This is a genomic window from Microbacterium invictum (genome assembly GCF_034421375.1).
Classification (GTDB): Bacteria; Actinomycetota; Actinomycetes; order Actinomycetales; family Microbacteriaceae; genus Microbacterium; species Microbacterium invictum_A.
In genome coordinates, this window is the sequence record NZ_CP139779.1 from 2,267,206 (window position 1) to 2,379,594 (window position 112,389).

Below are 112,389 nucleotides of genomic sequence, written 5' to 3' on the forward strand. Positions count from 1 at the left end.
CGGTCACAGTCACGAGCCGCTCGACGACCCGTCCGTCTGGGCGGTCACCTGCTTCGCGATCCGCCGCGAGCATCGCGGCGAGGGCTTGATGCGCGAACTCCTCGACGCCGCCGTGGCGCACGCCCGGGCACACGGCGCCCGTGTCATCGAGGGGTACCCCCTCGACCCCTCGGTGAAGAAGCGCACAGCGAACGACCTCTACCACGGCACCGTCTCGGTCTTTGAGAGCGCCGGCTTCGAGGTCGTCGCTCGCCCGAAACCCGGCAGCGCGATCGTCGCGCTGCCGGCGGGCGGCGCGGCAGACTGACGCTCGCCCCCGACCGAGGCCTCGATACCGGGCGGGATCCCCTGAGGACTACGGCGCGGTGTAATCCGGCAGCAGATCGAGCAGCCACCGGGCCCCGTGTGTCGTCGCCCCGGCCGCGCTCACCCGCGCCGCCAGCTCGCGATCGCTCGTGACCACCGTGACGGCTTCACCGCGGGCCGCGGCCGCCCCGGCCGCCGCGACGATCTCGTCGTCGCCCGAATGAGAGGCCGCGACGACCTCGAGCCCCTCCGCCTGCGGTACCTCTGCGCGCCGGGATTCGCCCTCGACCACGGCGATCATGCGCGCAAACCAGGTGTCACCCTGCAGCCCGAGAGCCCGAGCGTCGACGCCGGCGTCCGCGAGCCCTCCGACGCGGTGAAGAAGGCGGCTCGCCGCGCCCGCGCGATCGCGCCACCACCCGTCGGGAACCGCGCCGACCACATTGGCCACATCGATGATCACCGTGGGGCGGATCCGCAGACTCTCGCGCAGCGATGGCCAGGCCGCCCCGAAACCGGGATGGAGCGGATACTCCTCGACCTCGTCGACGCCCACCCACCCGAGCTCCAGACTCTCGGGATCGGCGATCACCGGCTCGAAAGGCACCGTCACCTCGGCGGCGACGGTCGTGTAGGTCCAGACCCCCAGGTCGAGCACGCTGACGAACCGGGGACGCACCGACCCCGCGGGGACGCCTGCTTCCTCACGCGCCTCGCGCAGCGCGGCATCCGTCGCGCCCTCGCCCTGGTGGCGCGCACCACCGGGCAGCCCCCAGGTCCCGCCGAAGTGGCTCCACCCGACGCGGTGCTGCAGGAGCACGCCGCGCTCCGGATCGACGGCGAGAAGCCCGGCCGCCCCGAACCGTCCCCAGAACCGCTCCCCCGACGCCGTCTCGACCCAGGCGTCGCCGGGATCGCGCGGCCCGCTCGGACGACGCGGCCCATCGCGGCCGGAGGGTGGGATGGTCACCCCTTCAGCCTGTCACAGCACCGCGGGCCCAGGCCCCGGCACCGTCATCGGATGTCACCTGGCGGGGCCTTCCGACTCAGCGCTGACGACGCTCCCGCACCCGCATGTTCAGCACGATCGGCGTGCCCTCGAAGCCGTAGAGCTCCCGCAGGCGGCGCTGGATGAAGCGGCGATACCCGGGATCGAGGAATCCGGTGGTGAAGAGCACGAACGTCGGCGGACGCGTCGACGCCTGCGTTCCGAACAGGATGCGGGGCTGCTTGCCGCCGCGGAGCGGGTGCGGGTGCTCGGCGACCAGCTCGGAGAGGAAGGCGTTGAACTTGCCGGTGGAGATCCGCTGATCCCACGACGCCAGCGCCGTCTCCAGCGCCGGGACGAGCTTGTCGAGGTGCCGGCCGGTCCGGGCGGAGATGTTGACGCGCGGCGCCCAGGCTACGTGCGCGAGGTCCTGCTCGATCTCGCGCTCGAGGTAGCGACGACGGTCGGCGTTCTCGAGATCGGTGTCGTTCAGACGATCCCACTTGTTGAACGCCAGCACCAGCGCGCGTCCGGATTCGAGCACGAGGTCGATGATGCGGACGTCCTGCTCGCTGAGCGACTCCGAGACGTCGAGCACGACGACGGCGACCTCCGCCTTCTCCAGCGCGGCAGACGTGCGCAGCGACGCATAGAAGTCCGCGCCCTGCTGAAGGTGCACCCGGCGGCGGATGCCGGCCGTGTCGACGAACCGCCAGAGCTTCCCGCCGAGTTCGACGATCTCGTCGACCGGGTCACGGGTGGTGCCCGCGAGCTCGTTGACGACGACTCGCTCCTCACCGGCGGCCTTGTTCAGCAGCGACGACTTGCCGACGTTCGGTCGACCGAGGATCGCCACGCGACGCGGGCCGCCGATCTCCTGCTTGGCGACCGCCGAGACCTCCGGCAGCACCTTCATCAGCTCGTCGAGGAGGTCCGCCACGCCGCGCCCGTGGATGGCGGAGACGGGGTGGGGCTGGCCGAGGCCGAGGTTCCACAGCGCGGCGGCTTCGGGCTCCTGCCGGGCATCGTCGATCTTGTTCGCGACGAGGAAGACGGGCTTGCCGCTCTTGCGCAGCAGCTTCACGACATGCTCGTCGGTGGAGGTCGCACCGACCATGGCGTCGACGACGAACATCACGACGTCGCAGAGGTCGATGGCGATCTCGGCCTGCGCCGCGACCGAGGCGTCGATGCCGCGGGCGTCGGGCTCCCACCCTCCGGTGTCGACGAGGGTGTAGCGCCGGTCCATCCACTCGGCTTTGTAGGTCACCCGGTCGCGGGTCACCCCGGGGGTGTCTTCGACCACGGCCTCGCGGCGACCGAGGATGCGGTTCACGAGAGCGGACTTGCCGACGTTGGGACGCCCGACGATGGCGACGACCGGGAGCGCAGGGAGGAATTCGACCCCGTCGCCCTCGTCGACCAGACCGGCCAGGAGCGCAGAATCCTCTTCTTCGAGGTCGTAGTCCGACAGGCTCGCCCGGAGCGTCGCCGCGCGCTGCTCGGCGAGGTCGTCGTCGATGTCGGCGAGGGTCTCGGCAAGGCGGTCTTCTCCCCCGTCGTACTCGCCGTCGTCGGCGAGGGCGTCGGTGGGACGCGTGTCATCGGACATCGGGGACTCCCGTCTCCACGAGCGAGCGCACGACACCGAGGACGGCGTCGACGGTCTGAGCGAAATCGAGATCGGTCGAGTCGACCACCGTCACCCCGGGCGCGGCGGTGAGGAAGTCGACGACCGTGCTGTCGGACGAGTCGCGCCGCTCGAGGGCGGCCGCGACGGCGGCGGTGTCGTCGGTGTCGAGCTCGGCCGATCGCCGCGCCGCCCGCACACCCGGATCGGCCGTGAGGAGGATGCGGACGGGAGCGTCCGGCGCGACCACCGTGGTGATGTCGCGCCCTTCGACGACGACTCCCGGCCTGGTCGTCCCCACGATGAGCCGCCGGAACAGGGCGGTGATCGACCGCCGGACCGGCGCGACGCGGGCGACGCCGCTGACGGCGTCGGTGACACGCTGCTCGCGGATGGCGGCGGTGACGTCGACCAGTCCGACACGGACGCGGTAGTGCTCGGGGTCGAGCGAGATCTCGACGTCGAAGTCGCCGGCCAGCTCGAGAACCGCGGTGGCGTCGGAGGTGTCGGCACCGTGCTCGAGGGCGTGCCACGCGAGCGCGCGATAGGCGGCGCCGGTGTCGAGGTAGCCGAAGCCGAGCCGACGCGCCACCTCCTTCGACACGCTCGATTTCCCGCTTCCTGCGGGGCCGTCGATGGCGACGACGAGAGGATCAGTCATGGGTGGTGCTCGCAATCTTCCAGCCGCGGGACTCCAGCCCCGCGATCGCGGGGCGGACGGCGTAGGGGACGACACTGATCTCCGCGAGGCCGAACAGCGCTCCCGGCGAATGCTCCAGTCGCAGATCCTCGACGTTCACCTCGAGCTCGCCGAGATCGCCGAAGAGCCTGCCGAGCTGTCCGGGTCGGTCGTCGACCATGACGACGACGGTCTCGAAACGCCTGTTCTGCCCGTGCTTTCCGGGCAGGCGCTCGACGCCGTCGTTGCCGCGACGGATCGTATCGGCGAGCGAACGACGGGCACCGGGGGCTTCCGGGGCGCGGAGAGCGTCGGAGACGTCGGCCAGATCGGCCGCGACAGCGTCGAGGACGGATGCCACGGGTCCGGCGTTCGCCCCGAGGATCTGCACCCACAGCTCCGGGGCCGAGGCGGCGATGCGGGTCGTGTCACGGACTCCCTGACCCGCGAGGCGCAGGAAGCCGTCGGGGGCGTCGACGAAGCGCGCAGCGAGAAGACTCGCGACCAGCTGAGGAACGTGCGACATGAGCGCGACGGCGGCGTCGTGGTCCTCCGGGGTCATCTCCAGCGGTGTCGCACCGAGATCGAGCGCGAGGGCTTCGACGACGGCGAGGTCGCGTGCCGGAGTCTCTTCGTCGCGGCAGACCACCCACGGTCTTCCCATGAAGATGTCGGCACGGGCGGCGATCGCCCCGCCGCGCTCCCGTCCGGCCAGCGGGTGCGACCCGATGTAGTGGGTCAGATCGACCCCGCGTTCGCGGAGCGTGCGGAGCGGCTCGAGCTTGACGCTGGCGACATCCGTCACGACCGCTTCGGGGTGGCGACGCAGCTCCCGCTCGATGACGTCGGCAGTGACATCGGGCGGGACGGCGACGACGATGAGTGCCGGATCGTCGTCCTCGCGAGTCGCTCGACCCGCGCCGTAGTCGATCGCCAGCCGCAGCTGCGAGGGAGAGGTGTCGTCGAGGGCGACGTCGACGCCGAGGGCGCTCAGCGCATGACCGATGCTCGCCCCGAGCAGCCCCGAGCCGACGATGCGCACCGTCCCCTGAACCCGCGGCGCGAGCGGCGGGGCCGGGCGCGCGGCAGAGCTGTTCTCGAGGGTCACGGGTTCTCCTGGCGCGACAGGGTCAGAAGCGCGCCGCGTTCCACTGTAGTCAACTCCCGCGCCTGCCCCACGGCCAGGGTTCCCAGGTGCAGCGGTCCGAACTGCCGCCGCACCAGCTCGAGGACCGGATGCCCCACCTCGGCCATCATCCGGCGCACGATGCGGTTGCGCCCCGAATGGAGGGTGAGCTCGACGAGGGATTCGTCCTCCGTGGGAGAGGCCGACAGCAGCCGCGCCTTGTCCGCCGCGATGGGTCCGTCCTCCAGCTCGACGCCGCGGGTCAGGCGCGCGATGGTCTGCGCGGTGACGCGCCCCGCGACCTTGGCGACGTACACCTTCGTCACCCCGAACGAGGGGTGGGCGAGGACGTGCGCGAGGGCGCCGTCGTTGGTGAGCACCAGCAGGCCGCTGGTGTCGGCGTCCAGCCGGCCGACGTTGTACAGCCGTTCCGGCCACGGCGCCGTGAACGAGCGCAGGTCCGGCCTGCCGCGATCGTCCTTGAGGGAACTCACCACCCCGCGCGGCTTGTTGAGCATCACGTACCGCTTGGACTGGTCCAGCTGCACGGCGACGCCGTCGACGTCGATGAGATCGGTGTCGGGGTCGACCCGCGACCCGAGTTCGGTCACCGTCTGCCCGTTGACCCGCACCCGCCCGTCGACGATCATCTGCTCGGCGACGCGCCGTGACGCCACGCCGGCGCCCGCCAGCGCCTTCTGCAGACGCACGCCCTCGGATCCGCGGTCGGTGGTCTCGCTCATCGGATGTCCTCGAAACCGTCGGCGCCGTCATCCAAGAGGGGTGAGATCGGCGGCAGTTCGTCCAGGGAGTTGATCCCGAGGTTGATCAGCAGCGCGTCGGTCGTCTCGTAGTGGATCGCGCCCGTGTCGGGATCGGTGAACGCCTCGGTGATGAGACCGCGGGCGAGCAGGGTGCGCACCACCGAATCGACATTCACCGCTCGGATCGCTGCGACCTGGCCGCGGGTGACGGGCTGCTTGTACGCGATCACCGCCAGGGTCTCGAGCGCCGCCTGCGACAGCCGCGCCGGCGCCTGGCCGCCGACGAACTCGCTCACGAGGTCGTCGTATTCGGCGCGGACGTACAGGCGCCACCCCCCTCCCACCTCGCGCAGCTCGAACCCGCGGCGGGGGCCTCCGCTCTCGCCGTCGTAGTCGGCGACGAGCGCCTCGACGGCCTGACGGACGGCGGCGACAGGAGCCCCCACCGCGGTCGCGAGGCTCACCAGGCTCTGCGGCTCCTCCACCACCAGCAGGATTGCTTCGAGTCGCCGCGCCACGGACGTCGGCGTCAGCGCCGCGGGGACGGATTCGGTCACGGTCTGCTCATCGGTCATAGTCGGCTCCCAGGCTGGCGAGACTCTCATCGCTCCATCGGTCGGCGGTCCACCGCAGGGTCAGCTCGCCCAGCGGCTCCAGCTGCTCGAACGACAGCGCCGCATGGCGGAACAGCTCGAGCACGGAGAGGAATCGCGCGACGATCACCCCCTGCTGGTCCACGCCGGCGATCAGCTCGCGGAAGGAAAGCGATCCCGCGCCTCGCAGGAGCGCAACCACCACCGCGGCCTGCTCGCGGATGCTGACGAGCGGCGCATGCAGGTGATCGAGCCGGACCTGGGGGATCTCCTTCGGGGTGAGGGCGAGCAGGGCGAGGGCGGCGAAGTCGGCGGCACTGAGGGTCCACACGAGTTCCGGCGTCGACGAGCGGTAGCGCTCGTCCAATCGGACGGCGCGGGCGTGTCGGCGGTCCTCGGTCTGGAGTCGCTCGGCGAACCAGGCCGACACCTGCTTGAACGCGCGGTACTGCAGCAGCCGGGCGAAGAGAAGGTCGCGGGCCTCCAGGAGCGCGACCGACTCGGCGTCGACGAGCTCCCCCTGCGGAAGGAGCCCGGCGACCTTCATGTCCAGGAGGGTCGCGGCCACGACCAGGAACTCCGACGCCTCCTCGAGCTCTTCGGCGGGGTCGAGCCGACGGAGATAGGCGATGAACTCATCGGTGACCGCGCTGAGCGAGACCTCGGTGATGTCGAGCTCGCGCTGCGAGATCAGCGTCAGCAGGAGGTCGAACGGACCGTCGAAGACGCCGAGCGAGACGCGGAAGCCGTCGGCGCGATCCCCGGGCCCGTCCGCCGGCTCCGAGGGACCGTGGGGGGTCTCAGGCGACGGCGCCACGCGCGACCAGCTCCCGCGCGAGCCGCAGGTAAGCCTGTGCCGCGGCGTGCTCGGGCGCGAACTCGGTGATCGGCATGCCCGACACGGACGCGTCGGGAAACTTCACGGTGCGTCCGATGACCGTCTCCAGCACCTCGTCGCCGAAGGCGTCGACGACGCGCTCGAGCACCTCGCGGGAGTGGAGCGTGCGCGCGTCGTACATCGTGGCGAGCACGCCGTCCAGTGTGATCGTCGGATTGAGGCGATCGCGGACCTTGTCGATGGTCTCGATCAGAAGCGCGACGCCGCGGAGCGCGAAGAACTCGCACTCGAGAGGGATGAGCACACCGTGGCTCGCCGTGAGGGCATTGACGGTGAGGAGTCCGAGCGAGGGCTGGCAGTCCACGAGGATGACGTCGTAGTCGCCCGACACCTTGCGCAGCACACGCGCGAGGGTGGTCTCCCGGGCGACCTCGTTGACCAGGTGGACTTCGGCGGCCGACAGATCGATGTTGGCGGGGAGGACGTCGAGGTTCTCCACGCGCGTCGAGACGATGACCTCGGCCGGATCCCGCTTCGTGTCGAGCAGAAGGTCGTAGATCGTCGGGATCTCGTGGGTCTGAATGCCCAGTCCCGCCGACAGCGCCCCCTGCGGATCGAAATCGACGGCGAGGACGCGACGGCCGTAGCCGGCGAGGGCGGCGGCGAGATTGATGGTCGTCGTCGTCTTTCCCACTCCGCCCTTCTGGTTGCACAGCGAGATGATGCGCGCGGGGCCGTGGCCGTCCAGCTTCGGCGGCGTGGGAAAACCCCGATACGGGCGACCGGTGGGACCGATCGGGACGTCACTGACGGCGGCCTTCTTCGCGCTTCGCGTGCTACCGGCCACGACTCTCCTGACTTCCGACATGTCTGATCGATTGTACTGACGCGCGCCGCCGCCTCCGGGGAGGCTCACCCATCGCGGCTCAGCGGGCCCGAGGATGACTGGTCGCGTAGACGTCGCGCAGGGCCTCGACACTGACGTGCGTGTAGATCTGCGTCGTGGTGACCGAGGCATGCCCGAGGAGCTCCTGCACGACGCGTACGTCGGCTCCGCCCTGCAAGAGGTGAGTGGCGAAGGAGTGCCTCAGTGTGTGGGGTGACACGTGCGCGGTGAGTTTCGCGCGCTCCGCGGCCTGTTGGATCACCAGCCACGCGCTCTGCCGCGACAGCGGCGCACCGCGGGCGCCGAGGAAGAGCCGAGGGGTCGCCCGACCACGGCGCGACAGCTCGGGGCGGGCGCGGGTGAGGTAGGCACCGAGTGCGGCCTGGGCATACGACCCCACCGGCACGATCCGCTCCTTGGCGCCCTTTCCGCGCAGACGCAGGACGGCGGGGTGCGCCACGTCGTCCACATCGAGCTGCACGGCCTCGGACACGCGCGCACCCGTGGCGTAGAGCAGTTCGAGGAGCGCCCGATCCCGCAGACCCACCTCGTCGCCCGGTTGCGCGGCGCCGGGCGCCGGCCCCGCGGCATCCAGCAGCTGCTCCACCTGCGCGATGGTCAGCGCCTTCGGCAGCCGCCGGGGCGCCCGGGGAGGCTGCAGGGCTCGGGAGGGGTCGCCCTCCTGCAGGCCCTCCTGGACGAGGAACCGGTGGAGCCCGCGCACCGAGGACTGCAGACGCGCGAGGCTGGATGCCGCCGGGGCGGGCTGTTCGCGCGCACGCTCGGCCGCGAACTCCGCGATGAGCTCGACGGTGACGTCGGTGAGGTCGGTGACCCCACGCGCGCCGAGCCACTCCCTGTAGATCCCGAGATCCCTCCGGTAGGCAGCGACGGTGTGGTCGGAGAGCCCCCGCTCGATCGTGATGTGGCGGAGGTAGGCGTTCACCGCCCGGTCAGGCGTCACCGTGCCGGCCTGCGGGGGGGTGATCATCGCCGCGCTCAGTCCGCTGCGCGCTCGCGTCGCAGAACCTCCGCGGCGGCGAGCGCGCCGGTCGCGAGGATGCCGTTGCGGAACCGGCCCGCGATGACGGCGTCGACGACGTCGGACAGCGCCACCCACGCGACGCGGATGTCGGCCTCTTCTTCGCCGCGGGCGTGCACCTCGGGGGCGGCGGACAGCCCGCGGGCGAGGAACAGGTGCACCACCTCGTCGTTCCCGCCGGGAGTGGTGAAGATGCTCACGAGCGGATCCCATCGCTCGGCGACGAGATCGACCTCTTCGGCCAACTCCCGTTTCGCGGTCTCCAGCGGCGGCTCGCCCTCGACATCCAGCAGGCCCGCCGGGATCTCCCAGTCGCGATGACGGATGGGGTGGCGGTACTGCTGGATGACGACGATGCGATCCTGGGCATCGACGGCGACGACGGCAGCCGCTCCTGGGTGCGCGACGTTTTCGCGGATGAGCTCGTCGTCGCCGTATCGGACGACATCCCGCTGGACGTTCCACACCCGGCCGGTGTACACCCGCTCCGCAGCTGCGACGAGCGGGGTGACCGGTTCGTCCGCGAGCGGCACGGAGTCGACGTGGTCAGCCATTGTCGACGTCGAACAGCTCACTGGCGCGGTGGCGTTCCAGGGCGGCGCCGACGAGGCCGCGGAAGAGGGGATGCGGCTCGGTCGGCCGCGACCGCAGCTCGGGGTGGGCCTGCGTGGCGATGTAGTAAGGATGGACCTCGCGCGGCAGCTCGACGTACTCGACGAGGTTGCGGTCGGGTGAGAGACCGGAGAAGACAAGGCCCGCCTCGGCGAGCTGTGCCCGGTAGGCGTTGTTCACCTCATAGCGGTGGCGGTGCCGTTCGAGGACGCGATCGGACCCGTAGACCTCGGCGGCGACGGAACCCTCGGCGAGCTGCGCGGGGTAGAGACCCAGCCGCATGGTGCCGCCGAGATCACCGCGATCGAGGATGTCGACCTGCTCGGCCATCGTCGCGATCACCGGGAAGGGCGTCTCGGGGTCGAATTCGCTCGACGAGGCGTCCGCGAGCCCCGCCATGTTCCGCGCGAACTCGATGACCATGCACTGCAGGCCGAGGCACAATCCGAGCGTCGGAATGCCCTGCTCGCGGGCGAAGCGGAGGGCACCGAGCTTGCCCTCGATCCCTCGGATGCCGAACCCGCCCGGGACGATGATCCCGTCCAGGTCGCCGAGCGCTTTGGCCGCCCCCTCGGGCGTCCGGCAGTCGTCGGAGGGGATCCAGCGGATGGTCACGTGGGTCTCGTGCGCGAACCCGCCGGCCTTCAGCGCCTCGGTGACGCTCAGGTAGGCGTCGGGGAGGTCGATGTACTTGCCCACCAGGCCGATCGTCACCTCGTGCTTGGGATTGTGCACGGCCTGGAGAACCTTGTCCCACCGCGACCAGTCGACGTCGGCGGCGGTGTCGAGCCCGAGGGATCGCACGATGTAGGCGTCCAGTCCCTGCTCGTGGAGCATGGTGGGGATGTCGTAGATGCTCGGCACGTCGACCGCGTTGACCACGGCGTCCTCATCGACGTCGCACATCAGCGCGATCTTGCGCTTGTTGCTCTCGGTGACGGGGCGGTCGCTGCGCAGGACGAGGGCGTCGGGCTGGATGCCGATGGAGCGGAGGGCCGCCACGGAGTGCTGGGTGGGCTTGGTCTTCTGCTCCCCCGACGCGCCCATGAAGGGCACCAGCGACACGTGGACGAAGAAGACGTTCCCACGCCCCAGTTCGTGCCGGATCTGCCGGGCGGATTCGATGAACGGCTGCGACTCGATGTCGCCGACGGTTCCGCCGATCTCGGTGATGATGACGTCGGGCCGGGGCTGCTCGCTGGCCTGCAGGCGCATCCGTCGCTTGATCTCGTCGGTGATGTGCGGGATGACCTGGACGGTGTCGCCGAGGTACTCCCCGCGGCGCTCACGCGCGATGACCTGGGAGTAGATCTGTCCCGTGGTGACGTTGGCCGCCTGACTGAGATCGATGTCGAGGAACCGCTCGTAGTGCCCGATGTCCAAATCGGTCTCGGCGCCGTCATCCGTCACGAACACCTCGCCGTGCTGGAACGGGTTCATGGTGCCCGGATCGACGTTCAGGTAAGGATCCAGCTTCTGCATCACCACGCGCAGACCCCGAGCGGTGAGGAGATTGCCCAGACTCGCGGCGGTGAGCCCCTTGCCCAACGAAGAGACGACACCGCCCGTCACGAAGATGTGTCTGGTGGTGTCGTCGTTCGGTCCCGCCTCAGGAGTCTGCATCACGGGCTTCGATCCTATCAGCCGGGAGCGGCGACGCTGCGGTCGCAGCGCCGAGGTCGAGGAGTTCTCTGGCATGCGTGAGCGCCGCGTCGGAGTCGGGCATTCCCGACAGCAGGCGCGCCATCTCGGCCTCGCGGGCGGCACCGGTCAGCCGCCGGACGCTGGAGGCGGTGACCGAGCCGTCGCTGGCCTTCTCCACCGTGAGGTGGTTGCCCGCGAATGCCGCCACCTGAGCGAGATGGGTGACGGCGATCACCTGCGCCGACCGGGCGAGCACCGCCAGGCGACGACCGACCTCGATGGCGGCGGCACCGCCGATGCCGGCGTCGACCTCGTCGAAGACGAAGGTCGGTACGGGGTCGGTGCCGGCGATCACCACTTCGATCGCGAGCATCACCCGGCTGAGCTCGCCACCGGAGGCACCGCGCGCGACCGGTCGAGGTTCGGCGCCGGGATGGGCGGCCAGCAGGAAGGTCACCTCGTCGCGGCCGGACGCGGTGCCCGCGGTTTCGGTGACGTCGACCCGCACCAGCGCGTCCGGCATCGCCAGGGCCTGCACCTCAGCCGTCACCGCCTGTCCCAGCCGCTCCGCGGCATCCATGCGCGCGGCTGAGAGCGCTGCCGCGGCGGCATCCAGCTCGGCGGCCACCAGATCGCGTTCCTCCGACAGCCGCGCGACGCGCTCGCCGTCGTCATCGAGCTCCATCAGCCGCGCCGACCCCGACGCGAGGAACCCGATCGCCTCGTCGAGAGTGCCATGTCGACGCACGAGCGCGCCGAGCACGGCCCGGCGCTCCTCGACACGCTCGAGCTCGCGCGGACCGGATTCGTCGAGATCGGCGAGGTAGGCCGAAAGGCCCGTCGCCGCGTCGACGATGCGATAGCCGATGTCGGCCAGGTCTTCGGCGTGAGCGCGCAGCGCGGGGTCGTCCACCCGCTCCAGCGCCTGCCGCGCCTCGGCGACGAGTGTCGCGGCGTCCGGCACGTCGAGCTCGCTCGAGAGCGCATCGTGGGCAGCCGCGGCGGCCCGTCGCAGCTCCTCGGCGTTGGCCAGCCGCTCCGCCCGAGCGGCGAGTTCGGCGTCCTCCCCCGGCTGCGGATCAGCCTCCTCGACCTCGGCGACCGCGGCACGGAGGTCGTCCGCTTCCCGGGCGCGGGCCTCGCGCGCCTCGACGAGCCCCCGCAGTTCTTCGTCGAGCACCCGGTGGCGCTGGAAGGCGTCGCGGTAGGCGGCCAGGGTGGCGCGCACCTTCTCGCCGCCGAAGCGGTCGAGGGCGTCGCGCTGGGCGGAAGCGGACCTGAGGCGGAGCTGGTCCGACTGCCCGTGCACCACCACGAGGTGATCCGCGACATCGGCGAGAACGCTGGCGGGGGCCGAGCGGCCGCCTACGCTCGCGCGACTGCGCCCCTCGCTCGTGACGGTCCGGCCCAGGAACAGCTCGGCCAGGTCGTCGTCCAAGGGCTCGACCTCTCCGCCGGCCTCCTCGACGCGCGCCGCCACGGGCCCGCGGACGGGCACGGTCCAGACTCCGTCGACCGCGGCCTGACCGCTTCCCGCGCGGACCACGGACGAGTCGGCGCGCTGGCCCAGCAACAGCCCCAGCCCGGTCACGACCATCGTCTTGCCCGCGCCGGTTTCACCGGTGATGGCCGTGAACCCGGGGCCGAGCGGCAGCGTCGCCTCGGCGATGACTCCGAGACCGCGCAGGCGCATCTCCTCGATCATGTCGGCCGCTTGCGTCCGGACGCGGTCGTCGGACCGCGCCACCCCTCGACCGGCAGTCGGAATTTGCGCACGAGACGGTCGGTGAAGGCCGCCGGATGCAGGCGGGCGAGCCGGACCGGATGAGAAGCGCGCCGCACCACGACGCGGGCGCCCGGAGGGAGATCGTGGGAGCGGCGTCCGTCGCACCACAGGATGCCGGTGTCGTCGGTCCGATCGAGGACTTCGATGGCGACCGCGTGCTCGGGCCCGACCACGAGGGGCCGAGCGAACAGAGCGTGCGCCGAGAGAGGCACCACCGAGATCGCCTGCACGGTCGGCCAGATGATCGGGCCTCCCGCCGAGAAGTTGTACGCGGTGGAACCGGTCGGCGTCGAGACGACTACGCCGTCGCATCCGAAGCTCGACAGCGGGCGACCATCGACCTCGATGACGACCTCCAGCATCCGCTGGCGGCTGGCCTTCTCCACGGTCGCCTCGTTCAGCGCCCAGGTGTCGTAGACGACCGCGCCCGAAGCGTCCTTGACACGCACCGACAGCGTCAGCCTCTCCTCGACCTGGTAGTCGCGGGCGATCACCATGCGCACGGCATCGTCCATGTCATCCGGCTCGATCTCCGCCAGGAATCCGACGTGGCCCATGTTGATGCCGAGCACCGGCGCGCGCCCGTCGCGGACGAGCTCGGCGGCCCGGAGGATCGTGCCGTCGCCGCCCAGCACGATTGCGAGCTCGATGTCGTCGATCGCGACATCGTCGCCCAGGCGACCGATGCGCGTGCGCGCAGCGTCCGGCTCTCCTGCGCGGAAGAGCCGCTCGGTCAGCAGTCTCATCTCGGCCGTGTCGTCGGCGGGGAGGACGGGTCGTGCACCGGCGGAGTGGAGCGCCTCGATCACGCGGGTCGCCGCGTCGATCGTCGCCGGTCGGTGAGCGTGCGCGACGACCAGGATGTTGCGCTCCGCCTCGGTCATCGCTCCCCTGCCACGTCGTTCACGGTCCCGAGCCATTCTGTCGGGTTTTGTCCCTCCCCCGGTCGGAGGTGGATGAGGAACTCGCGATTGCCGCGCGCGCCGAGGAGAGGCGATGCGATCACCCCCGCCGTTCCGATACCGAGGTCCCACGCACTCCAGAGGACGCCCGCCACCGCATCGGCGCGGGCGGAGGGGTCGGTGACGAGTCCTTCCCTCACTCCGGTCCGCCCCACTTCGAACTGGGGCTTGACCAGCAGCACGACATCGGCCGCGGTGGGCGTGACCTGCGCGATCCCGGGAAGGATGAGGCGCAGCGAGATGAAGGACAGGTCGCCGACGACGATCTCCGGACCGCCGGGGCCCGCCCCCCACGCCCGCCAATCGTCGCGGGTCATATCGCGGGCGTTGAAGCCCTCCACGACCACCACGCCGGCATCGGCACGGATTCGGGGGTCGAGCTGGCCGTGCCCGACGTCGACCGCGACCACCGTGGCAGCGCCGCGCTCCCGAAGGACCTGGGTGAACCCGCCCGTCGATGCGCCGAGGTCGAGGGCGATCCGATCCCGGGGCTCGACGTCGAACGCGTCGAGCGCGGCTGCGAGCTTCACCGCCCCGCGGCTGACGTAATGGTCGGCCGCGACGACGTCGATCACGGCGTCGCCGTCCACGCGGTGCGAAGCTTTGAGGATCTCCACACCGTCGACGCGTACCGCGCCCGCTGCGATGAGCGAAGCGGCGTGGGTACGCGATCGCGCGAGTCCGCGGGCAGCCAGCGCCGCATCCAGGCGATCCGTCATCGCTGCGTCGGATCGCCGCCGAGGCTCTGATCCAGTCGCCGCGCGAGATCGTCGTGGATCGCGGCGAAGGCGTCGGCGCGCTCGGCCAGAGGCTGGGACTCGATGATCTCCAAGGCGGACAGCAGCTCTGACGGCGTCGCATCCACGTCATCATCCCCGCGCCCTGCCATCCTCACAGAATACTGTCAATCCGATCGAGGGACGGCTCCGAACAGATACCGTCATAGACCTCTGCACCCGATGACGTCGGCCTGAGAACGCGGGAGTGGGCACCCGTGTCGACGGTGTCGGGTTCGGAGCGATGGAAGGAAAAGAACCTTGACGGTCGTCAATCCGTCGTCGCACCAGCCCGAAGCGACACACCGAATCACGTTCACGCAGCAATCGTCTCCGGAGGACGAAGAGAGTGGATGGCTCGCCGCCTTCCGCCACGGAGATCACGCCCTCCGCGCCTGGGTCCTGTCCCACCCGCCCGAGGTGTGGTCGCGTGATCCGGGCCTCCTCCTGGCCATGGCCGCCACGTACCGATGGGAAGGTGAGGCAGGCACCTGGCGAGCCCTGCCCTACCTGGAGAAGGCCGAGGCTCTGATCGAGGAGAACCCGTCGACGCCTGCTCGGCTGAGGGCGACCGCTGCACTCCTGCGATCGATGAACGAACGCTCCCGAGGCGACCTCGACGCGGCGTTCGACTATGCCGAACGAACGCTCGGCATCCTGTCCTCGGCGCACAGCGAGGTCCGCGACCGCCTCGACCTGCGCTCGGCGGCCCTGCTCAAACGCGGGACGATCCGGATGCTGCGAGGCGAGTTCCACCAGGCCCGGCTTGACCTCGAGCAGGGTCTGCGAGACGCTGACTCCGACCTGACTCCGAGAAAGCGGGTAGAGGCTCTCGGGTTCCTCACGATGGTCGAGTTCTTCACCGGAAGCATTCCCGACGCCGTGCGCGTGCTCCGTGCGGCACGACCCATCGCCGACCGCATGCCCGGCGGCCTCTGGTCCGCCCCACTGGAGATCGCGGAACTGCTCATCGCCGCGGAACGTGGCGAGCTCGCACGACATGCTGCAACTCTTGATCGACTCGCGACAGACGTGGAAGGCTCCGAGTTCGAGTTCCTCGCGCAGCACCTGCGGATCCTGCTCGCCGAGGAGCTCGGCGATCTCGACGGTCGCTTCGATATTGTCCGCCGCATGCGCACACTCGAGCGTCAGGGCGCGGGTGCGGAATTGCTTCGCCTGCTGCGCACGGGCGATCGTGCCGCCGCACTGCTGGACTCGGGAGATCTCACTCGAGCCAACATCGTCTTGCGCGGCGACCACGATCCAGGTCACCTGATCTGCATGGCGGCGCTGCGTGCACGAGCCGCCCTCGCCATCGGGGATGCTCGCGGCGCGATCGTGGAAACCCGATCATGCGTACTCGATGAGGACCATCCCACCCGTTCGCTGCTCGCCTCAGCCGCCGTGGAGGCGGAGGCTCGGGTCGCGCTCGGCGATTTGGGCTCAGCGGACGCGACATTCCGACACCTGCTTCGTGAGTGCGCCACCGGCGGCACCTTCCGCGTGTTCCGCACCATCCCCGGGCGAGTACTCGCACGGCTGGTCGCTCGCGCCGACGGGCGAACCGACCTCACGACGGCGGAGCGAGCGGTGCTGGACGTGCTCGCGGCTTCGCTCGATGCGCCTGAGCCCGATCGGAGCGCCGCGGTGGCGCTCACGCCGCGTGAGCACGTCGTGCTGGCTCGGCTGGCGGCCGGAGAATCTCCCCGGGCGATCGCCCACGCTCTCCACGTGTCGCTCAATACGGTCAAGTCTCAGCTGCGCAGCGCCTACCGCAAGCTCGGAGCCACATCCAAGGCCGGAGCCGTCGAGCGGGCACAGAGCCTCGGATTACTGACCGCCTGACGAAGGATCACCGGAAGGGCCGGGAGGGAATTCTCCTCCCGGCCCTTCCGCTGTGCCCCCCTCCCGGGGGGGGGTCGCCCGCTTCACCCTTGCGCCACCCCAGCCACCTCCCCGGTCACCCACTTTCCCTCCGTGAAACGCTCCGGATCCCACACATTCCCTCCCCTCCTCATCCGACCGTTCGAGTTGGACTGATGGTCGCCGAAAGGAGACGCAATGCTGTTCGCAGTCATCCCCGCCCACAACGAGGAGGCAGGCATCGCCCATGCCGTCCTCGGGCTGCAGCAGCAAACTACTCCGCCGGACCACATCGTGGTCGTTCCCGACAACTGCACGGACTCCACCGCCGCCATCGCCGCGGAGCTGGGTGCGGATGTCTGGCCGACGACGGAGAACACCGCGAAGAAGGCCGGTGCCCTCAATCAGGTCCTGGCGGTGATGCTGGAGGAGTTGGAAGACCACGACCTGATCCTCGTTCAGGACGCCGACTCCGCTCTCGACGAGGCATTCATCGCCACGGCGCTGCGCGAGCTCGCCTCCCCCCGCATCGGCGCCGTCGGGGGCGTTTTCCGCGGTTCTGAGGGAGGCGGGTTCGTCGGGCACCTGCAGCGGAACGAGTACGCGCGGTACGGGCGTGATGTCCGCCGGCTAGAGGGCAAGTGCCTCGTGGTCACGGGAACAGCCGCCGTCATGCGCGTCGGGGTGCTTCGTCGGATCAGTCTGGCCCGTGCGAAGGGCCTGCTTCCCGCCGGTGACGGGCACGGCGGTGTCTACGACACGACGGTCCTCACCGAGGACAACGAACTGACCTTCGCCATCAAGCACCTCGGCTACGAAGTCTTGAGTCCTGCGGGATGCACGCTGACGACTGAGATCATGCCGACGTGGGGAGAGCTATGGCGCCAGCGTTTGCGGTGGAAGCGCGGTGCGGTGGAGAACTGCGTGCAGTACGGGCTGACGCGGGTGACGTGGCCGTACTGGGGGCGGCAGCTGCTGACAATGGCGGGATGCGTCGTGACCTACCTGTATCTGGCGACCATCGTCTTCGCCGTCGTGACGGGGCAGTTAGGCCTGCAGCCATTCTGGCTGTGCGTCACGGCGATCTTCGTGGTCGAGCGTGTCGTCACCGTACGGGACCGCGGCTGGCGCTACATGCTGCCCGCCGCACTGATGTACGAACTGCTGCTGGACGTCTTCCTGCAGCTGGTCCACACGAAGGCTTACCTCGACGCGCTGACCCGACGTCAACGCGCCTGGTAGGGGGAAAAGGAGACCCACATGTACAACGACGCCATCTCAGCGACGGGCGCGGGAGCGGGAGCGGGAGTGCTCGCCGCGACCGGGTTCGACTCGCTCTGGCTCGGCCTTGCCGCGTTCGCTCTGATCGCTGCGGGCACCGCGGTGATGCGCATCGTGCCGCGTCGGCGGCGCGCCCTCGCGCATACCTCGTCGGAGTGACGAGAAGGGGGATGCCGTGCATCCCCCTTCTCGTCACGGCCGATGGAACGGGTCGGCGTAGAGCCGCTCGGGCATACGGAATCCGAAAATCGCACGCCCGGTGTTCCAGATCGCCGTCGCACCGGCACGAAGCAGGTCGATCGGCCGGTCGCCGTCGCTGTCGATGAGCACGTCGCCGCCGTCGATCCGCACACGCGCACGGCCCACCGTGACGGTGTCGCCCGAGACCCGGGTGGCGGGGTAGGGCTCGTGCAGCTCGCGAAGATCGGCCAGCAGATAGGTGGGCCGGGAGCCGGGCGGAGCGGCCAGCACCTGCTTCGGCCGATCGATCCCGGTCAGCACCAGCGCTGAGTCGATGCCGGCACGCCCCGCGCCGAGAATGTCAGTGTCGAGCCGGTCACCGATGAACAAAGGGTGCCGCGCCCCGAATCGTGAGACGGCCTCCTCGAAGATCGGCGTCTCGGGCTTCCCCGCCACCGTCGCCAGACGGCCCACGGCGGTGTGCACGGCGGATACGAGCGTGCCGTTGCCCGGGGCGATGCCACGCGCCTGCGGGATGGTCCAGTCGGTGTTCGTGGCGATCCAGGGGATCCCGCCATCCCCCTCGGGCACCTTCAGCGCATAAGCCGCCTCGGCCAGATGCCGCCACCCCACGTCGGGAGCAAACCCCTGCACCACGGCTGCCGGTGAGTCCTCGGCGCTGCGCGTCACGACGAATCCGGCCTTCTCGACCTCCTGTGTGAGGCCCTCACCCCCCACGACGAGAATGGACGATCCCGCCGGGATTCGCGTCGCGAGCAACCTCATCGCCGCCTGCGGACTCGTCACGACCTCCTCGGCACTCGTCGGGAGACCGAGGGATGTCAGGTGCTCGGCCACCGCGGCGTCGGTCCGAGAGGCGTTGTTGGTGATGTAAGCGAGGCGGCGACCGTTTCTCGCATCAGTGAGGGCGTCCACCGCGTACGGCAGCGCGCCCGAACCCGCGTAGACCACGCCGTCGAGATCAGCCAGGACGACGTCCACGCCCTCCAGCGGTGTCGGGTCCGCACGCCTGCCGAACAGAGCCATCAGTCGCGCTCCCCCTCGCCGCCGCCCGCGTCGCTCGGTTCCTTCCCTGCATCGACATCGACCACCTCTTCGGCGACGTCGTCGATCTCGACGGTCTCCCACTGGTCGTCGCCGTTCGCGCCGGCGATGACGTCCTCGGCGACGATAGCCCGCGCGCGCCACGACACCGCCTCCTCGTCGCGCCCCAGCTCCTCCAGCACCGCCGCTCGCGCGGCGAACAGATCCGCACTCCACGGAAAGGCCCGGTCCGGGTCGAGTTCGGGGATGTCCAGCTCCTGCAGCGCACGCTCGGTCTCCCCGAGATCCAGCCGCGCACCCGACATGGCGATCGCCAGGTGCACGCGGACGTCGACCGGAAGCGTCATGCGATCCACAGCTCGGCCCACCTCGAGGGCACGATCGGGTCGGCCGACCCCGCGCTCGCTGTCGACCATCAACGCGATCTGATCATCACGTCCCGAGATCCTTCGGTAGGTGCGGAGTTCTCGAAGAGCCAAGGCGAAGTCACCGACCGCATACGCGGTGATCGCGGCCGTCTCGCGAACGACGGCGACGCGACCGGCACGGCGGGTCGCCGCCAGGGCGTGTTGGTGCGCACGTGCAGGATCATCGTCGATGATCGACGCAGCCATCGCGAGATGACGCGCGACGGCCTCGGCATTCTCCTTGCTCAGCGTCTTCAGCTGATTCCGGGCCGCCGGATCGAGCGAACGCGCGGTGATGTCCTCCGGCAACTCCGGCTCGGGGACGCGCTCCGACTGCGGAGGCCGCGACCGGCGCTCGTCCCCGGCGCCACGGTGATCGCCGCGACGGGGACCGGCCCCGCGGTCGCCCCCAGGACCACCGCTGCGCTCGCCCTCCCGACGGGGCGCGCTGCGTCGATCACCGGCGCGCGGGCGATCTCCCTCACGACGAGGCGCCGAACGACGATCGTCGTCTCGGCGCGGCGAGGTGCGGTCGGAATCGCCACGTTCAGGCCGGCCCCGTCCCGAGCCGGCGCGATCGGATGCCGATGGGCGATCCCCCGAAGGCCGCCGGGGACGGTCATGGCGGCCACCGTGGCCTGCAGCGTCCTTTCCGCGGCTATCGCGGGACGGACGGTCTCTGCGATCGTCCGATCCTCCGCGTCGATCCTCGGTCATGACGCTCTCCTCTCCGACCCGATGCGGGCCGTTAACGCGAAATGGCCACCCAGCACTGGGTGGCCATTTCTCGAAAGAAGTCCGGCGGTGTCCTACTCTCCCACAGGGTCGCCCCTGCAGTACCATCGGCGCTGAGAGGCTTAGCTTCCGGGTTCGGAATGGGACCGGGCGTTTCCCTCTCGCTATGGCCGCCGAAACACTATTGATGTTTCAGTCTGCACAACAAAAGTCATTGTCATGCGGTTCTCGACCGTACATCGAGAACCACTCAGTGGACGCGAACAACACAAACGAAGTGTTATCAAGTCATCGGCTTATTAGTACCAGTCAGCTGCATGCATTACTGCACTTCCACATCTGGCCTATCAACCCAGTAGTCTGGCTGGGAGCCTCTCGCCCGAAGGCATGGAAGTCTCATCTTGAGGCCGGCTTCCCGCTTAGATGCTTTCAGCGGTTATCCATCCCGAACGTAGCTAATCAGCGGTGCTCCTGGCGGAACAACTGACACACCAGAGGTTCGTCCAACCCGGTCCTCTCGTACTAGGGTCAGATCCTCTCAAACTTCCTACGCGCGCAGCGGATAGGGACCGAACTGTCTCACGACGTTCTAAACCCAGCTCGCGTACCGCTTTAATGGGCGAACAGCCCAACCCTTGGGACCTACTCCAGCCCCAGGATGCGACGAGCCGACATCGAGGTGCCAAACCATGCCGTCGATATGGACTCTTGGGCAAGATCAGCCTGTTATCCCCGAGGTACCTTTTATCCGTTGAGCGACAGCGCTTCCACAAGCCACTGCCGGATCACTAGTCCCGACTTTCGTCCCTGCTCGACCTGTCAGTCTCACAGTCAAGCTCCCTTGTGCACTTACACTCGCCACCTGATTGCCAACCAGGTTGAGGGAACCTTTGGGCGCCTCCGTTACTTTTTGGGAGGCAACCGCCCCAGTTAAACTACCCACCAGGCACTGTCCCTGAACCGGATTACGGTTCTAAGTTAGATATCCAGAGTGACCAGAGTGGTATTTCAACAATGACTCCACATGAACTGGCGTCCATGCTTCAAAGTCTCCCACCTATCCTACACAAGCCACACCGAACACCAATACCAAGCTGTAGTAAAGGTCACGGGGTCTTTCCGTCCTGCTGCGCGTAACGAGCATCTTTACTCGTAATGCAATTTCGCCGAGTTCGTGGTTGAGACAGTTGGGAAGTCGTTACGCCATTCGTGCAGGTCGGAACTTACCCGACAAGGAATTTCGCTACCTTAGGATGGTTATAGTTACCACCGCCGTTTACTGGGGCTTAAATTCTCAGCTTCGCCTTGCGGCTAACCGGTCCTCTTAACCTTCCAGCACCGGGCAGGCGTCAGTCCGTATACATCGTCTTGCGACTTGGCACGGACCTGTGTTTTTAGTAAACAGTCGCTACCCACTAGTCTCTGCGGCCCCCAAACGCTTTCGGAGCAAGTCCTAATACGTCGAAGGCCCCCCTTCTCCCGAAGTTACGGGGGTATTTTGCCGAGTTCCTTAACCACGATTCTCTCGATCCCCTTGGTATTCTCTACCTGACCACCTGAGTCGGTTTGGGGTACGGGCGGCTTGAACCTCGCGTCGATGCTTTTCTTGGCAGCATAGGATCACCCACTTTTTATCCGCATCGTGTCTCAGCCTGTATGAGTGACGGATTTGCCTATCACTCGGCCTACGCACTTGCACCAGGACAACCATCGCCTGGCTTGGGCTACCTTCCTGCGTCACACCTGTTAATACGCTAGCCGCACCAGCATGGGGTCGAGCGTTCACCAAGACGTCTTCACCCCGAAGGGATCCGTACATTCCTGGCTAGGACTCTTAGCACCACTGGATTGACTGGGGCGGTTCTTCGCCGGTACGGGAATATCAACCCGTTGTCCATCGACTACGCCTGTCGGCCTCGCCTTAGGTCCCGACTTACCCAGGGAAGATTAGCTTGACCCTGGAACCCTTGGTCATTCGGGGGACGTGTTTCTCACACGTCTTTCGCTACTCATGCCTGCATTCTCACTCGTGTAGCCTCCACGGCTGGTTCACACCGCCGCTTCGCTGGCCACACGACGCTCTCCTACCCATCAACACGGCTGGACCACGAAGGCCTACCAATAATGTCAATGCCACAACTTCGGTGGCGTGCTTGAGCCCCGTTACATTGTCGGCGCGGAATCACTTGACCAGTGAGCTATTACGCACTCTTTCAAGGGTGGCTGCTTCTAAGCCAACCTCCTGGTTGTCTGAGCAACTCCACATCCTTTCCCACTTAGCACGCGCTTAGGGACCTTAGTTGGTGGTCTGGGTTGTTTCCCTCTCGACTATGAAGCTTATCCCCCACAGTCTCACTGCTGCGCTCTCACTTACCGGCATTCGGAGTTTGGCTGACGTCAGTAACCTTGTAGGGCCCATCGGCCATCCAGTAGCTCTACCTCCGGCAAGAAACACGCAACGCTGCACCTAAATGCATTTCGGAGAGAACCAGCTATCACGAAGTTTGATTGGCCTTTCACCCCTATCCACAGCTCATCCCCTCAGTTTTCAACCTAAGTGGGTTCGGCCCTCCACGACGTCTTACCGTCGCTTCAGCCTGGCCATGGATAGATCACTTCGCTTCGGGTCTAGGACACGCGACTGAATCGCCCTATTCAGACTCGCTTTCGCTACGGCTACCCCACTCGGGTTAACCTCGCCACGTATCGCTAACTCGCAGGCTCATTCTTCAAAAGGCACGCTGTCACAGCTGCTAGGGCTGCTCCAACGGTTTGTAAGCAAACGGTTTCAGGTACTATTTCACTCCCCTCCCGGGGTACTTTTCACCTTTCCCTCACGGTACTTGTCCGCTATCGGTCATCTGGGAGTATTTAGGCTTATCAGGTGGTCCTGACAGATTCACACGGGATTTCTCGGGCCCCGTGCTACTTGGGATGCTTCTCGCGCCAAGGGAGGCATTTCGACTACGGGGTTGGCACCCTCTATGACCGGCCTTTCAATGCCGTTCGTCTATACCTTCTTGTAACGCTGACTGCTCGGCAGAACAGTCCGAAAAGTCCCACAACCCCGAATACGCAACTCCTGCCGGATATCACACGTACTCGGTTTAGCCTGTTCCGGTTTCGCTCGCCACTACTAACGGAATCGCGGTTGCTTTCTCTTCCTGTGGGTACTGAGATGTTTCACTTCCCCACGTTCCCTCTACCCGCCCTATATATTCAGGCGGGAGTCACTGGGTCGGCATGCCGCCCAGCGGGGTTTCCCCATTCGGAGATCCTCGGATCAAAGTGTGCTTATCCACTCCCCGAGGCTTATCGCAGATTGCTACGTCCTTCTTCGGCTCCAGATGCCAAGGCATCCACCGTTTGCTCTTAAAGACTTGAAATCACATGAGTTTGATCTATCGATCATTCGTTGTGAGGCGCGTCTTTCGACGCGTCTCTAAGATGCTCGCGTCCACTGTGTAGTTCTCAAAGTACGGGCGGTACCCTTCTCGCATGCCGCATTGCGGCACCGAAGAAGGGCCCTGAGGTTCAGAGTGGGCTGCCGAGCGCATCAGCGCCGACCTCCCGCATCCGGTCCCTCAGGACCCAACAGCGTGCATGTGCCCCTCGAGGCGTGCCATTCCGTTCCAGCTGCAAGCAGCGTACTGAGATCGACACGATCCGTGAGGCACCTCGTCAAATGTTCCACCCATGAGCTGACCCCTCCGAGACATTCGCTCGAAGCGGGCTCTGGGATGCCGAGGCATCCAGATGCTCCTTAGAAAGGAGGTGATCCAGCCGCACCTTCCGGTACGGCTACCTTGTTACGACTTAGTCCTAATTACCGATCCCACCTTCGACGGCTCCCTCCACAAGGGTTGGGCCACCGGCTTCAGGTGTTACCGACTTTCATGACTTGACGGGCGGTGTGTACAAGACCCGGGAACGTATTCACCGCAGCGTTGCTGATCTGCGATTACTAGCGACTCCGACTTCATGAGGTCGAGTTGCAGACCTCAATCCGAACTGGGACCGGCTTTTTGGGATTCGCTCCACCTTGCGGTATTGCAGCCCTTTGTACCGGCCATTGTAGCATGCGTGAAGCCCAAGACATAAGGGGCATGATGATTTGACGTCATCCCCACCTTCCTCCGAGTTGACCCCGGCAGTATCCCATGAGTTCCCACCATTACGTGCTGGCAACATAGAACGAGGGTTGCGCTCGTTGCGGGACTTAACCCAACATCTCACGACACGAGCTGACGACAACCATGCACCACCTGTTTACGAGTGTCCAAAGAGTTGACCATTTCTGGCCCGTTCTCGTATATGTCAAGCCTTGGTAAGGTTCTTCGCGTTGCATCGAATTAATCCGCATGCTCCGCCGCTTGTGCGGGTCCCCGTCAATTCCTTTGAGTTTTAGCCTTGCGGCCGTACTCCCCAGGCGGGGAACTTAATGCGTTAGCTGCGTCACGGAATCCGTGGAATGGACCCCACAACTAGTTCCCAACGTTTACGGGGTGGACTACCAGGGTATCTAAGCCTGTTTGCTCCCCACCCTTTCGCTCCTCAGCGTCAGTTACGGCCCAGAGATCTGCCTTCGCCATCGGTGTTCCTCCTGATATCTGCGCATTCCACCGCTACACCAGGAATTCCAATCTCCCCTACCGCACTCTAGTCTGCCCGTACCCACTGCAGGCCCGAGGTTGAGCCTCGGGTTTTCACAGCAGACGCGACAAACCGCCTACGAGCTCTTTACGCCCAATAATTCCGGATAACGCTTGCGCCCTACGTATTACCGCGGCTGCTGGCACGTAGTTAGCCGGCGCTTTTTCTGCAGGTACCGTCACTTTCGCTTCTTCCCTGCTAAAAGAGGTTTACAACCCGAAGGCCGTCATCCCTCACGCGGCGTTGCTGCATCAGGCTTTCGCCCATTGTGCAATATTCCCCACTGCTGCCTCCCGTAGGAGTCTGGGCCGTGTCTCAGTCCCAGTGTGGCCGGTCACCCTCTCAGGCCGGCTACCCGTCGACGCCTTGGTGAGCCATTACCTCACCAACTAGCTGATAGGCCGCGAGCCCATCCCGGACCGAAATTCTTTCCAGCTGCCGAAGATGCCTTCGCAGCTCGTATCCGGTATTAGCAGCTGTTTCCAGCTGTTATCCCAGAGTCCGGGGCAGGTTGCTCACGTGTTACTCACCCGTTCGCCACTGATCCAGAGAGCAAGCTCTCTTTCACCGTTCGACTTGCATGTGTTAAGCACGCCGCCAGCGTTCATCCTGAGCCAGGATCAAACTCTCCGTAAAGAAATGTTGCTGCGAGCCGGTCGGAATAGACCGACAGCAGCGAGTTTGATCTGACCAAAGGGATGTCATTGCTGACTATCCGTTGCCGACCCGAAGGTCGGTCTTTGATCCAAAGGAATCTCTATCCGGCTTACGCCGGAACGAGGTTATTTGGCATTTGACAAGTGCACGCTGTTGAGTTCTCAAGGATCGGATGCTCCTGCTTTCTGGCCTCTCGACCATCTCCGCAGGGCAACTTCTCTAGCTTAGCCCCCGTGTTCGACTCCGTCAAATCGTGTCGTCCTGACCCGAGAAGGATTCGGAAGACGCTCGATCAGGCCGATCGTCGGGGGGGCTCCCCATCGTAGACCTTCCGGCCGACGAGTCTCAAGTCCGAGCTGCTGCTCTCTTCGAGGGGGATGTTCTCCGCTTGAGGGGGGTGAGGCTCTCGGCCTCTCTCGCTTCCCTTTGGGGCGAACAAGTAATAATTTACGTGCGCCCTGCAGGACTGGCAAATCGCGCCCGCATCCCGGGCGTGTCGCGCCTGCGATCCGCGGAAACACGCGGGTGCACCCGACGCCGACCCGTCGGCACGGGCGTACGCGGGATCGATGATCTCAGGCGCAGCCGGGCTCGTCGTTCGACGGTGAGCGCATCGGCCCTGCATGGGCGTCGACATCCGGGGGCCTTCGGAAAGGCGCGACGGACGGACAAGGTCAGCGGACGAAGACGCCCGCGAGCGTCTTCTTTCCGCGACGGAGTACCGAGACTCCGCCCGGCAGCGATCCGGCGACCGTGGCCGCGTCGTCGCCGACGCGGACTCCGTCGAGCGAGACCCCGCCCTGCGTGATCGCCCGTCGCGCCTCGGAGAGGCTCGCGACCAGCCCGGTCTCCACGAGCGCCTGCACCACGGATGCACCGCGATCCATCTCGGCGTGGGGAAGCTCGCGAAGAGCGTGAGCGAGTGTGTCCGCATCCAGCGTGTGCAGGTCACCCTGCCCGAAGAGCGCTTCGGATGCGGCGATCACCGATGCGGTGGCATCCTCCCCGTGCACGATCGCGGTCACCTCTTCGGCGAGGCGCCTCTGCGCAGCACGGCGGAACGGCTCCGCCTCGACGAGCCGTTCGAACTGCTCGATCTCCGCACGCGAGAGGAACGTGAAGATCTTCAACCGCGAGATGACGTCGGCATCATCGGTGTTCAGCCAGAACTGATACATCCGGTAGGGACTGCACATCGCGGCATCGAGCCAGATGGCGTTCCCCTCGCTCTTGCCGAACTTCGTTCCGTCACTGTTGGTGATCAGCGGCGTGCCGATGGCGTGCACCGGTGTGTGCTCGACGTAGTGAATCAGGTCGACGCCACTGGTGAGATTGCCCCACTGATCCGACCCGCCGGTCTGCAGGACGCATCCGTAGGTGCGGTGCAGCTCAAGGTAATCCAAGCCCTGCAGGATCTGGTAGCTGAACTCGGTGTAGCTGATGCCCGCCTCGGAATTCAGTCGCGCACTGACGGCGTCCTTGCTGAGCATCTTGCCGACGCGGTAGTGCTTGCCGATTTCGCGGAGGAAGTCGATGGCCGACAGCGGTGCCGTCCAGTCGAGGTTGTTCACGATGCGTGCGGCGTTGTCGCCGTCGAAACTCAGGAATCGCTCGACCTGAGCGCGGAGGTATCCGACCCACTCCGCCACGGTCTCCTTGGTGTTCAAGGTCCGTTCGCTCGAGGGGCGCGGATCGCCGATCAGACCTGTCGACCCGCCCACCAGACCGAGCGGGCGATGACCGGCGAGCTGGAGCCGGCGCATGGTGAGCAGCTGCACGAGGTTGCCCAGGTGAAGGCTCGGCGCGGTGGGATCGAAACCGCAGTAGAAGGTGATCGGCTCGCCGCCGAGGAGCGCCCGCAACTCCCCCGCGTCGGTGGAGACCTGAACGAGCCCGCGCCACACGAGTTCGTCCCAGACGTTGTCGAAGGACGGATCGTTCGCGGGGGCGGTCGCGTTCACGACGACGGCGGATGACACGCCTGTCAGGCTATCAGCGTGCCCGACACGGGCCGCACGATCGTGTGGAACCACCCGCACACGCGGACTGGCTGACGGCTGCGTCCGACGTCCGTGGGACACTTTCGACATGCCGGATGCCGTCGACGCCACCGATCCCCTGGCCGTCGCGATCGTGGTGGTCTTCCTGTTCCTGTCGCTGTGCACCGCGCTCGTTCTGGTCATCGTCGCCGGCCGCCGTCCTCACGCCTCCCTGCTGTCCATCGCGGCGGGCCTCGTCCTGCTGGCGCTCCTCGTCGTCGCCGTCCTCCCGTACAACGTGCCCGTGCTCCTCGGTGCGATCCTCGCGCTGCTCGGCGTGACGTTGGCCGTGCTCGGCGGCAACCCGTTCACCCGCTGGGTCCTCATCGCCGCCGACGGGCGCACGACCGAGGGCCCACGGGGCGGCATCCTCGTCGAGCTGGCCGCCGAACACTCCGAGTCACGGCAGGAGGAGATCCTGCGGGGCGGCACGACGATCGGCTTTCTCGAGCGGGCGTCGGTGGCGTTGGGGATCGTCGCGGGGTTCCCGGCCGTCATCGCCGTGGTCGTCGCGCTGAAGGGTGTCGGTCGATTCTCGGAGTTGGCGACGCCCGCCGCTCGAGAGCGGTTCATCGTCGGCACCCTCGCCAGCCTCCTCTGGGCGTCCGCCGTCGCGGCGGCCGTATGGATGGCGATCTGGTGAAGGTCATCCCGGCGCGTCGGCGAGCGCCCGAAGCCCCTCGATGAGCGCGCCCGCCTCTGCCGCGGCCAACGCCTGCGACACGGCGGACTGCACGATCCCCTCCGCTGCGGCGAGATCGCTCTGGGTACGGCCGAGCCATCGCCCGTAGACGAGTCGCCGGGTGCGGGGACTGAGCTGAGCGATCGCGCGGTCTCGCGCAAGCAGTCCGCTGTTGGCCACCCGCACCAGCTCGACCGTCTCGGGCGTCGCCGTCTCCGATGTCGCCACCCATGTGCGCGCGGTCGGCGCGACGCGCCGGGCGAGCTGCTCGACCTTCTCGATCGCGCCGCGCGCCGCCCACCACGCCTCACCTTCGGACAGCGCCCCGCCGACCGAGGGGATCTCCTCGATATCGCCCAGACCGAGCCCGAATCTGAGCTCGACGCCCTCGGGGAGCGCGAGCTGCAGCAACACGGTGGCGGTCAGAGCCGACGAGAGCTCCCGGTACACACCCTGCATCTCGTCGCCGACCACGGGAACGAGCTCGCGCTCCGGGGTCGGCCCGTCCGCGGCAACCCGCGCCAGTGCGGCTTCGAGACCGCGTTGCGCCGTCCGCCGGTCCGGGAGTTCCCGCGACGAGACGATGTCAGCGATCACGGCGGCGGGCATGACATCAGCTTAGCGCTGATATGCGACGAGATATCGGCACAAGACTGATATTTTACGAGATATCAGTTAAAGGCTGATTTCCGAGGAACAGCTTCGCCGCCGATTGCGCCCGGGAGACGAGTTCCGCACGCTGCTCGTCGACGCGACCGCGCGCGGTGCCCCCGACGCCCGAGCGACTGGCGACGGACCCCTCGACAGTCAGCACCGAGCGGACCTCCGGACCGAGGTGCGGCGATACCGCTGTCAACAGTGCGTCATCGACATCCTCGAGACCGATCCCCCGCTCCTCGCACGCGCGAACGAGCGCACCCGAGATCTCGTGGGCGTCGCGGAAAGGGATGCCGCGCCTGACCAACCACTCGGCGACGTCCGTCGCCAACGAGAACCCGGCCGGAGCGAGCTCACGCATCCGTTCCGTGTCGAAGCGTAGGGTCGCGACCATCCCCGCGAAAGCGGGGAGGACCACTTCGAGCGTCTGCACGCTGTCGAAGATCGGCTCCTTGTCCTCCTGGAGATCGCGGTTGTACGCCAGCGGAAGGCCTTTCAACATCGTCAGCAGCCCGGTGAGATTGCCGATGAGCCGTCCCGTCTTGCCTCGGGCCAACTCCGCGATGTCGGGGTTCTTCTTCTGCGGCATGATGCTCGACCCCGTCGAGAATCCGTCGTCGAGGGTGACGTAGGAGAACTCGCGGGTGTTCCAGACGATGATGTCTTCGGCGAACCGACTGAGATCGACGCCGATCTGGGCCGCCACGTAGGCAAACTCCGCCACGACGTCGCGCGCGGCGGTCCCGTCGATGGAGTTCTCGGTCGGTCTCCCGAGGCCGACCTCCCGCGCCACCAGCGCGGGATCCAGTCCCAGAGTCGATCCAGCCAGCGCTCCCGACCCGTAGGGCGACGCGTCCGCCCGGGCACGCCAGTCGCGCAGGCGCTCGAGGTCGCGCACGAGCGGCCAGGCATGAGCCTGGAGGTGATGGGCGAGGAGGACGGGCTGCGCGTGCTGGAGGTGCGTGCGCCCCGGCATGATCGCGTCCGCGTGCGCCTCGGCCTGAGCGACGATCGCGTCGATGAGACGCAGCACATCGCGCGCGATCACCGCAGCGTGGTCGACGAGGTACATCCGCACCAGCGTCGCGATCTGGTCGTTGCGGCTCCGACCGGCGCGCAGCTTGCCGCCCAGCTCCGGCCCGACAGCCGCGATGAGGGCCGCCTCGAGTGCACCGTGGACGTCCTCGTCGTTCGGCCGGGGGCGAAGCGTGCCGTCGCGGACCGCCTCCCGCAGGCGGTCGAGCCCCGCACTCATCCGCTGTTCCTCGTCCGCGGTGAGATAGCCCGCCGCCGCCAGGGCCTTGGCGTGCGCGTGCGAACCGGCGATGTCGTAGGGCGCAAGAACCCAGTCGAAGTGCGTGGACACGCTGAGTGCGGCGAGCTCCGGGGAGGGGCCCGAGGCGAAACGCGCTCCCCACAGGGCGCCTTCGTTGGTCTGTTCGTTCTTGGTCACCCGTTGCTCCCTCTGGTCAGCGTGGTCGGCACGATCAGCTTCGACACCCGGTCGAAGGTCCACTCGAGCGGGCCTCGACCGATGACGAGTGCCCAGGCGGTGCACGCGACGACGATTCCGAGAGTCAAGGGCCAGAACGGCTCGAGCTCTCGGAAGGGCGTGAGAAGACCGGTGTTGCCGAATACCACGAGGGCGATGATCGCCCAGACGACGATCTGCGCCGTGTACGCGGTCAGCGGCATCGCCCCGACGGCGCGCAGCGGGAGCACAATCCAGACGAGGACCGTGCGGCACACCAGGAGGGAGCCGGCGATGACGGCCATCGCGAACCCACCCGACCCGATGACTTCGAGCAGTCCGCTCGAGTGGGGTTCCGCCGTCCAGACCTCGCTCCACAGCGTCGCCGTCACCGCGTCGGCGCTCCCTCGCCCGGCGGTGTCGAGACCATAGCCGAGGATGGCCAGTCCGACACCCGCGGCGAGCGCGATGAGCTGGACGCGCAGTCGCGTGAGATCGGCCCGCGCGAGTCCGAGACCGGCGAGGACGAAGGCCATCCAGACCGGGAACGGGTAGTGCCAGCCGAGAGCGGCCGACAGTTCGTCGCCGAGTGGCGTCGACCAGAGCGGCGCCTCGTCCAGGAGCACCTGGATCCAGGGCATCACCGCACCCACGCCCGCGGCGGTCACGAGGACGGCGGCGGCCGAGAGCCGAGTGAACGGCAGGGTCAGGACGAACATGATCGCGTACGCGGGGAGGATGACGTAGAGCGGCACCCCGGTGGCGATGAGGAGCACGCCGAGACTCCAGAGCATCCCCGCGCGGACGGCCAATCGCATCCGCGCGATCGCCATCTGCTCACGCCCGAACGGACGAGGACCCCCGGTGACCAGGCCGATGGACACCCCCGCGAGGGTCGCGAAGAGAATCGAGGATCGCCCGTCGACGAGCCCCAGCCACGTCGAAGGGATCTCCCACAGCAGCTCGGGCGTCACGAGCAGGTGCGCCGCGAACATGCCGAGGACGGCCAGCCCCCGGGCCAGGTCGATCCCGGAGAGTCGGCCTTGTCCGTTCAACCGAGCCCAGTTGCGGCTCAGCATCCCCCGCGGGCGGTCGGTCACTGTTGGCGCAGCAGCCACACCAGGAGTGCCTTCTGTGCGTGAAGCCGGTTCTCCGCCTCGTCCCAGACGACGCTCTGGGGTCCGTCGATGACCTCCGCATCCACCTCGTAGCCGCGGTCGGCCGGGAGACAGTGGATGAAGATCGCGTCGCCGGCGGCGAGGGACATCAGCTCGGTGGTGACCTTGTACGACCCGAGGTCGCGGAGGCGGGCGAGCTTCTCTTCCTCCTTGCCCATCGACACCCAGGTGTCCGTCACGATGACGTCCGCGCCCGCGGCCGCCTCGTTGGGGTCGGTGAAGAGGACGACGCTACCCCCGGTCTCGGCGGCGCGTCGATCGGCCGCTTCGATCACGTCATCGCGGGGCGCATAGTCCTCGGGGGAGGCCACCCGCACGTGCATGCCGGCCGTCACCCCCGCCAAGAGGTACGAGTGCGCCATGTTCGAGCGGCCGTCGCCGAAGAACGACAGCGTGAGACCGGCGAGGTCTCCCTTGTGCTCTCGAATGGTGAGCAGGTCGGCCAGGAGCTGACACGGATGGAAGTCGTCCGACAGCGCGTTCACGACCGGGACCCGGGTCCCCGCGGCCATCTCCTCCAGACCCGCCTGCGCATACGTGCGCCAGACGATGGCGGCGACCTGACGCTCGAGCACCCTGGCGGTGTCGGACGGTGTCTCCTTGCCGCCCAGCTGACTGTTCGCGGTCGAGATGATCAGCGGCGAGCCCCCGAGGTCGGCGATCCCGACCGCGAACGACACACGCGTGCGGGTGGAGGACTTGTCGAAGATCACCGCGACCGTCTGCGGACCCTCCAGCGGACGCAGCTTCCAACGGTCCCGCTTGAGGTCGACCGCCAGGTCGAGGATCTCGCGCTGTTCGGCAGGCGTGAGGTCGTCGTCGCGCAGAAGATGACGGGTCATCGAGATCCCTCCCCTTCGGCGGATGCGGCGCCGGAGCCGTCGAGCACGAGCGCGTCCTCCACCGAACGGATCGCGGCGGTGAAGAGGGCGACGAAGTCGTCGACCTCGACGTCGCCGATCGTGAGGGCGGGCGCCAGTCGGATCGTGGTGTCGTTCGGGGCGTTGATGATGAGTCCGTGCTGCTGAGCCGCCGCGACGAGGGCCTTGGCGAGCGGATGACGCAGCGCGATACCGATCAGGAGGCCCTGCCCGCGGCATCCCTCGATCAGGTCCGAGTCGATCCCGGCGATCGCCTCGCGCAACTGCCGCCCCCGCTCCCGGGCGTTGGTGAGGAGGTCGGCGCGCTCGATCTCGGCCAGCACCGCAGCGGCGACCGCGGTGCCGAGCGCGTTGCCCCCGAACGTCGAGCCGTGGGTGCCGGGATAGAACAGGTCGCTCGCAGCCCCGAAGGTGATGAGGGCGCCGATCGGGAAGCCGCCACCGATGCCCTTGGCCACGGTGATGGCGTCGGGGGTGATCCCTGCGTGCTGGAAGGCGAACCACTCCCCGGTCCGGCCCGCGCCCGTCTGGATCTCGTCGACGACGAGCAGCGCGCCGTGGCGCGCGGTGATCTCGCGCGCCGTCGCGAGGTATCCCTCGGGGAGTTCCACCACTCCCGCTTCGCCCTTGATCGGCTCGACGAAGAGCGCGGCCACGCGCCCGTCCATCGCCGCCTCGAGCGCCTCCACCGTCGAGTCGATGAATTCCACCCCGGGGACCATCGGGAGGAACGGCTCCTGCATCCAGGACTTGCCGGTCAGAGCAAGGGTTCCCATCGTTCGCCCGTGGAAGGCGTCGCGCAGCGCGAGGATCCGGGGTCGGTCGGCGCCGCCCTGGAGCCTCGCCAGCTTGAAGGCCGCCTCGTTGGCCTCCGCACCGGAGTTGCCAAAGTACACTCGGCCGCTGTCCCCGGTACCGGCGAGGCGCTTCAGACGGGCCGCGAGCTCGAGCTGCGGAGGGGTGGCGAAGTAGTTGGACACGTGTGCCAGGGTCGCGGCCTGTCGCGCCACCGCATCCACGAACACGGGGTGGGCGTGCCCGAGGGAGTTCACCGCGATGCCGCCCAGGAAATCGAGATAACGGATCCCCGCGTCGTCCCAGAGGTAGGCGCCCTCCCCGCGGACGAACATCGCCATCCGGTCGCCGAAGCTACGAACGAGGTCGCGCCCCGCGTCATCCTGCCAGGTCATCCTCGCACCACCTCTGTTCCGATTCCGTTGCTGGTGAAGATCTCCACGAGCACCGAGTGCGGTACTCGCCCGTCGATGATCGCCGCCGTCTCGACGCCGCCCTCGACCGCCTCGAGGCATGCCTGCATCTTGGGGATCATGCCCGACTCGAGCGTCGGGAGCATCTCGCGCAGCGTCGAGGACGTCAGGTGCGAGACGAGGGAATCGCGGTTCGGCCAGTCGGCGTACAGGCCCGGCACGTCGGTGAGGACCACGAGCTTCACCGCTTTCAGCGCCACCGCGAGCGCGGACGCTGCGGCGTCGGCGTTGACGTTCAACGATGCGCCCGGCCGATCGAGGTCGGGGGCGATGCTGGAGACGACGGGGATGCGTCCGGCGGCGAGGTGGTCGAGCACCGGCTGCGGGTCGACCTCGACGACGTCGCCCACCCGGCCCAGGTCGTGCTCGATGCCGTCGATGGTGACCCCGCGACGGCGCCCGCCGAAGAGCCCGGCGTCTTCACCGCTCAAGCCGGTCGCCAAGGGCCCGTGCGTGTTGATCTTGCCCACCAGCTGGGGATTGATCTGGCCGGTGAGCACCATCCGCACGACCGAGATCGCCTCGGTGGAGGTGACCCGGTAGCCGCCCTTGAACTCGCTCGGGATCTCGAGCCGGTCGAGCATCGAGGAGATCTGCGGCCCACCCCCGTGCACGACGACGGGCTTCACGCCCGCGTAGCGGAGGTAGGCCATGTCTGCGGCGAACGCGTCTTGCAGCTCTTCGCTGACCATGGCGTTGCCGCCGTACTTGATGACGATCACCTGGTCTCGGAATCGCCGCAGCCACGGCAGCGACTCGATGAGGACGGCGGCCTTCGCGCTCGCCTCCCCGGGATCGGTCGTCTGGATGTCGGTCATGAGGAGTACGCGCTGTTCTCGTGGACGTAGTCGTGGGTGAGGTCGTTGGTGCGGATGAGCGCGTGAGCGTCGCCCGCCTTCAGGTCGATGCGGACCACCGTGGCGCGTGGAGTCAGGTCGACCTCCTCGCGCGGGCGGTCCGGACCGCCCTGCGTGCACACCCGCACGCCGTTCATCCAGACGTCGACGTCATAGGGGTCGAAGGCCGCGTCGGTCGTGCCGATCGCCGCGAGCACCCGCCCCCAGTTCGGGTCGTTGCCGAAGATCGCGGCCTTGAAGAGGTTGTTGCGGGCGACCGAGCGCCCGACCACGACCGCGTCGTCTTCGGATGCCGCGTTCTGGACCTGGATGCTGATGTCGTGGCTGGCCCCTTCGGCGTCGGCCTGGAGCTGACCGGCGAGGTCGTCGCACACCGCGGTCAGCCGGCGCCGGAACTCGTCGGGGTCGGGCGCGACGCCGGACGCGCCGCTGACCATGAGGGTGACCTGGTCGTTGGTCGACATGCAGCCGTCGGAGTCCAGGCGGTCGAAGGTGACCCGGGTCGCGGCGCGCAGATGCGCGTCGGCCTCCTCGGCGGTGAGGACGGCGTCAGTGGTGACGACGACGAGCATCGTCGCAAGGCCGGGCGCCAGCATCCCGGCTCCCTTGGCCATTCCGCCGATCGTCCATCCGTGGCTGGCTTCGACGGCCCGCTTGGGCCGGGAGTCGGTCGTCATGATCGCTTCGGATGCGGCGTCGCCGCCGTCTGAGGCGAGCGAGGCGATCGCCCGTTCGGTCCCGTCGAGCACCTTCTGCCGGAACACCTCGTCGCCGACGCCGATGAGACCGGTGGAGCAGATGAGGATGTCGCCGGCGCCGACGCCGAGCAGTTCGGCGGCCTTCTCGGCGGTCTCGTGGGTGGTCTGGAAGCCGAACGCCCCCGTGAAGCAGTTGGCCCCTCCGGAGTTGAGCACGATCGCCTCGACGACGCCGTCCCGGATCACCTGCTCCGACCACAGGATGGGGTTGGCCTTGGCCCGGTTGCTCGTGAAGACCGCGGCGCCGACTTTGAGCGGACCGCGGTTGACAACGACGGCGACATCGGGCTTGCCGGTCGACTTCAGTCCCGCGACGACGCCGGCCGCCTCGAAGCCCTTCGGCGCGGTGACACCGCGGGAGGCGAAGCCGTGAGGCCGGTCGTCGTCGATGTTCACGGGGCCACTCCGTTGACGGTGAGCGCCCGACCCTCGGGGAGTCCGAGCGCGATGTTCATGGACTGCACGGCGGCGCCCGCGGTGCCTTTGACGAGGTTGTCGACCGCGGTGACGACGACCACCCGGTTCGCATCGCGGTCGATCGCGAGCCCCATCAGCGCGGTGTTGGCCCCGAGGACGTCGGCCGTGCGGGGGAAGTGCCCCGCCGGGAGGAGCTGCACGAAGGTCTCTTCTCCGTACGCCCGCTCCCACGCCGCCCGGATGTCGTCGTCGCTCGCCCCGGAAGCGATGGGAGCGGTCGAGGTGGCGAGAATTCCACGCGCCATCGGCACGATCACGGGGGTGAACGAGATCCGGATGGCGGCTGTGGCGTCAGGCGCCGCCCCGGCGAGCGCCTGTCGGATCTCGGGGATGTGGCGATGGGTGCCGCCGACCGCGTAGGGATTGGCGGTGCCGAGGATCTCGCTGCCGAGGAGATGCGGCTTGAGGCTCTTGCCGGCGCCTGAGGGCCCGACCGCGAGCACGGTGACGATGTCGCCCGGGTCGATGACACCCGCGGCGACGCCCGGCGCGAGGCTGAGGCTCACCGTGGAGGCGTTGCATCCGGGCGCCGCGATTCGCGTCGCCCCGCGCAGCAGGTCACGCTGCGTGCCCGCACCGACGAGGAGCTCGGGCACCCCGTAGGTCCACGGCTCGTGGAACACGCCGCCGTAGAAGCGATCCCACTCCCCCACCGACTCCAGCCGGTGATCCGCACCGGCGTCGATCACGAGCGGCGTCTCGCGCAGCGCGTCGGTGTACTGCCCCGACTGTCCGTGCGGGAGGGCGAGGAAGACGATGTCGTGACCGGAGAGCACCTCGGGGGTAGTCTCCTGGAGCGTCAGGTGCGCCAGCGAACGCAGATGGGGCTGGTGCTCGATGAGCTTCTGTCCGGCGTTGGAGTGCGCGGTGACCGTGCGGATCTCGACGTCGGGATGTGCGGCGAGGATCCGGAGGATCTCGCCGCCCGCATAGCCGGATGCGCCGGAGACGGCGACCGAATATGTCATGGATTCCACCTTAGAGTCTGGGGTCGTGGGCTGCCGACGGCGACGCCCGTGACTCCCCTCGAAGGAGGTGCGCGGGGTCGCCTAAAGTCGGCGTCCGTCCAGACGTCGGCGCGCGGGAGCGACGCTCGGAGCGAGCGTGGCGAAGAAGGGCGCGGCCGAAGGCATGCGCCGACCATACCGACCGGTCGCGGGCACCCGCAAATCGGGGCTCGTGCGGTGCGGCGGGTCGAGGTCACGGGGTCGACCGGCGCACAACTCCTGCAGATCGCCGAGACGGGCGCCTGCCACCCGCGGAATCACGGGTGCCCCCGGCATCAGCGGTCGGGGATTGCAGGAGTTGTGCGCACCCGGTCAGCCCAGCTCCGCCAGCAACGCGAGTTCCTCGGCGCGCGTGAGCCCCGACCTCCGCACACGGTCGAGGCCGCGCTCGCGCTCGTCCGCCAGAGCGCGCTCGAGGGTGTCGCGGAGGTCGCGCACGTGACCGCCCGCAGCGCGGTACGCCGCATTCGAACGCGTGGCGAACCCGGGCATGTCGCTCGGCAGCCACAGCGGGAGCGAGCGCGCACCCATCCAGTACTGCACCCAGTACTGCACGTCGTGCGCGATGAGCCAGTCGTCCTCACCATCCACGACAACCCCGGAGTGCCCCGTCACCTCGCGAGCGGTCTCGAGGAGGGTGCGGAACGGCACGGAATCACCGATCGCGTTGGCGAGGATCGATCGCTCCCGGCGTCCACAGGCGACGAGGAACGCGGCGAGGTCGTCGACGTCGATGACCTGGGCCCGTCGATCGTCCAGGGTGGGCGTGAGCACCGGCCCGTCACCGGCGACCGCGAGGCGCGCGACCCAGTAGCCGAACCGATCCGTGGGGTCCCCCGGCCCGACGATGAGCCCCGGGCGCACGATCGCGGCCCGCGCACCGAAAGCGTCGCGGACGGATGCCTCAGCGGCGGCCTTCGCACGCGAGTAGTCGTACTCCTCCCCCGGCCGAAGCGGCGCACTGACCTCGGCGCCCTCGTCCGCACCGACGACATCGTTCGCCGCGTACACCGATAGCGATGACACGTACGTCAGGTGACGGGCGACCGGCGCGAGCACGGCGACCGCCGATGCCACGTGCTCTGGCGTGGAGGAGATCTCGACCACCTCGTCCCACTCGCGCTCGGCCACGGCGTCGTAGGCTCCCGGCGCCGCCCGGTCGGCGGCGATGAGCTCCGCTCCGTCCGGTGCGGGTCGTCCGCCGCGCGCAAGACAGGTGACGCGGGCACCTGCGTCCACCCAGGCTCGAGCGACCCGTCCGCTCAGCCAACCGGTCCCGCCCAGGATGAGCACGTGCGTCATGCGGCCATCCCATCAGAGCGTCACGCCATGCGATACGGCGTTCCGCTCTGGGCGGAGCGCATCGCCTATTCGCGCAGGCTCGCCCCGAAGCGCGACGCCGCCTCGGCGACGCCCGCGAGCTTCGCCTCGGTGGCCTCGGCCGCGGTGAGGGTGCGGTCCGGCGCACGGAACCTCAGGGCGAACGTCAGGCTCTTCGAGCCCTCCGGAACACCCGCCCCGCGGTAGTCGTCGACAAGACGCAGCGACTCGAGCAGATCGCCCGCCCCGTCGACGAGCGCCGCGCGGACGTCGGATGCCGGGACCTCGGCGCTCACGACGAGGGAGACGTCCTGCGTGGCAGCCGGGTAGCCGGAAAGCGACGCCGCGACCACCCTCTCCCCTGCCAGGGAGAGCGCGAGATCGAGATCGAGTTCGGCGACCACGACGCGGCCGGGAAGGTCGGCGTCCTCGGCGACGGACGGGAGCAGCTCGCCGACGTGACCGACCACGACGTCCCCGACGGACAGGATGCCCGTGCGACCGGGGTGCAGGGCCGCGCGCTCGCCCTGCGCGACCTCGATCGTGACACCCGCTGCCGCCCCAATGCTGCGGACGGCATCGAGCGCATCGGCCAGGCCCGCCTCCGCGGCAGGCACGCCGGGCTGCTTCGGGGTGACCGCTCCGGTCACGAGCACCGCGACGTGGCGGTGCTGCGGCGGGATCGACGCGTCGAGTGCCGTCAGCGTCGCAGCATCGGGTCGCACCGCCAGCGGCGGGACGAACTCGGTGCCGTAGGCCACGCCGGGCTCGGGCAGGAAGACGGCGCCGGTCTCGAACAGCGCGAGGTCGGTGAGACCGCGCGCCACGTTGCGGTGCGCGACGCGCAGCAGTCCCGGCACGAGGCTCCGGCGGAGGAACGGCGCCTGCCCGTCGAGGGGATTGGCGAGCTTGACGCTCGGCAGGTGCTCTCCCGTCGCCGATCCGTGGAGGTCGTTCTGCTCCTCGGTGGTGAATCCGAAGGACGGCGTCTCGACGTATCCGGCGGCGGCGAGCGCGTTGGCGACGCGACGCCGGCCCTGCTGCGCCGCGGTGAGCCCGCGCCCCGAGGGCGGCGTCGGCAGCACCGAGGGAATGCGGTCGTATCCCTCGATCCGGGCGACCTCTTCGGCCAGGGTCCACTTGTCGGTCAGGTCCGGACGCCACGAAGGGGGGAAGACGACCCAGTTCGCGTCGTTCTCGCGGACCTCGCAGCCGATGAGCTCGAGGGCGCGGACGATCTCGTGCTCGGTGTAGGGGACTCCGATGAGCGCCGGCACGAAGGGCCGCGGTAGTTCCACACCGGGCGTCTCGATGACCGCGTGCAGGGCGCCGCCGGCGCGGGTGTCGGTGCCGCCGGCGTAGGTGACCATCAGCTCCGCCACGCGCGCGGCCGCCACGAACGGGATCGCCGGGTCGACGCCGCGCTCGAAGCGGCGCGAGGCCTCCGACGGCAGCTTGTGCCGGCGCGCAGTGCGGGCGATGGACACGGTGTCGAACGTCGCGGCCTCGATGAGCACGTTCCGGGTCGACGAGGTCATCTCCGTCGTCCCGCCGCCCATGACGCCCGCGAGGCCGATCGGCCCCGACTCGTCGGTGATCAGCAGGTCCTCGGGGCTGAGCTCGCGCACCTTGCCGTCGAGGGTCTCGAGCCTCTCGCCCGCGACCGCACGACGCACGGTGATGCCGCCGCGTAGTGTGTCGAGGTCGTAGCCGTGGATCGGCTGACCGAGCTCGACCATGACGTAGTTGGTGATGTCGATGAGGATGCCGAGCGAGCGGATGCCGGCGAGCGAGAGCCGCGCGATCATCCACGCCGGCGTGGGCTTGGTGGGATCCACGTCGCGGACGATGCGCGCCACGAACTCCGACGCTCCAACCCGACCACGGATCGGGGCCCGATCATCGACGGCGACGGCGAACGCCGTGTCGTCGTGCAGGTTCACCTCTCCCCATTCGCGCGCACCCGGATCGCGGAAGGCCGCTCCGGTGGCGTGGGAGTACTCGCGCGCGACGCCGCGCACCGACAGCGCGTACCCCCGGTCGGGGGTGACGTTGATGTCGACCGCGACATCGTCGAGCCCGAGGAGGCTGATCGCGTCCGAACCGACCGGCGCGTCGATGCCGAGTTCGACCAGGCGCAGGATGCCGTCGTGCTCGTCACCGAGACCGAGCTCTCTGGCCGAGGCGATCATGCCGTCTGAGACATGCCCGTAGGTCTTCCGGGCGGCGATCGGGAACGGGCCGGGCAGCACGGCGCCCGGGAGGGTCACCGGCACCTTGTCGCCGACGAAGAAGTTGCGCGCGCCGCACACGATCCCATGCACGGCGGGCCCCCCGTCCGCGGCGGTCTCGCCGTCGGGAGCGACCTTCACCTGGCACCAGCGGATGGTCTTGCCGTTGGACTGCGGCTCTTCGACGAAGTCGAGCACCTCGCCCACGACGATGGGACCCTGCAGCTCGAAGCGGTGCACGTCCTCCTCTTCGAACCCGACGCGCACGAGCGCGGCGAGCACGTCCTCGGGGGTGGCCTCCGCCGGCACATCCACGTACTCACGCAGCCACGAAAGCGGGACGCGCATCAGACCACCATCCCGAACTGCTCGCTGAAGCGCACATCGCCCTCGGCCATGTCGCGCATGTCCTGCACATCGCTGCGGAACATCAGCGTCCTCTCGATCCCCATCCCGAAGGCGAAGCCCGAGTACTCCTCGGGGTCGATCCCCGCTGCGCGCAGCACGTTGGGGTTGACCATGCCGCACCCGCCCCACTCGATCCAGCGCGCCCCGCCCTTGAAGGTCGGGTGCCACAGATCGAGCTCGGCGGACGGCTCGGTGAAGGGGAAGTAGTTGGCGCGGAAGCGGGTCTTCGCCTCGGGTCCGAACAGCACGCGGGCGGCGTGGTCGAGCGTGCCCTTGAGGTGCGCCATCGTGATGCCCTTGTCGATCACGAGACCTTCGAACTGCGTGAAGACCGGAAGGTGCGTGGCGTCGAACTCGTCGGTCCGGTACACCCGCCCCGGGCACAGCACGTAGATCGGCAGGTCGCGCTCGAGCATCGAACGCACCTGCACGGGGCTCGTGTGCGTCCGCATCACCAGGTGCCGATCGACCGGGTCGACGAAGAACGTGTCCTGCATCTGACGCGCCGGGTGGTCGGCGTCGAAGTTGAGCGCATCGAAGTTGAACCACTCGTGCTCGAGCTCGGGGCCTTCGGCGATCTCCCATCCCATCCCGACGAAGATGTCGGCGATCTGCTCCTGCAGGAGCGAGATGGGATGCCGCGCACCGACCCGAGCCCGCGTGGGAAGCGCGGTGATGTCGACGCGCTCGGACTCCAGACGTGCCGCCGTCTCGGCCGCGGCGACCTCCGCCTCCCGGGCGGCCAGGGCCTGGGTGACACGGCCGCGAGCCTGACCGATGAGCTTGCCGAACTCGGCCTTGCGGTCGGGGGCGACATCGCGCAGACGGGCGTTGAGTCGGGCGAGCGGCGAGCCCTCCGCCGTGTGCGCGGCGCGGGCCGCCTTCAGGTCGGCCGTGCTGGATGCCGCGGCGATCGCGGCGAGCGCGGCATCGACCGCGGCCTCCACTGCGTGCGGGGTGATCTCGGGTGCGTCGGACACGAGAGTCGAGTCTACCGACGGCGAATGCCGCGGCCCGCCGCGTCGTCAGTAGCCCGGAGCGTTCCCAGACTGACGAGCGGACGCACTCGCCTGCGCAACGAGGATCGCCTGATCGGGATCCACGTCAGACCCGCCGCGCTTCGCCTTGCGTCCTCCGCTGGCCGTCCGCCGGGAGAGCCACCGCGCGAACCAGGAGATCGAGAGGTTGATCGCGAGGTAGATGACGAGAGTCACGACGAAGAGCGACAGCAGATATCGGTTGCCATAGTACGAACCGAGGTTGTAGATCACCGTCCGAATCAGCTCGGGGTACGCCACGATGTAGCCGAGGGCGGTGTCCTTCAAGAGGACGACGAGCTGCGCCACGATGATGGGCAGCATCTGCCGGAAGGCCTGAGGGAACTCCACCAGCATCCGTGATTGCAGCGAGCGCATTCCGATGGCGAGGGCTGCCTCGCGCTGGCCCCGTGGGAGGGCAACCAGGCCGGCCCGAAGGGCTTCTCCGATCAGCGTTCCGTTATAGAGGACGAGCGCGATGACGACCGCCCAGAATGCACCGGTCGATGCCAGGAGGAGGATGAAGAGCATCATCAGCAGAACCGGCATTCCCCGGAGGAACTCCTGCAAGATCGCAACGGGCACGCGCACGATGGCATGATCCGAGCTGCGGAGAAGCGCGAAGATGACCCCGAGGATCAGCGCTCCGACGGCGGCGACGGCGGCGGCCTGCAGGGTGGCCAGCACACCACGACCTACCGAACCCCAGAACTCCGTGTAGGGAAGGAAATCCCACCGGGAGGGGTCCAGGAAGGAGGGCGTCTCCACACCACCCGACACACGAGGCGCCGCGAGGATGGTGTAGACCCAGACGCCGAGGGCGAGGATGCCCACGATCCCGATGATCGAGATGATCCGGGAGCGTCGCCGGGCCTTCGGGCCCGGGGCGTCGAAGAGGATGTTGCTCATCTGCGCACCACCAACCGTCGCTCGAGTTGAGACGCGAGGAATCCGAGGGGAATGGTGATCACGAGGTACAGCGCCGCGGCAGCGACGAGGATTGGAACGACGATGTTCCCGAAGGCATTGGTCAGTTCACGCGTTGCGGCGAAGATCTCCACGATGAAGAACCCGCCCGCCACGGACGTGTTCTTCGTCAGGGCGATGAACACGTTGATCAGTGGAGGGATCGTCATCCGGAAGGCCTGCGGCAGGATGACCAGGCTCACCGTCTGCCCGAAGCCGAGACCGATGCTGCGCGCCGCCTCGGCCTGCCCGACGGGCACGCCGTTGATGCCGGAACGAAGGGCCTCACTGACGAACGCCGACGTGTAGTACACCAGCGCCAGGATCGCGAGCAGGAAATAGGGGGCGCGGACACCCATCATGGGTAGGACCATCCCGAAGAACACGAACACCAGCGTCAGCGGCGTGTTCCGGGCGATCTCCGTCCAGGCGGCTGAGAAGCCGCGCAGCGAGGCGACCGGCGAGATGCGCATCGCGGCGAGGATCGTCCCGACGATGAGCGAGAGGACCCCGCTCAGTGCGAGAAGAGCCAGCGTGACACGGAATCCGTCCCAGAAGGTCGGGATGATGATGCTCAACGGATCTTCCAAAAGTCCTCCTCTCTTGTCCTCGGGACATGCCCCGGCCGCGCGTGCGGCCGGGGCATGCTCGTCCGATCAGTAGCGGTCGACGGCCGGCGGCTCGACGAACTCGAGGATCGTGCCCGCCGTGGCGTCCCACGCCGCCTCGTAGGTGCCGTCCTCGTAGGACTGCTCGAGCACGTCGTTGATCCAGTTGCGGAACTCGGTGTCCTCCAGCGCGAGCCCGATGCCGTAGGGCTCCTCGGTGAAGGGCTCCCCGACGACCTTGAACTCGCCCTCGTTCTGCGCCGCCAGGCCGGCAAGGATCACGTTGTCGGTCGAGACGGCGACGACCGCTCCGTTGCGCAGCGGCTCGAGGCAGTTGGAATAGGTGTCGGTGAGAAGGACCTCCGCACCCAGGGCCTCCAGATTCGCGGCCGGGGTCGAGCCGGTCACGGAGCACACGGGCTGACCCACGAGGTCTTCTTCGCTCTCGATGTCGGTGTTGTCTGCGAGCGTCAGGATCGACTGGCCCGCGGTGTAGTACGGACCCGCGAAGGAGATGACCTCCTTGCGCGTGTCATTGATCGTGTAGGTCGCGATGACGATGTCCACCTGATCGTTCTGGATGAACGGCTCACGGTTCGCCGACACCGTCTCGACCCACTCGATGTTCTCCTCGTCGATGCCGAGGTTGGCCGCGATGATCTTGCCGATCTCCACGTCGAACCCTTCCGGCGTGCCCGAAGGTCCTTGCAGCCCGAACAGTGGCTGATCGAACTTCGTGCCGATGCGAATGGTGCCAGCCTCGTTCAGTTCGGCCATCGTGGTGCCCGGTTCGAACGACGCCTCGGCCTCGGGGGTGACCTCCGGTGCCTCCGAGTCGGTCGGGCTGCCGGACTGGCAGGACGTGAGGGCCAGCAGACCCGCGGCCGCAACGGCGATCAGGGACAGTCGTGTGCGCTTCATCTCGGTTTCATTCCTTTGCTGTGCCGGACCGTTGTGCGGTCCCTCGGTTCGCGGCCGCGGCGGGCCGCCGGGATCAGTGCTCCAGGATCTTCGAAAGGAAGTCCTTCGCCCTGTCGCTCGTCGGGTTCGTGAAGAAGCGTTCGGGTGGCGCTTCCTCGACGATCGCTCCGTCTGCCATGAAGAGCACACGATCTGCGGCCTTGCGCGCGAACCCCATCTCGTGGGTCACGACGATCATCGTCATGCCGTCGCCGGCAAGTCCGACCATCACGTCGAGCACCTCGTTGATCATCTCGGGGTCGAGTGCGCTCGTGGGCTCGTCCATCAGGATGAGCTTCGGATTCATCGCCAGCGAGCGGGCGATGGCCACGCGCTGCTGCTGGCCGCCGGAGAGCTGGTTCGGCATCTTCTCGGCCTGGTTGGCCACGCCGACACGCTCGAGGAGCTGCATCGCGCGTTCGTCGGCGTCCTTGCGCTTCATCCCCCGCACTCTCATCGGGCCGAGGGTCACGTTCTCGAGCACCGTCTTGTGCGCGAAGAGGTTGAACGACTGGAAGACCATGCCGACGTCCGCGCGGAGGCGTGCGAGTTCCTTGCCCTCTTCGGGAAGCGGCTCGCCGTCGATGACGATACGTCCGGAATCGATGGTCTCCAGACGATTGATCGCGCGGCACAGGGTGGACTTCCCCGACCCCGACGGTCCGATCACGACGACGACCTCGCCGCGGTTCACGACGGTGTCGATGTCCTTCAGCACGTGCAGGTCGCCGAAATGCTTGTCGACGTGTTCGATCACCACGAGGGGCTCGCCGCGACGAACCGCGATATTGGACGTCCGCGGCGCCGCCGTTGGTGCATCAGATGCCATGCCTGCCACCCTAGGCCGACCTCGTCGCCGAGACCGGTCAGGTGAGCAGACCTTAACCGAGTTGTAACAGCCCCTGTCGCGGATCGCGCGTCCCGGCGGGCGGCCGATCTCAGCCTCGAGCCATCACCGCGCGCTGGGCGAAGGCGGTCTCGTACAGGCACACGCTCGCCGCCGTCGCGAGGTTCAGCGACTCCGCGGCCCCGTAGATGGGCAGGCGCAGCGACAGGTCCGCCATCGCCAGCGCTTCGGATTCGAGCCCTCGCGCCTCATTGCCGAAGAGCCATGCCGTGGGCTCCGCCAGCGACGCGCGATGGGCGAGGAAATCCTCCCCCCCGACATCGGCCGCGACGACGCGGACACCGGCGGCACGGGCGCGTTCGACGGCCGTGGCGAGATCGACGCCGACGGCGACCGGGAGGTGGAACAGCGAACCCGTACTCGCCCTCACCACCTTGGGGTTGTACGGGTCGACCGTACGACCGGTGAGGATGACCGCGTCCGCACCGACCGCATCGGCGGCGCGGATGATCGTTCCGAGGTTGCCGGGATCGCGCACCTCCTCGCAGATGGCGACGAGGCGCGGCCCGGCGGCGAAGACATCGCGCACCGAGGTGGGGGTCTGGCGCGCGACGGCGACGATCCCCTGCGGGGTGACCGTGTCGGCCATCGCGTCGAGGACGGCCTCCGTGGCGAAGGTCACCTCGACATCGGCGACGCTCGCGGCATCCCGGATGTCAGCGTGCTTCTCCAGCGCCGACGGGGTGGCGTAGAGATCGACGACCGTGTCCGGCCGGTAGGAGAGCACCTCGCGCGCCGCCTGCGGACCCTCCAGCAGGAAGAGACCGGTCTCCTGACGGGCGCTGCGCTTGGTGAGCTTGGCCACGGCACGCACGCGCGGCGACCGCGGATTCTCCAGCACAGGCCCAGCATACGGGCGCGGGGGGCATGCGAAAGGGCACCCCTCCGCGCGGAGGGGTGCCCTTTCGACGGATGCCGGGACTCAGGCGCTCTTGGGAGCGTTGACGTTCTCGGGCAGGGCCTTCTTGGCCGTCTCGACGAGCGAGGCGAACACGGCGGGCTCGTTGACCGCGAGCTCGGCGAGCATGCGGCGGTCGACCTGGACGCCGGCGAGACCGAGGCCCTGGATGAACCGGTTGTACGTGATCCCGTTCTGACGGGCAGCGGCGTTGATGCGCTGGATCCACAGACGACGGAAGTCGCCCTTGCGCTTACGACGGTCGCGGTAGGCGTAGACGAGCGAGTGGGTGACCTGCTCCTTCGCCTTGCGGTAGAGCCGCGAACGCTGCCCGCGGTAGCCGGACGCGCGCTCGAGGATGACGCGACGCTTCTTCTGGGCGTTGACAGCCCGCTTTACTCTGGCCATTTCGTTTCGTTCCTAACCTTCGAGTCCGGGTGCTCAGCGACCGAGCAGCTTCTTGGCGACCTTGGCGTCACCCGGGGCGAGGACCTGGTCCTGCGACAGGCGACGGGTGCGCTTGGTGGGCTTGCCCTCGAAGTTGTGGCGCAGGTTCGCCTGCTGCTTCATGAGCTTGCCGGTGCCGGTGATCTTGAAGCGCTTCTTGGCACCCGAGTGGGTCTTCTGCTTCGGCATCTTCTCGTTCCTTCTGATCTCGCCCGGAGGCGGGGTGGGGTCCCGCCGGAGCGGGAGTCTGATCCCGCACGGCGTGCGGGAAGTCGGGTCTATTCGGCCGGCGCCTCGGCGTCGCTGCGCGGTGCGCGCGCGGCTTCCTTGTTGGCGGCGCGCTGCGCGTTCTGCTCGGCCTTGGCCTCGGACTTGTTCTTGTGCGGTGCGACCACCATGGTCATGTTGCGGCCGTCGATCGTGGGGTTGGATTCCACGGTGCCGAACTCGGCGACATCCTCGGCGAACTTGCGCAGAAGCCGCACGCCCTGCTCGGGACGGGACTGCTCCCGACCGCGGAAGAGGATCATGGCCTTCACCTTGTCGCCCGCCTTGAGGAAGCCTTCGGCGCGCTTGAGCTTGGTCTGATAATCGTGGGCCTCGATCTTCAGGCGGAACCGAACCTCTTTGAGGATCGTGTTGGCCTGGTTGCGGCGGGCCTCCTTGGCCTTCTGCGCGTTCTCGTACTTGAACTTCCCGTAGTCCATGATCTTGACGACGGGAGGCTTCGAGTTGGGCGCGACCTCGACCAGATCGAGATCGGCCTCCTGAGCCAGACGCTGCGCAACCTCGATGCGGACGACGCCGACCTGTTCGCCGTTGGGGCCGACGAGTCGGACCTCGGGAACGCGGATGCGCTCATTGGTGCGGGGATCGCTGATGCGGAACTCCTCTTCGGTGGCGGTTGGCATCCCGCGACGCGGTGCGACGCGGGGCGATCGAAGAACCACCCACCGGCGACGGCGCGCGAGCGCCGACTTTCCGCACCCGATCCGTTTCCGGCTACCCCGACCGCAACGCGGACGGGGCGGAGTGCTCGACCCGGTAGCCTGGAGCGGCAAGCGCGGGTGGGATGTGATCCTCTTTCGATTCGGAGCAGAACGCTCCGAGCCCGCCACAGTCTAGCAGAGAGTGCGAGCGCCCAGCATCGACATGGACACCCGAAACGATTCCGCGCCCGCGGACGATTCCCGACCCGCCCAGTGGGAGGAACAGGATGCCGCGGCATCCGCTGCCACCCGAGACATCGCCGATGTGCCGGCGGTCGAGGTCATCACCACCACGGCGGTGCATCTGATGAGCGCGGCGGCGGTCAAGGTCGGCCTCGCCGACGACCCCGGCTCGCAGCTCGACCTCGACGAGGCCCGCAAGCTCATCAACGCCCTGGCCGGACTCATCACCGCCGGAGCGCCCGAGATCAGCGACATGCACGCCCGATCGCTGCGCGACGGTCTGCGCTCGCTGCAGCTGGCCTTCCGCGAGGCATCCGTCATCCCCGACCCCATCGGCAAGGGCCCCGGCGAGAAGTACACCGGCCCCGTCACCTGATCCGGTACGGGGTCGCAGCTCAGGCGCCTTGCCGGAGCTTCACCGTCAGCGAGTCGACGAGGACGGCGATGCGGTCGTCGGCGGCCCACCGCTTGGCGAGACGGGCGAGGACGGCGTCGAGCTCGCTGCGATCCAGGCCCTGCACGAGCTGGAGCTCGACGACGAGTTCGGGCCCGCGCAGCCGGGCCGTCGGGTCACCGGGTGCCAGCGCGAAGTCGATCACGGCCAGTTCTGTTCCCACGCTCTCTCGGAACCCGGCGAACACCTCGGGCGAGGTGTGGCTGGGTTCCCACGCCAGGCCCTGCGCAATCGCCCACACCGCGGGCCTGCGCAGAACGAACTCCGTCGGAGACCCGGGGTCGATCACGATCAGCTCGGTGTCCTCGGCGGCGACGGCGAGAGCCGTGCGCACCCCCTCCGCGGGCACGGGGCGGGCGCCGGCGTCCCACCTCTGCATGGCATCCACGGACGTGAAGACCGGCAGCACGCGGCGACCGTCGGGCGCCGCCACCGACACGATCGACAGCTCTTGGGTCTTGTCCACGGCGAGGCCGTGGACGCCGACGCCCTGGTCGCCCTTCTCCGCGACGAGGGGGATGAGGAGCCGAGCGGTCCGGTAGGCGTCGACGACCGCCCTCTCATCGCCCTCGCCGCGCCCGAAGGCCTCGAGGGCGGCGAGCAGCCGAGGATCGGCGCTGCCGTCGTCGCCGGCGTGCGGGTTGGGTTGGAAGGCCCGCCCTTCCCAGGGCACCCCGGCCGAGTCCGCGTGGGCGGCGTGCTCGTGCGCCGGGTCAGTGTCCGGCGACATCCAGTGCCTCACGCAGGGTGAAGGCCCCGGCGTACAGCGCCTTGCCGACGATCGCGCCCTCGACGCCGAGGGGGACGAGCTCCCGGAGCGCGGCGATGTCGTCGAGGCTCGACACTCCCCCTGATGCCACGACCGGCTTGGGGGTGCGCGAGGTCATCTCGCGCAGGAGTTCGAGGTTCGGACCGCGCAGCGTTCCGTCCTTGGTGACGTCCGTGACGACGTAGCGGCTGCAGCCGGCGCGCTCCAGACGCGTCAGCACCGTCCACAGGTCGCCGCCGTCGCGGGTCCACCCACGAGCGGCGAGGGTGGTGCCGCGGACGTCCAGGCCGACGGCGACGAGATCGCCGTATCGTCCGATGACATCGGCCGCCCACTCGGGGTTCTCCAGCGCCGCCGTGCCGAGGTTCACCCGGGCGGCGCCGGATTCGAGGGCCGACTCGAGCGACGCGTCGTCGCGGATCCCGCCGGAGACCTCCACCTGGACCCCGCGGACCTGCTTGATGACCTTTCGCAGCACGCCGGCGTTGCTCCCGCGCCCGAACGCGGCATCGAGATCGACGAGGTGGATCCACTGCGCACCCTGTCGGGCCCAGTCCAGCGCAGCGTCGACCGGGTCGCCGTAACTGGTCTCGCTGCCCGCCTCACCCTGGGTCAGTCGGACCGCCTTACCGCTCGCCACATCGACGGCGGGGAGAAGGGTCAAAGCGGGCGTGGACGCGAAATCGTTCATGGCTCCCTGAGGGGTCGTGGGGCGCGGAGGGTCGCCGCGCGAAGGCACGGTTTCAGAGGGTAGCCCTGCGAAGGCCCGTGATCCAATTGGACAGCAGGCGGATGCCGGCGGCTCCCGACTTCTCGGGGTGGAACTGCGTGGCCGACAGAGGCCCGTTTTCGACGGCCGCGAGGAACGGCTCGCCATACGTCGTCCATGTCAGTGCCGGCTTCGGGAAGGGGTCGTGGACCTCGAGCTCCCAGGCCTTGGCGGCGAACGAGTGGACGAAGTAGAAGCGTTCATCGGCGAGCCCGGCGAACAGCCGGCTCTGCGGATCGGGGGTGACGGTGTTCCATCCGATGTGCGGGAGGACGGGCGCGTCGAGCAGGGTCACCTCGCCGGGCCACTCCCCCAGCCCGGCGGTGTCGACGCCGCGTTCGCGGCCCCACTCGAAGAGGACCTGCATGCCCACGCAGATGCCGAGGACGGGGAGTCCGCCGGCCAGCCGACGCTCGATGAGTTCGTCGCCGCGGCGGGCGCGCAGCGCCTCCATCACGGCGCGGTAAGCGCCCACGCCCGGCACGACCAACCCGTCGGCGTCGCGCACCAACCCCGGATCGGCGGTCAGGCGCGCGTCGGCACCGGCTTCGACGAGCGCCTTCACCGCACTGTGGACGTTGCCCGATCCGTAGTCGAGGACGGCGACGAGCGGTCGATCGCTCACAGAGCGCCCTTGGTGCTCGGGATTCCCTCGACCAGCGCGTCCCATGCCTTGGCGGCCCGGAACGCCCGTGCGAACGCCTTGTACTCCGCCTCGGCGATGTGGTGCGGATCGCGACCGCTCAGCACCTCGACGTGGAGGGTGAGCCCGCCGTGGACGGCGAGGGCCTCGAAGGTGTGGCGGACGAGGGAACCGGTGAAGTGCCCGCCGATCAGGTGGAGCTCGAATCCCGCCGGCTCACCCCCGTGGACGAGGTACGGCCTGCCGCTGATGTCGACGACCGCGCGGGCGAGAGCCTCGTCCAACGGCACGAGCGCGTCGCCGTAGCGCGAGATCCCGGCTTTGTCGCCGAGGGCCTGTCGGATCGCCTGGCCCAGGACGATCGCCGTGTCCTCCACCGTGTGGTGCGCGTCGATGTCGGTGTCGCCATGGGCTCGGACCGTGAGATCGGTCAGCGAGTGCTTGGCGAAGGCGGTGAGCATGTGATCGAAGAAGGGGACCGTGGTCTGGACGCTGCTGCGACCGGTGCCGTCGAGGTCCAGCTCGAGCTCGACGGTCGACTCGCTGGTCGCACGGCGAAGCGACGCGGTACGCGCAGGACGGGTCATGCGCCCGAGTCTATCGACGCCAGGGCGTCCAAGAAGGCGGTGGTCTCCTGCTCGGTGCCGGCTGTCACGCGGAGGTGATGAGGGATCCCGACATCCCGGATGAGCACGCCGCGGTCATACAGCGCCTGCCAGGTCCTGGCGGGGTCGGGCACATCACCGAACAGGACGAAATTCGTCCACGACGCGTAGGGCTGGTAGCCGAGCGCCGACACCGTCGCCGAGATGCGATCGCGCTGCGCGACGATGTCGTCCACCATGCGCAGCATCGTCGGCGCATGCTGCAGGGCGGCGGTGGCCGCCGCCTGGGTCAGCGCACTCAGGTGGTAGGGCAGGCGAACCAGGCGCAGAGCGTCGATGACGGCGGGGTCGGCGGCGAGGTAGCCCACCCGAGCCCCGGCGAAGGCGAAGGCCTTGCTCATGGTCCGCGAGACCACCAGTCGCGGTCGATCGGGCAGGAGAGTCACCGCCGACGGCGCCTCGTGGGGAGCGAACTCCACGTACGCCTCGTCGACGATCACGATGCCCCGCGTCGCCGCATAGACGGCCTCGATGACATCGAGCGGCAGGGGTGTACCGGTCGGGTTGTTCGGCGCGCAGAGGAATACGACATCGGGCTCGGCCTCTGCCACCTGCGCGGCGGCGCTCTCGGCCGAGACGGTGAAGTCGTGGGCTCGCGTCCCGGCCCGCCACTCGGCCCCGGTCCCCCGGGTCAGGAGGGGGTACATCGAGTACGTCGGCGCGAACCCGAACGCGCTGCGGCCCGGGCCGGCGAAGGCCTGCAGCAGGTGCTGAAGCACTTCGTTCGAACCGTTGGCAGCCCAGACCTGCTCCCGCACCAGACCGTGACCCAGGTAGTCCGCCAGGTGCTCACGCAGATCCGTGAACTCCCGATCGGGGTACCGGTTCACCTCGCGCAGGGCGATGGCCACGGCGTCGAGGATGTCGTCGGCGACCTCGGGCGGAACCGGGTGGGTGTTCTCGTTGACGTTCAGCGCCACCGGCAGCGGAGCCTGCGGCGCCCCGTAAGGGACCTGTCCCCTCAGATCGTCGCGGATGGGGAGGTCATCGAGTGTTGCACTCATCCTTCCCATCGTACGGCGCCGACACGACCGGCCCCGGGCTCAGTCGGAGTACTCGGCGGGGATCGCCAGCTCCTGCCCCGCGGCGACGACGCCCGCGTCGAGGCCGTTGAGGCGGCTGAAGGCGGCGACCACATCGCGCGGATCGGCCGAGGGCGCCACCCGCTCGGCGATCGCCCAGAGCGAATCGCCGGACTGCACGGTGACGGTGTCGAACGACGCCGCCGGCCCGCCGTCGGCCCGGGTGGCCAGCGCGGACCCGCCGCTGATCATCGCCGCGCTCAGCGCGACGACCGCGGGAAGCGCAGCGAGCGAGGCCAGGACACGGCGTCCACGCGTGGTCAGCCGCAGGCGGGTCGTCGTGCCGGTGGAGATCGTGATCGCGCTCATGGTGTACTCCCGTTCCCGGCCGAGCCGGTGTCGTTTCGGGTCTGAGGTTCGCATCCGCCTGTCGGCCGGGACCGGCGGATGCGAACCTCTCTTCCGAATCTATCTTCGATGTGAGATGCTGTCAAGCGGGTCGGAATCCGTCGAACGATCGAACGCGACACGCGAGCGAGGTCCGGTGGACACCCGTCGGAACCGGATACGGTTTCGACGAGGACACCTCACCACCGACCTCCGACATTCGAAGACGCCGCGGAGGTCCGGTGAGGATTCCGGGGAGACAGGAGCAGAGATGAGCGAGCAGACCACCAAGCCGCAGACACGCCGGCGCAAGAGCCTGAGCGACAAGCAGATGGCCATCCTCGAGGTGATCCAGCGCTCGATCGCCCGCCACGGGTACCCGCCGAGCATGCGCGAGATCGGCGACGCGGTCGGCCTCAAATCCCTGTCCAGCGTCACCCACCAGCTGAACCAGCTCGAGCTGAGCGGATACCTCCGCCGCGACCCGGGCAAGACCCGGGCCATGGAGGTGCTGATCGATCTGCCCGGAACGGCCGCCGAGAACCCCGCCGACCGCACTCCCGCCGTGGGTGACGCTGCACTCGTGCCGCTCGTCGGACGGATTGCGGCAGGCGTCCCGATCACGGCCGACCAGCACGTCGAGGAGGTCTTCCCCCTCCCCCGCCAGCTTGTCGGCAAGGGCGAACTGTTCATGCTCAAGGTCACCGGCGACTCGATGATCGACGCCGCCATCTGCGACGGCGACTGGGTCGTCGTCCGCGCCCAGGGGACCGCCGAGAACGGCGAGATCGTCGCAGCCATGCTCGACGGCGAGGCGACCGTCAAGACCTTCCGGCAGCGCGACGGCCACACCTGGCTGCTCCCCCGCAACACCGCCTTCGAGCCCATCCTCGGCGACGAGGCGACGATCCTCGGGAAGGTCGTCGCGATCCTCCGCGCCGTCTGACGTCGCCTTCGGCCTCCTTCGTCGCGGGGGGCACGCGCGGCGCAGCGTCGGAGACTGGGCGAAGCGTAGGAAGCTCCCCGGCGTAGCGTAGGGAGCATGGTCGAGCCCTCCCCTCGCGAATCCACGCACGCGCCGCGCACCGCGTTGCCGTTCGGCACCTGGCCGTCGGCGATCACCGCGGAGGCGGTGGCAGCCGCGTCGCCTCGCCTGGACGGTGCTCGCTTCGTCGGCGACGAGATCTGGTGGGCCGAGACCGTCCCCGAAGAGCGGGGGCGCACGGCCGTCCGCCGACTGATCGGCTCCCCGGGGTCCGCCGAGGCTGTCCGCACCGTCCTCCCCGCCCCGTGGAACGCGCGATCGCGCGTTCACGAGTACGGCGGCGGCGCGTGGGATGCGACCCCCGAGGGTGCCCTGGTGTTCGTGGAGAGATCGGACCAGCGGGTCTGGCTGCTCACCCCCGGATCCGAGCCCGTCCCGTTGACGCCCTCCGTCGCCGGTCAGTCGCTCGGCGGCCTTCGCGTGTCCCGGGGGCGGCTGCTCGCCGTCCGCGAGATCTCGGGCGAGGTCACCCTCCACGACATCGTGGAGATCCCCCTCGACGGGTCGGCGGCCGACGACGCGGGGCGCATCGTCTCGCTGACGGCGGGGAGCGACTTCGTCGCCCAGCCGGCGCTCTCGCCCGACGGGTCGACCCTGGCCTGGCTCGCCTGGGATCATCCGCACATGCCGTGGGACCGCGCCGAGGTGCGGGTGCGCCGGCTCGCGGACGACCAGGCCGCGGGACGCCGCGTGGCCGGCGGCGCGTCCGCCGCCCTGCAGCCGGAGTGGACGGCCGACGGCGCCCTGCTCGTGTGCGACGACGTCACGGGGTTCTGGAACATCCACCGCGTGTCGGCGTCCGGCGACCGATCCGAGGCGGTCGCCCCGGACGATCGCGACACGGGCGGTCCGCTCTGGGTGCTCGGGTCGCGATGGTTCGCGCCGCTCGTCGACGGAGGCGTCGCCGCCGTCCGCACCCGCGGTCGGGACGAGCTCGTCCACATCTCGTCGGACGGCGAGGTGACCGCGGTCGCGGTCCCCGCCGTCGGGAACGTCCTGGTCGAGGACGCCCGAGGTACGGAGGTCCTCGTCTCGGGCAGCCCAGAGGATGCCCCGGCGGGACTGTGGCACGTCGACCTCAGCGATCCGACCCACCCCGGCATCCGTCTCCTTACCGGCGGACGGTGGGAGGACGGCGAGTTCTCGTCGTGGGTTCCCCGCCCCCGGCGCTTCAGCGTGGAGGGGCGTCACGGTACCGTCCACGCCGTGGACTTCCCCCCGACGCACCCGCATGTGGCGGGACCGGTCACCGCCCTTCCTCCCTACGTCGTGCTCGTCCACGGCGGTCCGACCGCCCACGCGCCCGGAGTCGTCAGCCCGAAGACCCTGTTCCTGACCTCTCGGGGAATCGGCGTGGTCGAGGTCAACTACGGGGGTTCGAGCGGTTTCGGACGCGACTACCGCGAGAGGCTTCGCGGCCGGTGGGGCGTCGTCGATGTCGACGACGTCGTCGATATCGCCGAAGCTCTCGCCGCCGACGGCGTCGCCGACCCGGCGCACATCGCGATCGCCGGCGGATCTGCGGGTGGCTGGACCGTGCTCGGGGCGCTCGTCGCCTCGGACGTCTTCGGCGCCGGGATCTCGCGGTACGGCGTGGCGGATGCCCGGCTGCTCGCCGCCGAGACGCACGACTTCGAAGCGCGCTACCTCGACGGCCTCATCGGGCCGCTGCCCGACAGCGAGGCGGTCTACCTCGAGCGCTCACCGCTGACCCATGCCGACCGGATCACAGCCCCGGTTCTCCTGCTGCAAGGAGACGAGGACGCGGTCGTCCCGCCCTCTCAGTCGGAGGCCATCCGCGACGCGCTGCGCGCGGGCGGTGTCCCCCACGCCTACGTCCTGTACCCCGGCGAGGGCCACGGGTTCCGCCGGAGCGAGACCGTCGTCGACATGGTGCAGAAAGAGCTCGCATTCCTGGGAGCCGCCTTCGGGTTCGCCCCGGCCGACGTGCCACCCCTCGACCTGGGATCGACCGGCCCCGTCGATCGATCCTGATCGAGGGAGTCGTCACACCCGGTACGGCGCCAGCTCGGCGGCCAGTCGCTCGCCGACGTGGGCGTGCAGGTAGGTACCTTCGGCGCGGTGCTCTTCGGTGAGGATCAAACCGGAGTCGTGCGCCGCCGACACGAGGTCGCCGCGGTCGTAGGGGACGACCGCCGTCACCTCGACGGCCGGCAGCGGGAGGGCATCCTCGATCGCCGCGCGCAGCTCGTCGATCCCCTCACCGGTGCGTGAGGAGACGAAATGAGCGTTCGGCGCGAGGCCGCGGAGCACCAGCCGGGTGTCGTCGTCGACGAGGTCGGCCTTGTTGAACACGACGATCTCGCGGGTGTCTCGCGCACCCACGTCGCCGATGACGTCGCGCACCGTCTGCAGCTGCGCACCCGGGTCGGGGTGAGCGCCGTCGACGACGTGCACGATCACATCGGCGCCGCCGACCTCCTCCAGCGTCGAGCGGAAGGCCTCGACCAGCTGGTGCGGAAGGTTCCGCACGAATCCGACGGTGTCGGAGAGGGTGAAGACCCGGCCGTCGGATGTCTCGGAGCGGCGCACCGTGGCATCCAGCGTCGCGAACAGCGCGTTCTCGACCAGCACGCCCGCACGCGTCAGCCGGTTGAGCAGGCTCGATTTGCCGGCGTTGGTGTATCCCGCGATCGCCACGGACGGGATCGTGTTCCGCTTGCGCTCGGCGCGCTTGGCGTCGCGCGCGGGGGCGAACTGCCGGATCTGGCGCCGAAGGTGCGCCATCCTCGTGCGGATGCGCCGCCGATCGAGCTCGATCTTGGTCTCACCCGGACCACGGGATCCCATTCCGGCGCCGGCGGCGCCCACCTGGCCACCCGCCTGTCGGCTCATAGATTCACCCCAGCCGCGCAGTCGCGGGAGCAGGTACTCCAGCTGGGCCAGCTCGACCTGCGCCTTGCCCTCGCGGCTCTTGGCGTGCTGACTGAAGATGTCGAGGATGACAGCGGTGCGGTCGATGACCTTCACCTTCACCACATCCTCGAGCGCGCGCCGCTGGCTCGGTGCCAGCTCGGTGTCGGCCACGACGGTGTCGGCACCGGCCGCGGCGACGATGTCGCGCAGCTCCTCGGCCTTGCCGCGCCCGACGTAGGTCGCCGGATCGGGGTTCGGACGACGCTGGAGCACCCCGTCGAGCACCACCGCGCCGGCCGTCTCGGCAAGAGCAGCGAGCTCACGGAGCGAATTCTCGGCTTCCTCCTGCTCTCCCTGGGGGTGCACCCCCACCAGCACGACGTTCTCGAGACGCAACTGCCGGTACTCGACCTCGGTGACATCCTCGAGCTCGGTGGAGAGCCCGGGCACGCGACGCAGAGCGGCACGCTCCTCGCGATCCCACTGGTCGCCGTCGGAGTCGCCCGAGATAACCGTGGCGGCATCCTGGAGGGCCTGGGCGGGAGCGAGGGCTCGCGACCCGGTGTCGGGGAAGGTGGTGGTCCGGGCGCCGTTGCGCGCCGCAGCGCGTGCGAGCACGCGGTCGACCGGGTCGACAGCGGCGTCGGTCGGGGTCTGTTCTGTCATGGGGTCCTTCCGGATGGTCCGCGAATGTGATGCAGGCGTCGGGCGGGACATCCGTCTGCGGAAAGGGATTCGTCGACTCTAGCCTCCCGCGCCGGAGACCACCTCCGCTACGCTCGACAGCCATGGGGAGCGACCACTATTTCAGCGCGTCGCCCGCCAGCCCCGAGAATCTGCGTCGGATACGCGTCGTGCTCGCGGGCCAGGAGGTGGAGGTCACCACCGCGGGTGGGGTGTTCAGCCCCGATCGGTTGGATGGGGGGACCGCGGTCCTCTTGGCCAACACGCCGCCTTCCCCGCCGGGCGGCAATCTGCTCGATCTCGGGTGCGGGTGGGGGCCGATCGCGTTGTCTCTCGCGATGACCTCGCCGCATGCGACCGTCTGGGCGGTCGACGTCAACGAACGGGCCCTGGATCTGGTGCGTCGGAACGCTCAGTCCCTCGGCCTCGAGAATGTCAACGCCGTGACGCCTGATGATGTTCCCGCGGACATCGGCTTCCGCACCATCCGGTCGAATCCGCCGATCCGCGTCGGGAAATCCGAGCTCCACGGTCTGCTGGAGCGGTGGATCCCCCGGCTGGACGAGCGCTCCGACGCCTGGCTGGTCGTCCAGCGCAACCTCGGATCGGATTCGCTGCAGCGATGGCTCGCCGCGACGCTGGACCCGGGGTTCTCGGTGCACCGTGCCGCCACCGGCCGCGGCTTCCGGGTCATCCGGGTGCGCCGCCACGGCACGCCGCCGACCGGGCCGATCGCCCTCCCCTGAGCACGGAGCGCCCTTTCCGACCCCGGTCAGGCGAGCGTGATCTCGCCGGTGAAGACCAGGGCGGCGGGACCCGAGAGCAGGACGCGTCCTTCGACCATCCGCACCGAGAGGGTGCCACCGGGCACCTGGACACTCCAGTGATCGGGTGCGCCGCGACCCGCCCAGTGGCGTACCGCGAGAGCGGCCGCGACGACCCCTGTGCCGCAACTCAGGGTCTCGCCCACTCCCCGTTCGAAGACCCGCATCCGGATCATCCCGACACCGTTGCGCACCAGCGGGTCCGCGGGAACGACGAATTCGATGTTCGCGCCCGCAGGCGGGTCGGGGTGGAGCATCGGGCGCGTGGCGAGGTCGAGCCGCTCCAGCTCGGCCTCGGACTGCAGCGCCACCACGACGTGCGGATTGCCGACGTCGATGCCGAGACCCGGGCGCGGGATGTCGAGTCCCCGCGCCCGGACGAGGGTCTCCTCGGTCTCCACCGCCCATCCGCCCAGGTCGACCTCGTACCCGAGGTCGCTGCGGGTCAGTGTCTTCGTCCCCGCTCGGGTGCCGATGGCCACGGGGTGGTCGAAACGAGCGAGGCCCGCGTCCTCGAGGTAGCGGGCGAACACCCGGATGCCGTTTCCGCACATCTCGGCCGCCGAGCCGTCGGCGTTCCGGTAATCCATGAACCACTCGGCGTCCGAGGTCGCAGCTCCTTCGGGGAGGGATGCGCTCCGCACGACCCGCAGGATGCCGTCGGCGCCGATGCCGAACCGGCGGTCGCACAGGACTGCGACCTGGTCATCCGAGAGCTCGAGCCGACCCTCGGGATCTTCGACGATGACGAAGTCGTTCCCCGTGCCGTGACCTTTCGTGAACGACACCGCGTGAGGCATGGTTCCAGCCTACGGGCAGGCCACACCATACTCGTCCGGAGAGCTCAGTCCTCGATGAGGCGCTTGCCCGTGGCCCAGGTGTCGAAGTGCTCGAATCCGAGGGCCTCGTAGAAGCCCTGGGCGACGCCGTTCTCGGGCCGCACCATCAGCTGCACCTTGGGGCACCCCATCTCCAGCAGCAGCTCCTCGGCGCGCTCCACGAGACTGCGGGCGATGCCTTCGCCGCGGCGATGAGGATCGCTCGCGAGGTAGTACAGCCATCCGCGATGACCGTCGTAGCCGGCCATCACGGTGCCGACGATGTGGTCGTCGTCGCCCACCGCGACGAGGAAGAGCTCGGGCTGCACCCGCAGCTTGCGGTTGATGTCCTGATACGGGTTGTTCCACGGCCGGGTGAGACCGGTGGTCTGCCAGAGGAGGACGACCGCGTCGGTGTCGCCGGGAGCGAAGGACCGGATCTGCAGGCTCATGCCATCGAGCCTGCCAGACTCTCCGCCGCCGTCGCGCCGTCCATCCACCGCACCCCCTCGTACCGGCGGAACCACGACACCTGGCGCCGCGCGTAGCGACGCGTGAGTGACTGCGTCTGCGCGATCGCCTCGTCGCGCTCGATCTCACCGCGGAGCTCGGCGAGAGCCTGCGCGTAGCCGATCGCCCGCGGGGCCGTGGTGCCGCGCTCGAGTCCCGCTCGCCGGAGGCCATCCACCTCGTCGAGGAGCCCGTCGCGCCACATCTGCTCCACCCGGTGATCGAGGGCGCCAACGAGCTCGGCGCGATCGCGCTGCAGGCCGAGAAGCCGGGTGCGCGGGTACCAGGGGGTCTGCGACGCAGGAAGGGCGCCGCCGTGCGTGCTGTCCCCCTGCGCGAGGACCTCGAGGGCGCGGATTATCCGACGTGTGTTCCGAGGGTCGATGCGCGCGGCGGCCGACGGGTCGGCGTCGCGCAGCCGGCCGTGGAGCACGTCGGGTCCGACGCGATCGAGCTCCTCCTCGAGCCTGACCCTGAGCGCCTCATCGCGCGGCGGGAAGCGGAAGTCGAACAGCACCGCCGACACGTAGAGACCCGATCCCCCGACGAGGACCGCGTCCGCACCCCGCGCATGCAGGCCATCGATGACCCCGCGCGCCGCGGATTGGTACCACGCCACGGCCGCGTCCTCGGTGACGTCGAGCACGTCGAGAAGGTGGTGAGGGATGCCGCGGCGCTCCCTCTCCGGGAGCTTGGCGGTGCCGATGTCCATCCCGCGGTACAGCTGCATCGCGTCTGCACCGACGATCTCGGCGTCACGGCCGGTGGCCCTCAGGGCCTCCACCAGATCGAGCGCGAAGGCGGACTTCCCTGTGCCCGTCGCGCCGATGACGCCCCAGAGACGCGGGCCGCTCTCGTCCGCCGATTTCGTCGGCGGGCCGTCGGAGGTGGGTGTCACACGCCGACGCGGAGGGTGGGGAGCCCGAGCGACACGGCTCGCGGCGCGCCCGTCTCGGCTCCGGGAGCCGGAACCGCGCACGACGCGGCCTGAGCCCTGTCCCACGCGTCGCCCGCGCGCGTGCGGCGGATCCGCAACGGGGCTCCCGCGGGGTCGTCGGCCAGCAGATGGAACGGAGCGGCGTGGGTGATGGTCGCGGTCACCACGTCGCCGGGACGCGGCAGCGGCGACCCGGCCGGGACCTCGAAATGGACGAGACGATTGTCTTCGGCGCGCCCCGTCAGACGATGGGTGGCCGCATCCTTCTTGCCCTCGCCGCTGGAGACCAGGACCTCGACCTCGCGACCGAGCTGGCGCTGATTCTCCTCGAGGCTGATCCTCTCCTGCAGGGCGACGAGCCGCTCGTAGCGCTCCTGGACGACGGCTTTCGGCACCTGGTCGGGCATCGTGGCCGCGGGGGTCCCCTCACGGATGGAGTACTGGAAGGTGAAGGCGCTGGCGAAACGCGACTGCTCGACGACGCGCAGCGTGTCTTCGAAATCCTCGTCGGTCTCGCCGGGGAAGCCGACAATGATGTCGGTGGTGATCGCCGCGTGCGGTATGCGTGCGCGCACGCGATCGAGGATGCCGAGGAAGCGCTCGCTGCGGTAGGAGCGGCGCATCGCCTTGAGGATGCGGTCGCTGCCGGACTGCAGCGGCATGTGCAACTGCGGCATGACCGCGGGGGTCTCGGCCATCGCGTCGATGACGTCATCGGTGAAGGCCGCGGGATGAGGGCTGGTGAATCGGATCCGCTCGAGACCGTCGATGCCGCCGGCGGCGCGGAGCAGCTTGCCGAACGCCTGCCGGTCGCCGAACTCGACGCCGTAGCTGTTGACGTTCTGGCCGAGGAGGGTGACCTCGATCGCACCGTCCTCGACGAGCATCCGGATCTCACTGAGGATGTCACCCGGGCGGCGGTCCTTCTCCTTGCCGCGCAGGTGCGGGACGATGCAGAAGGTGCAGGTGTTGTTGCACCCGACCGAGATCGACACCCAACCGCTGTGGACGTGGTCGCGCTTGGTCGGCAGCGTCGAGGGGAACACCTCGAGCGCCTCCAGGATCTCCAGCTCCGCCTCGTCGTTGTGACGCGCACGCTCGAGAAGGTTCGGAAGCGAGCCCATGTTGTGGGTGCCGAAGACGACATCCACCCAGGGCGCCTTGTCGAGCACGGTCTGCTTGTCCATCTGGGCGAGGCAGCCGCCCACGGCGATCTGCATCCCGTCGCGGGCGTCCTTCCGCGACTTCAGGTGCCCGAGCGTGCCGTAGAGCTTGCCGGCGGCGTTGTCGCGGACGGCGCAGGTGTTGATCACGACGACGTCGGCCTCCTCGCCCGGCTCGGCGGGACGGTAACCGGCGCTCTCGAGCGACCCGGACAGGCGCTCGGAGTCGTGCACATTCATCTGGCAGCCGAACGTGCGCACCTCGTAGGTGCGGGCACTGCCGTCGCGGGCCACGGCGGCAGGCGAGAGGGCGACCAGGGTGGGCGCGGAGGAGGGAGTAGACATGGTGAGGGCAATTCTAGAAGCCCGGGTCTGCGGGCCGGAATCCGCCCGACCCGCACTCAACCGGTCTCTCGCGCCTCCTGAAGCGCCGTCCGCGCGGCCGTGAGGGCCTGGGAGCCGCCGAAGCCGCGGCGGGCGAGCTGCCCGGAGAGCCGGCGCAGCGCCACCTGGGGGTCGAGCCCGACGAGGCTCCGCGCCTTCCCCCGGGCGAACTCCAGTGCCCGTTCGTCGTCGTCATCGGGCAGCTCCGCCAGTGCTGCGTCGGCGACATCGCGCTCGACCCCGCGCTGTGCCAGGCGTCGCGCGATCGCCCGGCGCCCCTCGCTCTTCCGTGCCACTCCGCTCCACACGACCTGCTCGGCCAGGCGACCGTCGTCGAGGTAACCGCGGTCGCAGAACGTCGCCACGAGCGCGGCTGCCGCCTCGCGATCCAATCCCCGGGAGGTCAGGAACGACTCCGCCTCACGGACGGAGAGTCCGCGGGCTCCCAGCCGCCGCAGCAGCGCCCGTTCGAGTGCCACCGCGTCGACGGCGACCTCACCGGGGGCGTCGGCATCGGCGTCGGAATGCGTGGCGTCGGCATCGGACGTCGCCGCGCGGTCGGATCTCGGTCTCGCACTCCTGGACCCACCACCCGTCGACCCCGCGTTCAGTGCGTGGCCGGGCGTGCGCTCCCCCGTCGACCCCGTGAACAGGGGGATGACGGGGGCGAGGTCGTCCTCGCCCCCGCTGTCGACGAAACGGACCATCAGGCCGGGCGTCGCGCCGCGAGCTCGTCGGCGACAGCGCCCCCACGGGGCTGTCCGATGCCGAGCTTGTCCTTGATCTTGGACTCGATGTCGGCGGCGATGTCGTCGTTCTTCAGAAGGAAGTTGCGAGCGTTCTCTTTGCCCTGCCCCAGCTGCTCCCCGTCGTAGGTGTACCAGGCACCCGACTTCTTGACGATGCCGTGCTCGACGCCGAAGTCGATGAGACTTCCCTCTCGCGAGATGCCCACCCCGTAGAGGATGTCGAACTCGGCCTGCTTGAACGGCGGCGCCATCTTGTTCTTGACCACCTTGACGCGGGTTCGGTTGCCGACCGCCTCGGTGCCGTCCTTCAGCGTCTCGATACGACGGATATCCAGACGCACCGACGCGTAGAACTTCAGCGCCTTTCCACCGGCGGTGGTCTCGGGCGACCCGAAGAACACGCCGATCTTCTCGCGGAGCTGGTTGATGAAGATCATCGTGGTGTTGGTCTGGTTGAGCCCACCGGTCAGCTTTCGCAGCGCCTGCGACATCAGGCGCGCCTGCAGACCGACATGGGAGTCGCCCATCTCTCCCTCGATCTCGGCCTTGGGGACGAGGGCGGCGACGGAGTCGATCACCACGAGGTCGATCGCGCCGGAGCGGACGAGCATGTCGGCGATCTCGAGAGCCTGCTCACCGGTGTCGGGCTGGGACACCAGCAGCGAGTCGATGTCGACGCCGAGCTTCTTGGCGTAGTCGGGGTCGAGGGCGTGCTCGGCGTCGATGAACGCGGCGATGCCGCCGGCGCGCTGCACGTTCGCGATCGCATGCAGGGTGAGCGTGGTCTTACCGGAGGATTCCGGACCGTAGATCTCGATGATGCGGCCACGGGGAAGCCCGCCGATGCCGAGGGCGACGTCCAAGGCGATGGAGCCGGTGGGGACGACCTCGACGGGAGCGCGCTCGTCGCTGCCCAGGCGCATCACCGAGCCCTTTCCGAACTGCCGGTCGATCTGAGCGAGAGCCGTCTCGAGGGCTTTCTCGCGGTCGGCGGGTGATGGCATGGTGTGCTCCTTCTGCTCGCGTTCCGTCGCCTGTAGGCTGCCGCGCTCTGCATCGGATGATGCAGATGCTGCGGCAAGGCGGAGGTGTCGTTCGACGCGATTCACGCTAGAAGGGGCCTCCGACATCGACCGTCGACCCGCACCATTCCGTGGATAACCACCGTGCGACACCTGCTGTGCAGGAGCCTACGCCGATCTCGAACGCATCTTCGACGACACGCCGCGTGCGTTCACCCGCGTCGCGGCTCGAGCCGCCCCACGCCGTACCACCGCTCGGGGGGTACGTCGGCCGCGAGGCAGAGGGCGCGCCAGACCTCCCGGGGCGCCGTGCCCGCAGCGAGCGCCTCATCCGCCGTCCGCCCATCGAGGTCGGAGAGCACGAGGTCCGCCGTCAGCGCGGCGCCGCGAGGTCCGAACTCCGCTTCGACGGCGCGCTGGAACTCGCTGCGACGCATGGATGACCGCGCGTCAGCGCAGCGACAGCTCGGCGTCGACGGACGCGACCAGGTCGTCGGGGACGACGTCGGGGAAGGTCTGCAGGCCCTCGAGGACGGCGATGCGGTCGCCGACCTCGCGCATGATGGTGGAGATCGGAACGTCCAGCGCTTCGGCGACCGATGCGAGGATCTCGCTCGAGGCCTCCTTCTGGCCGCGCTCGACCTCGCTGAGGTAGCCCAGGGCCACGCTCGCACGGCTGGCGACCTGGCGGAGGGTTCGCCCCTTCTGCTGGCGGAGGTCACGCAGGACTTCGCCGATCTCGTGACGTACCAGGATCATGTGGGTCCCCTCCTTACCGTTGATTCCGCCGCTGTCCGGGTGAACAACGGTACAACACCGATGCAGTCACACTAATCCTGTGCGCTGGGTGATGGGTGGGAATCACCGAATGTAACCGAGCAGAAACACGACGTGTTCCCGATCCGCCGATCACGTTCTCGCCCGCACTTCGTCGAGTGCCCGGCGGACGGTCTCCGCGCGGACCTCGGCCCGCGTCCCGGCCAGTTCGAGGGGCACCACCACCGAGGTCTCCGGGGTGCGGATCCCGATGAACACGGTGCCCACCGCCTGACCGTCCTGAGGGTCGGGTCCGGCCACGCCGGTGGTCGAGACGCCCACGTCCGCTCCCAGTCGATCGCGCACGCCGGCCGCCATCTGGCGCGCGACCTCGGGATCGACCGCGCCGCGGGTGTCGAGCAGCGTGTCGTCCACGCCGAGGAGGTGGTGCTTCAGATCCGTCGCATAGGCGATGACTCCTCCGCGCACGAGCGACGAGGCCCCCGGCACCGAGACGAGGGTGGCCACCAGCAGTCCACCGGTGAGGGACTCCGCGACGGCGACGGTCCAGCCGCGGCGGGCCAGAGCGTGCAGGAGAGCGGATGCCGCGGCATCCCCCTCTCCCTCGTCCCGAACGCTCTGCGGGTCCGCGCCCGGATCGGTCATGAGCCGCCCCGCGCGCGTCGGGCGCCCCGCACTTCGCTGATGACGTAGTCGATGCCGCTGGCGATGGTGAGGATGACGGCGATCGTCATCGTCACCCCGTTGACCCACCAGATCCATTCGCCCACGAGGGGTGCGAGCGGGAGCAGGGCCAGCGAGAGGGCGACCGACTGCGCGACGGTCTTGAGCTTGCCCATCCAGGCCGCCGCGAGCACATGATCGCTCACGACCATGAACCGATACACGGTGATCCCGATCTCGCGGATCAGGACGACGATGGTAATCCACCACGGAAGCTCGCCGAGGATCGACAGTCCGATGAACGCGAACCCGGTCAGCACCTTGTCGGCGATCGGATCGAGCAGCTTGCCGAGGTCGGTGACGATGTCGTTGCGGCGGGCGATCCAGCCGTCCACGCCGTCGGTGGCGATGGCGACGATGAACAGCGCCGCCGCCCACCACCGCAGCGCACCGTCGGCGCCGGCGTCGACGAGCAGCATCGCGAGGAAGACCGGCGCGACGAGGATCCGCACCACGGTGATGACGTTCGGCAGCTGCCGCGGCACAGCCATCAGTCGCGCCCCGTCAGATCCCACGCGTCCTCGCCGGCATCGGCGTCGACGACGGGCAGACCCTCGAACTGGGCGTCGACCGGGTCGGCGTCGTCCTCCGGAACGTCCTCGCCGCGGATCCGCGCGAGCACGCCCGGCAGCTGCTCGGCGGTGACGAGGACGTCGCGGGCCTTGGACCCCTCCGACGGACCGACGATCTCTCGCGACTCGAGCAGATCCATCAGTCGCCCGGCCTTGGCGAAGCCGACGCGGAGCTTGCGCTGCAGCATCGAGGTCGAGCCGAACTGGGTCGAGACCACCAGCTCGGCCGCGGCGAGCAGGAGCTCGAGATCATCGCCGATGTCGGCGTCGATCTCCTTCTTCTCCGCAGACGCGGCGACGTCGGGCCGGTATTCCGGCCGAGCCTGCTGGGTGACGTGCGCGACGACCTTCTCGATCTCGGACTCGCTGACCCAGGCACCCTGCACCCGGAGCGCCTTCGAGGTGCCCATCGGCAGGAAGAGGCCGTCGCCCTGACCGATCAGGCGGTCGGCACCGGGCTGATCGAGGATGACCCGGGAATCGGTGACGCTCGTGACGGCGAAGGCGAGCCGCGAGGGCACGTTGGCCTTGATCAGACCCGTCACGACGTCGACGGAGGGACGCTGGGTCGCCAGCACCAGGTGGATGCCGCTCGCGCGCGCCAGCTGGGTGATGCGCACGATCGAGTCCTCGACGTCACGGGGCGCGACCATCATCAGGTCGGCGAGCTCGTCGACGACGACGAGGAGGTAGGGATAGGGCTTGAGCACCCGCTCGCTCCCGGCCGGGAGCTGCACCTCGCCGGCACGCACCGCGCGGTTGAAGTCGTCGATATGGCGGAAGCCGAACGACGCCAAGTCGTCGTACCGCATGTCCATCTCCTTCACCACCCACTGCAGCGCCTCGGCGGCCTTCTTGGGATTGGTGATGATGGGCGTGATGAGATGCGGCACACCGGCGTAGGACGTCAGCTCGACCCGCTTCGGGTCGATCAGCACCATGCGCACGTCGGCGGGCTTCGCGCGCATGAGCAGGCTCGTGATCATCGAGTTGACGAAGCTCGACTTGCCCGACCCGGTGGAGCCGGCGACGAGGAGGTGGGGCATCTTGGCGAGGTTCGCCACGACGTACCCGCCGCCGACATCCTTGCCCACGCCAATCGTCATGGGGTGGGTCGACGCCGCAGCGGCGCCGGAGCGCAGAACGTCTCCGAGGGTGACGATCTCGCGGTCGGCGTTGGGGATCTCGACGCCGATGGCGCTCTTGCCCGGGATCGGGGCGAGGATCCGCACCTCGTTGGATGCGACGGCGTACGCGATGTTGTTGGTGAGCGCCGTGATGCGCTCGACCTTCACCCCGGGGCCGAGAGCGATCTCGTACTGCGTCACGGTCGGACCGCGTGAGAACCCGGTGACCCGGGCGTCGACCTGGAACTGGTCGAGGACGCCGGTGATCGCGGCCACGACGGCGTCGTTGGCCGCGGAGCGCTCGCGATGGGGCGTGCCCGCGGCGAGCGCAGCGACCGACGGCAGGCGGTAGGGGGCGTCCGACGAGGTCAGCCCGCCCTCCGTTCCGAGGCCCGAGAGCCCGGGGAGGTCGTCCGCGCTGTCGTCCTGGGCGGCGTCGTCGCGCAGCGCGGTCGACTCCGCGCCGCGGGATGCGGGAAGGGGCGGCCGAGCGGGGATGATCTCGGTGACGGCGTCGGTCGCGGGAGCGACAGGGGTGATCGCCTGCTCGAAGCCGCCTTCGGCGGCACCGGGGGTGAGGAGGGCGGTCAGGTCGTCCGAGGACAGGTCGCTGTCGACATCCTTCTCGCGACCGGTGCGATTGCGACGCCACCACGGCAACGAATCCGCACGGTCGTCGTCGGCGTCGCCGTCAGCCTCGGAGTCGGATGCCGCCGGACCGCTGCCCGTGGTGGGTTCGGCGCCGAACATCCAGGCGTAGAGCTCGCCGAGCCGGCGTCCGATCCGGTTCGGCGGGGTCTTCGTCAGGATGAGGAGGCTGAGGATCACCAGCAGCCCGAGCGCGATGCAGCCCCCGACGTCGGTCAACAGCAGCGCCAGCGGCTCGCCGACCATCCAGCCGAGGACGCCGCCGGCCTCGCTGAGCGCCGGGAGACCCTGGCGGGGCTCGGGGCGACCGCCGAGGACGTGACAGAAACCGGCGACGGCGAGGACGAACAGGGCGAAGCCGATTCCGATGCGCCCGTTGTCGTGTACCGAGGGCGGATGACGGAACAGCCACCCCGCGAGGAGGATCAGGAAGACCGGCAGGACGAACGCCTCGCGGCCGATCAGGCCGCCGGCGGTGTAGGCGCTGATCGTGCGCGCGACGTCGGATCCGATGAAGAACCACTCCACCACCGCTCCGGCGAGCGCGAGGAGCACCAGCAGGAACGGGAAGCCGTCCCGGCGCTGATCCTTCTCGAGCGACTCCAGCCCGAAGGCCCGGAAAAGCCCGCCGACACCGTGCGCGAGCCCCAGCCAGGCGCGCACGACGACGGGAGGTCGTTGCGCGTCGTCGACGTAGGCCTTCGGAGCGGGCGCGGCTTTGCGGGCGCGCGACGGAGCGCCCTTCGCGGGCGCTCGACCATTCTTGGTCGGGGTGGTGCTCCTGGCCATGGTTCGAGCGTAGGCGCCACCACCCGCCTTCGCCCGGAGCGACCCCCCGAACGCCGGGCTTCGGCCCGGGCGGCGGCGCTCAGCGGAGCCGCTTGACCATCGTGTCGCGTCCCATCCCCGACTGCGTCACCGCGAACCCCTCGGAGCGGTAGAGCGTCACGGCGTAGTTGCCCCGCTCGACGCTCAGACTGAGCCGGGACAGACCGCGGCTGCGGGCATGGTCGGCCAGGCTCCGCATGAGCACACGACCGACGCCCTGCGCCCGCCACAGCGGTTTGATCCCGATGATCAACTCGGGCACCCCGGTGCCCACGTATCCGAAGCCCGGGTCGCTGCGCGGGAACACGCGGTACCACGCGGCTCCGATGGCTTCGTCGTGGTCGGCGAGCGCGACGAAACCCTCATCGCCCGGTCGCATCCATCCGGACACGTAACGGCTGTACTCGTCGCTCGCGAGGATCTGGTGCCGAGGACGGGCTCCGCCCTGCCGCCAGTTCGCCGCCTCGACCACCATGTCCGCGAGGAATCCGCCGTCCGCCTGGACGGCGGGGCGGATGCGGAAGGCGGCGGGCATGCGGCGATTGTAGGGCGCGCGACCGGCCGGCGCTCGCGCTCAGGCCTCGATGACCAGCGGCACGATCATCGGACGCCGGCGCAACGACTGGTTCACCCAGCGACCGATGGTGCGGCGGACCACCTGGGAGAGCGCGTGGGTGTCGCGCACCCCGGACTGCGCCGCCTCCGTCAGGGCCGCGGCGATCTTCGGCTTGACCCCGTCGAAGACCTTGTCGTCCTCGGCGAAGCCGCGCGCGTGGATCTCGGGACCGCTGATGATCTTCCCAGTGGCGGCGTCGACGACGATGATGACCGAGATGAAGCCCTCCTCGCCCAGGATCCGGCGGTCCTTCAGGTCGGCCTCGGTGATCTCGCCGACCGTCGAACCGTCGACGTAGACGAAACCGAGGTCGAGCTGCCCCACGACCTCGGCGACCCCGTCGCGAAGGTCGACCACGGTGCCGTTCTCGCCGATGATCGTCCGCTCCGGCGCGATTCCGGTGTCCTGGGCGAGGCGGGCGTTGGCCATCAGGTGCCGGTACTCGCCGTGCACTGGCAGGACGTTGCGGGGCTTGAGGATGTTGTAGCAGTACAGCAGTTCCCCGGCGGCGGCGTGGCCCGACACGTGCACCTGGGCGTTGCCCTTGTGCACCACGTTCGCTCCGAGCTTGGTGAGCCCGTCGATCACGCGGTACACGGCGTTCTCGTTGCCCGGGATGAGGCTCGAGGCGAGGATCACGGTGTCGCCGGGCCCCGGTTCGATCTCGTGGTCGAGGTTCGCCATGCGGCTGAGCACGGCCATCGGCTCGCCCTGCGAGCCGGTCGACATGTAGACGATCCTGTCGTCGGGAAGGTCGCGGGCCTTCTTGTAGTCGATCAGCACACCCTCGGGCACGTGGAGGTAGCCGAGGTCGGACGCGATCGTCATGTTGCGCAGCATGCTGCGCCCGAGGAGCGCCACACGGCGGCCGTGCGCCGCGGCCGCGTCGAGGACCTGCTGGACGCGGTGGACGTGGCTGGAGAAGCTCGCCACGATCACCCGGCGGGGCGCCCGCGCGATCACCTGGTCGAGCACCGGACCGATCGAGCGTTCCAGCGGCGTGAAGCCCGGAACATCGGCGTTCGTGGAGTCGACCAGGAACAGGTCGACGCCCTCCTCCCCCAGGCGCGCGAAGGCACGCAGGTCGGTCAGGCGACCGTCCAGCGGCAGCTGGTCCATCTTGAAGTCCCCGGTCGCGAGGACGGTACCGGCGGGAGTGCGGATGGCGACGGCAAGCGCGTCGGGGATCGAGTGGTTGACCGCGACGAACTCGAGGTCGAACGGCCCCACCTTCTCGCGCCGACCCTCGGCGACCGTGAGGCTGTAGGGCTTGATGCGGTGCTCTTTGAGCTTGGCCTCGACGAGGGCGAGGGTCAGCGACGAACCGATGAGGGGGATGTCGGCCTTTAGCCGCAGAAGATAGGGAACGGCGCCGATGTGGTCTTCGTGACCGTGGGTCAGGACCACCCCGACGATGTCGTCGAGGCGCTGCCGGATGGGCTCGAAGTCGGGGAGGATCAGGTCGACGCCCGGCTGGTGCTCCTCGGGGAAGAGCACGCCGCAGTCGACGACGAGCAGCTTCCCGTCGAACTCGAAGACGGTCATGTTCCTGCCGACCTCGCCGAGCCCGCCGAGCGGCGTGACGCGGAGGGTTCCTGCCGACAGGGCGGGGGGATCGAAGGGTGTGGTGGGCATCTCTCGCCTTCCTGCCGCGCGGCGCGCGGCGGTCGCGGGCTCGTCGAGAGCCGCGGGGGTTATCGCGTGGTACCCGACACCTTCGGCAGCGCGCCACCGGCGGCGGCGTTGCGGTCGGGTCGGAAGTTGGAGAAGTCGGCGCCGGGCACCTCGGACACCAGTGCCAGCTCGTCTTCGATGCGCGCGGCCTCCCACTCCTCGGGACCGACGAGCGGGAGCCGCACGCGGGGGCTTCCGATGCGTCCGAGCCCGTGCAGGATGTACTTCGCCGCGACCGTGCCCGGCACGTGCGTCATCACGGCCCGGACGAGGGGCTCGAGCTTCTTGTGCGCGGCCGTCGCGGCCCCGAGGTCCCCGCTGTTGACCGCGTCGACGATCACCCGATAGGGCTCTGCGGCGATGTTGGCCGTGACCCCGATGAGTCCGGTGGCGCCGATCGACAGGTGGGGCAGCACATTGGCGTCATCGCCCGAGAAGTACATCAGGTCGGTCTGGTTCAGCACGCGGCTGACCTCGCTGAAGTCGCCCTTGGCATCCTTGATCGCGAGGATGTTGGGGTGCTTGGCCAGACGCAGGATGGTCTCGTAGCGGATCGGCACCCCGGTGCGACCGGGGATGTCGTAGAGGATGACCGGCAGGTCGGTGGCGTCGGCGACGAGCCGGAAGTGCGTGAGGATCCCGGCCTGGGTGGGCTTGTTGTAATAGGGCGTGACGATCATGATGCCGTCGGCCCCGGCACGCTCGCTGGCCCTGTAGAGCTCGATCGCATGCGCCGTCTCGTTGGAGCCGCCGCCGGTGATGATGCGGGCGCGGCCCGCCGCGACATCCTTCCCCACCTCGACCAGCCGGATCTTCTCGGCGTCGGTGAGGGTGCTGGTCTCGCCGGTGGTGCCGGTGACGACGATGCCGTCGGCCCCGTGGGCGATGCACGAGTCGATGTGCTTCTCCACGGCGGGCCAGTCGACCTCGCCGTCGGCGGTCATCGGGGTGACCAGCGCGACGAGCACCTGTCCGAAGGGGTTGCCCGTGTGCGTCATGCCCCCAGGCTATCGCCCGCGGCTCTGCGGATTCAGCGGCCGCGGGACGCCGCCGCAGCGACCAGGCCGTCGGGGACCACCCGCGACAGCGCGACGAGCGCCTTGTACCGCAGCGAGGGGACGGACACGGCCCGCCCGCGGGCGACGTCGCGCAGCGACTCCCTGACGACTTCGGGCGCACGCAGCCACAGCGCCGCGGGCACACCCTCCTTTCCCGGGGCAAGGCCCATCCGCTCGTGGAAGTTCGTGTGCACGAACCCGGGGCAGACCGCCGTGACGGTCACGCCGCGGGCCCGGTAGGTCACGTTCGCCCACCGGCTGAAGCTGATCAGCCAGCCCTTCGCCGCCCCGTAGGTGCCGCGCGGCACGAAACCGGCCACCGAGGCGATGTTCACGATCCGCCCGCTCCCCCGCTCGAGCATCCCGGGGAGGACGGCACGCATCAGACGCATCGCCACCTCGACGTGAAGGGTCAGGTGACGCGCCTCGGCGTCGGGGTCGTTCCGCTCGAAGGCGAGGGGCAGTCCGAAGCCGGCGTTGTTGACGAGGAGGTCGATCGGATGCCGCGGGTCGCCGGCGCGCTCCTCGACACGCGCGCGGTCGTCGGCATCGAGCAGGTCGGCGGCGAGGATCTCGACCTCCCCGCCCGAGGCCCGCGCCTCACCGGCCACCCGCTCGAGCGCCGCGACGTCGCGTGCGACGAGCACGAGATCCATCCCGCGAGCGGCGAGCTGCCGCGCGTACTCGGCGCCGAGGCCGGAGCTGGCTCCTGTGATCAGCGCCGTCCGCGCCATGTCAGGGAGCCACCCGGCCACCGGCGGTGAACGCCGCGTGGGTGAGGGGCATGAGTTCGGCCCAGAACGTCTCCATCTTCTCGGCGCACATCTCGATCTCGCGCTGCGGGAAGGAGGGGAAGTGGCTCCCCTCGGCCTTCGTCCGAAGCGACAGGAAGTTCATCAGCGACCGGGCGTTCATCGTGACGTACATCGACGAGTAGATGTTCAGCGGCAGCACGATGCGCGCCACCTCCCGCGCGACGCCGGCCGCCAGCATCCGCTGATAGGTCTCAAACGCATCGACGGCGACCCGGCGCACCCCCTCGTCGACGATCGCGTGCTGCTCGGGCGTGCCGGGGAGGAACTCGTAGGCGCCGGGCTTTCCGACCTGCACGAGGTTGCGGTCCTCGGCGGGGACGTAGAAGACCGGTCGGAGCTCCCGGTAGCGACCCGATTCCTCGTTGTAGGAGGCGATGCGATGCCGCATGAACTCGCGGAAGACGAAGATCGGCGCCTGCACGTAGAAGGTCATCGAGTTGTGCTCGAAGGGCGACCCGTGACGATCGCGCATCAGGTAGTTGATGAGGCCCCGGTCTCTCGCGGTCGCTTCGGTTCCGGCGGCGGCGTCCTCCAGGGTCTGCTCCCCCTGCGTCGACACCCGCGCCGCGAACAGCACGTCGGCATCGGAGGCGCTGGAGCGGACGAGTTCCACCGTCACATCGCTGCGGAACTCGATCTGGGGGCTGGCTGCGGCTTCGTCGGTCACGGGGAAACCCTATCGCCGCGTCATATGTCGTCGCGGAGAGGCCCCTCGACCACAGGTCGATTAGCCTGGTGTGTTGTGGATCTTCTTCCCGCGGTGCTCATCCTCACGGCACTCCTCGCCCTGACCGTCGGCATGGGCCTCCTGCTGCGGTGGCGTGACGGTCGCCCCCGTCACCACGTCGCCCACGAGATCATCGACCCGCTTCGCCTCGGCGCGGACGCATTGGGTGAGCGGGCGACGCTCCTGCAGTTCAGCACCGAGATGTGCGCCCGCTGCCCGAACGTGCACCGGCTGCTCGCAGAGGTCGCCGACCGCCACGACGGTGTCCGCCACCTCGACGTGGACCTGACCTACCGGCCCGACATCGCGCAGCACTTCCACGTGCTGCAGACACCGACCACCCTCATCCTCGACCGTCACGGCGCGATCCAGTCGAGGATCGGCGGAATCCCGGGGCGCGACGTCGTCGAGCTCGAACTGGCGCGTCTGGGAGAGGATGCCGGGGGCCGGGCCCGCTCCGAGGAGACCGCCGATGTCTGAGACCGTCTCTCCGCGAGGGATCGACGTCCGCGCCCCGCGATTCGCCGCATCGATCACCGCCGGACTCCTGGCCGTCGCCTTCGTGCTGTCGCTCCTGGGGGTCGACACCGCAGACGTTGCCGGGCGGATCGCCGACCCGGGATTCCTCCTCACCGCCGCGATCGCCGCGCTCTTCCTGTGGGGCGTCCTCTCACCGGCGACGGCCCCGTGGAGTGTCGTCTTCCGACGCCTCGTCGCGCCTCGGATCTCGCCGGTTCGAGAGCGGGAGGATCCGCGCCCGCCGCGGTTCGCCCAGGGGGTCGGGCTCCTCGTCACGGGTGTCGGTCTTCTCCTCCACCTCGCCGGTGTGCCCTGGGCGCTGCCGATCGCCGTGGCGATGGCGTTCGTCGCGGCGTTCCTCAACGCCGCGTTCGGCCTGTGCCTGGGGTGCCAGCTGTACCTCCTGCTCCAGCGCGGCGGCCTCATCGGACGCCGACGCGCCGCCTGAGCCGGAACCCCGCGCACGCACACCGGCGAACCTCGCGCAACCGGTCGCTCACCCTTCACCGCGCCGTTAGGCTGACCGCGGGACCAGGGGTCCCGACCGTCGACCGAGGAGGTTCCCATGACCATCACGAGCGAAGCCAGCACCGCCTGGAAGGGCGGACTCGCCGACGGATCGGGGGCGGTGACACTTGTGTCGTCGAACACCGGCACGTTCGATGTCAACTGGCGCGCCCGGAGCGAAGGATCGACGTCGACCACGACTCCCGAGGAGCTCATCGCCGCCGCCCACTCGTCGTGCTTCAGCATGGCGCTCTCGCACGCCCTGGGCGAGAACGGCACGCCCCCGGAGTCGATCGACACCACCGCGTCGGTGACCTTCAAGCCCGGGACGGGCATCACCGGCAGTCACTTGAACGTCAACGCCGTCGTGCCGGGTCTGTCGGCCGAGGACTTCGAGCGCATCGCCCAGGAAGCCAAGGTCGGCTGCCCGGTGTCGCAGGCGCTCGCGGGCATCGAGATCACCCTCGAGGCCACGCTTGCCTGAGACCGCAGGCGCCGGCGCGGGCGGGGGCGGGAACGCCGCCCGCCCGCGCCGCGTCGTCATCTCGGGTGCATCCGGCCTCATCGGCAACGCCCTGACCGCGCGCCTGCGCGCAGACGGTGTGCGGGTGACCCACCTCGTCCGCCGTGCGCCGACCGGTCCCGACGAGGTGGAGTGGCTCACGGGTCCCGCCCCGCTCGATCCGGGCGTCCTCGAGGGCGCGGACGCGGTGGTGGGCCTGAACGGCGCGAGCATCGCCCGCTTCCCGTGGACCTCGTCGTACCGCAGCACACTGCTGTGGTCGCGGGTGACGCCCACCCGCGCGCTCGCGCGCGCCCTGCGCGAACTCGGCGACGGCGCTCCCGCGTTCCTCTCCGCCTCGGCGTCGGGGTACTACGGCAGCCGACCGGGTGAGCGCATCACGGAGGCGACCGGGCGCGGCGAGAGCTTCCTCGCCGACATCTGCGGCGAATGGGAAGGAGCGGCGCGGTCGGCGGGCGAGCACACCCGGCTGGTTCTGTTGCGCACCACCGCCATCGTCGACCGCGGGGCGTTCCTGAAGCCCCTGATCCCCCTCACCAAGCTCGGCCTGAGCGGCCCGATCGGGCGCGGCACCCAGGTGTGGCCGTGGATCTCGCTGGAGGACGAGGTCGAGGCCATCCGCTTCCTCCTCACCGCCGACATCGACGGTCCCGTCAATCTCGCGGGGCCTTCGCGTGCCACCGCGAACGACATCGGATTCGCACTCGCCCGACGTCTGAACCGCCCCTTCGTCCTGCGGGCACCGGAGTGGGGTCTGAAGCTGCTCCTGGGCAAGGACCCCACCGCGGCCCTCCTCACCAACGACCAGGACATCGTCCCCGAAGTCCTGCAGCGTGCCGGGTACACCTTCCGTCATCCGACGGTCGAGCAGGCGATCGACGCGGCGGTGTCCGCCGCCGAGTGACCTGTCCCACCGGCGGCGCGGCGGGGATCGGCTGCTCAGCCGCCCGCGCGCCCCTGGCGCTCTCGCCGGATCGCCTCGCGCACGGCCTGTCGCGCGCGGCGCCGGTCGCCGGCAGCATCGTAGGCCAGCCCGAGCCGGTACCACCCCTGCCAGTCGGCCGGATCCTGCGCCACGGCATCCCGGTAGGCCGGGAAGATCGCCTCGCCGTCCTCGCGGACCGGTCGCCCGCTGGGCCGGACGGTCACCGGATCGGCCGGCAGTCCGCCCTCGGCCTCGAGGCGCCGGCCAAGCCTCTCGGCGCCGATGCCGAAGGCGAGCTCCCGCCAGAGCGCCCACGCGGCGATGACCGGCAGGATGACGAGGCCCACCCCGAGGGCGATACCGACGGGGTCGCCGCTGACGAGCAGCAGCCAGGCCCGTTGGGCGACGAGGGCGATGTACAGCGCCAGGAGCACCGCCATCACGGCGACGCCGATCCGCGTCGTCATGCGCCGGTGACGCGGGCCACCTGGCCGGGCACCCCGCGCTCCTCGACGTCGCGAGCGGCGTGCGTCCGCGGCATCCGGATGCCGATGTCGACGAAGCTGTCCAGCCCGACGAGGACGCCCGTGGCGTCGCGGGCGGCATGCAGGGCAAGGCGGATGCCGGGGGCGTAGGCGGCGGCCGGATCGACGGTGTCGTGCGCGATCGTCACCGACTCGCCCGGGCCGGAGAGGATGACCTCCTGCCGCGCGACCACACCCGGTCGTCGGAGGGAGTGGATGGGAACGCTCGCCACCTGCTGACCCCGCGCTCGCTGATCGACGTGGGGGGACTCGACCGGACCCACCTCGGCGCGCGCCGCGGCGATCAGCTCGGCCGTGCGCACCGCGGTGCCGCTCGGGGAGTCCACCTTCGTCTCGCGGTGCGACTCGACGATCTCGATCGATGGGAAGAAGGGCGCCGCGGCGGCTGCCAGGGCCGAGGCCAGCACCGACCCGAGCGAGAAGTTGGGGATGAACACCGCGCCAGTACCCGCCTGGTCCACCAGCGGGCGGATGAGCGCGATGCGCTCCGCCGACCATCCCGACGTGCCCACGAGCACGTTCATGCCGCTCTCGATCGCCGCGCGCACCACGTCGATCGACACCGCGGGCGTCGAGGCGTCGATGACCAGATCAGCGCCGGCGAGCTCGCCGAGATCGGAGCGCGAGGTAAGACGGCCGACGATGTCGACGTCGGGTTCGGCCTCGACGACCGCTTCGATGATGGACCCCAGTCTGCCGGTGTGCCCCACGATGGCCACGCGCGTTGTCATGCCTCAAGCCTAGGTGCGCCGGTCCTAGGCTCGGAGGATGGTCGAGCTCCTCGCGACATCCGTCGACGATCCCGTCGCCCGGTCGCTGCTGACCGCCTACTTCCGCACGCGCGCCGCATCCTTCCCGGGGAACAGGTACACGACGGTCTTCCCCGCACGGGAGGTGTTCGAGCCGCCTCGCGGTGTCTTCGTCGTCGTCGTGGACGACGACGGCACCCCCGTCGGCTGCGGCGGCATCCGCGAGATCGAGCCCGGACCGCGCGGACCGCGCTTCGAGGTCAAGCATCTCTACCTCGCGCCCGAGACCCGGGGCCGGGGGTGGGGACGGATGCTCCTGGCCGACCTCGAGCGCCGGGCCCGCGCCTTCGGAGCGGAAGAGGTCGTTCTCGACACTCACCACACCCTCGAACCGGCGGCACGTCTGTACGCCGCCGCCGGCTACGGCCCGATCGAGGCCTACAACGACAATCCGAACGCGACGGTGTGGCTCGGAAAGCCGCTCTCCTGAGGATGCCCCGACGCCTGCCCTCCGCCCCGTGGACGACGCACCGGCTCAGACCGGGTACACCTCGGGAAGACCCGTGCGCAGCTCGAAGGGAAGGTGGGCCATGTCGTTGTGGGAGAGCACCGTCCACGGCCGGCCCTGCTTCTGCGCGAGCACCGTCAGCCCGCAGTGGGCTTGATTGAGCGTCATCCACCGCCATTCGGGGGTCTGGAGCACCTCGCGGACGAACCAGGCGATGACCGCGTTGTGGGTGATGAGGAGCTCGTGCACCTCTCCGCTCCGGCGGGCGAGGAACTCGCTGACCGCGTCGGCCATCTGCGCGCGACCCGCGTCGACCTCTGCCTCGGTCACCGCTCCGAAGAAGGGCTCGTAGACCGCCGGGGTGTCCTCGCACAGCCCGGTGGGAACGCAGTCGAACAGCAGCGCCGACGGTTCGGGAGACAGCGACGGCATCCGCTCCTTCACAGCCCGCGCCGTCTGCGCGGCCCGCTCGAGCGGCGAGTGCCACACGGCGTCGAACGGCACCCCCGAGAGGCGATCGGCCAGGAGAGCGGCCTGACGCCGCCCGCGAGGCGAGAGCGGGCCGTCGACGAGCCCGTGCTCGGCATCCAGATGCTCGCCGTGGCGCACGAGGTAGAGGTAGTGCGTCACGCTCGCTCACTTCGTCGGGGCTGGGCGCCGGACGGCGCTCTCCCAGCCTATGTCAGTGCGTCTCGTTCGGGTCGATCCCGCGCGTCACTCCGCCGCGCGGGCGATCTCTGCGAGCTGGCTGCGGCTGAGATGAACGCCGACGCCCTGAACCAGCTCTTCCACGTGCTCCGGCGCATAGGCGTTGACGATGGGCGCGGTCACGAGCCGCTGCGCGAGCAGCCATGCCACCGCGACCGCCGCATCGGGAAGACCCAGGCCGGCCCCCACCTCGTCGAGCGCCCGGAGCACCCGGGTACCCCGCCGGTTGAGATTCGCCGCCAGCTGCGCACCGCGGGCGGAGAGCCCGCCGCGGGAGCGACTGCGGTACCGGCCGGCGAGGAAGCCGTGCTCGAGCGCGTGCGAGGCCGTCACCGACATGCCCTGCGCGCTGGCGACCAGTCGCAGATCGGCGTCGAACTCGTGCCGCCGGAGGATGTTGAAGGGAACGTCGAGCACCGAGATCCGCGGATAGCCCGCGGAGGAGAGGATGCGCGCCTCGACGAGCTGTGCGGCGGTGTGGCCCACTCCGCCGAGGGCACGGATCTTGCCTGCCTCGACGAGCCACTCCGCCGTGGCCAGCGTGTCTTCGAGGGCGGTGACGCTGTCGGCGGCCGCGTCGAGGGTCAGCACGTCGATGCGGTCGGTGCGCAGTCGGCTGAGGGATGCCTCGACGCTGCGGACGAGGTCGACGGGTCCGAGGCCGGGATTGTCGGGGTGTCCCCCGACCCGCACCATGATCGCCACCTCGTCGCGCAGACCCCGCGAGTGCACCCACTGGCCGAGGATGTGTTCGCTGCGACCGCTCGAATACGTGTCGGCGGTGTGCACGGCGTTGCCGCCGAGCTCGGCGTACGTGTCGAGGATGGCGTGACTGGACTCGAGGTCGACGTTCCACCCGAACTCGGCCGCACCGAGGATGAGGGGGAAGATCTGCGCGCCGGCATCGCCGAGCGGAACGCGGACCCCTGCGCCGACACCCGGTCCCTGCACCGGAATCGGCGCGGACGGGTGCAGGGCGTCCGACGCCGTCGCTGCGCGGCGCTGACGTCGAGACGACGCGGCCAGCTCGGTGCCCCGGTTCGACATACGCACCCCCTCACGACGTCCTGTCGCGTGACGCGCCCCCCGACGCGTACTTCGAGGGTAGGGGGTGCCTCCGACCTCGCCCGCCATTGCGATGACCTGTCGGCGAACATCCCATAACGGTTTCATCACGAAGGCGGGGGATGACGCGGATGCCCGCCCCTCACGAAGAGGGACGGGCATCCGTCAGGGCTGGGATCGCTCAGGCGTCGACGGTCACCGACGCGGCCTCGGCCGCCTCGGTCTCCTCCAGCACCGGCTCGAGCGAGAGCTTGCCGCGGTCGTCGACCTTGGTGATGCGCACGAGGAGCTTCTGACCGACACCGAGCACGTCCTCGACGTTCTCGACGCGCTTGCCACCGGCGAGCTTGCGGACCTCGCTGACATGCAGCAGACCGTCCTTGCCCGGGAGCAGCGAGATGAACGCGCCGAAGGTCGCGATCTTCACCACGGTGCCCAGGAACTGGTCGCCGATCTCGGGGTTGGTCGGGTTCGCGATCGCGTTCACCTGCGCACGAGCGGCTTCGGCCGACGGTCCGTCGACGGCGCCGATGTAGACGGTGCCGTCCTCCTCGATGGAGATGTCGGCGCCGGTCTCGTCCTGGATGGCGTTGATCGTCTTGCCCTTGGGGCCGATCAGCTCGCCGATCTTGTCGACGGGGATCTGCACGCTGATGACGCGCGGCGCCGTCGGCGCCATCTCGTCGGGCGCGTCGATCGCCTGGTTCAGCACGTCGAGGATCGTCAGTCGCGCGTCGCGCGCCTGCTGCAGCGCCGCCGACAGCACCGACGACGGGATGCCGTCGAGCTTGGTGTCCAGCTGGATGGCGGTGACGAACTCACGGGTGCCGGCGACCTTGAAGTCCATGTCGCCGAGGGCGTCTTCGGCACCCAGGATGTCGGTGAGCGCGGCGTAGCGGGTCTGGCCGTCGACGACGTCCGAGACCAGCCCCATCGCGATGCCCGCGACCGGAGCGCGCAGCGGCACACCGGCGTTCAGCAGCGACAGGGTCGATGCGCAGACCGAGCCCATCGAGGTCGAGCCGTTGGAGCTGAGCGCCTCGGAGACCTGACGGATCGCGTAGGGGAACTCCTCGCGGGCCGGCAGCACCGGTACGAGGGCGCGCTCGGCGAGGAAGCCGTGCCCGATCTCGCGACGCTTGGGCGATCCGACACGACCGGTCTCACCGGTCGAGTAGGGCGGGAAGTTGTAGTGGTGCATGTACCGCTTGTGCGTGACGGGCGACAACGAGTCGATCTGCTGCTCCATCTTGAGCATGTTCAGCGTCGTGACACCCAGGATCTGGGTCTCGCCGCGCTGGAACACCGCGGAGCCGTGCACGCGCGGGATGACCTGCACCTCGGCATCCAGGGGACGGATGTCGGCGAGGCCGCGTCCGTCGATGCGGACACCGTCGGTGAGGATGCGGCTGCGGACGATGAGCTTCGTCACCGACTTGTAGGCGGCCGAGAACTCGATCGTGGCGACGGCGGGGAGCTCGTTCGCCTCGACGGCGGCGATGAGCTCGCCGCGGACGCGCTCCTTGAGGGCGTCATCGGCGCTCTGGCGCTCCTGCTTGTCGGCGATCTGGTAGATGCCCTTGAGCTCGTCGTACGCGCGGGCGGCGACGAAGTCGTAGGTCTCCTGCGAGTAGGGCAGGAACACCGGGTAGGGCTGGATCTCCTTGGCGGCGGTGCTCGCCAGTGCCGTCTGCGCCGCGACGAGCTCCTGGATGAAGGGCTTCGCCGCTTCCAGACCCTGCGCGACGATCTCCTCGCTGGGCTTGGTGGCGCCGCCCTGGATCAGATTCCACGAGTGCTCGGTGGCCTCGGCCTCGACCATCATGATCGCGACGTCGCCGTCATCGAGCACGCGGCCGGCGACCACGAGGTCGAAGACGGCCTGCTCGAGGACGCTGGTGTTGGGGAATGCGACCCACTGGTCGGGGTGCTCGCCCTGGCCGGGGACGAGCGCGAGGCGCACACCGGCGATGGGGCCCGAGAAGGGCAGACCCGAGATCTGCGTCGACGCCGACGCTGCGTTGATGGCGAGGGCGTCGTAGAACTCGCCGGGTGCGATGGAGAGCACGGTGACGACGATCTGGACCTCGTTGCGCAGACCCTCGACGAACGAGGGGCGCAGGGGCCGGTCGATCAGACGGCAGACCAGGATCGCCTCGGTGGAGGGGCGACCTTCGCGGCGGAAGAACGAGCCGGGGATCTTGCCGGCGGCGTAGGAGCGCTCCTCGACGTCGACGGTCAGGGGGAAGAAGTCGAACCCTTCCCGGGGGTGCTTGCCGGCGCTGGTGGCCGAGAGGAGCATCGTCTCCTCGTCGAGGTACGCGGCGACGGCGCCCTGCGCCTGCTGCGCGAGTCGACCGGTCTCGAACCGGACGGTGCGGGTGCCGAAGCGGCCGTTGTCGAGAACGGCTTCCGCGGCGGTGATTTCAGGACCTTCCAAGAGGTCTCTCCTTCTTTGTTTAGACTCGCCGACAGTCTGAGGGCGAGTGCATGCGAAGGAGCAGGAACAGGCAGATCTCAGCGCGCGGCCGGGCCGCGGTGTTCGCCAGCGCTGGTCACCAGAAGAAGAGCACCCGGCGCGATCGTCATCGCCACGACGGGGAATCCACCTCAGGGGACCAGCTTCCTGCCGGCCTGCTCCGGTGTGCTGTGCAGCACGGTGCTCGTATGGAATTGAGCGGATGCCCGAGGGCAACCTTCCCGATCCTATCAGCGTCGGCCGGGGCTCACCCCTGACGATCCCCCACGACGCGACGCCCCACCGTACGAAGCGGTGGGGCGTCGCGCGCCTCTGGGGATCTCAGCGCCCGGCCAGCGCCCGGCGCTCGCTCTCCTGAGCCGCTGCCCGATCGACGGCGGCCTCCTCCAGCTCCGCGACTCCCACCGCGTCCGGGGCGTCGGAGAGTCCGTCGTGATCGTGCCCGGAGAGGGTGGACTCGTCGAAGGGCGCCTCGCCCGCGAGGACGCGGCGGGCCTTCGCGGCGTCGAACTCCTTCGTCCACGCGCCGATCAGCACGGTGGCGACGGCGTTGCCGGTGAAGTTCGTCACCGCACGACCCTCCGACATGAACCGGTCGATGCCGACGATCACGCCGACGCCGTTGACGAGGTCGGGGCGGTAGGCCTGGAGGCCGGCGGCGAGGGTCGCGAGCCCCGCGCCGGTCACCCCGGCGGCGCCCTTGGAGGCGATGATCATGAAGACCAGGAGGCCGATCTGCTCGCCGATCGACATCGGGGCACCCATGCCGGTGGCGATGAACAGCGACGCCATCGTGAGGTAGATCGCTGTGCCGTCCAGGTTGAAGGAGTACCCGGTGGGGACCGTGATGCCCACGACGGGCTTGGAGACGCCGAGGTGCTCCATCTTGGCGATGAGGCGCGGCAGCGCCGACTCCGACGAGGAGGTGCCGACGATCAGCAGGTACTCGCGCCCGAGGTACTTCATCAGGCTGAAGAGGTTCACCCGCGTCACGACCCACAGGAGCGTTCCGAGGATGGCGATGATGAAGATCGCGCAGGTGATGTAGAACGCGATCATGAGCGTTCCGAGCGCGATGATCGCGCCGACGCCGGTGGCCCCGACAACCGCGGCGATCGCGCCGAAGGCGCCGATCGGGGCGAGCCAGAGGATCATGCCGAGGATCCGGAAGACCAGGGCCTGCAGGTTCTTCACCGCGGACATGATCGGCGCCGCCTTGTCGCCCATCTGCTGGAGCGCGAAACCGACCAGGAGCGCGATGAAGAGCACCTGGAGGACGTTCTCACCGGTGAACGCGGAGAAGAAGGTCGTCGGGATGATGCCGAGGATGAACTCCTCGGTGGTCTTGGCCTCGGCGGTGGACTCGTAGCTGGCGCCGGCCATGTCCAGTCCCGTCCCCGGGTGGATGAGGTTGCCGACGACGAGGCCGATCGCCAGGGCGAAGGTCGACATCACCATGAAGTACACAAGCGCGAGGCCGCCGATCTTGCCGACGGTCGCGGCCTTGGCGATCGACCCGACCCCCACCACGATCGTGCAGAAGATGATCGGGGCGATCATCATCTTGATCAGCGACACGAACGCCGCGCCCAGAGGCTTGAGCGCCAGGCCGAACTCGGGCCAGACGAGCCCGACGATCGCGCCGAGGACGACGGCGGCGATCACGGAGACGTACAGCCACGTGTGCTTGTCCCAGGCCTGCTTGCCTCGCCGGGCAGAGAAGCGGGGAAGAGTGAAAGTGGTCGTGCGTGGTGAGAGAGCCATCATCGCCTCCAGGGAACGGTCGTTGTCCTGATCGGCGCGGAACGTCCGCGTCCTGAGTCAGAGTGCTCCGACCGGGGCGGAGGGTCGATTTGTGGTCGTATTGGTCGCCGTGTGGGCACCGGCATCCAGCGGAACCGGGGGCAGGATGGAGGAACACGGCGATCGATGAGGAGTGCCATGGCACGGCGGCCCGCCCCGGCGAGCGCGGCGTCGCGGATGTTCGCGGCGGTCGCGGCATCGGTGGTGGCGATCGTGCTCATCCTCGTCGGCGTGCTGGTCGTGGATGCGCAGGGTTCGGAGCGCTCTGAGGCCGAACAGGTGACCCGCAGCGTCGCCGCGGCCCTCGCCGCCCTGCCGGAGGTCGAGTCCGTCGTCGGAGAGCCCGACGCGAGCGCCACGCTGCAACCGGTCGCCGAGCGCATCATGCGCGAGTCGGACCTCGACTTCGTCGTGATCATGACACCCCAGGGCACCCGCGTCACGCACCCCGACCCCACAGAGATCGGCCGCACCTACCTCGGCACGATCCCGGCGGAGCCGTCGACACTCACCGAGGAGTTCGTCGGCACGCTCGGACCCTCCGTGCGCTCGATCGCCCCGATCCTCTCGGACGGGCGCCTGGTGGGCTGGGTCGCGGTGGGTGTCACGCTCGGAAGCATCTCGGCCGAGATCCTTTCGCGCCTGCCCTTCGTGCTCGGCATCGCCCTGCTGCTCCTGGCTGCGGGGCTCGTGGGCGCCGTCATCGCGCGCCGTCAGCTGCGGCGGATGGCCGGAGACCTCCCGCCCGGAACCATCCGCGACGCGGTGGCGTCCTACGAGTCGGTACGCACTCTCGGCGAGGCGCTGCGCGCGCAGACGCACGAGCACGGCAACCGCATGCACACCGCCGTGTCGCTGCTCGAACTCGGCCGGACGGATGAGGCGGTGGAGATCCTCACCGAGACCTCGCGACAGAGCCAGTCGCTCGTCGACCAGGTCGCGGCCCGCCGCGACGGCGACCCCACCGTCGGAGCGCTGCTGCTCGGCAAGGCAGCCCAGGCGCGGGAGCGGAACGTGGCGTGGGACGCCCGCATCGCCCCCGACGCGCCGCGCAGCACGCTGGCGCCGATCGACGCGGTCTCGGTCGTGGGGAACCTGATAGACAACGCCGTCGACGCCGCCGCCACCGGGCCCGCGCCCCGCTGGGTGAGGGTGGAGTTCGACCCGGTCGCCGGCGGCGCGCTCCGCATCCGGGTCTCGGACAGCGGCACCGGGATCGATCCGGCCGATCGCGAGCGGGTCTTCACGCACGGGTTCTCCACCAAGCCGGCGGGCGCCGAGGGCCGCGGCGTGGGCCTCGCCCTGGTGCGCGCCATCGTCGATGGAGCAGGCGGCAGCATCCGGATCACCGACAGCCCGACCATGTTCGAGATCGTCCTGCCGGGGAGGCGTCGATGATCGGCGTCCTCCTGGTGGACGATGATCCTCTGACGATCGAGGTGCACCGGCGCCACCTCGAGCGGATCGACGGATTCGAGGTGGTCGGCGAGTGCCATGACGCGCGGTCGGCGGTGGGGGCCATCCTCGGCGCCGACCCGGGCGTGATCGACCTCGTCCTCCTCGACGTCACCATGCCCGACGGCACCGGGGTCGATGTGCTGCGCCACGTGCGGGCGCGGGGCGTCGCGGTCGACGTCATCGCCGTCACGGGCGTCCGCGACGCCGACGTCGTGCGGCAGATGGTGGCACTCGGTGTCGCTCAGTACCTGGTGAAGCCCTTCACCTTCGCGACGTTCTCCGAGCGACTGCGGCAGTACATCGATTTCCGCCGACGGGCATCGGATGCCGAGGGCCCGGCCACCCAGGAGGAGATCGACGCGCTCCTGGGCGCCCTGCGTCCCCCCGCGACGACCGCGCCGCCCAAGGGCCTGTCGGCGGAGAGCCTCGACCGGGTCGCACAGGCCGTCCGCAGCGGCGGCCCGCTGTCGGCCGCCGAGGCCGCCGAGCAGACGGGGCTGTCGCGCGTGTCGGCCCGTCGCTACCTCGAGCACCTCGTCGAGGCCGGTCGCGTCGAGCGACTCCCCCGCTATCGCGGGCGCGGCAGACCGGAGTCGGAGTACCGCTGGCGCCGCTGATCAGGAGCGCTCGACCAGACGCGCCGGGGTGTTCCCGTCGCCCCCCACCGTGACGTAGTCGGCGTGCTTGGCGTCGAGACCGTCGCCGGCGGTCCTCCCCCGGAGCCGCCGCCAGACCCACGGCAGCACGTCCCGGCGCAACCAGCTGCCCGGTGCCGGCGGATCGTCATCGGCGTGCAGCGCCGCATCGAGCCGGCCGAGGGCCTCGGCGTCGGGGACTCCGAGGGTCTCGGCGGCCCGATAGGCCAGGAATCGGTGTCCGCTCGAGCGCAGGTGCACCCTGTCGTCGGCCCAGAACCCGAGGTCTCCGATCGCGGGATGGGCGTCGAGGTCGAGGAGCATCGCACCGGTGTCGGTCGCGACATGCCGCAGCTGCTCGGCGTACCGGGCGAAGCGTCGCGAGAACACCCGCGCTCCGGGCCTGCGCGGCAGGAACGGGGTCACTAGGAGGACGTCGATGCCGGCACGGCGAAGACGTCGCACCGCGGCAGCGACCTGGTCGGCGAGATCGACGGGGTCGGCGCGCGATCCCGCCAGGTCGTTCGCGCCGATGAAGATCGACACCAGGTCGGGGGCCATCGCGAGCGCCTGCGGGACCTGCACCTCGGTGACGTCGCGCACGCGGCGACTGCGAACGGCCAGGTTGGCGTAGCGCAGCGGCCGCGTCGCACCGGTTCCCTGCGAGCGGGCGAGGAGCTCGGCCAGGCGATCCGCCCATCCGCGGAACTGCCCCGTCGGCATGCGCGAGGTATCGCAGAGGCCCTCGGTGAGCGAGTCGCCGAGGGCGACGAAGCGCCGCCAGCGCGGCGCCGTCGGCATCGGTTTGGGCAGGGCCGCAGGGCGGCCGAGTCCGCGGACGAACTGCGCGTCGTCGAGCGGACGGAGCCTGCGCGCCTCGTCGTAGTGCGCCACCAGCTGCGCGCACAGCGCCTCCCAGCTGCGGGTGCGGACGGCCTCTGCGGCGGCGGCGGCGAAGGCGGCGCGCTTGGCGCCGTCACCGACGAGGTCCGCCACGCGGGCGCGGAGGTCGTCGAGGTCGCCGGGCCGGTAGAGCCATCCGTCGACGCTGGAACGCACGAGGTCCACGGGTCCGCCGACGCCGGTGGCCACGACGGGAACACCGCTGGCGAGAGCCTCCTGGATCGTCTGCCCGAACGTCTCGCTCTCGCCGGGGTGGACGAAGACGTCGAACCCGGCCAGCGCCTGCGCGAGCTCGGGACCGCGCAGGTGTCCGGTGAAGACGGCACCCGGGAGGGACTTCTCCAGAGCGGGCCGCGAGGGTCCGTCACCCACGATCACGAGCATGGTTCCCGGGAGGTCCTGCAGAACCTTCAGGTCGGCGACCTGCTTCTCGGGGGCGAGCCGGCCGACGTAGCCGACGATGGTGCGCCCGGGCGCGACCTCGTTGCGCCAGCTGTCGCTCCGTCGCGACGGGTGGAACAGCTCGGTGTCGACGCCGCGGCCCCACCGTCGCACCCGGTCGACGCCGAGGTCGGCGAGCTGGGCCATCGATGCGGTAGAGGGCGCCAGGGTCAGCGTCGCGCGCCGGTGCAGCCGTGTGACGTGAGCCCGCACCAGTGCCGTGGCCCGTGGCATCCCGTACTTCTCGGCGTACGCCACCACATCGGTCTGATAGATCGCCACGGTCGGCACCCGCAGGATGTCGGCGGCGACCAGGCCCTGCCAGCCCAGCACGAAGGGCGAGGCGAGGTGGACCACGTCGGGCCCGAAGCTGCGGAGGATGGCGGTCAGCCGCGCGGCGCGCGCGAACACGACCCGCACCTCGGGGTACGACGGCAACGGCACGGAACGCAGCATCCGGGCATCGGCGCCGTGGAGACCGGCGACGACCACCTCCTCCGACGCACCCCCGGCCCGCGGGGCGATCACGAGGATCTCGTGCCCGGCCGCCGACAGGTGGCGGAGCACCTGCAGCACCGAACCGGTGACACCGTTCATGTGGGGAAGGAAGGACTCGGCGATGACCGCGACTCTCACGCATCCACCATCGCGCGACCAGGTGGCCGAACGGATGCCGCGCCACCCCCCGTCGCCGAGAATTCACCGTCCGCACGGCGGCACGTCACCGGTCGTCCCCCGTTCGGTCGCCGTTCACCGGCCGCTGGTACCCACGACAGTGTGATCGACGATCTGCTCGCCGGCATCTCGGAGAACCCGTGGTCGCTGGCGGTGATGGCCGCGCTCGTCCTGGGCGACGCGTTCCTCGTCGTCGTCCCCGGCGAGGTCGCCGTGACGGCCCTCGGCGCCCTGGCCGTCGTGCACGGCGCCCCGCCGCTGCTCGCGGTCATCGCCGTCGCGACGATCGCCGCTCTGGCCGGCGACACCCTCTGTTATCTCATCGGTCGCACCATCGGCCTGGAACGGTGGCGATGGATGCGCGCGCGGCGCGTCCGCGCGGCGCTCGGCGCCGTCGGGGATCGGCTGCAGCGGCGCACCGCGGTGGTGCTCTTCACCGCCCGCTTCGTCCCGTTCGCCAGACTCGCGGTGAACCTCACCGCCGGCGCCTCGCGCGTGCCTGCTCCGCGCTACCTGCTCGTGGCCGCACTGGCGGCGCTCGGCTGGGCCGTGTATCAGTCGCTCGTCGGAGCGGTGGTGGCCGCCCTGGTTCCGGGGGGACCGGTCGTCGCGGTGGTCGTGTCGATCGTCGTCGCGCTCGTCCTCGGCCTTCTCATCGACCGGCTTCTCGGCCGGAAGACCCTCCCACCGGCCGAGTGAGTCCGCGGGTCACACCAGCGCGAGCGTCTGCCGCGCGGCATCCGTCACCGCCCTGCCGTAGTGGCGACCATGCCCGGCGGCGTGGACGGCCAGCGGATGGAGCTGATGGACCGGGATGCGATCGCGCCAGCCGTCGGCGAGGGGGTGACGCTCGTCATACCCGGCGAGGATGTCCTCGAGGAACGGGCAGCCGAACAGATCGAGCATCGCCAGGTCGGTCTCGCGGTGGCCGCCGTGGGCGGCCGGGTCGATGAGCACGACACCGTCGGGCGTCCAGAGCACGTTGCCGTGCCACAGGTCGCCGTGGAGTCGGGCAGGGACGTCGCCGTCGTCGAACACTCCTCGGGCGATCGCCGCGCAGGCCTCCCGGACGACGTGGGCCTCGGTCTCGGTGAGGAACCCCGCCGCCACGGCCGGCGCCAGGAACGGGAGCACCCGGTCGCGCGCGTAGAAGGCGCCCCAGGTCTTCTCCGCCGCCGCCGGCTGCGGTCGCGCGCCGATGAAGAGGGCCTCCACCCCCGGCGGCGGCGACCCGTACGCGAGCGCCCCGGCGTCGTGGGTGACCGCGAGAGCCCGCCCGAAGGCACGGGCGGCAGCGCGGTCGGGGCCGGCGGTCTGCAGGCGCTCGAGTTCGATGGCGGCCGACTCGACGGCGACGACCTGCGCGGTCCGCACCCCGCGAGCCTCCGCGAGCCAGCGGAGTCCCGCCGCCTCGGCGGCGAAGAATCCGTCGGGGGCATCCGAGCGCTCCTTGCGGAAGGTCGTCCCGCCGCCGGCGCTCATCCGCCCACGCGGACGGATGCAGTGTCTGTGGCGCTGACGGCGTCGGCGGAGGCGGCGTCGGCTGCCGCGGCGACGCGGGCGGCGTGCGTGGGTGCGTCGGGGACGTTCGCCGGGCGGCCCGCAGCCAGCTCGCGCCGCAGCACCGGGACCACCTCGCCACCGAGGATGTCCAGCTGCGTGAGGACCGTCTTCAGCGGAAGCCCCGCGTGATCGATGAGGAACAGCTGGCGCTGATAGTCGCCGTAGTGCTCGCGCATGCCGGCGTAACGGTCGATGATCTGCTGCGGCGAGCCGACGGTGAGCGGCGTCATCTCGCTGAAGTCCTCCAGGCTCGGGCCATGACCGTAGACGGGCGCGTTGTCGAAGTAGGGGCGGAACTCGCGCACCGCATCCTGCGAGTTCTCGGCCAGGAACACCTGGCCGCCCAGGCCCACGATGGCCTCCTCGGGGGCGCCGTGACCATAGTGGGCGAAGCGCTCGCGATAGAGCGAGATCAGCCGCTGGTAGTGCTCCTTCGGCCAGAAGATGTTGTTCGCGAAGAAGCCGTCGCCGTAGAACGCCGCCTGCTCGGCGATCTCGGGGGTGCGGATCGAGCCGTGCCAGACGAATGGCGGCACACCGTCCAGCGGTCGCGGGGTGGCGGTGAACCCCTGCAGGGGGGTGCGGAAACGCCCCTCCCAGTCCACGACGTCCTCGCGCCACAGCCGGTGCAGGAGCGCGTAGTTCTCCACCGCCAGCGGCAGACCCTGCCGGATGTCCTTGCCGAACCAGGGGTAGACGGCGCTGGTGTTCCCCCGGCCGAGCGTCAGATCGACCCGTCCCTGGGCCAGGTGCTGCAGCATCGCGTAGTCCTCGGCGATCTTCACCGGATCATTCGTGGTGATCAGCGTCGTCGCCGTGGAGAGGATCAGCCGTTCGGTGCGGGCGGCGATGAAGGCCAACGCGGTCGTCGGCGACGACGACCAGAACGGCGGGTTGTGGTGCTCGCCGAGGGCGAAGACATCGAGTCCCACCTCCTCGGCGTGGCGCGCGATCGCGATGGTCGCCTGGATGCGCTCCGCGTCAGTCGGTGTGCGCCCCGTCGTCGGATCCTCGGTGATGTCGCTCACCGTGAAGACACCGAACTGCATTCCCGTCCAGGTGGGGGTGGTCACGCTCTGCTCCTCGATCCTCGCCTGCGGTGAGGCGACCGCTCTCTCAGGCTATTCGCGGGCAGGGGCGGATCCAGCCCGCCGCGCGGAAGCCCGTCCGTTCGAGCCGGCGCCCGCATCCCACGGCTAGTCTGATCTCAATCCGGGGGGAGGTGACCATGTCCGGCAGCAGTGCGCCGCCCACGGCAGCCGTCCCGACGACCGGGACGACGCGCACGAAGCGTCGCACCCCGTTCTTCGACAACGCACGGTTCGTCTGCATCGTCCTGGTGGTCCTCGGTCATGCAATCCAGCGGCTCACCTACGACTCCGACATCGCCCTGTCGCTGTACCTGCTCATCTACGCCTTCCACATGCCGGCGTTCGCGCTGATCTCGGGGTACTTCTCCAAGTCCGACGTCCCCGGAAAGCGCCAGATGGCACGGGTCCTCACGGACATCGTGGTCCCGTACGTGATCTTCGAAGGCCTCTGGGTCCTCACCAAGTGGATCGTCGAGGGTCAGGCCGATCCCAACCTCACCCGCCCGTCCTGGACGCTGTGGTTCCTCCTCGCGCTCGGGATCTTCCGGCTCGTGCTGCCTTACCTCGCGCTGCTGAGGTGGCCGCTGGCGTGGACCATCCTGATCTCCATCGGCGCGGGATACCTTCCGAACATCGACTCGACGTTCTCGCTGTCCCGGACGCTGGGTCTTCTGCCGTTCTTCACCCTCGGATGGTGGCTCCGCGAGCGCCGCATCATCGAGCGGCTGCGGCTGCTGGAGCGACGACCGTGGTGGAGCTTCCCGGCCGCGATCGCCACCTTCGCCGTCGCCGGATGGGCGGCGTGGTTCTTCGTGGACGACTGGAAGCGAATGGACCTCGCGACGTGGTTCTTCTACGACGACTCCTATGCCGATCTGGGCGGAACCCAGTGGTGGGCGGGCGGCGTGCGCATCGCGCTGATGATCGTGGCCCTCGTGCTCTCCACAGCGCTGTTCGTGCTCGTGCCGCGCGGGCAGAAGTGGTGGACGCACTTCGGGCAGTACACGATGTACGTCTACCTGCTCCACTCGTTCGTGCTGTATCCGTTCCGCGAGTCGGGCGTGCTGCGGGGCCTGGAGCCGACGTGGCTGTGGCTGCCCCTGGTGTGCCTGCTGTCGATCGGCATCGCGCTGGGCCTTGCCACCAAACCCGTGCGGCGGATCTTCCGCCCTCTCATCGAGCCGCGCCCCCGGTGGCTCTTCGCCGACCCCTCGCTCGCGGCCTCGGAGGGGCGCCGGTCCGACCCCACGGGGTCGCGGCGACCGCCCGACGCCGCCCGGGCTCGCCCGGTCGCCCCGCCGCAGGAGGCGCGCGGGCCGCTGTGAGCGGGTCGAGGGCGACGGCGCCGTAACACAGCGACGAATCGTGCGTAACACAGCGCGAAGCGCCTGCTCAGCCGACATAGCCTGTCGCCATGACCGACCTCTCGCTGCCGATCCTCGACCTCTCCCGCCTCGACGGCGGCCCCGCCGAAGCCGCCGCGTTCCGCGATGAGCTCCGCGAGGCGACACACCGGGTCGGCTTCTTCTACCTCACCGGCACCGGCGTCGACGCCGACCTCGAGAACCGCCTGCACCGCGCGGCGCGGGCCTTCTTCGACCTTCCCGAGGCCGACAAGCTCGCGATCGAGAACCTCAACAGCCCGCACTTCCGCGGCTACACCCGCATCGGCGGCGAGCGCACGCAGGGGAAGGTCGACTGGCGCGAGCAGATCGACATCGGCCCCGAACGCGAAGCCGTCACCGACCCGGATGCGGCGGACTTCCACCGCCTCACGGGCCCGAACCTCTGGCCTGCGGCGCAGCCGGAGCTGCGCGACGTCGTGACCGAGTGGCACGACAAGCTCACCGAGATCTCTCGCGTCCTGCTGCAGCAGTGGGCGCTGGCGCTCGGCGCCGAGGCCGATCACTTCGAACGGCACTTCGGCGAGCCGGCGAGCCTGATCAAGATCGTGCGCTACCCCGGCACCACCGAGCCGGAGCCGCAGCAGGGTGTGGGCGCGCACAAGGACTCCGGCGTGCTGACGCTGCTCTGGGTCGAGCCCGGCAAGGGTGGCCTGCAGGTCCAGCGCGAGGGCGAGTGGGTGGACGCTCCGGCCGTGCCGGGCGCATTCGTGGTGAACATCGGCGAGATGATGGAGTACGCCACGCAGGGCTACCTCATCGCCACCAATCACCGGGTGATCTCGCCGCGCTTCCCCGACGATCGCATCTCGGTGCCCTTCTTCTTCAACCCCGCTCTCGACGCCGCGCTGCCGGTCGTCGAGTTGCCGGCAGAATTGGCCGCTCAGGCGAAGGGCGTCACCGAAGACCCATCGAACCCCATCCACTCGCTGTTCGGCGAGAACGCGCTGAAGTCGCGGCTGCGGGCGCACCCCGACGTCGCCGAGCGCTGGCACGCCGACCTGCTGGCCGCGCGCGCCTCGTCCTGACCCGCGCCGCGCACCCGGGCACGGGCGGCGGTCCGCCGTGGGCCGCGGCGAGAATGCATCTGCGCGCCGAGAATCCGGGTTCACCCCGCATCCTCGGCGCGCAGTCGCACTCTCGCTGTCGACCGGTCCGCTGCGAGTGGGCGTCGTGCTGACGAACCACACGCCCTGCCGTCGGAGAGACGAAAAAAGAGAGCCGCCCGACACCTCGGGCGGCTCTCACAAGAACGTTTTGCGCGATTGAACGCGGGGTTCGCGATTAGCGGCGCAGCCCCAGGCGCTCGATCAGCGAGCGGTAGCGCGCGATGTCGATGTCCTGGAGGTAGCCGAGCAGACGACGGCGCTGACCGACGAGCAGGAACAGCCCACGACGCGAGTGGTGGTCGTGCTTGTGCTCCTTGAGGTGCTCGGTGAGGTCCTTGATGCGCTGCGTCAGCATCGCGACCTGCACCTCGGGGGATCCGGTGTCACCGGGGTGCGTCGCGTACTCTTCGATGATCGCCTTCTTGACGTCTGCTTCGAGTGCCATAGATGGGATCCCCTTCCTCTTCATTGCGCGGCGCCCGACGCCTGATGCGTGAGCTCTCTTTATCCGCGGCCGATCGAACGGCAACTGCACGAGTCTACCAGTCCTCCCCCGCGGCGATGACGCGCAGCCGAACGGTCGGCCATCGGCGGAAAACGGACGATGCGCTCGGAGCCGGTGTCTCGGGCTCCGCCCGAGCCGTAGTGTCGCCGACATGACCGGCCAGCCGATGCCCCCGCCCGCGACGACCTCGCGGCCGTCGATGGCGATCGCGTTGCAGTTCATCCTCGCCGGGGTCGTCTGGGGGTCGAGCTTCCTCTTCATGAAGGTCGCCCTCGAGGGTGTCGGTCCCGGCCAAGTCGCGTGGTCGCGTCTCGTGCTCGGCGCACTGGCCCTGGGGCTCATCGTCGCGATCCGTCGTGAGCGGCTCCCCCGGTCCCTCCGCACCTGGGGGCACATGACCGTGCTGGCGGTGACGTTCTGCGTCATCCCGTTCCTGCTCTTCTCCTGGGCGCAGCAGCACGTCACGTCGGGCCTCGCCAGCATCTACAACGCCACCACGCCTCTGATGACGGCGATCATGGCGGGGCTGGCGCTCCGCGTCGAGCGGCTCAGCCGTGAGCAGATCATCGGGATCGGCGTCGGGATCGCGGGTGTGGTCGTCATCATCGGCCCCTGGCAGGGCCTGGATCTCTCGCAGAGCGTCGTCGCACAGCTGGCGATCCTCGGGGCGACCGCCTGTTACGGGTTCAGCCTGGCCTACATGCGCCGCTTCGTCGCGCACACGGGGATGTCGGCGCTGACGTTCTCGTTCCTGAACATCGGCATCGCCGCGGTGATCATGATCGCGCTGACCCCGGTGGTCGCGTGGGCGCCGGTGCGACTCACTCCCGCCATCGTCGTCAGCCTCATCCTCCTCGGCGCCCTCGGCACGGGCCTCGCGTACATCTGGAATCAGAACGTCGTGCGGGCCTGGGGACCCACCCGCGCCTCGACCGTGACCTACATCACTCCCGTCATCGGCGTCGTCCTCGGCATCCTGATCCTCGGCGAGCGCCTGAGCTGGAACGAGCCGGCGGGCGCCGTCGTCGTCTTCGTCGGCATCCTGCTCGCCCAGGGCCGGCTGCGACGCCGCCGCGTGTCAGAGCGCGCCGGCTCCTCCCCGCGCCGACCGTCGCACGCTCCCGGGCGTCTCGCCGGTGATCCGCTGGAACGCCCGACTGAAAGCCGCCTCTGACCCGTAGCCGAGCGCGGATGCCACGGCGCCGACCGTGTCTCCCCGGAGGAGCATTCCGCGTCCGACCCTCATGCGCCACTGGCCGACGAAGGTCATCGGCGCGACACCGACCACGGCGGTGAAGCGCACCGCGAACGAGGTCCGTGACATCCGTGCCGCGGCCGCAAGGGATCCCAGCGACCACGCGAGACCGGGTGCGCGCTGAACGGCGGCGATCACCCGGCCGAGCTGCGGGTCGCGGGCCGCGGCCAGCCATCCGCTCGTCGTCGCCTCCTCGCGCGCGATCCAGGCGCGGACCGTCTCGACCACGAGCAGATCCGCCAATCTCGTCGCCACGGCGCTGCCGCCGGGGCGAGGCGTGTCCATCTCGTCGCGCAGGAGCGGCAGGAGCGCGCGGGCGACAGGATATTCGAGGGAGTCGACGGTGACGATGGGCGGCAGCACCTCCAGCATCCCCTCGACAGCCGGGGAATCGAAGGCCACGACACCGCAGAGGAGGCGGAGGTCGGGATCGACGCCCGCCGGGCCGATGCGCAGCACCGAGAAGCTGTCGCCGATCATCGTCTGCGGCAGCTGGTCGGCTCGACCCAGGAGCGCGCCGCCGGGCCGAGCGGAGATGCGGTGGCCGAGGCCTCGGGGAACGAGCGCGAGCGTTCCCGGATCAAGACGGACGGGGTCCGCACCGTCCACCTCGAGGTAGGCCGTCCCGGTGTCGACGATGTGGAAGCTCAGCGTGTGGTCGATGCGGGGCATCTCCACCGCGCCACCGCCCGAGGACTCGGTCCAGCAGTAGAACGCCCCGCGCATCCGCACGTGGAAGAGCGCGGCGGTGAGCTCATCCGTCGTCTCCCACGGCATCGTCATGGCAGTCGCCATCCCCAGCCCCCGAACGATCAATCAAGCAATCCGTATCTCGGACGATAGATCATCCGACGTTCGACCACCAGAGTGAGACCACCTCAACGAAAGGACCTCGTCATGAACGTCATCGTCATCGGAGCCACCGGCGGTTCGGGTCGCGCGGCATGCGACGCCCTCCTGGATCGCGGGCATCGCGTGACCGCCGTGTCCCGTCACGCGACCCGGCTCCCCGCTCGCGCGGGATTGACCCGGCTCGACCTCGACGCGTCGGACGCGGGGGCGCTCACGCGTGCGCTGCCCGGCCATGACGCCGTCGTCGTGACGCTCGGGATCTCCGAGCCCACCCTGCGGGTTCGTCTGCGCGGGCCCCGGTCGACGCCGGGCGACATCCGCTCGCGCGGCACGGCCGCCATCGTCGCCGCCGCCCGACAGGCCGGCATCCGCCGGATCGTCGTGCAGTCCTCGTACGGCGTCGGTGACACCCGCGACCGTGCGACCCTGGCGACACGGATCTTCTTCGCCCTCCTCATCCGACCTCAGATCATCGATTCCGAGATCCAGGAGGGGGTGATCCGCGGCTCCGGGATGGACTGGACCATCGTGCAGCCGGTCTACCTCACCGACACCGACGAGACCGCGCACCACGTATCGGAGGACGGCTCGATCCGGAGCCATCGCGTGAGCCGTGCCGCGGTCGGGCGCGTGCACGCCGAGCTGATCGAGACCGGCGCGTCGATCGGGCGGACGGTGTCGGTGTCGGGGTGAGGCCGCGGGGGGCCCTCAGCCGACGGCGACGAGGTCGATGACGAAGATGAGCGTCTTGCCGCCGAGGAAGTGGCCACCGCCGTTGCCGTACGCCAGGTGCGGCGGGATCACGAGCTCGCGTCGTCCGCCGACCCGCATGCCGGGGATGCCGTCCTGCCAGCCCTGGATGAGGCCGCGAAGCGGGAACTGGATGCTCTCGCCGCGGTTCCACGACGAGTCGAACTCCTCACCGGAGTCGAACTCGACGCCGAGGTAGTGCACGGTCACCTGGTCGCCGGGGCGAGCCTCCGCCCCCTCTCCCACGATCAGATCGCGGATCACCAGCTCCTGGGGCGTGGGGCCGGTGGGGGCGTCGATCTCGGGCTTGGTGCGGTCATCCGTCATGACTCCATCCAAGCCGAGGCGGAGCGCCGGGTCAACGCGACCGGCGAGGCGCAGGGGGTCTTGACAGCCCCGGGCGACGCTGGGCATCCTGATTCCAGGCCGACTCAGCGCCCGGTAGACACGCAGGCATCGCCGCGGCACCGGGCGCTGAGTTCTGTCCGGACCACCGGCATCCGGCCCTCGCTCAGGGGGCGAAGAGCGCCGCACGCGCGGCGGTGACGCGGGCGAGGAGGACGTGCTCGTCCTCGGCGGCACGCGGGTCGCGGCCGGTGATCGAGCGCTGACGCGCGGCCGCGAGCGCCGTGGCGTCGGTGATGAAGCCCTTCATCGTCGATGTGCGATCACCGCGGAGTCCCGCAGCCCAGGCCAGCGCTGCGCGTCGCCCCGAGCCGGTGGCGAGCATGTCGACCTCCTGCGGTGTGAACCACCCGGCCGCGGCGTAATCCGACAGTCGCTGCCGGGTGAGCCGGGCCTCTTCGCGGCGGAGACCCAGGATCCCGACGATGAACAGGATGAACAGCGGCACCTGCAGGGTCAGGTAGAGACCGAAGAAGTCACCGAAGACCGCGGAGCCGTTCCAGAACGCGTGGAGCAGGATGGCGCCGGCGAGCCCGATCAGGAACGGCCCCATCGCATCGCGCACCCGCCCGCTGCGGCGAGCGGCCAAACCCAGCGCGAAGCCGATGATGCTGGTGAACATCACGTGCGCGAACGGGGAGAGGATGCCGCGGAGGAAGAAGATCTGCGTGACGTCGGCGACACCCCCCTCGATGAAGCCGATACCGAAGTACTGGATGTTCTCGGTGAAGGCGAATCCGGCGCCGACCAGCGCTCCGTAGACGATGCCGTCGACGGGGCCGTCGAAGGCGCGACGGGCGGTGAGGAAGATCAGCAGCACGCCGAGCCCCTTGGCGACCTCCTCGACGACCGGGGCCTGGACGACGGTCGACAGGGCGTCGCCCAGGGGCGAGGTGTCGAATCCGAAGACGAAGCCGAGCAGCAGGTCGACGCCGAGGGCGATTCCGACCGACGCGATCGCGCCCCAGGCCACGGCGAGCACCATGAGTCCGCGCGGCTCGGGCTCCCACCGATCGATCAGCCGGACGGCGAAGAGGACGCCGGCGAGGGGGATCAGAGCCGCGACACCCCCGATGAGGGAGGCGCCGGGCCCGAGGGCGTTCAGGAAGTAGCCGACGAGGGCGATCAGGATCAGCGCGAGGAGCGCCGCGATCCACAGGGGTGCGGTGCGCCCGGCGCGCGGCAGAGCCGCGCCGGCGGTCGGGATCGGCACCGGCTCGGGAGAGACCCGCGCCTGCGGGATCGAGGCGCCGTGCGCGACCTGCGGCTGAGCGAAGACCGTGGGGAATGCCGGGGGAACGAGCGAAGGGCGTCCGCCCCCGAGACCGGCCGAGTTCGTCATGGCGAACAGCCTAGGGGGGCGCGCACCGCGCCAGGGGACGGGGTCTGTTTGCATATACCGTGGAGGGATGCGCTTCGCCCACGTGACCGTTCCGGAGCACGCGCGGCCCCGCCTCGTGCTCGTCGTCGGCGACGATGAGGCCGTCTTCGTCGACGAGCTCTTCGACGGGGCGCCCGCCACTCTGCAGGCCCTCGTCGAGGGAGGCGACGACCTGCTGTCGACGGTCGCCGACGCCGCCGGCGACGCGCCGCGGCATCCGCTCTCCTCCCTTCCGTTCTCCTCGGCCGTCCTCAGTCCCCCGGTCATCCTGGCCGTCGGGCTGAACTACGCCGCCCACTCGGGGGAACTGGGGTTGAAGACGGACGCCACCCCGACGGTGTTCGTGCTCTGGCCGAACTCGCTCACCGGTCACGACGCGACGACCTCCTGGCCGCGGAGCCTCAGCGAATCGGTGGACTACGAGGCCGAACTGGGGGTCATCATCGGCCGGCCCGCGAAGGACGTCGCCGTCGAGGACGCGCTCGGCCACGTCTGGGGATACACGGTCGTCAACGACATCACCGCTCGGGACATCCAGTTCTCCGAGGCGCAGTGGTCGCGCTGCAAGTCGTTCGACGGCTTCACGCCCACCGGCCCGTTCGTCGTGACCGCCGACGAGGTGCCCGACCCGCAGGACCTCCACATCTGGACGGTGCTCGACGGCCGCACTCTGCAGGATGCCTCGACCGGGCAGATGGTCCGGTCGGTCGCGACCCTCATCGCCTCGCTGTCGCAGTCGGCGACCCTGCTGCCCGGAACTCTGATCTCCACTGGCAGCCCCGGCGGCGCCGGCTACTCGCGGGACCCGCAGGTCTTCCTCCGCGATCGGTCGACGGTGACGGTCGGGATCGACGGCATCGGGGAGCTCACCACCCACTGCCGGATCCTCGGCTGACCGAGAGTCTCGCCGTGGCGGGATGACGACACGCCGGCCCCCTCGGGGACCGGCGTGTCGTCATCGAGGCGATCGCTCTGCGATCAGTTGCAGGTGATGGTGCCGCCACCCTCGAGGGTGTGGACACCCGGACCGAGTTCGGCGCACGCGGCGGCGAGTCCACCGCCGACCGCGACGGCGACGAGGATGATCACGATGATGCCGATGATCATCAGCACGACGCTGATGATGATCGCCGCCAGCGCCCACCCGTTCTTCACCCCGGCCTTGCGGCTCTGCACGAGAGCGACGATGCCGAGGATCAGGGCGATCAGCTGTGCGAAGAACGACAGCACGAACGCCACGATGCCGAGCGTCTTGCCGGGCACCGGAGCGCCTGGAGCGGGCTGGGAGTTGTAGGCCGGCGGCGGCGCCGAACTGTAGGCGGGCGGGTTCTGCGGGGCGCTCGGGGGAACGGCGCCCGGGTTCTGCGGGTCGGTCACGATGGCTCCTCGGTGACGGGAAAGCGGTTCAGGGTGGCGAACGAACGCTATCGGTCCTTGACCGGGAGCGCCAGACGGACGCGCCGCGCCGGCGAGCGGTCAGTCCGCCGTCTCCGAGACGAGGTTCTCGGCCGGCATGACGAGCGGGATCGCAGCGGTGGTCGCCTCCAAGCCCGAGAGCCTCGCCGGTGAGAGCTGCTTGGTGACCTCTTCACGCGACATCAGGCCGGCCTCGACGACGAGGTCGGCGATGTTGTGGCCGGTCAGCAGGGCGGTCTTGGCGAGCGCCGCGGCGGCGGCGTAGCCGATGAACGGCGTGAGCGCCGTCACGACGCCGACCGAGGTGCCCACCATCGCGCCCAGGCGCTCGCGGTTCGCGGTTATTCCGTCGATGCAGTTGACCCGGAGCGTGTGCATGCCACGGCGCATCCAGGTGATCGACTGGAAGATCGAGTGCGCGATGACCGGCTCGAACGCGTTCAGCTGCAGCTGACCTGCCTCGACCGCCATCGTCACCGTGAGGTCGGCTCCGGCGACGGCGAAGGCCACCTGATTCACCACCTCGGGGATCACCGGATTGACCTTGCCCGGCATGATGCTCGAGCCCGCCTGGCGGGGCGGCAGATTGATCTCGCCGAACCCGGCCTGCGGGCCGGAGGAGAGCAGTCTGAGGTCGTTGCAGATCTTCGACAGCTTGATGGCGTTGCGCTTCAGCGATGCCGAGAACGACATGAACGCGCCGGTGTCGCTGGTGGACTCGACGAGATCGGTGGCCAGCTCGAGGTCCAGGCCCGTGATGGCGCGCAGGTGCGAGAGCACGGACGTGCTGTAGCCGGGCGAGGCGGTGATGCCCGTGCCGATGGCCGTGGCGCCCATGTTGATCTCGTAGAGGAGGTAGGCGTTCTCGGTGAGCCGGTTGTAGTCCTCGCCGAGGGTGGTGGCGAAGCCGTGGAACTCCTGCCCGAGCGTCATCGGCACCGCGTCCTGGAGCTGCGTGCGCCCGACCTTGAGGATGTCGTGGAACTCTCTCGCCTTCGCCAGGAACGCATGGCGGAGCAGATCGAGTTCGTCCAGCAGCGTCTTCAGGTCGAGACTCAGACCCACCTTCACCGCGGTCGGGTACACGTCGTTCGTGGACTGGCTGCGATTGGTGTCGTCGATCGGCGAGAGGAAGGCGTAGTCGCCCTTCTGCCGGCCGGCGAGCTCCAGGGCGATGTTGGTGATGACCTCGTTGGCGTTCATGTTCGTCGAGGTGCCGGCACCGCCCTGGATCACCCCGACGATGAACTGGTCGTGGTACTCGCCGTCGATGACCAGCTGCGCGGCACGGTCGATGAGGTCGGCCTTCATCGGGTCGAGCACGCCGATGTCGCGGTTCGCCCTCGCCGAGGCCTGCTTGACCATCGCGAGGGCGCGCACGAGGTCGCGATACACCGAGATGGGCCGCTTGCTGACGGGGAAGTTCTCCAGCGCCCGGGCGGTGTGGATGCCCCAGTAGGCGTCGGCGGGGATCTCCAGGGATCCCAGCGAGTCGGATTCTGTGCGGGTGCGCGTCGTTGCGTCCGGAGCCATCGAATGTCCTTTTGGGTCGCGGCGGTCGGTGTTCCCCCGAGCCTAGTCAGCCGCCACGCCGCAGCTGGTGGCCGTGGCGTACAGGCACAGTCGCTGCACTGTCCGCCGCGTCCCCTCCCCTCAGGCGCGCTTGCGCGAGAACGCCTCGAGTCTCTCTTCGGGGCTCAGGCGCGCCATCCGCTCCGCCCACTCCGGGGAGAAGTAGTCCCCGGTCGGCGCGTCCACCACGGGGACCACATCATGCGTGATCGTCGTCGGGTAGACGCGGACGACGTGGAACGACTGCCCCGCGTCGAAGCCGTTCACCTCCAGCGCCGGGAGGCCGAGGTTCATCCCGTAGCACGTCGACGACGCCACCGAGACGGGGATGCCCGCGAAGGTCGCACTGGTCGAGTAGTGCAGATGGCCCGCGAGGATGGCCCGGACGTCGGTGCCCGCGAGCACGCGGGCGAGACGCCCCTGGTCGCGCAATTCGAGGATGTCGAACAGCGGCAGCGGCGACGGGATCGGCGGGTGATGCATCGCCAGGATGGTGCCGAGCGGCGCCGGTGCGGACAGCACGTCCGACAGCCACGCCAGCTGCGCGTCGTCGAGGTCGCCGTGGTGCCAGCCGGGCACCGTGGTGTCGATGCCGATCACGCGGAGGCCGTCGAGGTCCCAGACCCGGTCGATGGGCGCCTCGCTGGGCGCCTCGTCGAGCAGATGCCGGCGCATCGCGGGGCGTTCGTCGTGGTTCCCCGCCACCCAGATCACGGGCGCTCCGATCGCTTCGGCGATCGGCTCGACGAGCTCTCGGAGGCGCTGGTATGCCTCCGGTTCCCCCAGGTCGGTGAGGTCGCCGGTGACGATGAGGGCGTGCGGTCGGGGACGCATCCGCTCGATCAGCCGGAGGGTCACCGCGAGATGCTCCTCGGTGTCGATGCCCGGACCGTGCAGGGCCCCGCCCGCCAGCAGGTGCGTGTCGCTGAGGTGGAGCAGCACCCGATCGGGCGGGGGGTACTGACCGAATCGAAGGGATGCCGCGTCCATGCTCCGAGCCTAACGAGACCCACCCCCGCGGTTCCGCGGGAGAAGTCAGTGGTTGACCACGATGAGCAGGATGCCGCTGGTCACCGCCGCCGCACAGATCGCGAAGCATCCGTAGGCCGCCCACAGGGCCAGACGCTTCTGCGCGTCGGTGAGTGGGTTCTTGCGTGCGGCCTTGGCCGCCGCCTTCTCGGCCCGCCGTCGTTCCTTCGGGCTGATCACCGTGATCGCGTCGGTGAAATCCGCCGGAGCGACCACCGGCACCCGGCCGGCGCGCACCAGCATCCGCAGTCCCAGCGAGTAGAACAGGACCACCGTCACCGCCGCGGTCAGCGCCGCGAGGAAGACCTGGACGAAGGCGAACCAGTCGATCGCGATCACGAGGCATCCTCTCCTGTATCGTCCTCGCCGCCACGGCGTGCCGGGGCGGCCACCCGCTCGCGCCGAGGACGCGCGGGCGGCGGCGTCTGACTGAGGTCGACGGCGTGCACGGAATCGGCGACCTCGCTCATGGCGTTGTCGGCGCCGACGGCGTCGCGGCGCGAGAGGAGGTAGATGCCCCCGACGACCACGGCGGCCAGCACAGCGTCGATCATCACGCCCCACGTGCCGAGCCAGACCACGACGAGTGCGGCCAGGGCTCCGACGCCACCGGCGGCGGGAAGGGTGAGCACCCAGCCGATCATGATGCGACCCACGGTCCGCCAGCGGACGATCGAACCCCGACGGCCGAGCCCCGAGCCGATGACCGATCCCGACGCGACCTGCGTCGTCGACAGGGCGAATCCCAGCGCGCTCGAGGCAAGGATCGTCGAGGCGGTCGACGCCTCGGCCGAGAACCCCTGAGCGGGCTTGACGTCGGTGAGCCCCTTCCCGAGGGTGCGGATGATCCGCCACCCGCCCATGTATGTGCCGAGCGCGATGGTGACCGCGCAGGCGACGATCACCCAGAGCTGCGGGTCGGCACCGGTCTGCCAGCCCACCGTGATCAGCGCGAGGGTGATGACGCCCATCGTCTTCTGCGCGTCGTTGGTGCCGTGGGCGAGGGCGACCAGCGACGAGGTGAAGATCTGTCCCCAGCGGAATCCGTCCCGGCCGTCGGGGCGGTTGTCGTACCTCCGGGTGACGGCGTAGGCGACCTTGGTCGCGGTGAAGGCGATGAGACCGGCCGTCAGCGGGGCGATGACCGCCGGCAGGATCACCTTGGACAGCACGATCCCGAAGTCGATCGCCAGGACGCCCACCCCGACGAGGGTGGCGCCGATGAGCCCGCCGAACAACGCGTGCGAAGAACTCGAGGGCAGCCCCAGGAGCCAGGTGAGCATGTTCCAGGTGATCGCACCGATGAGGCCGGCGAAGATGATCGCCGGGAACACGGCGGCGGAGATCTGATCCTCCCGGATCATCCCCCCGGAGATGGTCTTGGCCACCTCGGTCGACAGGAAGGCACCGACGAGGTTCAGGACGGCCGCCAGCAGGACGGCCACCTTCGGCCGGAGCGCGCCGGTCGCGATCGGCGTCGCCATCGCGTTGGCGGTGTCGTGGAACCCGTTGGTGAAGTCGAAGAACAGGGCCAGCACGATGACCAACACGATGATGAGGGCTGCGGTCTCCACCGGTCGCCTTCCGAGAGTGCGGGAGTGAGTCAGGTGCCGACGGGATCGGCGTGTGCGAACGAAGAGTTCACCGGGAGTTAAGGAACCGGCAACCGGCCAGAAGGAATCCTGTCACCCGCCCTTCCAGCGGTCAACTCATCCGGCTCTGCCGCCGGGCTGTCGTCGGCGCACCGGCTCGACGCCCGGTGGGGTGGTGCGGCGCCTGGGCCGAGGGTGTTGAATGAGCTCGCGAGCTCCCCATCCATCTCCGGACGAGGGCAGGTGGCCGGATGAAGAAGTGGTCCGTCGTTCTGATCCTGGGCGCGGCCCAGTTCGTGATGGTGCTCGACAGCACCGTCATGAACGTGTCGATCTCGACCGTGGTGGCCGACCTCGACAGCAGCGTCACCGCCATGCAGACGGCGATCACCTTCTACACGCTCACGATGGCCGCGACGATGCTGCTCGGCGCGAAGCTCGGCGACATCTGGGGGCGACGCCGCGCACTCGTCATCGGGTCGATCGTCTACGCCGCCGGCTCGCTGGTGACCGCGCTCAGCCCGAACATGCTGACGCTGTTCCTCGGGTGGTCTGTCGTCGAGGGCCTCGGCGCGGTGCTCGTCATCCCCGCCATCGCGGCGCTCCTGGCCGACAACTACGACGGTCCCGATCGCGTCACGGCGTTCGCCGCCATCGGGGCCGTCTCCGGCGCCGCCGTCGCCGCCGGACCTCTCATCGGCGGGTTCATGACCACCTACCTCAGCTGGCGATACGTGTTCGTCGCCGAGGTCGTCATCATGGCGGTCGTCGTGGTCTTCGCCGGACGCATCGCCGACAAGGCGGCGCGGCGGCGCCTCGGTATCGACGTGCCGAGCGTTCTGCTGTCGGCGTCCGGCCTCGTCGCGATCGTCTACGGGATGCTGCAGAGCAAGGTCTGGGGATGGATCGTGCCGCTGCGCTCCCCCGAGATCGGCGGAGTGGAGATCGCGCCGCTGGGCATCTCGCTCACGGCGTGGCTGATCGTCGTGGGCGGCGCGCTTCTGAGCCTGTTCTTCGCGCGGCAGCGCCGCCTGGTCGCCCGGGGACGCGACCCGCTCCTTCACGTGCAGCTCCTCTCCATCCGGCGGCTGCGCAGCGGATTGAGCGTCCTCGGCGGTCAGTACGCGATCACGGCGGGGCTGTTCTTCATGGTTCCGGTGTACCTCCAGATGACGCTCGGCTTCGATGCCCTCGAGACCGGGGTCCGCATCTTCCCCCTGTCGGTGTCGCTCATCCTGTTCTCGGTCGTGGGCACACGACTGTCGGCGCGCTGGTCGCCGAAGCGGATCGTCCGCGTCGGCCAGTGGACCCTCGCCGCGAGCAGCCTCGTCCTCCTCACCGCCGTCGACCCCGAGCTGTCCAGCCCCGCGTTCGGTCTCGGCATGTTCTGCGCCGGCGCCGGACTCGGGCTCCTCGCCTCGCAACTGGGCAACGTCAACATGTCGTCGGTCACCGAGAAGGAGACCAGCGAGGTCGGAGGCCTACAGGGCGTGTTCCAGAACCTGGGTTCCTCGCTCGGCACGGCGCTGATCGGATCGATCCTCATCGGCGCCCTCGCCACGTCGTTCGCGAGCGGCGTCGCTCAGAGCTCGCTGCCCGCCGAGACCCAGGCGATCGTCGCCGAACGCACGGAGGGCGGTGTCGAGATCGTGCCGGCCGACAGCGTGCCGGAGATCGCGACCGAAGCGGGCCTCGGCGACGCGGAGGCGGCGGAGTTGCAGACGGTGTACGTCCAGTCGCAGCTCGCGTCGCTGCGCACGGCGCTGTTCGCTCTCATCCTGCTCGCGCTGGCGTCGCTGCTGCTGTCCCGGGGGATCCCGGATGATGTCCCCCGTCGCAGCGGGGCCGCGCCGACGCAGGCACCTTCCACCCCTCGCGGGCCGGACTCGGGCCCGGAGGAGTCGACTAGCGTGGAGCGGTGACCACCGACGCCGCATCCCTCACGCCGCCCGTTGCCGCACGCACGACGATCGTCCGGAGTCATCACGGCGACGACGTCGAGGACCCCTACGAGTGGCTCAGAGCGAAAGACGACCCCGCGGTGATCGCGCACCTCGAGGCCGAGAACGCCTACACCGCCGCCCGCACGGCGCACCTGTCCGGCCTTCGGGATCGGGTGTTCGAGGAGATCCGTTCCCGCACACAGGAGACCGACCTCTCGGTGCCCAGCCGCCAGGGCCACTGGTGGTACTACGGCCGTACGGTGGCCGGCAAGCAGTACGGCATCCAGTGCCGGGCCCCGCTGGCGTCCGCCGACGATTGGACCCCTCCCGTGCTCGCGCCGGACGCCGAGGTTCCCGGCGAGCAGATCCTGCTCGACAGCAACGTCGAGGCCGAAGGACAGGAGTTCTTCTCGCTCGGCAGCTTCGACGTCTCCACGGACGGCACCCGCATGCTCTTCGGCGTCGACGTCGCCGGCGACGAGCGATACACGATCCGCGTCCGCGACCTCGTGACCGGGGAGCAGCTCCCCGACGAGATCCCCGACACCTTCGCCGGCGCGAGCTTCTCGCCCGACGGCCGGTTCATCGTGTACACCACGGTCGACGACGCCTGGCGCCCCGACACCGTCTGGCTCCACGAGATCGGCACCCCCGTGGACGGCGACGTCACGCTCTTCCACGAACCCGACGAGCGGTATTGGGTGGGCGCAGGGTTCACGCGCAGCGAGCGCTACCTCGTCATCAGCCTGGGGTCTTCGATCACCTCCGAGGAGTGGCTCGTCGACGCCGCCGACCTCCGGTCCGAGCCCAGGGTGATCTGGCCCCGCCGCGAAGGGGTGGAGTACGACGTCTCCCACGCGGTCGTCGACGGCGAGGACGTGCTGTACATCCTCCACAACGACGGCGCGCTCGACTTCGAGCTCGTGCGCGTGTCCGCGGCCGACCCGCAGGGGGCCCGCCTCAGCGTCATCCCCCACCGCCCCGGCATCCGTCTGCTGGGTCTGTCCACCTTCCGCGACTGGGGTGTGATCGGGTACCGCCGCGAAGGCCTGGCGCGACTCGGGATGCTGGATTACGACGCCTCCTCGGTGTCGGAGATCGCCTTCGACGAGCCGCTGTACTCCGTCGGCACCGGGGGCAACCCCGAGTGGGCGCCGCCGCTCCTGCGGCTGTCCTACGGCTCCTTCGTCACGCCCGGCACGGTCTTCGACTACGAGGTCGCCACCGGCGAGCTGCTGCTGCGCAAGCGGCAGCCGGTGCTGGGCGGCTACGACCCCGCCGCGTACGGACAGGCCCGGGTCTGGGCGGCGGCCGACGACGGCACGCAGGTGCCGGTGTCACTGGTCTGGAAGCGCGCGTTCGGCGATCCCGGCGAGGCGCCGCGTCCGGTGCACCTGTACGGCTACGGCTCGTACGAGCACTCCATCGAGCCGGGATTCTCGGTGCCGCGTCTGTCGGAGCTCGACCGCGGGGTGGTCTTCGCCGTCGCCCACGTCCGCGGGGGCGGCGAGATGGGCCGGCAGTGGTACGAGGACGGCAAGCTCCTGGCCAAGCGCAACACCTTCACCGACTTCGTCGCCGTCGCCGAGCATCTGATCCGCGGCGGCTACACCACCGCCGAGCGGCTGGTGGCCGAGGGCGGCAGCGCCGGCGGACTGCTCATGGGAGCGGTGGCGAACCTCGCTCCCGAGAGCTTCGCGGGGATCCTCGCCGACGTGCCGTTCGTGGACGCGCTGACGACGATCCTCGACCCGTCGCTGCCGCTGACCGTCATCGAGTGGGACGAGTGGGGCGACCCGCTGCACGACGCCGACGTCTACGCGTACATGAAGTCGTACACGCCCTACGAGAACGTGCGGGAGGGGGTGCGGTACCCCCGCATCCTCGCCGTGACCTCGCTCAACGACACCCGCGTGCTCTATGTCGAGCCGGCGAAGTGGGTCGCGCGGCTGCGCGAGGTCGGCGCCGACGCGCTGCTGAAGTGCGAGATGGTCGCCGGGCACGGCGGCGTCTCGGGCCGCTACAACGCCTGGCGAGAGCGCGCCTTCGAGCTCGCGTGGCTGCTGGACGTGCTCGGCGTCGCGGACTGACCGGGCGGGCGGAGCCCCCCGACCCTGCCGATACTGCCTCGCCGGCGCGCAGCGCGGGGTCAGCCGAAGAGCGCGGCGGCCTCGTCGTAGCGGTAGCGCGGCACGGTGTTGAGCTCGCCCAGCGCCTCGGCGAACGGCACACGCACGATGTCCGTGCCGCGCAGGGCGACCATCTTGCCCCACTCGGCGTCCATCACCGCGTCGGCGGTGTGGAGCCCGAGCCGGGTGGCCAGCACCCGATCGAAGCCCGAGGGCGATCCCCCGCGCTGGATGTGGCCGAGCACCGTGGCGCGGGTCTCGATGCCGGTGATGCGCTCGATCTCGGGGGCCAGCACCTCGCTGATGCCGCCCAGGCGCGGCCGGTTGAAGGCGTCGAGTCCCTTGTCGCTGAAGGCCTCGTCCATACCCATGAGCTTGAAGCCCTCCGACACGACGACCAGCGGCGCACGGCCGCGATCGTGTGCCTTGGTGACGAGCTCGCAGATGTCGTCGATCGTCAGCGGCACCTCGGGGATGAGGATCGCGTGCGCTCCCGCGGCGATGCCGGCGTGCAGCGCGATCCAGCCGACGTGGCGCCCCATGACCTCCGCGACCATGCAGCGCTGGTGCGAGTCGCCTGTGGTGCGGAGGCGATCCATCGCCTCGGAGGCGATGTTGACCGCGGTGTCGAAGCCGAAGGAGTAGTCGGTGGCGCGCAGGTCGTTGTCGATCGTCTTGGGGACGCCGATGACGTTGATGCCGTCCTTCGACAGCCGGTCTGCGGCGGCGAGGGTCCCCTCCCCGCCGATGGCGATGATGCCGTCGATGCGATGACCGTAGAGGGTCTTGGCGATGTTCTCCGCGCCCCCGCGGGAGCCCTCGTAGGGGTTCGTACGGCTCGTCCCGAGGATCGTGCCGCCGACCTTCGACAGGCCCTTCACCTCGTGACGGGTCAGGGGGAAGAAGTCCGCGTCGACGACCCCGCGCCAGCCGTCGCGGATGCCGACGAACTCCAGGTCGTAGGTGGTCGTGCCCTTCAGCACGACGCCGCGGATGACGGCGTTCAGGCCGGGGCAGTCGCCGCCGCTGGTCAGGATGCCGATCTTCATGTGTGTCCTTGGTGCTCTCGGGGTGGGGCTATCGGCGACGCTGCCTCACCCCGAGAGTACTGCCGGATGCCGCGGGCGCACCAACCCGGTGCGCCCGGCGTCGTTCAGACCTCCCCCAGCGCCCGCCGAGTGAGGTGCATCAGCGCCGACAGCTGCACCGAGTCGCTGGACTCGGGGTCCACCGCGATGCCGTCGAGGGCGCGCTGCGCGAGCCCCTGCTTGGAATCGATGAGCTCGGCGATCTTCGTGTCGATGGTGTGGGCGGCGATGATCCGCCACGCTGTGACGGGCTCGGCCTGGCCGATGCGGTGCACGCGGTCGATGGCCTGCGTCTGCTCGGCGGCCGTCCACGACAGCTCCGCCAGCACCACGTTGGACGCCGCCTGCATGTTCACCCCGACACCTGCGGCCGTCAGCGAACACACCGCCACTCCGACCTCGGGGTCGTTGTTGAAGGCGTCGATGGCCTCCTGCCGGGCGGTGGAGGTCTGGTCGCCGCGCAGCGACACCGAACGCAGCCCCGACGCACGGAAGTGCGCCTCGGCGGCGTCCATCACGTCGATGTGCTTGGCGAAGAACACCACCTTGCCCACCGAGCGCTGCAGCTGCACCGCGTAGTCGGCGGCCAGGTGGGCCTTGGCCTGACCGATGCGGCGCACCATGGTGAAGACGTTCTCCGAGCCGGTGCCCTGCGCCTTGGACTCATCCAGCTCGTTCTGCGCGACCAGACGCACGATGTCGTCGTCGAGCTCGCCGGGCAGGTGCAGCGTCGCCTGCCCCTGGCGGGCGGTGCCGCGGGCCTCGACGATCCTGCGGTAGCGCGACGCGAGGCGCTCACCCAGCTCGCGCTCGGCCTGCCGGATCGAGCGGCCGAATTCGTCGTCGAGCTCGACCGGGAGGTCGGCGATCAGCTTGTCGGGGAGGTCTGCCGCGACATCCGTCTTCAGGCGCCGGACGATCCCCATGGAGATGACCGCCTCGCGGGCGGCGGGATAGAACGCCTTGTCGGCCGGGGTGAGCCCCGACTCGTCCAGCTTCTCCATGAGCTCAGGCCCGGGCTTCTCGCCGTTGGTCCAGCCGAGGAAGCGCCAGATGGCGTCGAAGTCTTCGACGTCGTTGATCAGCGGCGTCCCGGTGAGAGCAAGCATGAGGGGGTCGCGCACCTGCTCGCGGATGCGCCCCGCCAGAGCGAGGACGTTCTGCGAGCGGAGCGAGGTGAGGTTCTTGATGAAGTGGGCCTCGTCGACCACCATGCCCTTCAACCCGATCGAGCTCAGCCACGACAGGTGCCGATCGAGGATCTCGTAGTTGACGATGAACACGTCGGCGAAGGCGTCCATGGTCTCGCCATCGCCGTGGATCACGGTGGCCCGGCGCTGCGGCGTCCAGCGCGCGACCTCGCGCGCCCAGTTCATCTTCACGACGTTCGGGACGACGGCCAGCAGCGGGTAGGCGTCGGCGACCGACGCGGCGAGCACCGACTCGGCGGTCTTGCCGAGCCCGGGTTCGTCGGCCAGGAGGAAGGACCGGTGCCCCTGACGCACCGCCTCGAGGAAGCGCGACTGGTGCGGCATGACCTCCAGGCCCTTGGGCGAGAGGCGGTCGAACTCGGGCACGGGGGGAAGATCCATGGATGCCGCTCCGCCGCCGGCTCCGGTCTCGAAGGCCTTGTACAGCGGACCCATGAGCTCCCACCCGTCCAGGCGGCGTCGGACGCCGCCCGTGGGCGCCGGGCGCGACAGGTCGGGGGCGAGGAAGGGGTTCGCCATCTGGCGGGCCTCGACGGTCGGGGGCACGACCTGACGCTCCGCCAGTGCCGCCGGGACAACCTGGGCGGGCGTCGGGGCGGTGTCGGTGATGATCAGCTCGTCAGGCGCCAGCTCCGCACCGGACTCCAGGAGCCAGTCACGTCGCATGCGACGGGCGACGGGCGAGGTGGCCTGGTCGACCTCGAGCAGCTGGATGAGCGAGGTGTCGCGAGCCGCCGTCTTGGCGAGGATCGTCGCGACGCCGTCGAGCCGCTTCAGCAGCTCTGAACGCGTGGCATCGGTGATCTCGGTGTCGGCCTTGACACGGGCGCGCTCCTCACGGACGAGGAAGGCGATCACCTGGAACTTGACGCGATTGGTGGGCCCGAGCTTTCCGCGCTGGGCCTTGGCCTCGACCTCGCGCACCTTGCGGGCGAGGATCGGGATGACGGGAGCGTCATCGTCGCGACGGGACGATGACCTCCTGCGACCGGATGCAGAGCGCGAACGCGAATCCTGGGCGGGTGCCGTGGTCGGCATGCTCCTCCTGAGCGTGAGTGCCGGTGAAGTCCGGCGGGTGTCCGGCGAGGCCGGTGAGCGACGGGGTCCGCGGGCGGCGGTCCGTCACGACGCGGGTCGGAGTTCTCGGCCGGGCGGCTGCGGGTACTCGCTTCAGCGAGCTGCGGCGACGCCGATGAGATCTCCGGCATCGATTCTAGCGCGCCGTCGGGCCGAGCGTGCACCCCGCCCACCGCGCGCGGCGCGTCGGCTCAGCCCCAGAGGGTCTGGACGACGTCCTCGCTGTACCCCTCGGGCGCGAAGTTGACGTAGGCGGTGGCCACCCATCCGTTGTCGCGGACCACGTGCACCTCTCCGCGCGTGTACGGCACGTCGTCGAGGGAGACGCCGCGCTGCTCGATCCGGCAGATCGTCCCCCCGAGCGCGTCCTCGCAGCCGAAGCCCGACTCCACCAGGCCGGTGCGCAGCGCGGCGGCCTGGGTGGCGTCGATGACCGTGACGGTCGTGGCGAGCCCCGACTCGCTGGGCACGCCCCACGAGCACCGGATCGACGGCGGCGAGGCGGCGAGGATCTCCAGGCCCACCGCGTTCTCGGTGGAGTACATCGTCACGCCGGGATCGTTCAGCGGCGGGTTCTGCTCGTTCAGGGACTGCAGCATCCCGGCGGAGTAGATGTCCTCGCACCCCTCGGGCAGCTGCAGCGTGTCGGGCAGCATGGTCTCGATCGGCGACGGGGTCGGCGCCGGCGAGACCGGCGTGGCGCCGTCCGACGGCGTCGCACTGGAGGTCGGGGTGGACGGCGACGGGGTGGAGCCCGGTTCCGGCACGCACCCCGATACGACAGCGACGACCACGGCCGCACCGGCGGCCGCGACCAGCGCGCGTCGGATTCTCATCATGGGTGCCCCTTCCCCGTCGGACGTCCGGCTCTCGACGATACCTGCGGGAGTAGGGTGAGCGCGTGACCGATCCGCCGGCCGTCCGCGAGCGTGTCGTCCTCCTCGTCGCCATCCTCGCCTCGTTCGTCGCCTTCCTCGACGGCACGGTTGTCACCGTCGCCCTCCCCGCCATCGCCGACGAGCTCGGCGGGGGCCTTGCCACCCAGCAGTGGGTCGTCGACGCCTACCTGATCACCCTCGGTGCGCTCATCCTGGTGGCAGGATCGCTCAGTGACGTCTATGGCCGGACGGTGGTGCTGGTGTGGGGACTCATCGGTTTCGGGGTGACCTCGGTGGCGATCGCCGCGGCACCGACCGCGGAGTTCCTCATCGTCGCCCGGGCACTGCAGGGGGTCGCCGGCGCCCTGCTCGTGCCCAGTTCGCTCGCGCTCCTCACCGCGACCTTCCGCGGCCCCGCGCAGGCGCGTGCGATCGGCACGTGGACCGGCGCGACCACGGCCGCGATGCTCGTCGGTCCCCTTCTGGGCGGCGTCTTCGTCGACCTCCTGTCCTGGCGACTGGCGTTCCTCATCAACGTCGTCCCGATCGCGGTGACGCTCGCGCTCCTGCCCCGGATGGGACTGACCGAGAAGCGCGACCCCTCTCGGAGCGTCGACTGGCCCGGGGCCGTGATGTGCGCCCTCGGCCTCGGCGGGGTCGTGTTCGCCCTCATCGAGCAGCCGAACCTCGGGTGGTCGTCGCCGCTCA

106 protein-coding genes and 3 rRNA genes (2 of these 109 cut by a window edge) are annotated in these 112,389 nt (G+C 69.5%); 25 read left to right on the top strand and 84 right to left on the bottom strand.

Annotation, left to right across the window (positions count from 1 at the left end; translation table 11 throughout):
• Nucleotides 1-307, top strand: the 3' portion of a protein-coding gene (locus T9R20_RS11000; RefSeq protein ID WP_322409354.1) for a GNAT family N-acetyltransferase. The gene continues 281 nt to the left of window position 1, outside the view; the window shows 307 of its 588 coding nt (coding positions 282-588); its start codon lies off the left edge, out of view; it ends in the stop codon at nt 305-307.
• A gap of 48 nt (nt 308-355) precedes the next feature.
• Here T9R20_RS11000 and T9R20_RS11005 read toward each other — a convergent pair whose 3' ends face one another.
• The 15 genes from T9R20_RS11005 to T9R20_RS11075 all read right to left on the bottom strand — a co-directional run bounded on the left by T9R20_RS11005 (nt 356) and on the right by T9R20_RS11075 (nt 14,745).
• Nucleotides 356-1,276, bottom strand: coding sequence for an NUDIX hydrolase (locus T9R20_RS11005; protein WP_322409355.1), 921 nt, complete (start codon nt 1,274-1,276; stop codon nt 356-358).
• A gap of 76 nt (nt 1,277-1,352) precedes the next feature.
• Nucleotides 1,353-2,906: a ribosome biogenesis GTPase Der gene (gene der, locus T9R20_RS11010; protein WP_322409356.1), complete on the bottom strand. Its 1,554-nt coding sequence runs from the start codon at nt 2,904-2,906 to the stop codon at nt 1,353-1,355.
• Entirely contained in the window at nt 2,896-3,585 is a 690-nt protein-coding gene (gene cmk / locus T9R20_RS11015) for a (d)CMP kinase (protein WP_322409357.1), read from the bottom strand. Before cmk ends, der begins: the two co-directional genes overlap by 11 nt.
• Nucleotides 3,578-4,711, bottom strand: a complete 1,134-nt coding sequence (locus tag T9R20_RS11020) for a prephenate dehydrogenase (RefSeq protein ID WP_322409358.1) — start codon at nt 4,709-4,711, stop codon at nt 3,578-3,580. The genes cmk and T9R20_RS11020 overlap by 8 nt, the downstream gene beginning before the upstream one ends.
• On the bottom strand, nt 4,708-5,472 hold the full coding sequence (locus tag T9R20_RS11025) for a pseudouridine synthase (protein ID WP_322409359.1): 765 nt from the start codon (nt 5,470-5,472) through the stop codon (nt 4,708-4,710). The genes T9R20_RS11020 and T9R20_RS11025 overlap by 4 nt, the downstream gene beginning before the upstream one ends.
• Nucleotides 5,469-6,068: an SMC-Scp complex subunit ScpB gene (gene scpB / locus T9R20_RS11030; RefSeq protein WP_322409360.1), complete on the bottom strand. Its 600-nt coding sequence runs from the start codon at nt 6,066-6,068 to the stop codon at nt 5,469-5,471. Before scpB ends, T9R20_RS11025 begins: the two co-directional genes overlap by 4 nt.
• A complete protein-coding gene (locus T9R20_RS11035) occupies nt 6,058-6,903 on the bottom strand; it encodes a ScpA family protein (RefSeq protein WP_322409361.1) in 846 nt (281 codons plus the stop codon). Before T9R20_RS11035 ends, scpB begins: the two co-directional genes overlap by 11 nt.
• Nucleotides 6,887-7,792 (bottom strand): ParA family protein, encoded by a 906-nt coding sequence (locus T9R20_RS11040; protein ID WP_322409362.1) that lies wholly within the window; start codon nt 7,790-7,792, stop codon nt 6,887-6,889. The genes T9R20_RS11035 and T9R20_RS11040 overlap by 17 nt, the downstream gene beginning before the upstream one ends.
• A 58-nt stretch (nt 7,793-7,850) precedes the next feature.
• Nucleotides 7,851-8,801 carry a site-specific tyrosine recombinase XerD gene (gene xerD, locus T9R20_RS11045; protein ID WP_416182901.1) on the bottom strand — a complete coding sequence of 317 codons (951 nt, stop codon included), beginning with the start codon at nt 8,799-8,801 and terminating at the stop codon, nt 7,851-7,853.
• 8 nt (nt 8,802-8,809) lie between these two features.
• Complete coding sequence (locus T9R20_RS11050) at nt 8,810-9,406, bottom strand: NUDIX hydrolase (protein ID WP_322409363.1); 597 nt, start codon at nt 9,404-9,406, stop codon at nt 8,810-8,812.
• Entirely contained in the window at nt 9,399-11,087 is a 1,689-nt protein-coding gene (locus tag T9R20_RS11055; protein WP_322412163.1) for a CTP synthase, read from the bottom strand. Before T9R20_RS11055 ends, T9R20_RS11050 begins: the two co-directional genes overlap by 8 nt.
• The gene (gene recN / locus T9R20_RS11060; RefSeq protein ID WP_322409364.1) at nt 11,074-12,813 is read right to left on the bottom strand and encodes a DNA repair protein RecN; all 1,740 of its coding nucleotides are present in this window, start codon (nt 12,811-12,813) and stop codon (nt 11,074-11,076) included. The genes T9R20_RS11055 and recN overlap by 14 nt, the downstream gene beginning before the upstream one ends.
• The gene (locus tag T9R20_RS11065) at nt 12,810-13,778 is read right to left on the bottom strand and encodes an NAD kinase (protein WP_322409365.1); all 969 of its coding nucleotides are present in this window, start codon (nt 13,776-13,778) and stop codon (nt 12,810-12,812) included. The genes recN and T9R20_RS11065 overlap by 4 nt, the downstream gene beginning before the upstream one ends.
• Nucleotides 13,775-14,575, bottom strand: coding sequence for a TlyA family RNA methyltransferase (locus T9R20_RS11070; protein WP_322409366.1), 801 nt, complete (start codon nt 14,573-14,575; stop codon nt 13,775-13,777). The genes T9R20_RS11065 and T9R20_RS11070 overlap by 4 nt, the downstream gene beginning before the upstream one ends.
• On the bottom strand, nt 14,572-14,745 hold the full coding sequence (locus T9R20_RS11075; RefSeq protein WP_322409367.1) for a hypothetical protein: 174 nt from the start codon (nt 14,743-14,745) through the stop codon (nt 14,572-14,574). The genes T9R20_RS11070 and T9R20_RS11075 overlap by 4 nt, the downstream gene beginning before the upstream one ends.
• Nucleotides 14,746-15,085: 340 nt before the next feature.
• Here T9R20_RS11075 and T9R20_RS11080 point away from each other — a divergent pair, with 340 nt between their 5' ends.
• From T9R20_RS11080 to T9R20_RS11090, 3 genes are all read left to right on the top strand, one after another.
• On the top strand, nt 15,086-16,477 hold the full coding sequence (locus tag T9R20_RS11080) for a LuxR C-terminal-related transcriptional regulator (RefSeq protein WP_322409368.1): 1,392 nt from the start codon (nt 15,086-15,088) through the stop codon (nt 16,475-16,477).
• A 216-nt stretch (nt 16,478-16,693) separates the two neighbouring features.
• Complete coding sequence (locus T9R20_RS11085) at nt 16,694-17,737, top strand: glycosyltransferase family 2 protein (protein WP_322409369.1); 1,044 nt, start codon at nt 16,694-16,696, stop codon at nt 17,735-17,737.
• An 18-nt stretch (nt 17,738-17,755) separates the two neighbouring features.
• Nucleotides 17,756-17,935 carry a hypothetical protein gene (locus T9R20_RS11090; RefSeq protein ID WP_322409370.1) on the top strand — a complete coding sequence of 60 codons (180 nt, stop codon included), beginning with the start codon at nt 17,756-17,758 and terminating at the stop codon, nt 17,933-17,935.
• A gap of 33 nt (nt 17,936-17,968) precedes the next feature.
• Here T9R20_RS11090 and T9R20_RS11095 read toward each other — a convergent pair whose 3' ends face one another.
• The 6 genes from T9R20_RS11095 to tyrS form a co-directional block, all read right to left on the bottom strand.
• Nucleotides 17,969-19,003 carry an HAD-IIA family hydrolase gene (locus tag T9R20_RS11095; protein ID WP_322409371.1) on the bottom strand — a complete coding sequence of 345 codons (1,035 nt, stop codon included), beginning with the start codon at nt 19,001-19,003 and terminating at the stop codon, nt 17,969-17,971.
• On the bottom strand, nt 19,003-19,737 hold the full coding sequence (locus T9R20_RS11100) for a hypothetical protein (protein WP_322409372.1): 735 nt from the start codon (nt 19,735-19,737) through the stop codon (nt 19,003-19,005). The genes T9R20_RS11095 and T9R20_RS11100 overlap by 1 nt, the downstream gene beginning before the upstream one ends.
• 487 nt (nt 19,738-20,224) lie before the next feature.
• Nucleotides 20,225-20,341 (bottom strand): 5S ribosomal RNA (rrf, locus tag T9R20_RS11105).
• Nucleotides 20,342-20,442: 101 nt separating this feature from the next.
• Nucleotides 20,443-23,549: ribosomal RNA gene (locus T9R20_RS11110) — 23S ribosomal RNA — on the bottom strand.
• A gap of 381 nt (nt 23,550-23,930) precedes the next feature.
• A 16S ribosomal RNA gene (locus tag T9R20_RS11115) occupies nt 23,931-25,452 on the bottom strand.
• Together the 16S, 23S and 5S rRNA genes form the textbook arrangement of a ribosomal RNA operon.
• A 695-nt stretch (nt 25,453-26,147) precedes the next feature.
• Nucleotides 26,148-27,452, bottom strand: coding sequence for a tyrosine--tRNA ligase (gene tyrS / locus T9R20_RS11120; protein WP_416182902.1), 1,305 nt, complete (start codon nt 27,450-27,452; stop codon nt 26,148-26,150).
• 109 nt (nt 27,453-27,561) lie between these two features.
• Here tyrS and T9R20_RS11125 point away from each other — a divergent pair, with 109 nt between their 5' ends.
• Nucleotides 27,562-28,155, top strand: coding sequence for a hypothetical protein (locus T9R20_RS11125; protein ID WP_322409373.1), 594 nt, complete (start codon nt 27,562-27,564; stop codon nt 28,153-28,155).
• Nucleotides 28,156-28,158: 3 nt separating this feature from the next.
• On the opposite strand, the gene T9R20_RS11130 is transcribed toward T9R20_RS11125, so the two are convergent.
• The 19 genes from T9R20_RS11130 to infC all read right to left on the bottom strand — a co-directional run bounded on the left by T9R20_RS11130 (nt 28,159) and on the right by infC (nt 47,441).
• Nucleotides 28,159-28,803 (bottom strand): SatD family protein, encoded by a 645-nt coding sequence (locus T9R20_RS11130; RefSeq protein WP_322409374.1) that lies wholly within the window; start codon nt 28,801-28,803, stop codon nt 28,159-28,161.
• Between the two features lie 52 nt (nt 28,804-28,855).
• Nucleotides 28,856-30,304: an argininosuccinate lyase gene (gene argH / locus T9R20_RS11135; RefSeq protein ID WP_322409375.1), complete on the bottom strand. Its 1,449-nt coding sequence runs from the start codon at nt 30,302-30,304 to the stop codon at nt 28,856-28,858.
• Nucleotides 30,301-31,422: a heparan-alpha-glucosaminide N-acetyltransferase domain-containing protein gene (locus T9R20_RS11140; RefSeq protein WP_322409376.1), complete on the bottom strand. Its 1,122-nt coding sequence runs from the start codon at nt 31,420-31,422 to the stop codon at nt 30,301-30,303. The genes argH and T9R20_RS11140 overlap by 4 nt, the downstream gene beginning before the upstream one ends.
• Complete coding sequence (gene argF, locus T9R20_RS11145; protein ID WP_322409377.1) at nt 31,419-32,342, bottom strand: ornithine carbamoyltransferase; 924 nt, start codon at nt 32,340-32,342, stop codon at nt 31,419-31,421. Before argF ends, T9R20_RS11140 begins: the two co-directional genes overlap by 4 nt.
• Complete coding sequence (locus tag T9R20_RS11150; RefSeq protein ID WP_322409378.1) at nt 32,339-33,571, bottom strand: acetylornithine transaminase; 1,233 nt, start codon at nt 33,569-33,571, stop codon at nt 32,339-32,341. Before T9R20_RS11150 ends, argF begins: the two co-directional genes overlap by 4 nt.
• The gene (gene argB, locus T9R20_RS11155; protein ID WP_322409379.1) at nt 33,568-34,467 is read right to left on the bottom strand and encodes an acetylglutamate kinase; all 900 of its coding nucleotides are present in this window, start codon (nt 34,465-34,467) and stop codon (nt 33,568-33,570) included. The genes T9R20_RS11150 and argB overlap by 4 nt, the downstream gene beginning before the upstream one ends.
• Entirely contained in the window at nt 34,464-35,660 is a 1,197-nt protein-coding gene (argJ, locus tag T9R20_RS11160) for a bifunctional glutamate N-acetyltransferase/amino-acid acetyltransferase ArgJ (RefSeq protein ID WP_322409380.1), read from the bottom strand. The genes argB and argJ overlap by 4 nt, the downstream gene beginning before the upstream one ends.
• Nucleotides 35,657-36,709 carry an N-acetyl-gamma-glutamyl-phosphate reductase gene (gene argC, locus T9R20_RS11165; RefSeq protein WP_322409381.1) on the bottom strand — a complete coding sequence of 351 codons (1,053 nt, stop codon included), beginning with the start codon at nt 36,707-36,709 and terminating at the stop codon, nt 35,657-35,659. The genes argJ and argC overlap by 4 nt, the downstream gene beginning before the upstream one ends.
• Before the next feature lie 351 nt (nt 36,710-37,060).
• Entirely contained in the window at nt 37,061-38,050 is a 990-nt protein-coding gene (locus T9R20_RS11170; RefSeq protein WP_322409382.1) for an NAD-dependent epimerase/dehydratase family protein, read from the bottom strand.
• Between the two features lie 65 nt (nt 38,051-38,115).
• The gene (gene pheT, locus T9R20_RS11175; protein WP_322409383.1) at nt 38,116-40,647 is read right to left on the bottom strand and encodes a phenylalanine--tRNA ligase subunit beta; all 2,532 of its coding nucleotides are present in this window, start codon (nt 40,645-40,647) and stop codon (nt 38,116-38,118) included.
• Complete coding sequence (pheS, locus tag T9R20_RS11180) at nt 40,647-41,687, bottom strand: phenylalanine--tRNA ligase subunit alpha (RefSeq protein ID WP_322409384.1); 1,041 nt, start codon at nt 41,685-41,687, stop codon at nt 40,647-40,649. The genes pheT and pheS overlap by 1 nt, the downstream gene beginning before the upstream one ends.
• A 45-nt stretch (nt 41,688-41,732) precedes the next feature.
• Nucleotides 41,733-42,653, bottom strand: coding sequence for an ABC transporter permease subunit (locus T9R20_RS11185; RefSeq protein ID WP_322409385.1), 921 nt, complete (start codon nt 42,651-42,653; stop codon nt 41,733-41,735).
• Complete coding sequence (locus T9R20_RS11190; RefSeq protein WP_322409386.1) at nt 42,650-43,288, bottom strand: amino acid ABC transporter permease; 639 nt, start codon at nt 43,286-43,288, stop codon at nt 42,650-42,652. The genes T9R20_RS11185 and T9R20_RS11190 overlap by 4 nt, the downstream gene beginning before the upstream one ends.
• A 78-nt stretch (nt 43,289-43,366) precedes the next feature.
• Nucleotides 43,367-44,239 carry a glutamate ABC transporter substrate-binding protein gene (locus T9R20_RS11195; RefSeq protein WP_322409387.1) on the bottom strand — a complete coding sequence of 291 codons (873 nt, stop codon included), beginning with the start codon at nt 44,237-44,239 and terminating at the stop codon, nt 43,367-43,369.
• Between the two features lie 73 nt (nt 44,240-44,312).
• Nucleotides 44,313-45,107, bottom strand: a complete 795-nt coding sequence (locus T9R20_RS11200) for an amino acid ABC transporter ATP-binding protein (protein WP_322409388.1) — start codon at nt 45,105-45,107, stop codon at nt 44,313-44,315.
• A 109-nt stretch (nt 45,108-45,216) separates the two neighbouring features.
• Entirely contained in the window at nt 45,217-46,026 is an 810-nt protein-coding gene (locus T9R20_RS11205; protein ID WP_322409389.1) for an RNA methyltransferase, read from the bottom strand.
• A gap of 81 nt (nt 46,027-46,107) precedes the next feature.
• Nucleotides 46,108-46,491, bottom strand: a complete 384-nt coding sequence (rplT, locus tag T9R20_RS11210) for a 50S ribosomal protein L20 (RefSeq protein ID WP_322409390.1) — start codon at nt 46,489-46,491, stop codon at nt 46,108-46,110.
• A gap of 33 nt (nt 46,492-46,524) precedes the next feature.
• Entirely contained in the window at nt 46,525-46,719 is a 195-nt protein-coding gene (rpmI, locus tag T9R20_RS11215) for a 50S ribosomal protein L35 (protein WP_124292937.1), read from the bottom strand.
• Between the two features lie 89 nt (nt 46,720-46,808).
• The gene (infC, locus tag T9R20_RS11220) at nt 46,809-47,441 is read right to left on the bottom strand and encodes a translation initiation factor IF-3 (protein ID WP_322409391.1); all 633 of its coding nucleotides are present in this window, start codon (nt 47,439-47,441) and stop codon (nt 46,809-46,811) included.
• A 241-nt stretch (nt 47,442-47,682) separates the two neighbouring features.
• Between infC and T9R20_RS11225 the strand changes: the two genes are divergently transcribed.
• Nucleotides 47,683-48,078 (top strand): DUF1844 domain-containing protein, encoded by a 396-nt coding sequence (locus T9R20_RS11225; RefSeq protein ID WP_322409392.1) that lies wholly within the window; start codon nt 47,683-47,685, stop codon nt 48,076-48,078.
• 19 nt (nt 48,079-48,097) lie between these two features.
• Here T9R20_RS11225 and T9R20_RS11230 read toward each other — a convergent pair whose 3' ends face one another.
• Genes T9R20_RS11230 through T9R20_RS11255 form a run of 6 tightly spaced genes read right to left on the bottom strand, consistent with a single transcriptional unit; the run spans nt 48,098 to nt 52,393 of the window.
• Nucleotides 48,098-48,886 (bottom strand): SseB family protein, encoded by a 789-nt coding sequence (locus T9R20_RS11230; protein ID WP_322409393.1) that lies wholly within the window; start codon nt 48,884-48,886, stop codon nt 48,098-48,100.
• Nucleotides 48,870-49,616 (bottom strand): bifunctional 1-(5-phosphoribosyl)-5-((5-phosphoribosylamino)methylideneamino)imidazole-4-carboxamide isomerase/phosphoribosylanthranilate isomerase PriA, encoded by a 747-nt coding sequence (gene priA, locus T9R20_RS11235; RefSeq protein WP_322409394.1) that lies wholly within the window; start codon nt 49,614-49,616, stop codon nt 48,870-48,872. The genes T9R20_RS11230 and priA overlap by 17 nt, the downstream gene beginning before the upstream one ends.
• A gap of 52 nt (nt 49,617-49,668) precedes the next feature.
• Nucleotides 49,669-50,319 (bottom strand): imidazole glycerol phosphate synthase subunit HisH, encoded by a 651-nt coding sequence (gene hisH, locus T9R20_RS11240; protein WP_322409395.1) that lies wholly within the window; start codon nt 50,317-50,319, stop codon nt 49,669-49,671.
• Entirely contained in the window at nt 50,316-50,924 is a 609-nt protein-coding gene (hisB, locus tag T9R20_RS11245) for an imidazoleglycerol-phosphate dehydratase HisB (RefSeq protein WP_322409396.1), read from the bottom strand. The genes hisH and hisB overlap by 4 nt, the downstream gene beginning before the upstream one ends.
• Complete coding sequence (locus tag T9R20_RS11250; RefSeq protein ID WP_322409397.1) at nt 50,921-52,006, bottom strand: histidinol-phosphate transaminase; 1,086 nt, start codon at nt 52,004-52,006, stop codon at nt 50,921-50,923. The genes hisB and T9R20_RS11250 overlap by 4 nt, the downstream gene beginning before the upstream one ends.
• Before the next feature lie 39 nt (nt 52,007-52,045).
• Nucleotides 52,046-52,393 (bottom strand): LysM peptidoglycan-binding domain-containing protein, encoded by a 348-nt coding sequence (locus T9R20_RS11255; protein WP_322409398.1) that lies wholly within the window; start codon nt 52,391-52,393, stop codon nt 52,046-52,048.
• 289 nt (nt 52,394-52,682) lie between these two features.
• Here T9R20_RS11255 and lexA point away from each other — a divergent pair, with 289 nt between their 5' ends.
• Nucleotides 52,683-53,357, top strand: coding sequence for a transcriptional repressor LexA (gene lexA / locus T9R20_RS11260; protein WP_322409399.1), 675 nt, complete (start codon nt 52,683-52,685; stop codon nt 53,355-53,357).
• 96 nt (nt 53,358-53,453) lie between these two features.
• A complete protein-coding gene (locus T9R20_RS11265; protein WP_322409400.1) occupies nt 53,454-55,451 on the top strand; it encodes a prolyl oligopeptidase family serine peptidase in 1,998 nt (665 codons plus the stop codon).
• A 12-nt stretch (nt 55,452-55,463) separates the two neighbouring features.
• On the opposite strand, the gene hflX is transcribed toward T9R20_RS11265, so the two are convergent.
• Complete coding sequence (hflX, locus tag T9R20_RS11270) at nt 55,464-56,999, bottom strand: GTPase HflX (protein WP_322409401.1); 1,536 nt, start codon at nt 56,997-56,999, stop codon at nt 55,464-55,466.
• A gap of 122 nt (nt 57,000-57,121) precedes the next feature.
• Here hflX and T9R20_RS11275 point away from each other — a divergent pair, with 122 nt between their 5' ends.
• Nucleotides 57,122-57,763: a class I SAM-dependent methyltransferase gene (locus tag T9R20_RS11275; RefSeq protein WP_322409402.1), complete on the top strand. Its 642-nt coding sequence runs from the start codon at nt 57,122-57,124 to the stop codon at nt 57,761-57,763.
• Nucleotides 57,764-57,789: 26 nt separating this feature from the next.
• Here the strand turns inward: T9R20_RS11275 and dapF are convergent, their stop codons facing one another.
• From dapF to thyX, 16 genes are all read right to left on the bottom strand, one after another.
• A complete protein-coding gene (gene dapF / locus T9R20_RS11280; protein ID WP_322409403.1) occupies nt 57,790-58,641 on the bottom strand; it encodes a diaminopimelate epimerase in 852 nt (283 codons plus the stop codon).
• Nucleotides 58,642-58,685: 44 nt separating this feature from the next.
• Nucleotides 58,686-59,111, bottom strand: a complete 426-nt coding sequence (locus T9R20_RS11285; protein ID WP_322409404.1) for a GNAT family acetyltransferase — start codon at nt 59,109-59,111, stop codon at nt 58,686-58,688.
• The gene (miaA, locus tag T9R20_RS11290) at nt 59,108-60,067 is read right to left on the bottom strand and encodes a tRNA (adenosine(37)-N6)-dimethylallyltransferase MiaA (RefSeq protein ID WP_322409405.1); all 960 of its coding nucleotides are present in this window, start codon (nt 60,065-60,067) and stop codon (nt 59,108-59,110) included. The genes T9R20_RS11285 and miaA overlap by 4 nt, the downstream gene beginning before the upstream one ends.
• Nucleotides 60,064-61,614: a tRNA (N6-isopentenyl adenosine(37)-C2)-methylthiotransferase MiaB gene (gene miaB, locus T9R20_RS11295; protein ID WP_322409406.1), complete on the bottom strand. Its 1,551-nt coding sequence runs from the start codon at nt 61,612-61,614 to the stop codon at nt 60,064-60,066. Before miaB ends, miaA begins: the two co-directional genes overlap by 4 nt.
• A gap of 56 nt (nt 61,615-61,670) precedes the next feature.
• Nucleotides 61,671-62,360, bottom strand: coding sequence for a regulatory protein RecX (locus tag T9R20_RS11300; protein ID WP_322409407.1), 690 nt, complete (start codon nt 62,358-62,360; stop codon nt 61,671-61,673).
• Entirely contained in the window at nt 62,360-63,406 is a 1,047-nt protein-coding gene (gene recA / locus T9R20_RS11305) for a recombinase RecA (RefSeq protein WP_322409408.1), read from the bottom strand. Before recA ends, T9R20_RS11300 begins: the two co-directional genes overlap by 1 nt.
• 230 nt (nt 63,407-63,636) lie before the next feature.
• Nucleotides 63,637-63,861, bottom strand: coding sequence for a DUF3046 domain-containing protein (locus T9R20_RS11310; RefSeq protein ID WP_322409409.1), 225 nt, complete (start codon nt 63,859-63,861; stop codon nt 63,637-63,639).
• A gap of 13 nt (nt 63,862-63,874) precedes the next feature.
• A complete protein-coding gene (locus tag T9R20_RS11315; protein WP_124292917.1) occupies nt 63,875-64,183 on the bottom strand; it encodes a helix-turn-helix domain-containing protein in 309 nt (102 codons plus the stop codon).
• 150 nt (nt 64,184-64,333) lie between these two features.
• Nucleotides 64,334-64,846, bottom strand: a complete 513-nt coding sequence (locus T9R20_RS11320) for a CinA family protein (protein WP_322409410.1) — start codon at nt 64,844-64,846, stop codon at nt 64,334-64,336.
• Complete coding sequence (gene pgsA, locus T9R20_RS11325; RefSeq protein WP_322409411.1) at nt 64,843-65,415, bottom strand: CDP-diacylglycerol--glycerol-3-phosphate 3-phosphatidyltransferase; 573 nt, start codon at nt 65,413-65,415, stop codon at nt 64,843-64,845. The genes T9R20_RS11320 and pgsA overlap by 4 nt, the downstream gene beginning before the upstream one ends.
• On the bottom strand, nt 65,415-68,060 hold the full coding sequence (locus T9R20_RS11330; RefSeq protein WP_322409412.1) for an FtsK/SpoIIIE family DNA translocase: 2,646 nt from the start codon (nt 68,058-68,060) through the stop codon (nt 65,415-65,417). Before T9R20_RS11330 ends, pgsA begins: the two co-directional genes overlap by 1 nt.
• A gap of 79 nt (nt 68,061-68,139) precedes the next feature.
• Nucleotides 68,140-68,634, bottom strand: a complete 495-nt coding sequence (locus T9R20_RS11335) for a GNAT family N-acetyltransferase (RefSeq protein WP_322409413.1) — start codon at nt 68,632-68,634, stop codon at nt 68,140-68,142.
• A 39-nt stretch (nt 68,635-68,673) separates the two neighbouring features.
• Entirely contained in the window at nt 68,674-70,350 is a 1,677-nt protein-coding gene (locus T9R20_RS11340; RefSeq protein ID WP_322409414.1) for a ribonuclease J, read from the bottom strand.
• Nucleotides 70,351-70,409: 59 nt separating this feature from the next.
• Nucleotides 70,410-71,387, bottom strand: a complete 978-nt coding sequence (gene dapA, locus T9R20_RS11345; RefSeq protein WP_322409415.1) for a 4-hydroxy-tetrahydrodipicolinate synthase — start codon at nt 71,385-71,387, stop codon at nt 70,410-70,412.
• Between the two features lie 32 nt (nt 71,388-71,419).
• On the bottom strand, nt 71,420-72,181 hold the full coding sequence (locus T9R20_RS11350; RefSeq protein WP_322409416.1) for an SDR family NAD(P)-dependent oxidoreductase: 762 nt from the start codon (nt 72,179-72,181) through the stop codon (nt 71,420-71,422).
• Nucleotide 72,182: 1 nt separating this feature from the next.
• Nucleotides 72,183-72,929 carry an FAD-dependent thymidylate synthase gene (thyX, locus tag T9R20_RS11355; protein WP_322409417.1) on the bottom strand — a complete coding sequence of 249 codons (747 nt, stop codon included), beginning with the start codon at nt 72,927-72,929 and terminating at the stop codon, nt 72,183-72,185.
• Between the two features lie 75 nt (nt 72,930-73,004).
• Here thyX and T9R20_RS11360 point away from each other — a divergent pair, with 75 nt between their 5' ends.
• The 4 genes from T9R20_RS11360 (at nt 73,005) to T9R20_RS11375 (ending at nt 75,442) form a co-directional block, all read left to right on the top strand.
• The gene (locus tag T9R20_RS11360; protein WP_322409418.1) at nt 73,005-73,469 is read left to right on the top strand and encodes a thioredoxin family protein; all 465 of its coding nucleotides are present in this window, start codon (nt 73,005-73,007) and stop codon (nt 73,467-73,469) included.
• Nucleotides 73,462-73,956, top strand: coding sequence for a DUF4395 domain-containing protein (locus T9R20_RS11365; protein WP_322409419.1), 495 nt, complete (start codon nt 73,462-73,464; stop codon nt 73,954-73,956). Before T9R20_RS11360 ends, T9R20_RS11365 begins: the two co-directional genes overlap by 8 nt.
• Nucleotides 73,957-74,073: 117 nt before the next feature.
• On the top strand, nt 74,074-74,499 hold the full coding sequence (locus T9R20_RS11370) for an OsmC family peroxiredoxin (protein ID WP_124292906.1): 426 nt from the start codon (nt 74,074-74,076) through the stop codon (nt 74,497-74,499).
• On the top strand, nt 74,492-75,442 hold the full coding sequence (locus tag T9R20_RS11375; RefSeq protein ID WP_322409420.1) for a TIGR01777 family oxidoreductase: 951 nt from the start codon (nt 74,492-74,494) through the stop codon (nt 75,440-75,442). Before T9R20_RS11370 ends, T9R20_RS11375 begins: the two co-directional genes overlap by 8 nt.
• A 35-nt stretch (nt 75,443-75,477) precedes the next feature.
• Here the strand turns inward: T9R20_RS11375 and T9R20_RS11380 are convergent, their stop codons facing one another.
• Nucleotides 75,478-75,930 carry a tetratricopeptide repeat protein gene (locus T9R20_RS11380; RefSeq protein WP_322409421.1) on the bottom strand — a complete coding sequence of 151 codons (453 nt, stop codon included), beginning with the start codon at nt 75,928-75,930 and terminating at the stop codon, nt 75,478-75,480.
• Entirely contained in the window at nt 75,927-76,739 is an 813-nt protein-coding gene (gene dapB, locus T9R20_RS11385) for a 4-hydroxy-tetrahydrodipicolinate reductase (RefSeq protein ID WP_322409422.1), read from the bottom strand. The genes T9R20_RS11380 and dapB overlap by 4 nt, the downstream gene beginning before the upstream one ends.
• A 37-nt stretch (nt 76,740-76,776) precedes the next feature.
• Between dapB and T9R20_RS11390 the strand changes: the two genes are divergently transcribed.
• Nucleotides 76,777-77,247, top strand: coding sequence for a GNAT family N-acetyltransferase (locus T9R20_RS11390; RefSeq protein ID WP_322409423.1), 471 nt, complete (start codon nt 76,777-76,779; stop codon nt 77,245-77,247).
• Nucleotides 77,248-77,292: 45 nt separating this feature from the next.
• On the opposite strand, the gene T9R20_RS11395 is transcribed toward T9R20_RS11390, so the two are convergent.
• The 4 genes from T9R20_RS11395 to T9R20_RS11410 form a co-directional block, all read right to left on the bottom strand.
• The gene (locus tag T9R20_RS11395) at nt 77,293-77,895 is read right to left on the bottom strand and encodes a histidine phosphatase family protein (protein WP_322409424.1); all 603 of its coding nucleotides are present in this window, start codon (nt 77,893-77,895) and stop codon (nt 77,293-77,295) included.
• A gap of 84 nt (nt 77,896-77,979) precedes the next feature.
• Nucleotides 77,980-79,020: an aldo/keto reductase gene (locus T9R20_RS11400; RefSeq protein ID WP_322409425.1), complete on the bottom strand. Its 1,041-nt coding sequence runs from the start codon at nt 79,018-79,020 to the stop codon at nt 77,980-77,982.
• Nucleotides 79,021-79,219: 199 nt separating this feature from the next.
• A complete protein-coding gene (locus T9R20_RS11405) occupies nt 79,220-81,478 on the bottom strand; it encodes a polyribonucleotide nucleotidyltransferase (protein WP_322409426.1) in 2,259 nt (752 codons plus the stop codon).
• Between the two features lie 360 nt (nt 81,479-81,838).
• Nucleotides 81,839-83,281, bottom strand: a complete 1,443-nt coding sequence (locus tag T9R20_RS11410; protein ID WP_322409427.1) for a cation:dicarboxylate symporter family transporter — start codon at nt 83,279-83,281, stop codon at nt 81,839-81,841.
• A gap of 177 nt (nt 83,282-83,458) precedes the next feature.
• Here T9R20_RS11410 and T9R20_RS11415 point away from each other — a divergent pair, with 177 nt between their 5' ends.
• Both T9R20_RS11415 and T9R20_RS11420 read left to right on the top strand, forming a co-directional pair.
• Nucleotides 83,459-84,718: an ATP-binding protein gene (locus tag T9R20_RS11415; protein ID WP_322409428.1), complete on the top strand. Its 1,260-nt coding sequence runs from the start codon at nt 83,459-83,461 to the stop codon at nt 84,716-84,718.
• Complete coding sequence (locus tag T9R20_RS11420; RefSeq protein WP_322409430.1) at nt 84,715-85,395, top strand: response regulator; 681 nt, start codon at nt 84,715-84,717, stop codon at nt 85,393-85,395. The genes T9R20_RS11415 and T9R20_RS11420 overlap by 4 nt, the downstream gene beginning before the upstream one ends.
• Here the strand turns inward: T9R20_RS11420 and T9R20_RS11425 are convergent, their stop codons facing one another.
• Nucleotides 85,396-87,393 carry a glycosyltransferase gene (locus T9R20_RS11425; protein WP_322409431.1) on the bottom strand — a complete coding sequence of 666 codons (1,998 nt, stop codon included), beginning with the start codon at nt 87,391-87,393 and terminating at the stop codon, nt 85,396-85,398.
• A gap of 141 nt (nt 87,394-87,534) precedes the next feature.
• Here T9R20_RS11425 and T9R20_RS11430 point away from each other — a divergent pair, with 141 nt between their 5' ends.
• Entirely contained in the window at nt 87,535-88,131 is a 597-nt protein-coding gene (locus T9R20_RS11430) for a DedA family protein (protein ID WP_322409432.1), read from the top strand.
• 9 nt (nt 88,132-88,140) lie between these two features.
• On the opposite strand, the gene T9R20_RS11435 is transcribed toward T9R20_RS11430, so the two are convergent.
• Nucleotides 88,141-88,914 carry a fructosamine kinase family protein gene (locus tag T9R20_RS11435; protein WP_322409433.1) on the bottom strand — a complete coding sequence of 258 codons (774 nt, stop codon included), beginning with the start codon at nt 88,912-88,914 and terminating at the stop codon, nt 88,141-88,143.
• Nucleotides 88,911-90,044, bottom strand: coding sequence for an LLM class flavin-dependent oxidoreductase (locus T9R20_RS11440; protein ID WP_322412165.1), 1,134 nt, complete (start codon nt 90,042-90,044; stop codon nt 88,911-88,913). The genes T9R20_RS11435 and T9R20_RS11440 overlap by 4 nt, the downstream gene beginning before the upstream one ends.
• Nucleotides 90,045-90,223: 179 nt before the next feature.
• Here T9R20_RS11440 and T9R20_RS11445 point away from each other — a divergent pair, with 179 nt between their 5' ends.
• Both T9R20_RS11445 and T9R20_RS11450 read left to right on the top strand, forming a co-directional pair.
• Nucleotides 90,224-91,411 carry an acyltransferase family protein gene (locus tag T9R20_RS11445; protein ID WP_322409434.1) on the top strand — a complete coding sequence of 396 codons (1,188 nt, stop codon included), beginning with the start codon at nt 90,224-90,226 and terminating at the stop codon, nt 91,409-91,411.
• An 89-nt stretch (nt 91,412-91,500) separates the two neighbouring features.
• Nucleotides 91,501-92,517 carry an isopenicillin N synthase family dioxygenase gene (locus tag T9R20_RS11450; RefSeq protein WP_322409435.1) on the top strand — a complete coding sequence of 339 codons (1,017 nt, stop codon included), beginning with the start codon at nt 91,501-91,503 and terminating at the stop codon, nt 92,515-92,517.
• Nucleotides 92,518-92,773: 256 nt separating this feature from the next.
• Here T9R20_RS11450 and rpsO read toward each other — a convergent pair whose 3' ends face one another.
• The gene (rpsO, locus tag T9R20_RS11455) at nt 92,774-93,043 is read right to left on the bottom strand and encodes a 30S ribosomal protein S15 (RefSeq protein ID WP_017830938.1); all 270 of its coding nucleotides are present in this window, start codon (nt 93,041-93,043) and stop codon (nt 92,774-92,776) included.
• Nucleotides 93,044-93,254: 211 nt separating this feature from the next.
• Between rpsO and T9R20_RS11460 the strand changes: the two genes are divergently transcribed.
• On the top strand, nt 93,255-94,277 hold the full coding sequence (locus T9R20_RS11460) for a DMT family transporter (RefSeq protein ID WP_322409437.1): 1,023 nt from the start codon (nt 93,255-93,257) through the stop codon (nt 94,275-94,277).
• Here the strand turns inward: T9R20_RS11460 and T9R20_RS11465 are convergent.
• Nucleotides 94,182-95,153 carry an AraC family transcriptional regulator gene (locus tag T9R20_RS11465; protein WP_322409438.1) on the bottom strand — a complete coding sequence of 324 codons (972 nt, stop codon included), beginning with the start codon at nt 95,151-95,153 and terminating at the stop codon, nt 94,182-94,184. The two genes, T9R20_RS11460 and T9R20_RS11465, sit on opposite strands and share 96 nt — an antisense overlap.
• A gap of 102 nt (nt 95,154-95,255) precedes the next feature.
• On the opposite strand from T9R20_RS11465, the gene T9R20_RS11470 reads away from it, so the two are divergent.
• Complete coding sequence (locus tag T9R20_RS11470) at nt 95,256-95,903, top strand: NAD(P)-binding oxidoreductase (protein WP_322409439.1); 648 nt, start codon at nt 95,256-95,258, stop codon at nt 95,901-95,903.
• A 15-nt stretch (nt 95,904-95,918) separates the two neighbouring features.
• Here the strand turns inward: T9R20_RS11470 and T9R20_RS11475 are convergent, their stop codons facing one another.
• Together T9R20_RS11475 and T9R20_RS11480 are read right to left on the bottom strand one after the other, a co-directional pair.
• Nucleotides 95,919-96,287, bottom strand: a complete 369-nt coding sequence (locus T9R20_RS11475; RefSeq protein WP_322409440.1) for an FKBP-type peptidyl-prolyl cis-trans isomerase — start codon at nt 96,285-96,287, stop codon at nt 95,919-95,921.
• Nucleotides 96,288-96,471: 184 nt separating this feature from the next.
• On the bottom strand, nt 96,472-97,707 hold the full coding sequence (locus T9R20_RS11480) for a PrsW family intramembrane metalloprotease (RefSeq protein ID WP_322409441.1): 1,236 nt from the start codon (nt 97,705-97,707) through the stop codon (nt 96,472-96,474).
• Nucleotides 97,708-97,774: 67 nt separating this feature from the next.
• Between T9R20_RS11480 and T9R20_RS11485 the strand changes: the two genes are divergently transcribed.
• Nucleotides 97,775-98,641, top strand: a complete 867-nt coding sequence (locus T9R20_RS11485; protein WP_322409442.1) for a fumarylacetoacetate hydrolase family protein — start codon at nt 97,775-97,777, stop codon at nt 98,639-98,641.
• Between the two features lie 83 nt (nt 98,642-98,724).
• On the opposite strand, the gene T9R20_RS11490 is transcribed toward T9R20_RS11485, so the two are convergent.
• The 5 genes from T9R20_RS11490 to T9R20_RS11510 form a co-directional block, all read right to left on the bottom strand.
• Nucleotides 98,725-99,123, bottom strand: coding sequence for a DUF4190 domain-containing protein (locus T9R20_RS11490; protein WP_322409443.1), 399 nt, complete (start codon nt 99,121-99,123; stop codon nt 98,725-98,727).
• 99 nt (nt 99,124-99,222) lie between these two features.
• On the bottom strand, nt 99,223-100,695 hold the full coding sequence (locus tag T9R20_RS11495) for an aspartate ammonia-lyase (protein ID WP_322409445.1): 1,473 nt from the start codon (nt 100,693-100,695) through the stop codon (nt 99,223-99,225).
• Between the two features lie 120 nt (nt 100,696-100,815).
• Entirely contained in the window at nt 100,816-101,724 is a 909-nt protein-coding gene (locus tag T9R20_RS11500) for a phosphodiesterase (RefSeq protein ID WP_322409446.1), read from the bottom strand.
• 45 nt (nt 101,725-101,769) lie between these two features.
• A complete protein-coding gene (locus tag T9R20_RS11505; RefSeq protein ID WP_322409447.1) occupies nt 101,770-102,102 on the bottom strand; it encodes a peptidase in 333 nt (110 codons plus the stop codon).
• Nucleotides 102,099-103,337 carry an inorganic phosphate transporter gene (locus tag T9R20_RS11510; RefSeq protein WP_322409448.1) on the bottom strand — a complete coding sequence of 413 codons (1,239 nt, stop codon included), beginning with the start codon at nt 103,335-103,337 and terminating at the stop codon, nt 102,099-102,101. Before T9R20_RS11510 ends, T9R20_RS11505 begins: the two co-directional genes overlap by 4 nt.
• Nucleotides 103,338-103,606: 269 nt before the next feature.
• Between T9R20_RS11510 and T9R20_RS11515 the strand changes: the two genes are divergently transcribed.
• Nucleotides 103,607-105,277 (top strand): MFS transporter, encoded by a 1,671-nt coding sequence (locus T9R20_RS11515; protein ID WP_322409449.1) that lies wholly within the window; start codon nt 103,607-103,609, stop codon nt 105,275-105,277.
• Nucleotides 105,274-107,388: a S9 family peptidase gene (locus tag T9R20_RS11520; RefSeq protein WP_322409450.1), complete on the top strand. Its 2,115-nt coding sequence runs from the start codon at nt 105,274-105,276 to the stop codon at nt 107,386-107,388. The genes T9R20_RS11515 and T9R20_RS11520 overlap by 4 nt, the downstream gene beginning before the upstream one ends.
• Nucleotides 107,389-107,447: 59 nt before the next feature.
• Here the strand turns inward: T9R20_RS11520 and T9R20_RS11525 are convergent, their stop codons facing one another.
• The 3 genes from T9R20_RS11525 to T9R20_RS11535 all read right to left on the bottom strand — a co-directional run bounded on the left by T9R20_RS11525 (nt 107,448) and on the right by T9R20_RS11535 (nt 111,642).
• The gene (locus tag T9R20_RS11525; RefSeq protein WP_322409451.1) at nt 107,448-108,476 is read right to left on the bottom strand and encodes an ATP-dependent 6-phosphofructokinase; all 1,029 of its coding nucleotides are present in this window, start codon (nt 108,474-108,476) and stop codon (nt 107,448-107,450) included.
• Nucleotides 108,477-108,580: 104 nt separating this feature from the next.
• Nucleotides 108,581-110,764, bottom strand: a complete 2,184-nt coding sequence (locus T9R20_RS11530; protein ID WP_322409452.1) for a DEAD/DEAH box helicase — start codon at nt 110,762-110,764, stop codon at nt 108,581-108,583.
• Nucleotides 110,765-110,994: 230 nt separating this feature from the next.
• Nucleotides 110,995-111,642, bottom strand: coding sequence for a hypothetical protein (locus tag T9R20_RS11535; RefSeq protein ID WP_322409453.1), 648 nt, complete (start codon nt 111,640-111,642; stop codon nt 110,995-110,997).
• A gap of 62 nt (nt 111,643-111,704) precedes the next feature.
• Between T9R20_RS11535 and T9R20_RS11540 the strand changes: the two genes are divergently transcribed.
• Nucleotides 111,705-112,389, top strand: partial view of an MFS transporter gene (locus tag T9R20_RS11540; RefSeq protein WP_322409454.1) — the beginning only. 698 nt of this gene lie beyond the right edge of the window; the window shows 685 of its 1,383 coding nt (coding positions 1-685); its start codon is at nt 111,705-111,707; its stop codon lies off the right edge, out of view.

What these genes read in the sequence shown, in the direction of transcription:
- T9R20_RS11025 (WP_322409359.1), bottom strand. Translation starts at nt 5,472, where the DNA reads ATGAGCGAGACCACCGACCGCGGATCCGAGGGCGTGCGTCTGCAGAAG.
- T9R20_RS11285 (WP_322409404.1), bottom strand. Translation starts at nt 59,111, where the DNA reads ATGAGCCTGCAGATCCGGTCCTTCGCTCCCGGCGACACCGACGCGGTC.
- T9R20_RS11450 (WP_322409435.1), top strand. Translation starts at nt 91,501, where the DNA reads ATGACCGACCTCTCGCTGCCGATCCTCGACCTCTCCCGCCTCGACGGC.
- T9R20_RS11435 (WP_322409433.1), bottom strand. Translation starts at nt 88,914, where the DNA reads ATGAGCGCCGGCGGCGGGACGACCTTCCGCAAGGAGCGCTCGGATGCC.
- recA (WP_322409408.1), bottom strand. Translation starts at nt 63,406, where the DNA reads ATGCCATCACCCGCCGACCGCGAGAAAGCCCTCGAGACGGCTCTCGCT.
- T9R20_RS11315 (WP_124292917.1), bottom strand. Translation starts at nt 64,183, where the DNA reads ATGATCCTGGTACGTCACGAGATCGGCGAAGTCCTGCGTGACCTCCGC.
- T9R20_RS11440 (WP_322412165.1), bottom strand. Translation starts at nt 90,044, where the DNA reads ATGCAGTTCGGTGTCTTCACGGTGAGCGACATCACCGAGGATCCGACG.
- T9R20_RS11380 (WP_322409421.1), bottom strand. Translation starts at nt 75,930, where the DNA reads ATGACGACGCGGATCGGCGTCGCCGTGATGGCGGTGCTCCTGGCGCTG.
- pgsA (WP_322409411.1), bottom strand. Translation starts at nt 65,415, where the DNA reads ATGGCTGTGCCGCGGCAGCTGCCGAACGTCATCACCGTGGTGCGGATC.
- T9R20_RS11525 (WP_322409451.1), bottom strand. Translation starts at nt 108,476, where the DNA reads ATGAAGATCGGCATCCTGACCAGCGGCGGCGACTGCCCCGGCCTGAAC.
- T9R20_RS11420 (WP_322409430.1), top strand. Translation starts at nt 84,715, where the DNA reads ATGATCGGCGTCCTCCTGGTGGACGATGATCCTCTGACGATCGAGGTG.
- T9R20_RS11500 (WP_322409446.1), bottom strand. Translation starts at nt 101,724, where the DNA reads ATGGACGCGGCATCCCTTCGATTCGGTCAGTACCCCCCGCCCGATCGG.
- T9R20_RS11075 (WP_322409367.1), bottom strand. Translation starts at nt 14,745, where the DNA reads ATGGCAGGGCGCGGGGATGATGACGTGGATGCGACGCCGTCAGAGCTG.
- T9R20_RS11445 (WP_322409434.1), top strand. Translation starts at nt 90,224, where the DNA reads ATGTCCGGCAGCAGTGCGCCGCCCACGGCAGCCGTCCCGACGACCGGG.
- pheT (WP_322409383.1), bottom strand. Translation starts at nt 40,647, where the DNA reads ATGCGCGTCCCGCTTTCGTGGCTGCGTGAGTACGTGGATGTGCCGGCG.
- T9R20_RS11150 (WP_322409378.1), bottom strand. Translation starts at nt 33,571, where the DNA reads ATGACCTGGCAGGATGACGCGGGGCGCGACCTCGTTCGTAGCTTCGGC.
- infC (WP_322409391.1), bottom strand. Translation starts at nt 47,441, where the DNA reads ATGCCAACCGCCACCGAAGAGGAGTTCCGCATCAGCGATCCCCGCACC.
- T9R20_RS11125 (WP_322409373.1), top strand. Translation starts at nt 27,562, where the DNA reads ATGCCGGATGCCGTCGACGCCACCGATCCCCTGGCCGTCGCGATCGTG.
- T9R20_RS11170 (WP_322409382.1), bottom strand. Translation starts at nt 38,050, where the DNA reads ATGACGCACGTGCTCATCCTGGGCGGGACCGGTTGGCTGAGCGGACGG.
- xerD (WP_416182901.1), bottom strand. Translation starts at nt 8,801, where the DNA reads ATGATCACCCCCCCGCAGGCCGGCACGGTGACGCCTGACCGGGCGGTG.
- T9R20_RS11465 (WP_322409438.1), bottom strand. Translation starts at nt 95,153, where the DNA reads ATGGCGACTGCCATGACGATGCCGTGGGAGACGACGGATGAGCTCACC.
- T9R20_RS11535 (WP_322409453.1), bottom strand. Translation starts at nt 111,642, where the DNA reads ATGATGAGAATCCGACGCGCGCTGGTCGCGGCCGCCGGTGCGGCCGTG.
- T9R20_RS11485 (WP_322409442.1), top strand. Translation starts at nt 97,775, where the DNA reads ATGCGCTTCGCCCACGTGACCGTTCCGGAGCACGCGCGGCCCCGCCTC.
- hflX (WP_322409401.1), bottom strand. Translation starts at nt 56,999, where the DNA reads ATGACAGAACAGACCCCGACCGACGCCGCTGTCGACCCGGTCGACCGC.
- der (WP_322409356.1), bottom strand. Translation starts at nt 2,906, where the DNA reads ATGTCCGATGACACGCGTCCCACCGACGCCCTCGCCGACGACGGCGAG.
- T9R20_RS11085 (WP_322409369.1), top strand. Translation starts at nt 16,694, where the DNA reads ATGCTGTTCGCAGTCATCCCCGCCCACAACGAGGAGGCAGGCATCGCC.
- dapB (WP_322409422.1), bottom strand. Translation starts at nt 76,739, where the DNA reads ATGACAACGCGCGTGGCCATCGTGGGGCACACCGGCAGACTGGGGTCC.
- T9R20_RS11255 (WP_322409398.1), bottom strand. Translation starts at nt 52,393, where the DNA reads ATGAGCGCGATCACGATCTCCACCGGCACGACGACCCGCCTGCGGCTG.
- miaB (WP_322409406.1), bottom strand. Translation starts at nt 61,614, where the DNA reads ATGTCTACTCCCTCCTCCGCGCCCACCCTGGTCGCCCTCTCGCCTGCC.
- T9R20_RS11335 (WP_322409413.1), bottom strand. Translation starts at nt 68,634, where the DNA reads ATGCCCGCCGCCTTCCGCATCCGCCCCGCCGTCCAGGCGGACGGCGGA.
- T9R20_RS11040 (WP_322409362.1), bottom strand. Translation starts at nt 7,792, where the DNA reads ATGTCGGAAGTCAGGAGAGTCGTGGCCGGTAGCACGCGAAGCGCGAAG.
- T9R20_RS11095 (WP_322409371.1), bottom strand. Translation starts at nt 19,003, where the DNA reads ATGGCTCTGTTCGGCAGGCGTGCGGACCCGACACCGCTGGAGGGCGTG.
- lexA (WP_322409399.1), top strand. Translation starts at nt 52,683, where the DNA reads ATGAGCGAGCAGACCACCAAGCCGCAGACACGCCGGCGCAAGAGCCTG.
- cmk (WP_322409357.1), bottom strand. Translation starts at nt 3,585, where the DNA reads ATGACTGATCCTCTCGTCGTCGCCATCGACGGCCCCGCAGGAAGCGGG.
- T9R20_RS11495 (WP_322409445.1), bottom strand. Translation starts at nt 100,695, where the DNA reads ATGGCTCCGGACGCAACGACGCGCACCCGCACAGAATCCGACTCGCTG.
- T9R20_RS11365 (WP_322409419.1), top strand. Translation starts at nt 73,462, where the DNA reads ATGTCTGAGACCGTCTCTCCGCGAGGGATCGACGTCCGCGCCCCGCGA.
- T9R20_RS11330 (WP_322409412.1), bottom strand. Translation starts at nt 68,060, where the DNA reads ATGGCCAGGAGCACCACCCCGACCAAGAATGGTCGAGCGCCCGCGAAG.
- T9R20_RS11470 (WP_322409439.1), top strand. Translation starts at nt 95,256, where the DNA reads ATGAACGTCATCGTCATCGGAGCCACCGGCGGTTCGGGTCGCGCGGCA.
- hisB (WP_322409396.1), bottom strand. Translation starts at nt 50,924, where the DNA reads ATGACCCGTCCTGCGCGTACCGCGTCGCTTCGCCGTGCGACCAGCGAG.
- T9R20_RS11265 (WP_322409400.1), top strand. Translation starts at nt 53,454, where the DNA reads ATGGTCGAGCCCTCCCCTCGCGAATCCACGCACGCGCCGCGCACCGCG.
- T9R20_RS11090 (WP_322409370.1), top strand. Translation starts at nt 17,756, where the DNA reads ATGTACAACGACGCCATCTCAGCGACGGGCGCGGGAGCGGGAGCGGGA.
- priA (WP_322409394.1), bottom strand. Translation starts at nt 49,616, where the DNA reads ATGAACGATTTCGCGTCCACGCCCGCTTTGACCCTTCTCCCCGCCGTC.
- argC (WP_322409381.1), bottom strand. Translation starts at nt 36,709, where the DNA reads ATGACATATTCGGTCGCCGTCTCCGGCGCATCCGGCTATGCGGGCGGC.
- T9R20_RS11370 (WP_124292906.1), top strand. Translation starts at nt 74,074, where the DNA reads ATGACCATCACGAGCGAAGCCAGCACCGCCTGGAAGGGCGGACTCGCC.
- T9R20_RS11230 (WP_322409393.1), bottom strand. Translation starts at nt 48,886, where the DNA reads ATGTCGCCGGACACTGACCCGGCGCACGAGCACGCCGCCCACGCGGAC.
- T9R20_RS11250 (WP_322409397.1), bottom strand. Translation starts at nt 52,006, where the DNA reads ATGAGTGCAACACTCGATGACCTCCCCATCCGCGACGATCTGAGGGGA.
- T9R20_RS11340 (WP_322409414.1), bottom strand. Translation starts at nt 70,350, where the DNA reads ATGCCCACCACACCCTTCGATCCCCCCGCCCTGTCGGCAGGAACCCTC.
- T9R20_RS11185 (WP_322409385.1), bottom strand. Translation starts at nt 42,653, where the DNA reads ATGAGCAACATCCTCTTCGACGCCCCGGGCCCGAAGGCCCGGCGACGC.
- T9R20_RS11050 (WP_322409363.1), bottom strand. Translation starts at nt 9,406, where the DNA reads ATGGCTGACCACGTCGACTCCGTGCCGCTCGCGGACGAACCGGTCACC.
- T9R20_RS11390 (WP_322409423.1), top strand. Translation starts at nt 76,777, where the DNA reads ATGGTCGAGCTCCTCGCGACATCCGTCGACGATCCCGTCGCCCGGTCG.
- T9R20_RS11070 (WP_322409366.1), bottom strand. Translation starts at nt 14,575, where the DNA reads ATGACGGATCGCCTGGATGCGGCGCTGGCTGCCCGCGGACTCGCGCGA.
- T9R20_RS11400 (WP_322409425.1), bottom strand. Translation starts at nt 79,020, where the DNA reads ATGTCGAACCGGGGCACCGAGCTGGCCGCGTCGTCTCGACGTCAGCGC.
- argF (WP_322409377.1), bottom strand. Translation starts at nt 32,342, where the DNA reads ATGACCCGTCATCTTCTGCGCGACGACGACCTCACGCCTGCCGAACAG.
- T9R20_RS11065 (WP_322409365.1), bottom strand. Translation starts at nt 13,778, where the DNA reads ATGACCGAGGCGGAGCGCAACATCCTGGTCGTCGCGCACGCTCACCGA.
- T9R20_RS11410 (WP_322409427.1), bottom strand. Translation starts at nt 83,281, where the DNA reads ATGGCTCTCTCACCACGCACGACCACTTTCACTCTTCCCCGCTTCTCT.
- dapA (WP_322409415.1), bottom strand. Translation starts at nt 71,387, where the DNA reads ATGACGCACACGGGCAACCCCTTCGGACAGGTGCTCGTCGCGCTGGTC.
- T9R20_RS11200 (WP_322409388.1), bottom strand. Translation starts at nt 45,107, where the DNA reads ATGGCATCTGATGCACCAACGGCGGCGCCGCGGACGTCCAATATCGCG.
- T9R20_RS11480 (WP_322409441.1), bottom strand. Translation starts at nt 97,707, where the DNA reads ATGACGAACTCGGCCGGTCTCGGGGGCGGACGCCCTTCGCTCGTTCCC.
- T9R20_RS11055 (WP_322412163.1), bottom strand. Translation starts at nt 11,087, where the DNA reads ATGCAGACTCCTGAGGCGGGACCGAACGACGACACCACCAGACACATC.
- T9R20_RS11475 (WP_322409440.1), bottom strand. Translation starts at nt 96,287, where the DNA reads ATGACGGATGACCGCACCAAGCCCGAGATCGACGCCCCCACCGGCCCC.
- rplT (WP_322409390.1), bottom strand. Translation starts at nt 46,491, where the DNA reads ATGGCCAGAGTAAAGCGGGCTGTCAACGCCCAGAAGAAGCGTCGCGTC.
- T9R20_RS11195 (WP_322409387.1), bottom strand. Translation starts at nt 44,239, where the DNA reads ATGAAGCGCACACGACTGTCCCTGATCGCCGTTGCGGCCGCGGGTCTG.
- T9R20_RS11350 (WP_322409416.1), bottom strand. Translation starts at nt 72,181, where the DNA reads ATGGCGCGGACGGCGCTGATCACAGGAGCCAGCTCCGGCCTCGGCGCC.
- rpmI (WP_124292937.1), bottom strand. Translation starts at nt 46,719, where the DNA reads ATGCCGAAGCAGAAGACCCACTCGGGTGCCAAGAAGCGCTTCAAGATC.
- T9R20_RS11515 (WP_322409449.1), top strand. Translation starts at nt 103,607, where the DNA reads ATGAAGAAGTGGTCCGTCGTTCTGATCCTGGGCGCGGCCCAGTTCGTG.
- scpB (WP_322409360.1), bottom strand. Translation starts at nt 6,068, where the DNA reads ATGACCGATGAGCAGACCGTGACCGAATCCGTCCCCGCGGCGCTGACG.
- T9R20_RS11530 (WP_322409452.1), bottom strand. Translation starts at nt 110,764, where the DNA reads ATGCCGACCACGGCACCCGCCCAGGATTCGCGTTCGCGCTCTGCATCC.
- recN (WP_322409364.1), bottom strand. Translation starts at nt 12,813, where the DNA reads ATGATCGAGGAGATGCGCCTGCGCGGTCTCGGAGTCATCGCCGAGGCG.
- T9R20_RS11275 (WP_322409402.1), top strand. Translation starts at nt 57,122, where the DNA reads ATGGGGAGCGACCACTATTTCAGCGCGTCGCCCGCCAGCCCCGAGAAT.
- T9R20_RS11310 (WP_322409409.1), bottom strand. Translation starts at nt 63,861, where the DNA reads ATGCGTCGCAGCGAGTTCCAGCGCGCCGTCGAAGCGGAGTTCGGACCT.
- T9R20_RS11130 (WP_322409374.1), bottom strand. Translation starts at nt 28,803, where the DNA reads ATGCCCGCCGCCGTGATCGCTGACATCGTCTCGTCGCGGGAACTCCCG.
- T9R20_RS11460 (WP_322409437.1), top strand. Translation starts at nt 93,255, where the DNA reads ATGACCGGCCAGCCGATGCCCCCGCCCGCGACGACCTCGCGGCCGTCG.
- T9R20_RS11320 (WP_322409410.1), bottom strand. Translation starts at nt 64,846, where the DNA reads ATGACCGATCCGGGCGCGGACCCGCAGAGCGTTCGGGACGAGGGAGAG.
- T9R20_RS11415 (WP_322409428.1), top strand. Translation starts at nt 83,459, where the DNA reads ATGGCACGGCGGCCCGCCCCGGCGAGCGCGGCGTCGCGGATGTTCGCG.
- argB (WP_322409379.1), bottom strand. Translation starts at nt 34,467, where the DNA reads ATGACCGACATCCAGACGACCGATCCCGGGGAGGCGAGCGCGAAGGCC.
- rpsO (WP_017830938.1), bottom strand. Translation starts at nt 93,043, where the DNA reads ATGGCACTCGAAGCAGACGTCAAGAAGGCGATCATCGAAGAGTACGCG.
- T9R20_RS11080 (WP_322409368.1), top strand. Translation starts at nt 15,086, where the DNA reads ATGGCCGCCACGTACCGATGGGAAGGTGAGGCAGGCACCTGGCGAGCC.
- dapF (WP_322409403.1), bottom strand. Translation starts at nt 58,641, where the DNA reads ATGCCTCACGCGGTGTCGTTCACGAAAGGTCACGGCACGGGGAACGAC.
- T9R20_RS11225 (WP_322409392.1), top strand. Translation starts at nt 47,683, where the DNA reads ATGGACACCCGAAACGATTCCGCGCCCGCGGACGATTCCCGACCCGCC.
- T9R20_RS11300 (WP_322409407.1), bottom strand. Translation starts at nt 62,360, where the DNA reads ATGGTCCGTTTCGTCGACAGCGGGGGCGAGGACGACCTCGCCCCCGTC.